This window comes from Planktothrix mougeotii LEGE 06226, assembly GCF_015207485.1.
Classification (GTDB): domain Bacteria; phylum Cyanobacteriota; class Cyanobacteriia; order Cyanobacteriales; family Microcoleaceae; genus Planktothrix.
The window spans coordinates 1-115,343 of record NZ_JADEWU010000009.1 but is presented as its reverse complement, the minus strand read 5'-3'; the positions used below and the strand labels follow the sequence as shown (position 1 = coordinate 115,343).

Here is a 115,343-nt window from a genome sequence, read left to right as displayed (position 1 = left end):
ACGATGGGGAGTCGCCCAGGCGATGGGGGTTTCTTGTTCAGCAATTTCCAACAGTTGATCAACGGTATGTTTCCAGGTATAACGTTCTGCTATCCATTGAGGAGCGATTTTTTTAGCTTGTTCTCGCCCTTCAGAATCATCTATAATTTCTTGCATTAATTCTGCCAAATGTTCCCAACTGGGATGGAGGAAAAACCGACTTTGATTGTGAATAATTTGAGTTTTAAAAGAACTTTTAATTTTCCAGGTAAACTGCTCATCAGTAATGTCTTCTGTCGCACCACCAGAACTACAAAGAATTGGTAATCCTGATGCAGCAGCTTCCAATACCGATAAATTAAAAGCGGTTGCAACATCTGTGGCTAAATAGGCATCGGAAACTTGATACAATTGGGCTAGGGCGGTACAAGATAAAGGTTGATCTAAATAGGCAATTTTAGGGTGAATTTTAGTAACTTGTTCTTCTGTTAATACAGTTTTAAAGGCACTGTTTAACCAGTGATCAGAATCGTGAAATAGATTTGATCCTTTTAACACTAATCTCGCCTGTGGATAATCCTCTACAATTTGAGAAAATGCCTTTAAAATCGGTTTAATTCCATCTTGATCTTGTAAACTACCGATATGAAGAAAAATAAAATAATCATCCCATCCCCATTGTTGCCTTAAAGCGGTTCGTTCTGTTTGATTGAGAGGATAATAGATACTGGGATCAACACCCCAAGGAACAACCTTTACCTGTTGAGGATTTAGACCACTTCTGATGAATCCTTCCCGTGACCATTGAGACGGTGTAATAATCGTGATATCAGGATTAAAAATCTGATTTTTTAAGTGAAATAAAGGTTTAAGGGGGGCGGATGAATCCATTAAAATTCCCCAAGGTGCAGTGGCATAAACCAGGGTTTTTCGACTCAGAGAAGATTTAAAATTAAAGGGTTGATGAATTCTGAGAGTAACATCAGCAACCGGGTTAATGGCTGAAGGAATTTGTTGTAAATAAGTTTCTAATTCAAGATTGAATAATCCGGTACAAGGTTGCCATTGGGGTTTTAAAGGGGGAATCTCTTCATGGGTTAATTGTAAGGGCGATCGCTTTAGCATTTCCAAAAGTTGGAATTGATTGGTGATACTATAAGAATAGGGAAAAAAACGCCAGCCTTCAACATGAATTCGCATAGAGAACCTTCTACCCAGATACAAACCGTTAAGATATTTTAAACGATATTATTGATTCATTCTAAAATAAATCAGAACAGCAAAAATAGTTAATAACAAATTAATCCAGAATTCCTCTTGACCAATGTTGCCAGAATGATTACACTAAAAAAGCTGGTGGATAGAATAAAATGGGGTTTTTGATAGGCCTCCACCCCTTAGACTAATCTTATAGCCAACCCATGAAATCTGAACGACGTATTTCATTTTCCCTTTCTAGTCTGCTTCTGATTGTAGCATCGGTTTTCCTGCTTGTGCTGCTTTGGCAACTACGAGGTTTAATTGTTCTATTAATGATTTCTGTTGTTTTGGCTGCTTCCATTGTCCCCCTTGTCAATTGGGCAGAAAAAAAACAGGTTCCTCGATGGTTAGCGGTTGTTATCGTTTATTTAACCTTAATCGCAGGATTAATGGGATTTGGCTTAGTTATTGGGCCTGCTGTTGTCGATCAAATTACCTTATTAGTCCGTCAATCTCCGGTTTTTGCAGAACAAATTATTAGAATCACAACGGATTTAGCGGGTCGATTAGGATCAGAAACTTCCACCTTTATTGAACAACTCATTGATCCTCAATCTATAACCAGTTGGGTGATTCGTTCCAGCCAACAATTAATTTTACGTTCCTATGGAATTACGAGGGGAATTTTAGGGGGAGTTGCCAGTTTAATTTTAGCTTTATTTATTTCTGGCTATATGGTAGCGGATAGTAAAACCTTAATTCATAGTTTTATTCAATTTTTTCCCTATCCTTGGAATGAACGATTAGCCGCCCAAGTTGATCCCATTAGTCAACGGATGGGGGGTTATATTCGAGGGCGAATTCTGGTTTCTGGAATTTTAGGAGTCGCCACAACAACAGCGTTAGGATTTTTAGGCTTAAAAGACTTTGCTATTGGTTTAGGAGCTATTGCTGGAGTTACCAATTTAATCCCCTTTTTAGGCCCGATTTTAGGGGCAATTCCTGCCTTAATTGTTGCCTTAGCCAAAGGCGGATTTTTAGTGGTTTGGGTCTTATTATTATATGGAATTATTCAAAATGTTGAAACCTATGTTCTTGATCCCTTATTAGTGGGTTCATCGGTGGGAATTCACCCCTTATATCAGCTTTTATCTGTACTCGGTGGTGTACAAGTTCTCGGAATTATGGGGGCGTTAATTGTTCCCCCTTGGTTTGCCGGAGTCGCGGCATTAGTTGAAAATCTCTATCTTCAACCTAAACTCAAAGCCGAACAACAACAGGAACGTTTAACTCCCTCCGAAGTTGCTTCCTCTACTCAATTTCCCTGATTTTTTCCTTTTCCTTTGCCCCCAGTTCATAATGAAATTAGAAACTTTTTTTTGGAAGAAACCCACGGGCTGGTCAGTCAAAACATTGCCCTCCCTGGACTCAAATCAAACTTTAGTGATTGTCTTTGGTGCGGTTCAGTTTCAAGCGGATCTCGAACCTTTACAAGACCTAAAAGAAGCTTATCCCCAATCTCATTTTATTGGGTGTTCAACCGCCGGAGAAATTTGGGGTTCAACCCTGATGAAGGATAGTTTAATCGTCAGTGTGTTGCACTTTCACAATACCTCATTAAAAACAGCATTTTGTCACCTTTTGGAAGAAACAAATTCATCAAATTCCCTTCAAAGACAAGACTATTCCTATCAAGCAGGTCGTTCTATTGCTCAACAATTGGCTGATCCTCAGTTAAAAGCCGTCTTTATTTTAGGAGATGGATTACAACTTAATGGCAGTGAATTTTTGCGAGGTTTGAATTCAATTTTATATCAAAGTTCTGTTTTTAATTCTTCAGAACCCATCTTAATTGTTGGAGGATTAGCCGCCGATAATCATCAATTTAAACACACTTGGATTTTACAGAATCGTTTACCCACAAATGGCGCTGTTTCCGCCGTTGGATTCTATGGAAATGATATTGCAATTAGCTATGGTTCCCAAGGTGGCTGGACAATCTTTGGCCCCGAACGAGAAGTCACTCGTTCCCACCATAATATTTTGTATGAATTAGATCACAAACCGGTTTTACAACTCTATCAAGAATATTTAGGCAAATACGCCCGAAATTTGCCCAGCAGTGGCTTATTTTTTCCTTTAGCATTGGGAACTCCCTTAGCTCGCAAACGCACGGTGAGAACCCTAATCGGTATTAATGAAGAGACAAAATCCCTAACTTTTACAGGCGATATTCCGGTCGGTTCCGTGGCTCAACTCATGCGAGGAAATTATGAGCGTTTAGTGGATGGAGCCTTAGCAGCAGCACTCATTACTCGCAATAGTAATCAACGCAAAATCGGAGAATGGGAACAGCACAAATTGAACCAGAATCAGGCAATAATGTTAGAACCCACTTTAGCGATCGCCATTAGTGGTTCTGGTCGTCGATTAGTTCTCGGAGAACGTACTGAAGAAGAATTAGAAGCTACACTAGATGAATTACCCCAAGGAACCCAACAAATGGGTTTTTACTCCTACGGGGAACTAGCTCCTACGGGTGTCGCCTCTCTCTGCGAACTGCACAATCAAACCATGACCTTAATTACCATTCGAGAAAATAGTAGCTAATCTTAGCTTTATCCCTATTTTCTCTGATGAATGGTTGCATCCTGACTTCTTCACTCTTAAGATTCTATGCACTATGCGCTCCAACGCCAACTCAGACGCCTGGGTCTTGATCCGCAGACTCCTCCGGTGGATATCGCTACATGGGAAGAATTTCTGGAACGTGTCAGCCGCAGCTACACCGAAGCCGATCAAGAACGCTATTTGATGGAGCGTTCCCTTACCTTGTCCTCCAGGGAATTGTTAGAGTTGTATAACCAGCAAAGTCAGGAGTCGGAAGCTCGTTTACAAGCGGAACGGGATCGGCTGCGCTCGGTGATTAGTTCCTTGGGTGCTGGATTGTGTATCCTAGATCCCCAGGGCTGTTTATTATCCATGAATCCCGAAGCGGAAAGACTGTTGGGATGGTCAGAAGCCGAATTAGTCGGAAACTCCATTTTAGACCGCATCGGAGCCCGTTCTCGATTATCTCTCAATCCGTTTCAACGGCTGGCTGATTCTTCCGCTACAGGGTTAGCTTCCCTGCTGGAACCGATTGCATCCAGCGATGATCAATTTATCTGTGCTGATGGCAATATTTTACCCGTTTCCTATGTATTAACACCGATTTTAGAACAAAATACTTTTGTCGGAGCCGCCTTAGTTTTTTTAGATATTACCGAACGCAAACAAGCTCAATTAGAGGCGGAACGATCGATTTCTTTATTACAAGCTACTTTTGATTCAACAGATGCGGGAATTTTAGCGGTTGATCGCACGGGAAAAGTCTTAAATTTTAATCAAAAATTCGTGGAAATGTGGCAAGTTCCCCCTGGATTATTAAAGCCACCCCATGATCAATCAGTCTTAGCCTTTGTGTTAAGACAATTAAAAGATCCGCCTCGATTTCTCAAAACCGTGATGCAGTTATCTTCGGAACCCCATACCCCGACTTATGATGTGGTGGAGTTCAAAGATGGGCGAATTTTTGAGTTATATTCCCATCCTTCCCAAATGGGAGAAAAATTAGTCGGAAGAGTCTGGAGTTTTCGAGATATTACCCAACGCAAACGAGTCGAAAAAGCTCTGCAATATCGCGTTGAATTTGAACAACTGATTACTAATTTATCGACTCATTTTATTAGTTTAACAACGGATGAAATTGAACATGGAATTCAACAAGCCTTACAAAGAATTAGTACCTTTATTGGGGTAGAACAAAGCTATTTATATTTATTTGCCGAGCAAGAAATTCAGATGAATTCGATTTATCAGTGGTTGGCAATAAAAACGCCATACCAGCGTTCCCAACCTCCTTCAAAATTAACAGATTTGCTCAAGAAAATTTCCTATTCTAAACTTTATGGGGCTGATATTCCTTGGTTAGAACGACAACTCAATCGCTATGAAAATATTTATCTTGCTGTTCAGGATTTACCCCCAGAAGCCCTCAAGGATTTAAAATATTTACAGCAGTTTCATCCCGTTTCAGATTTATCCTATTATTCAGAAACCGATAGTTTACCTCAAATTCAATCCATTATTTTAGTTCCCTTAGTCTGTCGTCGGTCTATTGTCGGATTTTTGCGGTTTGATTCCATTCATTCGAGTTATACCTGGTCATCGGATAGTATTGCACTGTTGAAAATGGTCGGAGAAATGTTTTCTAATGCCATTGAACGCAAACAAACAGAAGAATTTCTGCGACAAACAGAAGCCAAATATCGGAGTATTTTTGAAAATGCAGCCGAAGGTATTTGTCAAACCACCCTAGAAGGACGATATATTAGTGCTAACCCAGCCTTAGCGAGAATTTTAGGTTATAATTCTCCCGAAGATTTATTAGAAACTATTACGGATATTAATCATCAATTATATGTAAATCCGAACCGTCGAGCCGAATTTATCGCAGAAATTCAAGCCAATCATTCTGTATCCGGCTTTGAATCCCAAGTCTATCGTCAAGATGGAACCCTGATTTGGATCTCAGAAAACGCCCGTGCGGTTCGGGATCAAACCGGACAATTACTATGTTTTGAAGGTACAATTGAAGATATTACTGAGAGTAAACGCGCCGCCGAAGCCTTAAAACAAGCGAAAGAAGAAGCTGTTGCTGCTAACCGAGCTAAAAGTACCTTTTTAGCCAATATGAGCCATGAACTTCGCACCCCACTCAACGCTATTATTGGCTATAGTGAGATTTTAGCAGAGGAAGCAGGAGACTCCGGTTATGGCGATATTGTCCCTGATTTAGATCGGATTCGCACCGCCGGACGCAACTTATTAGCGTTGATTAACGATATTTTAGATATTTCTAAAATTGAAGCCGGACGCATGGATTTGTATTTGGAAACCTTTCAAATTTCCATGTTAATTGAGAGCATTGTCACAACAGCTAAACCTCTAGTCGATCAAAATAGCAATCGTTTAAATATTTACTATGCCCCCGATACGCCTGACACCATGCACGCCGATTTAATAAAAGTTCGACAGGTGTTGTTGAACCTACTCAGTAATGCGGCTAAATTCACCTCGGAAGGTGAAATTACCCTGAATATTAGTCGTACCCAAAGCCTTCCCTTTGAGTGGGTTCGGGACAATGATTTATCCCTTGATCCGCCATCGGATCATGCCAATTATATTCAGTTTCAAGTACAAGATACCGGAATTGGAATTACCCCCGAACAACAAAAACAATTGTTTCAACCCTTTACCCAAGGGGATGCGTCTACCACTCGCCGCTATGGAGGAACCGGGTTAGGACTTACCATTAGTCAACGCTTTTGTCAAATGATGCAAGGCCATATCGCCGTTGACAGTGCATTAGGCAAAGGTTCCACCTTTACCATTTATTTACCTTTGTTGGTGCAATCTCCATTCAAAGGGTCAGAATATCCGAATTTAGAAGCCACCGACGAAGACATCGACGCTCTAGGGGAAATCGATATCATTCTGGATGACCCCCCTGAACTCGTGAATCAGCCCTCAATTACCGTGTTAGTGATTGATGATGATCCCAATACCCGGGATTTAATTGAGCGATCGCTGATTCGGGAAGGACTGCGGGTAGAAACGGCAGCAACGGGGGAAGAAGGACTCGCTCGTGTCCAGCAGCAGCGTCCCGATGCCATTATATTAGATATAATTTTGCCGAAAATGGACGGTTGGACGGTATTATCGACATTAAAGGCTGATCCAGATCTCGCTGATATTCCTGTGATTGTGCTGTCGTTCATCAGCAACAAAAATCGAGGTTTTGCTCTCGGTGCATCGGACTATTTGACCAAACCGTTTGATGGTAAGCGCCTGAGTGCTTTGTTGAGTAAGTATCACCCGGATCGGAAACGGGATCTGGTTCCTGTGGCTGATCATATTTTAGTGGTCGAAGATGATCTCGCTACCCGACAACTATTACGGGGGTTATTACAGCGACAGGGCTGGATTGTCCAAGAAGCGGGAAATGGTCAGGAGGCTTTGCAACTGATTCAACAGTCAGCCCCTAAACTGATTTTGCTCGATTTAGTCCTCCCGGAAAAAAGTGGTTTGGAGTTAATTCATGACCTTCGCAGAACAGATCAGTGGGCAAATATCCCGATTATCGTCCTAACGGCGGCTGAATTAACCCCCACAGAATGGGTACTATTGCGGGGCTATGTGGAGCAGATTCTTCAGAAAGGCAGTTATAGCTGTGAAGATCTTTTACAAGAAATTCATATCCTGTTAAATGCCAGCCTGAAACAGTCCCCCTTAAGTTCTAAATCGTGAGAATTCTAACGCTAAACTATCAACGTTGAGATCGAATCATGGTAAAGATTTTATTAGTTGAAGATAATGAAATGAATCGGGATATGCTCAAACGGCGTCTCTTCCGTAAAGGATATGAGGTCTTTATTGCCGTCGATGGTGCAGAAGGTGTGGAAGTAGCCCGTGCTATGATGCCCGATTTAATCCTCATGGATATGAGTTTACCGGTGATGGATGGTTGGGAAGCCACTCGACAAATTAAAGCCGATGCTAAAACCGGGGGAATTCCTGTAATTGCACTCACGGCCCATGCTATGGCAGGCGATCGCGAAAAATGTTTAAAAGCTGGATGTGATGATTATGATACTAAACCGGTGGAATTTCCCCGTCTGTTGGAAAAAATAGAACTCTGCTTAAAGAAAGCACCTGCACCCTGAGCTTAAATTTCATCGGGTTAACGCTCGGATTTTATCCCGTCCTGTGCTGTTTGTCGCTTTAGCGCAGGGAGTGTCAACTCTGTTGATGATATGAAAACCCTAGTTGGAGGCGTGGCACTCGTTGTTACTATCCCAAAACGAGCGTAGGAGCCACGAATAGAGATGGACGCTGAACCGGATCGTGTACTAATTGTTGATGATAATGAAGTGAACCGTGATCTGCTGGCCAAACGACTCCAGCGTCAAGGTTATGGGGTGACAGTGGCTTCTAATGGTTTTGAAGCGTTGGAACTGATGGGTTCAATGTCCCTGGATTTGGTGTTGTTAGATATTATGATGCCTCAGATGAATGGCTATCAGGTGTTAGAAACCTTGAAAGCTGATCCGGCTTTGCGTCATATTCCGGTGGTGATGATTTCGGCGGTTAATGATATTGATAGTATTGTGCGTTGTATTGAATTAGGAGCGGAAGATTATTTATCAAAACCTTTTAATCCGGTTTTATTAAAAGCTCGAATTAATGCTTGTTTAGAAAAGAAACGATTAAGGGATCAAGAACAAGCTTATTTAAAAAAATTAGCGGAAGAACAGGAAAAATCGGAACGATTATTATTAAATATTTTGCCCGAAGCGATCGCTCAACGATTAAAACGAGGTGAAAGCACAATTGCGGATAGTTTCGCAGATGTGACGGTTTTATTTGCAGATATTGTTAATTTTACCAAATTATCGGCTAATTTATCCCCGGCTCAATTAGTCGAAATTCTGAATGAAATTTTTTCCACCTTTGATAAATTAGCAGAAAAATATGAATTAGAAAAAATTAAAACCATTGGGGATGCTTATATGGTGGTTGGGGGATTACCCACGCCACGGGATGATCATGCTGAAGCGATCGCTAATATGGCTTTAGATATGCAAAATATTATCGGTCAATTTCATCTGCAAGGCAATGAACCTGTACAAATGCGAACCGGAATTAATACAGGCGCAGTGGAAGCGGGAGTGATTGGCACAAAAAAGTTTACTTATGATTTATGGGGAGATACTGTTAATACAGCAAATCGCATGGAATCCCATGGAATCGCAGGAAAAATTCAAGTTACCGTCGCTACCTATGAACGTTTAAAAGATAAATATATATTTGAAGAACGAGGGTTAATTGATATTAAAGGAAAAGGCGAAATGTTGACGTATTTCCTCACCGCCCGAAAATATTAAATCAGTCAATACCGTAATAATTAATGACTCATATTCCGAGGTTCCTGATAGAGGGGAACAGTAAAGGTTACAGTTGATCCTAATCCTTCACCCAGACTATAAAACTTAACTGTTCCTCCCATAGTTTGGATTAATTTCTGTGAAATCACTAACCCTAAACCCGTTCCTCCATATTGGCGGGTATAGCCTCCATCAACTTGAGAAAAAGCTTTAAATAATCGATCTTGTTTTTCAATGGGAACCCCAATTCCCGTATCCGCCACCCGAAATTCAACAACTCCCGGAAACTCTCGATTTTGAAACACAACGGTTTGTTTAAGAATTCCCAAACTAATATTAATTCCCCCTTCATGGGTAAATTTAATTGCATTTCCGACTAAATTTAACATCACTTGTAATAACCGTTGATAATTTCCATAGATAATAACTTCATCTTCATAAGCCGTTTTTTTAACCGTAAAAGTTAATCCTTTTTCTTGCACTTGTGCCCGGGTAAAATGTTCAATTTCTTCTAAAAGTTCATTGACTTTAATTAAAGCTAAGTCAATTTCCATTCTCCCCGCTTCAATTTTAGCAATATCTAAAACATCATTAATTAAATTTAATAAATGTAAAGCGGCTCGGTGAGCTTCTTGAATAAATTCTTCTTCTTCTTTAGGATCATCAACCATCCCATCTAAAACCAACTTTAAAAACCCAATAATTCCATTCAGAGGCGTGCGTAATTCATGGGACGTATTCGCTAAAAATTCACTTTTTAATCGGGAAAGAGCCACAGCTTCCATCCGAGCTTCTTCTAGCTCTTGATAAAGAGTGGCGTGAGCAATTGCGGTTCCCACATGAGTCGCTAATTCACGAATAAATTCCACTTCCGCCGATGTCCATTGTCGGAAGCGATCGCACTGTTGTAAACTAATAATTCCATTCGGTTGATCTTGATAAGAAGTCGCCACCACTAAAATCGAATGCCGTTGATACGGATCATGGTCAGGAGAGGTACGTTCGACCACAACAGGTTCTAAGGTTGCTAAAGCTTGTGTCCATCCTAATTCCTTAGCAATTTCCAGATCTAAACCCAACATCATCGGAAATTCTTCGAGGCGATATTCAGCCACCACTTGAGTTTCTTGCAAGTTCCAATGATCTTCTTTTTCGCCTCGATAGGGACATAAAATACAACGACTGACCCCTAAAACTTGCCCTAAACTATTAACAGTTTGTTGCCAAATTTGTTTTAAATCTAAGGTGCGACGAATTTTTTGAGCAATTTGGCTTAATAAGGTTTGATAAATATGAGAACTGGGAGACACAGTACGACACATCGTTCCTGCAATTTGAATCAGCATTTTTTGAGAAATATCCAAATTTGACGGTAAGGAACGATAAGCAACAATCTCCGCCATATTAACATCAATATTCTCTTCCGGTTGTTCGAGAACACATCCCATCACCAAGACCCGATTCGGTATCCCATTCGACACTAAAATGGGACTCATAATTAATTCTAAAGGAATATATTGTTCTTCGTAGGAAAAAGAATAAACAAATCGTTCTGGAATTAAACTACTCAAAACGCGGCGAATTCGATCTTCATAGGGAGCAATTACAACAGGTTTAAACAACTCCCCCATGAATGAACCGATAATTTGATCCGTCGCTAACGGATAGCGATCCTGTCGTTGCCAATAAAACGATAAATACCGACCTTCGGCATTTTGAATAAAAACCAGATCAGTACCCAACTGTTGCCAAATCGGGTCAGCCGAAGTTGAACTTGCAAACTGAGAGTTCCTGTCTAAGTCCATTGGCATCCGCGACTACTGTGTTAACTGAATCATCCAACATCGAAGCGTTTAGCCGCGCCTCCTGCTCAACTATATACAGCGATTGCCCTAAATCTTCTATTGAGAATTTAAGACACCCCAATCACAAAATCCTGATGGATCAGGGATTCTATTTTAATCGTTCCATTCCCCTCGGGGTGGAATCGGGGGATTTCGCTGGAGTGTCAAGGCCAGTTCATCCTCTGGACGCTCTCCTCTAAGCCATTGACGCAGGGCTGTTTCAATCACCTTACTCGGATCATTGGTCAGATGTTTAATTTGATTGAGTAACTCCGAGTCAATGTGGATTGAAACTTCCACTTTCTGAGCGGTATTGGGCGAAGAAAATGTATTCTTTTCCATAAAAAATTAGATCCTAACGCATAAAAACTTTTAATCTTTGGGAATAGCTAATCAGCGTCATTTCCCACAGACCCATGACTCCAATTGTCTAGGGAAAACCTTTTAGCTTATTCCCATAGAAACAGATACCCACTTCTTAAGCAGGGGGTGTTGCTTTTATTGTACTCTTCTCAGGGGAAAAATTGTTTCCCTCTCTGGGTTTACTAGAAGCTGAACTGGATTCTGAATTAAGGTTTGCTATAAGCCGAAGCCGGTTTAAAAGAAGTGGCGGGTTTGCCATCTAACGCTTGTAACATAAAGTCACGCCAGATCGGAGCCACAATGGTTCCTCCCGTTGCCCCATAGGTTAAGGGAGTATAATCATCATTACCCACCCAAACAGCCGTTGCTAAATCGGGAGTATACCCAACAAACCAGATATCCCGTTCAGAAGAGGTTGTTCCAGTTTTTCCCGCCGCCGGACGTCCGATTTGGGCACGAGTGGCTGTCCCGCTATTAATTACCCCTTGTAACACGCTATTGAGAGACGCCACAGCCCATTGATCCAAGACTAATCGCGGTTTCGGGGTATTATCCAATAAAATATTGCCTTGACTATCGGTGACTTGGACAATAAACGTCGGTTCAGAGTGCCAGCCATCATTAGCAAAGGTGGCATAAGCTCCGGCCATTTCCATCGGCGTTAAATCCACTGACCCCAAAGGTAGAGACACAACAGGTTCAATGGGACTCTTAATCCCTAAAATTCGACAAACCTCAATCACCTGATTCAGTCCGACTTCTTGACCGAGTTTCACCGCCGGAACATTCAAGGAATTTTCTAAGGCTGTACGAATACTCACCGCCCCAGAGAAACCCCCTCCGTAGTTTTGGGGGGAATAATAGCCATAGCCATCGGGATAACTCACGGGCGTATCATAAACCGTTGAATTCGGCCCATATTTGCCCGTGGCAAAGGCTGAATAATAAACAAAGGGTTTAAAGGCAGATCCCGGTTGACGCAACGCTTGAATGGCTCGATTATACTGACTGGTTTTATAATCAGCCCCCCCGACCATCGCTTTGACAAAATGGGTACGGGGGTCAATAGAAACTAGGGCAATTTGGCCATTTTGTAAACTGTTATAAACCCCTTGATAGTATAAATTTTCATGCCATTCACTGATGGTTTTTTCTGCCATCCGTTGAAAATTCATATCAATGGTGGTTTGAATTCGCATTCCGCCCTTCAGCACCGCCTCCCGACCAAAGCGTTCAGAAAGTTCCTGAACAACAGCTTCCGTCACATAGGGAAGACGGCTACTGCTAAAGGAGGTAATTTTGCCGACGAGCAAGGTTTGTTTCTTGGCTTGGGCTTCTTCTTGGGGGGTAATCCACTGAAGTTCCCGCATCCGCTTCAAAACCGTAAACTGTCTTTGTTTCGCTTTTTTGTAATCCACAAACGGACTATAATCTTCCGGGGCTGGAATTAAACCCGCCATCATCGCCGATTCAGCTAAGGATAAATCCGCAGCCGATTTATTAAAATAACTTCGGGCTGCGGTTTCCACACCATAAAGGTTATGACCCCAATAGACTTGATTGAGATACAGTTCTAAAATCTCATCTTTTGCTAAAATCTGCTCCAAACGAATCGCCATCACCGCTTCTGCGGCTTTACGGCTAATGGTACGATTCGGGGATAAAAATAGGTTTTTCACCAACTGCATCGTCAGGGTTGAACCCCCTTCAACGGTGTTACCCGTTTCTAAGTTAGCAATAAACGCCCGAACAATTCCCGTTGGGTTAATGCCTTTGTGATAGTAAAAATTGCTATCTTCAATTGCAAGCACAGCCCGTTTCAGATGGGGTGAAATCTCGTTGAGGGAGACGACTTCCCGGTTAGCTTCATCGTGGAGGCTGGCCAGAGGAACCCCTTTAATATCATAGATATGGGTGGTTTCTGTCGGAACATAGTTCTGTAATACCCGCACATCCGGCAAATTACGGAAACTGACAGCCAAGCCGACCAGCCCTCCGGCAACAACAGAACTGGTTAACATCGTAACACCGAGTAAGGTTCCGGCAGTTACTTTGCTAACAGACTGAACAAAGTCAAACAACGTTGATGGGTTGTTGACCTGAACCTCCTGTGGGATTGTGTTAGTTGACGACACGTTTAATTTACTCCCTCAATGAAAACAGGGCTACAGAACCTTTATGGCTTGCAGATAGAAATATTAACTTTTTTTGAGCTTCCAGTGATAGCATATAACGCAGTTAAACCCTAGAAACAGATTTCTTTAGGCCTGAGTTGAACAAATCTCCTCCTAGTTGAGCGGGAAATGATAGAATCCCGAAGGTACGGATCAAATTTTAATTCCGGGATCAAGGTTAACGGATTTTACCCTAAATTGGCAAAAGAATTTTAAGATCATGGCTGTGAGTCAACCTTCTGTAGAACTGGAATCGGCGATATCTCTACAAAATTTTCCCACCCTTCGCCGAGGGATTACTGAGATTTTTCCTGAAATTATAAGCTCTGGGAACCCCGATGAGAATTTAGGTCAACGATTATTGACAACAAATCGACCGCTACGGGTTAAATTTGGCATTGATCCCACCGCGTCGGATATTCATTTGGGTCATAGTATCCCCATTCGCAAGTTACGCGCTTTTCAGGATGCGGGTCATATCGCTGTTTTAATTATTGGGGATTTTACGGCTAGAATTGGTGACCCGACAGGAAAATCCGAAGTCCGCCGCCAATTAACCCCGGAAGATGTGCAGAAAAATGCTCAAACTTATTTAGAACAACTGCGCCCAATTTTGGATTTTGACACCCCCGGACGGTTGGAAATTCGCTATAATTCGGAATGGTTATCAAAATTAGATTTAGCTAAAATTCTGGAATTGTTAGGAACAATGACCGTCGGGCAAATGTTAGCGAAAGAAGGTTTTGCACTGCGGTTTGAAAAGGAAAATCCCATTTATTTACATGAATTTCTCTATCCGTTAATGCAGGGTTATGATTCCGTTGCGGTGGAAGCGGATATTGAAATCGGGGGTACGGATCAAAAGTTTAATTTAGCCGTGGGACGAGATTTACAACGGCATTTTGGACAAAAACCTCAATTTGGTTTATTAATGCCAATTTTAATTGGGACGGATGGCGTTCAAAAAATGTCAAAATCCCTAGGAAATTATGTGGCATTATCGGAAGATCCGTTAACGATGTATTCTAAATTAGAGAAGGTTCAAGATCATCTATTAAACCAATATTTTGAACTGTTAACCAATCTTCCCCTCGATCAATTACCCAAAAATCCTAGAGACAAGCAAAAATTATTAGGATTAGAAATAGCGTCTCAATTTCATGGCAAAGAAGCGGCGTTAGAAGCTCAAAAAGCCTCTTTAACCTTAGTTCAAGGGGATGCAAAAACAGCAGAAGCGGTTCCTGAGTTTTCCTTAGCTGAGATTCAATTTCCGGCGAAGTTATTTTATATTCTCAGTGCGAGTAAGTTGTGTAAAAGCAGCAGTGAAGCGCGGCGAGAAATTCAAGGCGGATCTGTTAAGTTAGATGGCGATCGCATTTCTGAAGTTGATTTAACATTTAATACTATTGATGAATTAAAGGGGAAAGTTCTGCAAGTTGGGAAAAAGAAATTTATCCGTTTAATTGATTAGTGCTTGGAATACTAATTTTGAAGCTCTGCCTCCATTCTTATAGTAAGAGGCAGAGCCTCCTTTTTTCATTTCTAGGTGGAACCTAGAAACGAGGGCGAAAAAAGTCTAAAAAGGATTTAAAATTTGTTCAACTGTTAATTTTAATTCAGGAAAAGTTATAGAATTTATCGGATCTTTTTGGTTCATTTCTATAACCTCATATAAACCAGAAACTAACGTTAAAATTGATAGTTTTAAGTCTTGAGGGTCAATAATCCAATATTCAGAAATACCTAATGCTGCATATTCTGAACGTTTATAACGATAATCATCATCGGGGTTATTGGGACTAACAATTTCAACCACTAATAAAGGGGGTTCTTCGAGAATAGCTGAAGGTAATGTTCTGAGAAGTTGACGCTGAGTTTCTGTCATAATTAATAAATCAGGAATGCGAGATTTTCTAATTCCGGTTCTGACTCCCACAGTTCCTGGTTGCACAACCCAATCTAACTGTAATCGTTGAATTTCTGCTTTTAAGATATCATAGATTAAGCGTAAAATTTCAGCGTGTAAACCACTAGCAGGAGGCATGGGAATTAATTCTCCATTGAAAAGTTCATATTTGAGATCCGTATCATCTTTATAATTGAGATAGTCTTCAAAACTGTATTTTTTAGTAACGGTTTGCACCATCATGAGTTCCTAGCCTCTAATGGGGTATAATTTCATTATAGCAAATTTTATCAAATTATTAAAACACGGAAGTCGCCCCTATTATAAACTATTTAAAATTTGTTTAACAGTTAATTTTAGTTCGGGAAAACTAGGAGAATTTATCATATTTTCTTCCGTAAATTCTAACCCTTCATATAAACCAGAAACTAAGGTTAAAATTGAGATTTTTAAGGCTTGGGGGTCAATAATCCAATATTCAGGAATACCTAACGCCGCATATTCTGAACGTTTATAGCGATAATCATCTTCTGGGTTATTCGGACTAACAATTTCAATCGCTAATAATGGAGGATCTTCTAATATTGCTGAAGCCAAGGTTTTTAACCGTTGAACTTGGGTTTCATTAATAATCACTAAATCTGGAATACGAGTTTTTCTGATTCCAGTTCTTATCCCTATATTACCTGGCATCACCACCCCTTGTAAATTTAACCGTTGAATTTCTGCGGATAAACTTTTAAATAAAAACAGAAGAATCAAAGCGTGTAAACCACTAGCAGGAGGCATCGGAATTAATTCTCCGTTGAAAAGTTCATATTTGAGATCTGTATCATCTCTATAATTGAGATAGTCTTCAAAACTGTATTTTTTAGTAACGGTTTGTACCATCATGAGTTCTTAGCCTCTAATGGGGTCTAATTTCATTATACCAAATTTTATCAACTTATTAAAACCTGTAGGGGCGGGTTTATTTAGGTTAATTATTATTAACAAAAATCCCGGCAAACCCGCCCCTACGCTGTCGGGTTAAAAGCCTTATATGTTACCGTTTACAAGTCTGGACGCGAGAGAAACCCTCAATTCGTAGGATGGGCTATGCCCATCTTACAAATTGAATAGAATAGAATGGGCATACATTTTACAAATTGAATAGAATGGGCATAGCCCATCCTACAATAATTTAGTTAAATTTAAGCCTCAAGTAGTTTGAGAGCATTTAATCATCTTAAAAAGGATTTAAAATTTGTTCAACTGTTAATTTTAATTCAGGAAAAGTTATAGAATTTATAGGGTCTTTTGGTTTCATTTCTATAACTTCATATAAACCAGAAACTAACGTTAAAATTGAGAGTTTTAAGTCTTGGGGGTCAATAATCCAATATTCAGAAATGCCTAATGCTGCATATTCTGAACGTTTATAGCGATAATCATCTTCTGGGTTATTCGGACTAACAATTTCAATCGCTAATAATGGAGGTTCTTCGAGAATAGCTGAGGGTAATGTCCTCAGAAGTTGACGTTGAGTTTCTGTCATTACTAATATATCAGGAATTCGGGATTTTCTGATTCCTGTTCTGACTCCCACAGTTCCAGGTCGCACAACCCAATCTAAATTTAAGCGGCGGATTTCTGTTTTTAATTGTTCTTGTATAAAATCAATAATATCCGAATGCCATCCGCTTGCGGGAGTCATCTGAATTAATTCTCCGTTGAAAAGTTCATATTTGAGATCCGTATCATCTCTATAATTGAGATAGTCTTCAAAACTATATTTTTTAGTAACGGTTTGTACCATCATGAGTTCTTAGCCTCTAATCAGGGTGTTTAAATTGACGATTCCAAGAAACCCGGTTTCTGCCTTAACATGAGCTACTAATAGAAAGCGCAATTAAGAAACCCGGTTTCTGACCTCCACCCACACCTCCAAGAAACCGGGTTTCTGCGTTAATATGAGCTACTAACAAAAAGCTCAATTCAGAAACCGGGTTTCTGACCCTATCGGAAACCCGCAACCCTATTAATCCCCTGTAGGGGCGAGGCGCGCCTCGCCCTTACGCTGTCGGGTTAAACGCCTTATATGTTACAGTTTACAAGTCTGGACGCGAGAGAAGAGATTTCCCTCCCCCACCAAAAAACCAAGTTGTCCCTAGTCCACTCCTAGTCCAAGAAACCCAACCCGTCCAACCCGGGAGGTGGCCTTCAGGTGATGTCTCCTCAAATTTTAGATCGTAGTCACACAACCAGCTATCTCCAAAACGCCAACCAACCTGATCACCAAACGCTTCCCAGATTTTAACATTAACTATCGAACTCCGGGTTCCTCCCAGACTTTGATAGATGCGCTTCTGTACCGAAAAGCCAAAGCGTCCATTGCTATATTTTACCCAAAGTTGGTCAATAGTTCGTAAATCCTCACAGGGAAAATTATCAATATCTTCTTCACTTAAAAATTCTTCCTTTGTTCTTCCTGCTACTTCATACATTTTTTCAGCCGTTTCTTTATCAGCTTCTTTCCAGTTTCCGGCTTTTAAAAGTTGTTCTAATTGATCATAATTAACACCTTTGGCTGACTTTAATTCTATATTGGGTTGGGGTGTTAGTGGTGATATCGGTTTTGCGTTTAATTGTAAAGCATCTAAGACTTCTTGAGCCGTTTGAAAACGTTTCTTTGTTCCTTGTTGTAACAGTTTATCTAAAACTTGACTCAAAGTATTATTGACTTTAACCTTTACATAATCTCGCCACACCCAATCACTTTCACTAACATCAAATAAATCAAAGGGTTGAATATTCGTTAATAAATGAATACAAGTCACTCCTAAACTATATAAATCACTAGCAAAAGTTGGTTTTCCGACTGCTTGTTCGGGTGCGACATATCCCGCAGATCCAATAACTGTTCCTGTGACCGCTAACGCTGTTCTAGTGGCTGCTTTGGCTGCTCCAAAATCGACTAGAACTAATTTATTATCGCTCTTTCTTCTAATAATATTCTCTGGTTTAATATCTCGATGAATTACGGGTTTCTGGTGAATAAACGCTAAAACAGGTAATAAATCTCCTAAAATATTAATAATTTTAGTTTCTGAAAATGCCCCAGTTTGAGCTAATTCTTGTAATAAATTTTGTCCTGGAATATATTCTTGAACTAAATATTGACGATGATCTTGGATAAAATGGGCGAATAATTCAGGAATTTGTTGATGTTTGCCTAATTGTTCTAATTGTATCGCTTCTTGCTTAAAAAGTTCTTCAGCTTTTTGTTGATTATTCGTACCTTGGGCTTGGGGTAAAAATTGTTTAATTACACAATAGGGTTGAGAGGGTTTATCTTCATCAACCGCTTGAAAGGTTCGACCGAAACCCCCTTGTCCTAATATTTTTAACGCCCGATATCGTTCCTTTAATAGTAGCTTAGAACCACATTTTTGACAAAAATTTGTAGTATTGGGATTAGGGTATAAACAATCAGGGTTAAGGCATTGACTCATGGTTCAGGACTGGGGTGAGGATGGGACGATGCAATTAATTCGATATTATCATAATTTTAGCGATCGCTTTTCCCCCGTAGTAAGTCCTTCAGGACTTTCAGCCCTAAAGGGCTTACTACAAATTAATGTAGGGCTTTTTAGCTTCTTCCGCATGCGTGCCCCACGTCTGACCCGTAGGGCAGCGTGGGATGAATTGCGGTAGAGGTCTGTGCAACTCACCGATGACTTATTATAATAAAAAAAGAATAGGAGGTGATTTAAAGTGTTGAAAGCAATTCAGGTTAGACTCTACCCAACATCTGAACAAGAATTAGCATTGGCTAAGTCGTTTGGTTGTGCGAGATGGTATTGGAATTTTGCCTTAAATGCCTGCATTCAGCACTATCAAGAAACAGGAAAAAGCTTAAAACTAGCAACCTACAAAGGAATGCTCCCTCAACTCAAAAAAGAATATTCTTGGCTTAAGGAAGATTGTTATTCATCGGTTCTCCAATGTGTAGCAATCAACCTAGATAAAGCCTATAAAAACTTTTTTGAAGGACGAGCTAAATTTCCGAGATTCAAATCCAAACATCATAAGCAATCAATCCAATATCCCCAGAGTGTTACTGTTAAGGGTGAATATCTAAAAGTCCCCAAAATTGGTGATGTAAAAGCAGTATTTCACCGAAAAGTCACAGGGAAGATTAAAACGGTAACAATCTCTAAAACTTCAACTGATAAATACTTGGCTTCAATTCTGTGTGAAGTTGAAGGAAGTGATGTTAAGCAGTCAGGAAATAAAATTATCGGGATTGATCTGGGATTGAAAGACTTTGCAATTGTCCATGATGGTGATAGCGTAACTAAATATGCTAATCCTAAACATTTATATCGTCATCGGAAAAATCTAGCCCGAAAACAGAAAAAACTCTCTCGAAAAACCCAAGGGAGTTCTGCGAGAGAGCGATTCCGAAAAATTGTAGCTAAGGTTCATGAGAAAATCGCCAATTCCCGCCAAGATTTCTTGCATAAATTGTCAAGAAAGTTGGTAGATGAAAGCGTAGAGACGCGCCATGGCGCGTCTGTACTTGTCATTGAAAACCTCAATGTCAAGGGGATGGTTAAGAACCGGAAGCTATCAAAATCAATATCTGATGTGGGATGGTCCATGTTTGTCAACTTCATAGATTACAAACTGAAACAGAAAGAAGGCGAACTGATAGAAATTGATCGCTTCTTCCCTAGTTCCAAAACCTGTTCGAGTTGTGGTCATGTACTAGATGAGTTACCTCTGAATATCAGAGAATGGGATTACCCTAACTGTCATACTTATCATGACCGTGATAGTAATGCCTCACTCAATATCAGGAACGAAGGTATCAGAATTAAAAACCAAGACGGAGGGAACCCCGTTTCTGCTGAGGGAGCCTGTGTAAGACTGGATAACCGCAAGGTGAAAGGGCATCGGGCTAAGAACTCAGAAGCCCACGCTTACTCGTAGAGAAGCGTGGGTAGTTCACATTGTATTCAATCAACCTACCTATTTTCTATTGACTAAAGGGTAAATCCTGATTAATATAATCAATCTCCTGTTGTTCCATAGCGTTAATTCTGCCAATATAAGATTGCAAAATTTTAGACAAGCGTTGATCATAAAATCGATGTAAACTATAATTCGGTGTGGCTGGAAAACCTCGGCGTTTTTTATGACGACCTCCAGCGCCCGGATCAAAAATAGAAATCCCGTTATTAATTGCCCATTCTATGGGAGAATAATAACAAGCATCAAAATGTAAACAATCAATATCTTGAACACTTCCCCAATAACGACCATATAAGCGATCGCTTTTTGTTAAACAAAAGGACATTCCCACGGGTTGATGTTGATTCGTATCATCAAACGCTGCAACAAATACCACTCGATGGCGATAATTATGATGTAATTCTTCAAAAAATTTGCGAGTTAAATATTTACTGCCCCACCAACCAAATTTATCACAGGTACTCGCATAAAAGTGATACATTTGAGAAAAATAGCCTTTAGGAATTTCATCTCCTGTTAGGGTTTGGAGTTGTAATCCGGCTTGATTGACTGCTTTACGTTCCCGTTTAATATTGCGCCTCTGATTGGCATTAAAACCTTTTAAATAATCATCAAAGGTTTGATATCCTTGATTCTGCCAAATATAACTATGGTGTAACCAACAAGCAAAACCCAACTTTTCTAACATCGGTTTCCAGTCGGGATCAACATAGAGAAAATTACAGCCAGAAATTTTATTTCCAATGCAAAATTGATCAATAGAATGCACCATTAACCCTGTAATTTCTTCTTCATTTTCTCCGGGTGCAATCATAAATCGATAGCCTTCTGCCGGAGTAAAGGGTGACATTCCTAATAGTTTGGGATAATATTCAATTCCTAATTGATGGGCAACATCCGCCCATTGATTATCAAAAACAAATTCCCCGCGACTATGCCCTTTAACATATAAAGGTGCAATTCCAACTAATTGTTGATCCCGCCATACGGTTAAATGATGGGGTAGCCAACCTGTGCGTCCAGTGGCACTTCCTGATGATTCAATATTATGCAACCAATCCCACTCAAAAAAGGGCGTGATTAAGGGTTGGGCAAGGGCATCCCACGCCGTCTGAGGGACTTCGGCAACCGTATTAATCCAACGGGTAGAATAAGAGGATGTTAAGGGTTTCACCATGTTGTCTCAAAAATGATTAGGGACGCATTATTCCTGTAGGATAGTGTAACTTACTTGATAATGTAAAAACACTTCCTGGCCAACAGTTTTAACCTCTAATAATTGCAAACGGGGAGCAACAGAGGATAAAAATCCATCCCCATCGACGGGAGTTGGTGAATTTTTCCCTGCTAAAATTAACGGACAAATCGTTAACCAGAATTCATCAATTAAATTCTGTTTTAATAAAGTAGAAATAAGTTGACCTCCGCCTAATATTCCTAATCGTTTTAATCCGAGTTTCTGTAATTTCTCAAACGCTATTACCCAGTTAATTTGATTAAAATTATTGTCAGCAATGATAATTTTTTCAAACCCTTCTGTTGTTTTCCATAATTCTTGACCTTTTGTTGTTGTTAATAACCAATGGGGAACAGGTTGTTGAAAAAAACGAAAATTGGGATTAATCTTTCCTGAAGCAGACACCACAATTTGAACAGGTTGAGGCGATTTTCCTTGTTGTTTTCGCGTTTTCAATAATTCAGGATCGGTAATTCTAATTGTAGTTTGATAAGCGTTTAAAGTTCCAGCACCGAATAAAACCCCATCCATTTGTGCAACTTGTTGTTCTAAATGTAGTTTATCTTGTTCAGATCCAAACCGAGCAGGCGATCGCCATTCATCAGAAATTTTACCATCGGCACTCATGGCTAAAATAACAGTGGTATGGGGTCGGTTTATCAGGAGTTGAGAATTCATAGAATATCTAAATAAAAATAGTAAAAATCCCAATAAAAAAACGTTGATCTAGCCCCTATAAAATAATCGCTAATGAACCTATAGCAATCCCAAATAGGTGTAATATTTTATCGTAGGGGTTGGGTCTCCCAACCCAGGTGCCAAGAGGGTTGGGAGGGACGCCACCCCTACAGAAATTTTTCACAAATCCTACACGGATTGCTATATTTCCTCATCTCCCCTATTAACTTGACTTTTGATTGACTACTTAGACAGATGACAAAATCGATTAACTCTGCTTTAAAATTAAACTATCTGTTTAATTTCCTGGGAAAGCAAAATTATGTCAAAAATTGCTATTGTAACGGGTGCAAATCGAGGAATTGGATTTGAAACCTGTCGCCAACTGGCTCAACATTCGATTAAAGTCATTTTAACCAGTCGTGATTCCGAAAAGGGAAAAATAGCAGCCGAAGAACTTAAATCTCAGGGATTAGATGTGATTTCTGCTCCTCTAACCGTGACAGAAAAACAAAGTAGTCAACAGTTAGCAGAATGGGTTCGTCAAGAATTTGGTCGTCTTGATATTCTTGTTAATAATGCTGGAATTTATCCTGACCCTCCCGAAAACAATATTTTAAATACCGATTTAGAAACCGTTCAATTAGCAATTGAAACTAATGTTTATGGAGTTTTACTGGTTTGTCAAGCCTTCATTCCTTTGATGCAAATTCACAACACGGGACGAATTATTAATGTGTCTTCGGGAATGGGTCAACTTAGCAGCATGGGAAGTGATGCGGTCGCCTATCGCCTGTCTAAAGTTGCCTTAAATGGCTTAACTACCATTTTAGCGGCTCAACTGCACGGAAGTGGGATTACGGTCAATTCTATCTGTCCAGGGTGGGTTAAAACTGATATGGGTGGCCCGAATGCACCTCGTACCCCCGAACAAGGGGCGGATACGGTTGTTTGGTTAGCGACCCGCACTGATGATACACCAACCGGAGGATTTTGGCGCGATCGCCAACCGATTCCTTGGTAATTTCACGGTTGTTGTGATCTTAATCACTCAGTAATCCGATCCTAGTCTTATTGTAACTTTGATTTAATACAGTGGTTTTAGCGATCAAATTCACGAAGGATTGAGATTGTTACCACAGAATTATAGAAATTACGCAGACATGATTGAGGGGAATCACCACTGTATTAAATCTATGCCATCTCAATCCCAGCCACTTGCTTATATTCCTATTTCTCAAACTCTACAACCCCGTTTTTATCGGCGCTCAACTCAATGGGGTTGTCCTGCAATTGAACGCCAAAGATTTGATCTGTTGGAAGTTCATTTTGGCATTTTGAAGACTATAATTTTAACAGGGGAGGGTTAGGAAGATTAATTAATAGCAGGATTTTTGGCATTTCTGAGTTCTTTTTGAATAGAAATTGCTTTTCCTAACGATGAAATAGCTTCAGGATATTGTTTTAATTTAGATAATAAAGAACCGCGATAACGCCAGGTTTCTGCATCATCAGACTGACAGGAAAGGGCGGCATCATAGGAAGCCAAAGCTTCAGAATATTGTTCTAATTTTTCTAAACACATTCCTTTAGAACGCCAGGATGCTGCGGAATCAGGTTTTAAATTAATGGCTTGTTCATAAAGAATAATAGCTTCTGCATAGCGTTGTAATTTTACTAAATTTTCTCCATACTCAAAACAAGCTTCATAACTATCCGGTTTAATTTGGATGGCTTTTTGATAGGCATCTAAAGCTTCTGAATTTCGATTTAATTTCCCTAAAAGATTACCTTTATTCTTCAACAATTCAAAATGATAGGGTTTTAAATCCAAAGCTTTTTCTAATGCTTCTAATGCTTCTTCATAGCGTTCTAAAGCTGATAAAGCATTGGCTAGATTCGACCATAATTCCCATTTCTCAGAATTGAGTTTAATAGCTTGTTGATAGGAAGCGATCGCTTCTTCATGGCGTTGTAACTTTGCTAAAACGTTACCTCGATTGTGCAGGATTTCATATTTATTAGGAGAAATTTCTAAAGCTTTATTATAAGATTCTAAAGCTTCATCAAATCGTTTAAATTTTCTCAAAATAGCCCCTCGATTATGCCAGGATTCATAATCATTAGGTTTGATTTTAATCGCTTGATCATAAGATTCAATAGCTTCGTTATATCGTTGTAATCGAACTAAAATATTACCTCGATTATACCAACCTTCATATTTCTCAGGGTATAAATTTAGATATTCTTCATAAGCAATCAAAGCTTCGTTATACCGTTGTAATCGACCTAAAATCGTTGCTTTTTTAAACCAAGCTTCCCCTAACTGGGAATTCGTTTTAATTGCTTGTTCTAAACAATTTAAAGCCTGATTCAACTGACCTTCGTGTAAGAAAGCTTCCCCTTTTTTTAAATAATCATCCGCAATCATAGATTCAGAAGATTGAGAAGGTTTCGTTGTTTGTACAACAGTAGAATCAACTAATTTTTTAGGTAAAGATTCTCTTGAATGGGGAGAAGCAGATAAACCATTCAACGAAACGGAAGTTTCAGGAAGGATAAATTGTTTCGTTTCTCTCGTTTTTTCTTCTAATTCTTTTAACGTTTTCTCTTTGAGGTCTTGAACCTCAGAAATCATTCCTTGTAACCGTAAAACAAATTGAGATTTGAGAGTTTCTACCTGTTCAATCGAAGATTTAGAAACCTTGGCTTCCCGATTTAAAAAATTAATCGATTCCTGGGCGGTTGTAATTTGAAACTCTAATTCTTTAATTAACTGTTGATAGCGTTGTTTAGACGCTTTTAATTGGGCTTCTAAATTATCAATATGATTTAATTTTTTCTGGGCTTGAGTGACAATTTCTTTAACAATCAAACGACGGACTAACCAAAAGAATAAAATTGTTATACTAGGAACTAAGGTAGCAACAATTAATAAAGTATTCAGTAAGGTAATGGTTTGACTAAACTCATAATTTAACGCGGAACTCGGACTCAGTTGTGCAACAGAAATCGGGCTTTTCATCTGGCTTTGAGGTTCCCCATTACTGATTTTAACCAATTCCGCTAACCAAGTTTGATCAAGTACATTTGTGATCGATACAGAGGTAAGATCTTTTGTAGAAAATTCCGTTGAGGAAAAGGACGGACTTTCGATCATTTCGGGAATACTAACTGCTAAACTAGGAACTAATGCCATCATCTCGACCGGATTAGCAGCTTGACTCGATTCGGAAGCATGAGGTAAAGCATTTGTCGCCTGATTAGGAATAGGACTCGCCTCAGTTGAGGAGTCTTGAGCAACAAAAGCCGCTAAGGTTAAAAGGGTAACTGTCGATAACCGCATAGGTGTCAACTCGTGTGGGATGAAAGTTTTGCCAACCCTTTACAAAACTCAACAACAGGAAAGGGATGTGGAATTTGGGTGTGCTAGTCTATATTACGAATTGACAGAGCTTTGTCAGGATTTTAGAACTGATACAGAAACCGGGTTTCTTGACCAAAACTCCTGATTTTTCCAAGAGATGATGACTAGAAACCCGGTTGCTTGAGTTTTCAACCCCCTAATTAAACCTTAGCTAATACAGGTTGTTTGACTTGAAGTGTTTTAGACTCAGATTCTGGATTTGTACAATAGACTTCACAGGAATTATTCGGACTTTCAATCAATTTAACTTTATGCAATTTTGCCCCTAATTCTTGAATGGGGTTTTGCAATAAATCTCGAATATGAACCGCAATATTTTCAGCCGTTGGCACAACTTTAACAAAATGGGGAATATCTTTATTTAAAAACGTATGATCAAAGGGTTCTACCACATAATCATCAATGGCTTTTTGTAACTCTTCTAAGTCTACAATCATCCCCGTGCGAGGATCAATTTCCCCTTTCACGGTAACTTCTAAATGATAATTATGACCATGACCGTTAGGGCGGGCACATTTGCCATAAATTTCGCAATTTTTCTCAAAACTGAGGTCAGGATGAGCCAGCCGATGGGCGGCGCTAAAATGTGTACTAATGGTTAGATAAGCTTCCATGCCGTTTCCTTGATAGTCTGCCCAGAGTTCAGGATGTTCAAATAGTTGAATATTCGTTAGGGGAAGATGGGGGGCTAACCGATGCCAAATTGCCCGTGCTAGAGCTTCCGTAGTGGGTAAGGTTTGCTGAAATTCCGGCCAAACATCATTAAGATGGGCGAAGTCTAAATGGTCGGTAACTTCCTGTTTTAGGGTGTGTTTGACATCGGACAGGTTTAATACCATGCCATATTCATCGAGTTCTCCCACCATTGACACATACAAAACATAGTTATGTCCGTGTCCAGGGGCGCGGGATGCGGGGCCAAACCGCTCAATATTCTCGGTGGCGCTCAATTCGGGCAACCAATACCGATGACTAGCGGAAAATTGCGCCCGACGAGTGATCACGCATTCCATAAAATGCAAGCCAGATTGCTGTTGTTAAGTTATGTAAATTTATTCTAAACTTTTTTGATGACAATTTCAACTTTAATTGAATCAAAATCCTCACTATGAATTATTCCGGTTTGTGATATAGTAAGCCTAAATAGATTTTATAAAAGAATTAAACCCATTATTAAACCTAATAAATAACCCCATTGCTTTGTAGGGGCGAGGCGCGCCTCGCCCCTACCCTTTATTGGATTTACAGTAATTTTTACGACGGATTTAGACTTGCTATATATTGTCTGATCACAGCAGGTAAACAATAAAAATGCTCTTGCTTTTCTAACCAACACCGTCTGAATAGAGATTGTAAAACGTTGAGTAAATCTGAGGAATGAATTTGTCTTCTTTGCAAAAGTTGGGCTAAATTTAAAAGTTCATCATCCTGAACTAATTCTAACATTACTTGTTTTTCCAGAGGAGATAAACGATTCAATTGCTGTTGTAAATTATCCTTTAAACTTTGAGGTAAAAAAATAGTATTATTTTCAATAACTTCTTCAAGCAAATCTTCGACTTCCAGCAGCGAATTTGCTATAATATTTAACCATAAAGGATTACCTTGATATTGATGAATAATCCTGCTTAATTTTTCTGGATATTTTAACCCTTGCTCTCGGATCAAATTTTCTACTGTTGTTGTTTCTAATCCCTGAATAGTTATCATTTTAAATCGAGAATTTGATCTTTTAATTTCTGCTAATTCTCTAGGTTGTTCCCAACCCATAAGCAGAAAACAACTTTGATGGGTTAATTCTTGTATTTTTTTAAATAAAGAACAAAAATCTTGATGTTGAGGTTGATATTGTCCAGCTAATTCACCCGAACAAAAAAGATGATGCAGATTATCAATAACAATTAAACAGCGATGATTTTGTAAAGATTTGATCAGTTTTAAACGGTTGCCGTTTTTTGCAGTTGATTCCTGTTGTGTTTGTTGCTCAAATAATTGAAATAATTCGGTTTGAAATTCAGTAAAAGTAGAGTAATTGTCTAAATTATACCACAAAATATATTCAAAATCATATTTGATTTCTGGTAAAAGTTTAACTGCGAGTTGGGTTTTGCCAATTCCACTAATACCCGTCATCGTAATCAAGCGACAATGTTCTTGTAAAATCCAGGTTTTTAGGGTTTCGAGTTCGGAAGTGCGATTATAAAAAACCCCTAACTCTGGCATTTCACTTAATTCATGATGTAGGGTTGGTGCTTGTTGATAGTTAAATACTGGATCAGTTGATAAGTTAGAATTTTGTGAGGTTGATAGATGTACAGTTTCTCCACAGAAGGTCACATTACTATTGTGGTTATGATGCTGCTCTAAATGTGAAACAATTGATGGTTTTTGCCTCTCCATTGCAGATCTTAAATTTGATTTACTAACTTTTTCTCCTAACTGCTGTGAAAGAAGTTGCCATAATTCCATGCCGACTTCTCTAACCCGATCCTCAGAACGATTAACAGTTTTGGCAATTTCTTTGTAGTCTTCATCATCCCATGTTCCCCGTAGAATCGTTTCTTGTAAATCATTTAGATGCTTACCTGTTCCCGCAAATATCAGATCATCAGCAAGTTTTAACACGTTCTCAAGATCCATAAAGTCTGGCAGATTTCAAGGTTAGTTATAGTGTACCCCACATTTCCCCATATTGTCCAACATTTCCCCCTATTTACCCATTTTATTTTAGGTTGTTTTCTTAAAAATTCCCAATACTTACCCAATTTTATTCAATTTATTAAATAAAAATTTATTGTTATTTTAGAGATAGCTTAAGCTGTTTAAACTCTTACTGATTTCCGATTCAAGACAAGAAGCGTTTGTGTAATTAGCAACATAAAATAGTAATTATGGCAGCACGAAATAAGAGACAAGCCAGACAAGAAGCACGTTCGGCTATTAACAAATGGGCTTTAGGTTTTGCAAGTGTAGCTTGGATTCCTGGTTCTCACTATGTAATGACCGCAGGCGATGTAACAATGGTGATTCAAGTTGGGTCAATTTTTGATGTTGACTTGGATAGGACAACTGCTGGAGCCGTATTTACTACGGTCGCGGCTCCACTTGTTGGTAGTAAAATTGCACACTCAGTCCTTGACTTTGTTCCTGTTATAGGTTGGGCAGCAAAGTCAGCCGTGGCTGCTGGAGTTACAAAAGCTGTTGGTGAAGCCCTGATTCATTATTTTGACGGTTGCTCCAATTTGCCGGAATAATAATATTACCCAACTATTTCATATCTTGTTAATGTTGGGTGAAGGAATGAAAACCAACCTAAAAATAATATTCAAGTGCGATCGCTTTTTATTATCAAAGGCGATCGCAACTTGTTCAAAACTTACATAGCAACCAGGTTTAATAAAAAAATCTTGTTTCAGTCGATCAATAAATGTTATCTTGCGTTTTTGTAACGTTTACATTTTCAGAATCATAAACCTATTCATTTGCTGCTATTAAAACATCTGCGTAGAGTTTACTACTCACTCGAAAATTGGCTTGAGAGATCAAATCATCCATCACAGGTTTAATTTTTGTAATTAACCCTTGCTGTTTCGCACTCAACAGAACACCAAACACTCCAATAATTTTTAATCCTTGGTTTGTCGCTACTTGTCTACCTAAACGCTCATCGATCAGCAGTCGACTTGCATTTACTTCAACAGCAAGAGCGATCGCTTCAGCCTCTCCCAAATTTATACTATTTCGTAGTTCGTTTACTAATTCTTGATTCTGAATAGGTTGTATTTTTAACAAAATTGCTGATTTAACTGCTTCAACGACAGTCTCTCCAGCCCTCTCATCCAGTAATTCATTATGAACCGCAGTAGGAATCAGAACTGTTTTATAGAGTTGTTCTAAAAGGTGAATTTGCCCAACTTTTGCTAAATTTGAAATGGGCGAAGTGTTGCTCACAATTATCATTACAAACCGACTTCCTGAACTATTTTAAGATCTTCTTTAAATTCAGCTACATCATAATGAACACAAAGACCCCGATCAGCTAGTAATTTCTGAAATTGCATTCGATGTATTCCGAGCAATTCACTTGCTTTTCCTAAGCTAATTTTGTCTTTTTGGAACAGCATCATCACAATTTCCAATAAAAGTTCCTGTTCTGATAAGCCACTGGCTTGTATAATTTCATCTGAGACTAACATACTCATGGTTATTACTAAAGTTTGGTTTAAATTATAGCATTTTTAGGATTTTTATATTTTAACCGACATTCCAAATTTCTTGTAAATCTAATACAAACCCCGGAAGCACATCTTCCCCAGATAAATTAACCGGAGATTGTACAATTTCTACTTCTTTTCCGAAACGATAAATTTCGACGCGCTGATTTTGAGGATCGATTAACCAACCGAGTTGAGCACCATTTTCCAGATACTCTTGCATTTTTTCTCGGAGGGTTTTAAGAGTATCGGTTTCTGAACGTAACTCAATCACAAAATCGGGACATAGGGGCAGAAATTTCTTTTTTTGTTCGAGAGTTAAAGCATTCCATCGTTCTAATTTAACCCAAGATAAATCCGGTGCTCGATCTGCACCATTTGGGAGTTTAAAACCTGTTGAAGAATCAAAGGCTAATCCCAGTTTAGTTCGTTTATTCCATATTGCTAACTCTCCAGCTAGGTTAAAATTACGATTTCCGGTTTCACCCCCTGTTGGTGACATAATAATTAATTCTCCTGTTGCTGATCGCTCAAATTTATAGTATCGGTTATTTTGACAAAGTTGAAAATACTGTTCATCCGTTAAGTCGATTTGCAATTCTAGGGGATTCGGTAAAGAAATTATTGTATCCATAACGGTTGCAATAAGCTTAAAATATAGCTTAAACTATAACACTTTTTTTAAAGACTAGGAAATCTTTTTCATTTCTTCCTGCGCTTCTTGACGTAAACGAGAGGCAATCCTAAAAAATTCTTGACCGGTATGTAAAGAAGAATCATCATAATTAAGGGTGAAAGTTTCGAGTTCATTGAGTCCATCATCTAAATGATTTAGGGTATAATAAAGATGAGCAGCAACTCCAGCGACAGGAGACGGATTTCGTTGAGAACGGAATAATTTTTGAGCTTGCTGTAGAGTATTCCGACAAATCTCAATATAGGTTTGAAAAGCTTCCATTAATTCATCATCAAAGGGATCGGCAGATAATTTATTGACTTCCGATTTTAGAGGCTTTAAAATTTTATTAATCGAACGATTAATGGGTTTATAAACTTTATTAATCCAAACGTTTAATTCTGCATCCGCTTCTGTGGCTTTTTGTTGTTGTTTTTTATAAATAGAGGGTTCAAAACCGTTAGAATATGAATTAACTTCTAAACCCAGTTGTCGATCATAGGATTGGCGTTTCTGCGGATCACTTAATACTTCATAAGCGGCATTAATCTGAATAATTTGGTCATGATCTGCTGATTGAGTTTGGCTATCAGGATGAAAGATTTTGGCTAATCGACGATAGGCTTGTTTGATTTCTGCGGGTGTCGATGTGGGGTTAACTTGTAACGTACTATAGTAATTTTTGAGCGTAGTCATACCGATTGATCTAAGATGAATTACAAATTCCTATACGATGGATTTTAAGCCGTCTTGATTGTAGCACTATTATCCTATGATGGCTACTGTTTTTCTCTATTTTATAAAATTTTACTTTTTTCACAAAATCTTTAAGTAACGAAAAATGATCTATAATATTTTTGGCGAAAAAATCGGGTTTGAGTTTAATAACCTAAACCTAAACCAAAATAGATTAAAAAGTAATGTCAGTATTTTAACCCAAGGATTCCCATGAATAATATTATTATGACTTTATTGATTAATTTTAAAATTATTTCTACAAAAAACAAATCCAAAGATAGAAATAAATTAAATATTTTACAAAGATTTAGTATCGGGTTTGCTGCTGTATTAACATTAACGGGATGTCAAATTCTGTTTAAACCCCCCACAGCCTCAGATATTCATCTGAAACTGGGCAACCCTAGTCAAGCAACGGCTGATCCTCAAAATTCAACTAATTTTTTGATCGAAAGACCTGAATTTGTTTTATCTTATAATAGCAAAACTGGAACCGCCAATTGGGTGAGTTGGCAACTGAATCAATCTTGGTTAGGAACGGCTAAACGCCAAAATAATTTGAGACACGATGATAATTTACCTCAAGGATGGTATCAAGTTAAACCCAATGATTATCGGGGAACAGGTTATGATCGAGGTCATTTAGTTCCCTCTGGCGATCGCACTAATACCCCTGAACATAATAGTGCTACATTTATTCTGACTAATATTATTCCCCAAGCTCCAGAATTAAATCGAGGTATTTGGAGTAATTTAGAACAATACTGTCGAGATCTAGCTCAACACGGAAAAGAATTGTATATTATTGCCGGGGTTTCTGGTAAAGATAAAACCATTGCCAAAGGAAATATAACTGTTCCTGAATGGAATTGGAAAGTGATTGTTATTTTAGATCAACCGAATCAAAAAATAACGGAAAATACCCGTGTTATTGCCGTAAAAATTTCAAATTCAAAGAATTTAATAAATAAATGGAAGTATTATCGGGTTTCTGTTGATGATATTGAAGCCAATACAGGTTTAGATTTATTAAGTAATATTCCTAAAAATATTCAAGATAAATTAGAGCGTCAAGTTGATCATTTGTAACTCATTAACCTAAATACAGACGCGCTATTGAACCTCAAATACAGACGCGCCATGCAAATACAGACGCGCCATGCAAATACAGACGCGCCATGCAAATACAGACGCGCCATGCAAATACAGACGCGCCATGCAAATACAGACGCGCCATGCAAATACAGACGCGCCATGGCGCGTCTCTACGGAGATCATCCCGAATTTGAGGATAATTGAGCGAAATCGAGGAACAGCCAGGGTAGAAACAACTTCTACATAAGAAGCTACTATCCTGATGGTTATACCCCTTTCGCACTTGAGAGAACGTCTACAATGTCCTTAAATCAATCTTCTAGTTGTATTAATCCTTGGAGCCTGATTACTGCATTATCCTTAAGTTTAGGATTAGTTAGCATCCCCTTCATTGCTCCTGTTTTTGCCCAAGAACAACGGCTTAGAACTCTAAGCGTCAGTGGGGAAGGTGTAGTAACGATCCCAACCACCCAAACCCAAGTTCAGTTAGGAGTTGAAGTCTTAGGGAAAACCGCCGAAGAAGTGCAAACCGAAGCCGCCAGACGAACAAATGCAGTGATAGAATTACTGCGATCGCGCAATGTTGAGAAACTGGAAACCACCGGAATTCGCCTCAATCCCACCTACAGTTATACTAACGATCAACAACGCTTAACCGGCTATTCTGCCACCAATACCGTCAGTTTCAAATTAAAAACCGAAAACGTCGGCAGTTTATTAGATGATGCTGTTAAAGCCGGGGCGACCCGTATTGATGGGGTGAGTTTCGTCGCTTCCGATGCTGAAATTAACGCCGCTCAACAACAAGCTTTAAAACTCGCCACCCAAGAAGCAGAACGTCAAGCCAATGCCGTTTTAGGCGCCTTGAATTTAACCCGTCGAGAAATTATCGGCATTCAAGTTAATAATGCTAGTGTTCCTGTCCCCATGCCTGTCATGTATAAAGCAGACGCGATGGCACCAGCAGCCCCCCCTACTCCCGTTGTCGGAGGAGAACAACAAGTTAGAGCCTCCGTCACCCTGCAAATTAGTTATTAGAAAGTCAGTTCAATTTACCCCTTTTCCCTATTGCCTATTGCCCATTCGTAATTCGTAATTCGTAATTCGTAATTCCTAATTCCCTATTCCCTAAAGTCAGGTAATGACAACACAGGACAAGATCTATGCGTCAGTTCCGAGAATGTCTGGAATAATATTGAGGTGATTTCAGATTAAAGGTAGACCAAATCCAATGTCCCTGACCTCTGCACAACCTGCTTTACTTGTCCTGGCTGATGGAACCACCTATACAGGCTGGTCATTCGGCGCTCCAGGAACCGTCATTGGGGAAGTTGTCTTTAATACGGGTATGACCGGATATCAAGAAGTATTGACTGATCCCAGCTATTGTGGACAAATTGTCACCTTTACCTATCCAGAGTTGGGCAATACTGGGGTTAACCCTGATGATGAAGAATCCGCTTTTCCCCATGTTCGAGGGGCTATCGCGCGTAATATTTGTCACCGTCCCAGTAATTGGCGTTCCACTCAGTCCTTACCTGACTATTTAAAACAGCACAATATTCCCGGTATTTACGGAATTGATACCCGCGCTCTGACTCGGAAAATCCGTACTGTTGGAGCCATGAATGGGGCGATTTCTACGGAAATTTTAGATCCGGGGGAACTGCGAAATCTAGTCGAACAAGCTCCTAGTATGTCCGGGTTGAACTTGGTGAAAGAAGTTACAACCCCAGAAGCCTATGAATGGTTAGAACCTACGGAAACCGCTTGGGAGTTTAGTGACTCCGCCTGTCGGGATGAACAACCCCGTTATACGGTTGTCGCCTTAGACTTTGGGGTAAAACGCAATATTCTGCGGCGGTTAGCCAGTTATGGCTGTCGAGTGATTGTTGTTCCATCTCATACCTCCCCGGAAGAGATTCTCAAATACAATCCCGATGGGATTTTCCTATCTAATGGCCCTGGTGATCCATCCGCCGTTACCGAAGGGATTAACACCACAAAAGCCTTAGTTAAGGCTGACAAACCCGTGTTTGGGATTTGTATGGGTCATCAAATTTTAGGGTTATCCTTGGGGGCTGAAACCTTTAAGCTTAAATTTGGTCATCGAGGTTTAAATCAACCGGCTGGTTTAGCACAACAACAAGTTGAAATTACCAGCCAAAATCATGGGTTTGCGATTGATCCTGATACCATTGCTGAGGATGTACAAATTACTCACCTCAATTTGAATGATCGTACCGTTGCGGGATTAAAACACAAAACTTTACCTTTGTTTTCCGTTCAATATCACCCGGAAGCCAGTCCTGGCCCCCATGATGCTGACTATTTGTTTGAACGTTTTGTTCAAGCGATGCAACACCAGAAAGAACAAAATTAAACGGCTCTGTCCCTCCTAATTCAGTAGACATTTTATTAAAAAGCCCTTATACTAGATCGGCGATGTCAAGTTCTATGTAGTTAGGAGGGTATCATTCCTGAGCAACTGAATTTAACCGTGAGCCTTCGGGGTACACGGGATACTAAAGACAATTATCAACTCTTTCGCCTCACTGGATTGATGGATGCTTTCTCAGAAGGCACCTTTCGTAAAGTGGTGGGTAAATATATTGAAAAAGGCCCCAAGCACATAATATTGGATCTCTCTCAGATAGATTTTGTAGACAGTTCGGGATTAGGGGCGCTCGTGCAGCTTGTGAAAAAAGCGCAAAGTAGCGGCGGAACTTTACAGATTGTTTCCAATCCTCGTGTAACTCAAACTGTTAAATTGGTTCGCTTGGAAAAGTTTCTCTCTTTACAGCCATCTGTAGACGATGCGATCGAGAACGTGAAAAATGCCTAGGTGTGAGAGTCGATTGGGTCGTATCTATACCCCGATCAGGTGAGGATGCCGAGTCAATGGGATAAGGTAAGGGTGAAACGGTTTTTACGACTATTTTTTAACGACTAGCTAGTTCCCTCTGGTTAGTCTCTACCTCTGGATCAAATGCTTCATCAAAGCCTATCACCAGAACAAGTTCAACGGATTTCTCCAGGATCTTGGGCCTATTTAGGAGATGCCGTTTATGAACTTTATATTCGTAGTTTTTATCTGATGCCCCCAAAGCGATCGCATCTTTATCATCAGTTAGTGGTGTCTCAAGTTCGTGCAGAAAGCCAAGCTCGTCACTTGCGATCGCTAGAACCTCACCTCACTGAACCTGAATTAGAAATTTTGAACCGGGGTCGAAATGCAGCTTTTGGACGTCCCAAAAGACTCGATCCCAAAACTTACCAACAAGCCACTAGCTTAGAAGCTTTATTTGGGTATTTGTATTTAACGAATCCGCAACGTTTAGAGGAATTGTTTAATTATCTTGAGCTTGATTCTGAAGAAGGAGAATGACTCATAAGCTGTTACTCTAACAACTGATTGTTAAGATCGGGTCTGGGGAATCAAGCACCATTGAATTGAATGAGAGAGTCGCTTATTGAATCAGGTTCAGAACAGATATTCAGCTTAAACTAAAGCTTAGTTGAGGATACTATTAATTGGGATCAACAACCGTATTCTTCAATCAGAAACCTAGTTAGTTCGTAAATTTCTGGTTATCTAATCTACGATTTTTGATCAGAAATTGGGTTACTTTGAAGTTGTCCTATTGTAATAGAGTTCAAATTTTATTAAGAGGTTCTCATCAGAACATACACGCTGATTTTCTCTTCTAGTATTGATTTCAATTAGCAACGTTTATCAAATAATCTCACAAGGAATTATGCCAAAATTTAGTCGTTCTAACTCTCCATCAAGATCTTCTAAAAAACCATCCAATCGGTTTAAATCGGGAGAACGAGACAACAATAAATCTTCTCGATTCTCAGATGATAGAAAGCCTTCTCGATTCTCAGATGATAGAAAGCCTTCTCGATTCTCAGATGATAGAAAGCCTTCTCGATTCTCAGATGATAGAAAGCCTTCTCGATTCTCAGATGATAGAAAACCTTCTCGATTCTCAGATGATAGAAAACCTTCTCGATTCTCAGATGATAGAAAACCTTCTCGATTCTCAGATGATAGAAAATCTTACCGTTTTTCCGATGAACAATCTGACAACTATCGGAAATATGCTCAAGACAGAAAGGAATCTTTTGCTAGTTCTCAACCTGAACAACTAACACGAGAAAAACCGAGTAAGTTCTTAGATGAACGTCAACCTCAGACCCACAGACATTCCTTACCTGCTCCTCATAAAAGTCAACGATTTATTGAAGAGAGCAAACCAGAATTTACAGATGAATCTGTAGAGTATTTTGATGTTGAAAATGAGTTAATCTATGGACGACGTACCGTTCAATCGGCTTTAGAAAATGAGCGATCGCTGAGTCGAATTTGGGTGGTTTCTCAACTCAAATCCGATCCCCGATTTTTCGGATTATTACAAACAGCAAAAGCCAACGGTGCCATCCTCAATGAAGTCACCTATCAACGCTTAGATCAAGTTACCCAAGGCGCTAATCATCAAGGCATAGCGGCTCAAATTTCCCCCTATACCTATAAAGACCTGAATGAGTTAATCGAAATTGCTCAAGCTGCAAGTTCTCAACCTGTGATTATTGTTGCTGATGGAATTCAAGATCCCCATAATTTAGGAGCAATTATTCGCACAGCAGAAGCCATTGGTGCTCAAGGTTTAATTGTGCCTCAACGCCGTGCAGTTGGTGTCACCTCAACGGTAATGAAAGTTGCAGCAGGTTCATTAGAAACTTTTCCCGTCACGAGAGTCGTCAATCTCAGCCGTGCTTTAGAAGACTTAAAAGCAGCCGGATTTTGGATTTATGGCACTTCCGCCACGGCTACAGAAACCTTACCAACGGTAAAATTTAATGGGGCGATCGCTTTAGTTGTTGGTAATGAAGGAGAAGGATTAAGCCATTTAATTGAACAAAACTGTGATGTTTTAGTGTCGATCCCTTTGTCAGGAGAGACCGCCAGTTTAAATGTTTCCGTTGCAACCGGAATGGCACTGTACGAAATTTATCGTCAAAGGAATTTTCAAGCTTCCGATTTTAGTTGAAAAAAGGTATAAACGGATGCTCTGGGGTGATCATTGTTCAGATAAACTATTCAATGATAACCCCGTTTATTCTTGATTTCATGCCGATAGAGTTTTCCGGTCTGTTTCCCAACAATTGTTCTGTTTCCTTTTCCGAATAAATTTGACCTGAAACCCCCACTTGGAAACTCTTGCTCCGGTGTTCTGATTGATTAAAAGATTTGTTTAAGGCTAAAATTTCTGGAATCAGGGTTGATTTCTACAGATAGAGATTCTGCTCGGTTGATTGAAAAAATAAAGACAACAGAGTATAACAAAATGTGAAGGTTTTTTAAGACTTAGGTTGAAGTTTATACCTAGTCTGTAAATTCTAACTCATCCGTTAGAATTCCTTCTCAGAATTTTATTGATACAACTTCAGAATCCACTGCATTGATCATGAATATGAAAGAACTTCTAATTAGCTGGCTTAACGCTTTTGGGTTCGCGTTTTGGGTAGAAATTTTGACAGAAACCCCAAACTGCACCTACTATTTCGGGCCATTTATGACCCAACAAGAAGCTCAAACGTCTCAATTCGGTTATCTCGAAGATCTCGAAGCCGAAGGCGCACAAGGAATTAAAGTTAGCATTAAACGGTGTAAACCGAATACCCTAACGATTGCAGAAGATTTGGGAAATAGAGTTGAACAATGGATTATTCCGGCTCTCTCTGGACAGCCTTAATCTATTGCTCTACCGATTATGACCTAACCTACATGGGTATGGTACTGACGACGGGGAAGATATTCGGTCAGCCAATTATCAATATCAGTAAGTACCGTTTGAGGAATTTCCCAAGGGAATAGATGAGCAGTATTCGGATAAGAATAAAACTGAGAATAACGTAAATATTCTGCGGTTTCTTGACTGGATTTAGCAGTGATATGGCGATCGCATTCTCCCGCTAAAACTAAACAAGGACAGTCTATCTGTTGTAAATGTTCTAAACGATTATAGCTTAATCTTAAGGCTTGATTTAAAGCTTGAGTGGCTAACCCAGAGGTTTGCAGAAAAGCGGGAACGGCTTCTTGTGCTAAATAGTGGTAAGCAATAGCATGATGTTGTTGAATTAAATAGCGAAATAGCGATCGCTTTCCCAACAGTTCAATATTCCATCGCCAACTCGGAAATACCCAATTAATCAGTCCGGCTAAACCGGTATAAACATAATCTAACCCAGAAATCGGAGGATGATTTCCTCTAGGTCTGGCGGCGGACGCAATTAAAATTAAACCCTTAACGTTTTCGGGAAATTTTAATGCTAATTCTAAGGCTAAAATTCCTCCTAATGACCATCCTAAAATCACACATTGCTCCAGATCAAAGTTTTGAAAAAGTGCTTCTAAATCTTGTAAATGATCTTCCATCTCAAACGGCTGACGGGTGCGACTTTTTCCATACCCTCTTAAGTCTGGTGCTAGAGTGAGATATTGTTGTGAAAGATGGTTTGTAAACACAGACATACATTGACTAGAACCGGGATGTCCATGTAAACAAATAATCGGGAACCCTTGACCTTTAATTTGGGTATTTAACCGCAACTCTTAACCTCCTTCATGGGTTTCCTATACATTAACATTAAGTTAATCCATGAGAGGGACAGCTTGAGATGATAACTTATTAATATTGAACTACTCAGAATTTGAATCCGTAATAACACGGATAAAATTGATCTTTGTTATTGAAAAGTTAAATTTCAAGAAAAATTATCAGTATTTTCTCTTGATTTTAGATTCTTAGATATAGCAGGGAACAGAGACGAAAAGACTTCACTGTAAAGCTTTCAGCATCACTCTTTGTAATAATAGGTCTGGTGAATGCTATAATTTATCTAAGGGAGTAAAAGTAAAAAAATTGATCCAGCTAGAATTTTATTATTTTTACAAAGACTTTACAAATTTTGGGGTTTTCAACATCAAACCTTTAACAACAATTTACTATAGTGTATTTATCGAAAAGAAAAAAGCGCAATCCCTAATCACCCAGGAGTTAACGTATGAAAACTTCAACCCTGAAAAAATTAATCGGAACGACAGTAGCCAGTCTTTGTTTCGTATCTGTAAACGGTCTTCCTGCTGTTGCTGGACAACTCCATAATGGATGGAACTACGGAATTGATTCCTTTATCGATGGATCTGGCGGTGAATCCTTTAATATTAGAGGAATTGCAATTAAAGAAACCAGCGATAGTATCTTTGTTGCACTCACAGGTGGAACTCCTCTGACGGGTGTGTATGACTCGGTAGCAGCTGATAAAAATATTGGTTGGGGCGATTTATTCTTAAACTTCACTAACAAAAACTTTACAACGGCTAGCAGTCAAAAGAGCTTATTTGGAGTTCGTTTTGCGGGAATGAATGACTCCGGCGTTGCCACAACCGGGCTATATGGTAACGTAAAAGGAGCCAGCGTTACCAGTGTAAATCATGGCTACAACAGCTTAAAACAGTATTACGGTTCTGGATTCGATAAAGCCAACACCCAAGGTACTGACATTGCTACCAAAGCTGCTGCTTACAGTTATTTTGGTGAAACAACACCAATTCTGAATGTGATTGACTCTGGCGCGACCCAATTAGGTGGTATTGTAAATCTGTCTGCTACAGCCTTACAAAATCAAGGACTTGACTTTGGATTCTTCAACGCTAAAGGATCACAAACTCTAGGTTTTAGCTTCAATAAATCCGATTTAGGACTCGCCGATGGTAACTATGACTATATTGCTAGTATTTTCCTAGAATGTGGCAATGATGGTGTTGCTCTCAAGGGCGGAGTTTCTGTTCCTGAACCGGGTAGTCTTGCGGGTTTAGCGTTGGTTGGTTTAACTGTACTCGGTAGCCGACTGAGCAAACGTCAATCTTAATCAACCAGAACGGAGGTTAAATTAAGATTGGGTGATAAGGGTGCAGCTTTAATGCTTTTAATTGATATGACTAAAAAACGCTTAAGGGGCTATTCTGAATTAGGAATAGTCCCTTAAATTTTAATAGTTGTTATAGCACTACTTGAACACCGAACACCGAACACCGAACAGGGGTAACTATACAAATTGATTAAGAAAAGTATCCAAATTTAAAGCTTAATTGCAATTTCAGTCAAAACTAATAAAATTTTTCAGTCTAAGTGATAGGGTTAAAGCCATTCAAACATCAGGCTTTAATCTTACTCACCTAGATTATGAACCCCAAACCTTCACAACGCGATCCCCTAGAATCAGCCGTCACCGCAGCATTAGGCGCGGGTGTAGCCACTTCTTTTGCGGTAAGTCAAGGTCAAAGTCCTTGGGTTGCTTTAGGAATTACAGCCTTTGCTGCGATTATTGCGTTAATTTGCGATCGCGCCGGGCTAGTTTAAACCTCACTTTTAACCCTGATCTACAATGGGGGAAACAAACCCTTCCAAAAAGAATTTTGTGGAAGGTTTAAATTGATGAATAATGTTTCCCCCCAAAAACCATGATTGAATCCTATGCGTTTCTGGCCTTAGCGTTAACCTATGAAGATCCAACTTCTGATCCATTCCCAGGATTGAATGACGTTAATTGGAAAAAGCTTTCCAGTCAAACCTACCGCTACTTTCTCGGTTTAGCGGTAGCTGTTTCAGTCTTAACCGTCGCCCAAACCGCCCAAGCTTTGGTAATGTCTGGAGATTCGGGAACCCAAGTCAGACAAATTCAAGAGCGCTTACAAGAACTGGGCTATTTTAATGCGAATGCTACAGGTTATTTTGGCAGTCTGACTCAAGATGCGGTGATTCGCTTTCAACGAAATTACGGTTTATCCGCCGATGGAATTGTAGGCCCCCAAACACTCAGAGCTTTGGGATTAGTCACCACTGACCCCTCTAATCCTGGTAGTAATCGAGACTTAATTGGCTTGGGACGGGGAGATAGTGGCCCCGGTGTTTCGGACTTACAGAGACGGTTACAAACCTTGGGTTATTTGACCGTACAACCTACAGGTAGCTTTGGAACTGTGACGGAAAATGCGGTGATTCGACTCCAACAGGATTATAATATTCCGGCAACGGGTTTAGTAACAGAAGCTACCCTCGCCCTCCTCAACAGTACACCACAGCCACTCCCTGATATCTTACCGGGTACAACGTTACAACTGGGCGATTACGGATCTGCGGTTGCCACATTACAAGAAGCCCTACAAAACCTCGGCTTTTATGATGGCAGTATTACAGCATATTTTGATGATCAAACAGAAGTCGCTGTTCAACGGTTTCAACAAAGTCAAGGAATTCCGGCGACTGGAGTGGCTACATCCACAACATTAATGGCTTTAAACGCTTATGTTCCTGGGGTTCCCTCTAATCCTCAGTTTGATGATATTCTTCGATTAGGGAGCCAAGGCTCTGCTGTTCGGATATTACAAGGACGATTAATATCATTAGGATACTATACCGGAGCTATTGATGGCGTATTTGGTCAAACAACTCGACAAGCTGTGATTAACTTCCAACGCGCTTATGGTATTCAAGTGACCGGAGAAGTAGGGCCGACTACGGCTTTATATCTCGCTAGTGCCATCAACACTAACCGATCTGCTTCAGCAGTCACCCTTCCGATCCCGATTGTTCAACGTCCTATGTCTCCGGTTACTAATTCTTTATCGATGGTTTCTTTAGGGGATACAGGAACAGAAGTCAGAAAAATTCAACGACGTTTAAGGGAATTAAACTATTATAATGGCCCCATTAATGGCTTTTTTGATACTACAACTCAAAATGCTTTAATGCGGTTTCAACAATCTGCTGGAATTACAGTCAACGGAATTGCTGGCCCAACAACTCAAACCTATTTATTTAATCCTCGACCCGTTTCTGCAACCCCCACTCGTACCGTTGTTGTTGTAGAAATGGCTCCCCCTGTTTCCCGTTTAACCAACATTCAACAGTTGCAACAAACATTAAGAATTCAGGGACTTTATAATGGCCCTATTAATGGAATTTATGATCGTTCAACACAACAAGCTGTTGCACAAGCCAGAGCCTTTTATGGGCCTAGTGCAGATACCGTTCTATTTGGAGGACTATAAATAGTAACTCCTTTTGACAATAATTACACGGATTGAATATAGATTTTAATAAGTCTTATCTTTTCCTCATCCTCGTAATTCAATCCCGGCAATCCGTGTAATCCATTTAATCGGTGATCCCATCTTCCATTAATTCAAAATCCATTTCAGAAGCACAATCTGCGATCGCTTTAGAACAAGTCCAATTACTAGAAATTAGCGACGGCCAACCCATGCGTAAAGCTTCATGGCAAATCGTATGAATCGTTAATTGACAATCTAATAAATGAAACCCCGATTTCTCCGCTTGCTTCATGCTGGTTTTAGAAATGGAATCATTTTTAAATTCAATAGTTTTATTACACTGAACACAAACTAAATGATGATGGTGATGGGGATAAGGTTGATTAATTTCATAATGTTTATGGCCTTCAGCTAATTCCAATTCCCGTAAAATTCCCATCCGGGCCATTAACTTCAAAGTGCGATAAATTGTTGATAAACTAATCGCTTCTCCTCGGCTTTTCAATAAATTGTACAGATCCTCCGCACTTAAATGATTTCCTTTCGGTAAATTCTGAAAGACCTGCAAAATCGTTTCCCGTTGGGGAGTTAACCGCCAGCCTTTATCATTGAGTTCGGATTTAAACGAGACTGCTGTATATAAAGCCATACGTTAAACTGTTTTCAATAAAGCTTGCATACTGACAATAATACACAACAAATTTCCTAATTGTCAAAAAAAACCAGCTATTGAAAATAACTGGCTGAAGAGTTCAGGGTAACAGATTTTAAAGTCTGACTGCGGACGGCTCTGGCGTTCTCAGATTAGCTCAGGGACTCCAGATAATCCCGAACCCGGTTACGACGTTTCGGTTGGCGTAGTTTTTGCAACGCTTTCGCTTCAATTTGGCGAACTCGCTCCCGTGATAACTCTAGCGCTCGGCCAATTTCAGCCAAGGAATAGGGATGACCGTCTCCTAACCCATAGCGCATCAGAATCACATCCCGCTCCCGACTGGTTAAATCCGCCAACAGGTGTTGTAAATCCCGATGCAAAGATTCTCGCATCAGTAATTCTTCCGGTGTCACCTCTTCGGTTTCTAATAAATCCCCTAATTCTGTATCTTTATCCGTCCCGACTTTCGTTTCTAAAGAAACAGAACGAGGAACCCGTAACAAGACTTCTCGCACTTGAATCGGAGTCATCTCTAACTCTGCTGCAATATCATCAATGGTAGCAGTACGACCTTTTTCTTGAGAAATTTTTCGTTGGGCTTTTTTAATTTTGTTGAGTTTTTCGGTAATATGAACGGGTAAACGAATTGTGCGGCTTTGGGTTGCGATCGCCCGCGTAATGCCTTGACGAATCCACCAATAAGAATAGGTGCTAAACCGATATCCCCGTGTGGGGTCAAACTTTTCAACAGCCCGTTCTAGTCCTAAAGTTCCTTCTTGAATTAAATCGAGAAGTTCTAAACCCCTATTTTGATATTTTTTCGCCACCGAAACCACTAAACGCAGATTGGCTTTAATCATCTGGTCTTTGGATTTTAGACCCTCGGCTTGAATTTTATCCAATTCTTCAACGGTTAAACCCACAATCTCCGCCCAACGTCGTTTCCCGGCGGCTAAAATTGGCTTCAGTTCAGTCACATCAACCCCCCCTGTTGTCGCCCATCGTTCTAAAGACGGACGATGACCTAACTGGGCGGATAACTGATCCCGGGTTTTAATCAGACGCACATAAACGTTGATTACACCTTCTTCTTGGCTGGCTGCATTATCCCGTAATTCAACTAACCTCAGATAACGCTGAACTTTTTGAGCTTCTGATACTTCTTCATCTCGTCCTAACAGACGAACTCGACCTATTTCTTGAAGATACAGTCGAACCAAATCCGTTGTGCGACGATTCACTGATTTCTGGAGTTTAGCGTCGCTGGCATCCTCTATATCCAGATCAATTAAATCATCCACATCAGACTCCAGGTGATTATTTATAAGATCTTCAGGTTCAGAATAGCCCTCAAAAGGCTGGTTCGAGTTATTGTCGGCATAGATTTTAGTGGCTGGCATAGTTTCTATCTCAGTTGATCTGGATAATTGAGAGGCTGCACTTACGGGGATTAGCTAACCAAGGAGATGCCCACTGCTGAATGACGAACTATCAAGGTTCTCAGTTCCCTTCTATAACTTATACTGCCCAAGAATCTATCGTTTTAGGTCAAGCCTAGAAAACAATTCGATCATGGGCATTGACAAGCAAAAGGAGTAAGATCAGGTTAGCAATATTTATTTTTAAATGACTGCCTTGCTAGTTAGTATATTGGTTAGTATAGGAATAAGCTGGCATTTTAAAAGTGATTCCGGTCAAACCCTCAATTAATTGTCATCACCTCTTACAAGCGCTTCAGATCACTACAGATATATTTTGTCTTTTTTGTTACAAAACTTAATGTTTACGATGGACTGTTAACTGATTACCCATAACCCCTGTTTACCTTGTCTTCTGATGCCCTTGTCTTCCCGACTTCCCTCTTCCTGAGAGTAACAGCTTAACGACTTCTCAGAGGTGGCAATTTCTGGTAGTTTTAACTATGAACCGCTAAACAGGATTCGGTGAGCCTGTCAGCAGTATTTTTACTTACTGCCAAGTCAAGTTGGGAGAAAAAAATGTTAACAATTCTGTTTCAAGTTGTCCTTGCGGCACTGGTGATTTTATCTTTTGTGATGGTGGTGGGCGTTCCCTTTGCCTATGCCGCCCCTCAATATTGGAGCCAATCTAAGCCTTTGCTCTATGTGGGTTCTGGTCTTTGGTTCGCATTGGTCATTTTAGTAGGTGTATTAAACTACTTAGTAGTTTAATTCATTGGCGGAATTGGGGGTTAGAGAGTTTAGGACAATTCCCCTAAGCGATTTAACCTACAATTCCGCATGGATCTTTAAACAAAGGATAACAAGATGACGGTTTTTGAGGGGAATTTTACTCAAACAGACTCCCTACGGTTTGCGATGGTGATTGGTCGGTTTAATGATTTAATCACAACCAAATTATTAGAAGGGTGTCAAGATTGTTTAAAACGACATGGGATTGATCCTAATCCCCAGGGAACACAGGTTGATTATGTTTGGGTTCCAGGGAGTTTTGAGATTCCATTAGTCGCCCATCAGTTGGCCTTAACCCGTCGCTATGATGCGATTATTTGTTTAGGGGCTGTAATTAAGGGACAAACCCCCCATTTTGATTATGTCTCGGCGGAAGTCTCGAAAGGGATTGCAGCAACGGCGTTTCAAACGGGTGTTCCGGTGATTTTTGGGGTGTTGACGACGGACACGATGCAGCAAGCCTTAGAACGAGCCGGAATTAAGGCCAATCACGGTTGGAACTATGCGATGGATGCGATTGAGATGGCAAATTTAATGCGTCAAATCAAGCAAAGTGCCAATGATTCTCATACAACGGTAGATTCTACAGCGATTTTGTCTGTCAGTGCCAGTCCAGCTTTAACAGGGGAAACCTTAAAACAGTAGCCAGAAATCCCTTAAACCGTAGGGTTAAAAAATTTTGGAATAGGGGTTGACAAATCTAAAGATTTTTGGAATCATAGAAAAGGTGAACGGTTTGCGGGTGTAGCTCAGTGGTAGAGCGTCACCTTGCCAAGGTGAATGTCGCGCGTTCGAATCGCGTCACCCGCTTAAAATTATAGAGTTGGTGCTTTAGCACCCTTACAACTCCTCAGATTAACTTTATCGAGTTAACTGGGGAGTTTTTATATTTATTCAAAAAACCTGGTTTTTTGTGTTCAGGGGTGTCAATAAAGTCTACATAAATGCTTTCAATCAACTTGCTAAAATTAAGGAGTATCAACAACAATGAAAAGCTCTTATACTATTATTATTCAATGGTCAGAAGCAGATCAGTGTTATGTGGTTAGTCTTCCTGAATGGGGAGAACATTGTCACACCCATGGGGATACCCATGAAGAAGCATTAAAAAATGCACAAGAAGTTTTAGAACTCCTGATAGAGTCGGCGATGAACAATCATGAGCCTTTACCCAAACCTCAACTTTTCGGAAAAACATTAGAGACAGTGTGAAAATTTATTAAAAATTTTGGCAATTTTGAATCAGAATCAATAAGCAAATAAGAGTATTAAAATAGTCATGTCGTTTTTACTAAATTAATCGCGATCAGGGATAATGTCTTCTCCAAACTCAGAAATCATGTCTTGATACACGCCATAGTTTTCTCTATAGAGATCTTGCATTTCTTCTTCTTGCATACGCACCACTCTCTTGCGAATAAATTCTGAATCTGATGAAAGACGTTCATGCTTTTCTGTTAACTTTTCAAAGGCTTCTTTTAATGTTTCTCCCGTCGCTTTTATTGGTATGTCGAACTCTGCTTTTTCTATATATGTCTTTACAGTCCACTTAATATAAGAAGCATAAACAGCAACTGTAAATTCATATTGTTCAGATTCACAAAATAACTCGAATTCAATAGTGCTAGGATTAAAAATATTAATATACTTATGTTTAAAACTATCTATTTTGATATTTTTATCGTACTTATTACATTCATTTTTCATTTGCTCTATATTGACAGGAGTATCTGAATCAAATATGCAACGATTTGATTCAATATTCATTAAAAATAAATTTGCTCTTTGATTTTGATAATTGAAGTCAGCTTCTACAATATTTTCGCCAATACCTATTGTCGTATAGAAATCATTTATGTTGAATTTTGGGCTTCTGGAAAGAACCATCCATCCTTTTTCTCCCTCATGTTCGCAACAAATATATTGCTTGTAATACAATAGCTGGCTAGTTTCAAATTCATCAGCGTTTATTCTGTTCCATTTAATTTTTCTGCCACTATAATCTTCTAAATATTTTGCAGTTATCTCTTGTGGATTTAAAATTCTATATGGTGCAAAACAAGTATAATATGTGACTGTATTTGATGCTTTTTCTAAAAGACTATTTCTGTCGCAATTGTTAGATTCAATATATTGCTCTGTTAACTTTTTAAGACTCGGTATTTGCAGAAGATTTAATAAAATCAATCTTTGTCTTGTTTTGTCAATTTGAGAGTCAAAATAGTGATTAGGCAACCTGTCAGGATTTATAAAAAATGTTGATTTATTTCCCGTATTTAAATCAACCGATGGGTCGTATATAAAACAATATTTAATAAATCGATTCACAGGTATCTCACGTTGATTATTACGTTGACGATATCGTTCTGCACGAGACAAACCAGTTTCTTCTATATCGATATCGATATTAAAAATGGGTTCTTGAATTTTGTTTTCTTTATCAATCATGTTTCACACCATATTTAAGAACTTTGTGTAATTAATTTTGTTTACTTACTTACTAAATTAATCACGATCAGGGATAATGTCTTCTCCAAACTCTTCAATCAAATCATTGAAAAAAGCTTCGCCTTCTATAGCATCCATCATCAGATCTTCCTGTATTTCCTCATACTGTTTGAAAGAAACCATCATCTCTAATTGTTCATGGTTATTGATACATTCTTGATATCTTGATTCACATATATCAAGAGCTTCTTCCAATGTTTCTGCTTCACCTATAAATTCGAGATTAACGGGATAGTTCCTATCGTCAACTTCAAGAATTCTTACAATTTCCCATGTTATATCTCCTCCAAAAACATTAAGGGTAAATTTATGAGTCTTTGATTGACATGATAATTTAAAATGAGATGACTCAATATATGAAAATCCACATTCATCGTAGGTAAATGTAACAGTATTGGGGTTGACAAGAGGGTCAATTTTTTTGCAAACATCAAACATTCGCTGCTTTGTCAAAGGAACTTTTTTATCAATAAAATAATTAATAGTTCTTTGGGAATTAGTAAATGTTTTTATTCGTGATTTATGAAATTCTAAATCCGCTTCTGGTAAAGTGTTTCCATAACCCATCATATCTTCTGGTGATTCTGCATATTCAATATTCTTTGTAGGTGTTTTTAAAATAAGCCAACGTTGAAATGTTTCATTGTCAACTGAACCACGAAAATGAGCATAAGTTTTAAAGCAATGTACTTGTGATTTTCTTAGCTTTTCCCAAGATGTATTTAATTTAGGTTTTTTAGAGAATCGATCTTCAATAATTTTAAGTGAATACTCTTTGGGCTTTTCAAAATAAAAAGGAGCATTACAAATAAATAATACACAATCTTCTACCTCTTGAATTGCACAGCCGATATCACTAAATTCATTAAATAAATTTATGATTTTACTATCTCGATTATATAGCTCATCAGCAAACAACACAGCAGCATGATCCATTAATTTTCCTGATTGCGTTGAAATCGTTGGATCGAAAATAGAGCAATATGTAATAAAGTCATCTAAAATTTTAAACTCAGGCTCTTTAAAAGGAAGTTCCGGTTTTGGTGTTAGTTTTGGTGTCGGTATTGGTTTGTTAAAAGTAAATTTTCTTTCCGGTTTTGGTTTGCCAAAATTATAAAAATTTCCCATTTTATTTTCCTTTTGAATTTTTATTTATTGACAATTTATTTCCTATGTCATCAATTACCTCAACGATAAACAAAATCTTCATACGTTTCTTTTAGAGCCTTTTTGATGCTGCCCTTTAACTTTTTTAGTTGTTTTCCAATATTCAGTCTAAAGGATGATTGACAAAGATCACACCTTAATTTTACGAAACTTATAAGTAAGATTCTTTAGATAACCTGGATTGCTTGCTATAGCTTTCACCTGGAAACCCTGAATATAAACTAATTTTAACCTTACACCTTCACAGTTTAAGGAGTTAATTTATAATCAAAAATTCATTCAAGCTGTTACACTTCTTTACAACGTTTCCCCTAGAACAACTTCATACTGCCCTGTGCCAGTTGCGTAAGTCCTGAGATTGTAAAAGTGGCGATCGCTGGCTTGAACGAGGGAACGAGGGAACGAGGGAACGAGGGAACAAGGGAACTAAAGAAGGATACGGGTAAGGGTGGAGTTGAGTATAATAATTGAAAATAGCCAGTTTTGACTTAATTATTGTAAAAACATTATTAAATTAACGGATCGCTTGTGCCATCCCAAAAAGCTCAAAAGATTGATTTGAATGGGGATTATCCTTGCCCCTGTCGGCGAAGGGGGCGACTGGTTCCCATTGCCTTAACCGAAGCCTTCGGCTGCGATCGCTGCCAACAAATTTTTGTCGTCGATGAGAGCGGTTATTGTTTAGAACAACTCGCAACCCATTATCCTTATAAACAGGCTTGGCGTTGGACAGGTCATCAATGGAACAGAGCCAGTCCGGGGTTAAGGGCGCATTATTTACCGATGGCTTTGGGAATGCTATTAGTTCCGTTAGTGATCTGGTTGCCATTAGCCTTGTATTCACCGGGGCCAAATCTTGTGTTATGGGCGATGGTTGCTGTACTGTTAGCGATGTTACCCGCACTTATGGTTTGGCTCGCTTACAGGCGTGATTCTCGATGATAATTGATGATTTCTCTTCCCTTGCTCCTGACCATCCTTTGCGTCGTGCTTACGTTGCTAGTTTTCAACTAGCAAAAACGAAAGGAATGGATCGGAGTCGAGCCTTGCAACTGATGGCAAAGGCCTTGCGATCGCGACAGAATGATATCCTAGAAGCCAATACCCTCGACTTAGAAGCCAGTCGAGATTTAGGACTATCGGAATTAATTACAGACTGGCTGAAACTGACTCCTGAACGCTTAGAAACCACCGTTCAGATTTTAGAACGTCTGGGACAATTACCCGATCCCATTGGTCGGGTGATGAGTGCTTCCTATCAACTCGAACAAGGACAAACTTATTATCAACATATTCCGTTAGGGGTTGTTGCCTTAATTTATGAAGCCTTCCCAGAACTCGCGGCTATTGCAACAGGACTCTGTTTAAAAACAGCCAATAGTTTAGTGTTATTAGGGGGAACAGAAGCCACCCATTCTAATAATATGATTGTTCAGACGTTGCAAATGGCGTTAGAAGAATCAGGACTTCCTTTAGGTTGTTTAGAAATTTTGCCTTCTGAACAAAATGCCCCAATTCAAAGATTAGTGACTCAAGATCAATATCTCAATTTAGTCATTCCCTACGGACGCCCCCATTTTGTGCAGCAAGTTGTCAATCAATCTACAGTTCCCGTCCTACGTTCCGCCATGGGAAACTGTTATTTATATTGGTCATCAACGACGAGTGTAGATACAGCCCGATGGATGATATTAGATAGTCATGACAGTAAACCCGATCCGGTTAATGCCATTGAAAAAGTTTTGATTGATCCCAATCAAAAAAGCTCATCCTTAGTTCGATTATGGAATAACTTAAGGGAAGCCGGATTTCAATTGCGTGGGGATGAAGCCCTGGCTCAAGAATTTACCGAATTAACCGCTTCCGAAACAACGGAATGGTCAAAGCCCTATTTAACACGAACTGTTGCCTTTAAAGTGGTGGAAAACTTAGAAAAAGCGATCGCCTGGATGAATACCTATAGTAGCGGTCACGCTAATTGTTTAGCGACCGAATCTTACTCTGAAAGTCGAAAATTTGCCCAAGATGTCAATAGTGCTTTGACCTTTATTAATGCGTCTCCTCGATTTTCCCGTCACTTAAACCGGGGAGACGCAATCTTTCTGGGGATTTCTAACCAGAAAGGATATCGTCGTGGATTAATTGGTTTAGAAGCCCTAATGACCCTGAAACACGTTGTTCAAGGAAATCGGCAGTTTTAAATGCGTTGAGCTTCAGCATTGGCGGGGGGTAATTTCACTTTTTGGGCTAACCCTAACGCTTGTAACAGCGAAATTGTCATCCAGGTTAAATCAATTTCCCACCATTGCAAACCGTGACGGGCCGAATATTGGAAAGCATGGTGATTATTATGCCAACCCTCACCATAAGTGACAACCGCAACCCACCAACAGTTACGGGAAGAATCTCCCGACTCATAGGTTTGATACCCAAATTTATGAGTGGCGCTATTGACAAACCAGGTGCAGTGAAACATCACCACAACCCGAAAGAAAATGCCCCAAACGACAAAAGACCAACCTCCGATCAGATACAGTAATACGCCAAAGATGACCTGAATAACCAAAAAGTATTTTTGGAAAAACAGATAGACTGGATCGTCTCCAATGTCTTTGGTATAACGGGGAATTTGTTCATCTGCTGGAGTATGGAACAACATCCAGCCGAGGTGACTCCACCAAAACCCTTTGGTAGAATCATGGGGATCTTGCTCTTGATCAGAATATTGATGATGGAGACGGTGTAACCCGATCCAATCAATGGGCCCGCCTTGGCAAGCCAGAGTTCCGCAAAAGATTAAAAAATATTCTAACCATTTGGGAGCTTCAAAACTGCGATGGCTCACTAGGCGGTGAAAGCCTAGCGTAATTCCTAAGCCTCCAGTTACCCAATGTAAAAATAGAGCTAGACCTACGGCAGCCCAGCTAAAGTTACTCGGCAAAAATGCCAGCAGTGCGGCAGCATGGAGAAACACCATAAAAGCAATGGTGATCCAATCGGGCTTATATTGAGGTGAAGTTGCAATCGTCATGAAACGAAAATTCGAGCTTTTTTAAACGAAAGAGTCCTATTGGCATCTATAATATGCACCGCCCACAAACAAAGTGAGTTCGGTGATCATATCTAGCATGGAACAGCTAAAAGAAGCAGAACAGGAACTATTTCCGATTTTTTCTGGTATTGACACGCAGGTCAAGCATAATCTTCAACGAGTTTTAGATGCCTTTCGTCGTTACCGAGTGGGAACCCATCACTTTTCAGGCGTTACAGGTTATGGTCACGATGATTTAGGACGTCAAACCTTAGATCAAGTCTTTGCGGAGATTATGGGTGCAGAAGCGGCTGCGGTACGAGTGCAGTTTGTTTCTGGAACCCACGCCATTACCTGTGCCTTATTTGGCTGTTTACGTCCAGGGGACGAAATGCTGGCGGTAGCTGGCACTCCCTACGATACCCTGGAAGAGGTCATCGGTTTGCGCGGTCAAGGTCAAGGTTCATTATTAGAGTTTGGCATATCTTACCGTCAATTGGATCTAACTTCTGAGGGAAAAATTGACTGGGATGGCTTAAACACTGCAATAACCGCCAAAACTCGGCTCGTTTTAATTCAACGTTCCTGTGGCTACTCCTGGCGTTCTAGTTTGTCTATTAGCGATATTGAGAAAATTGTTCAGAGTGTTAAACAACAAAATCCGAATACGATTTGTTTTGTTGATAATTGCTATGGAGAATTTATTGAAACTCGTGAACCGCCTGTGGTTGGTGTTGATTTAATCGCAGGTTCTTTAATTAAAAATCCAGGAGGAACTATTGTACAAGCGGGGGGTTATGTTGCTGGCAGAGAAGATTTAGTTGAAGCCGCAACCTGTCGATTAACTGCACCGGGTATTGGTAGCAGTGGGGGAGCTACTTTTGATCAAAATCGAATTCTATTTCAAGGGTTATTTTTAGCACCTCAAATGGTGGGAGAAGCGATTAAAGGAACCCATTTAACCTCATATATTTTTCATCAATTAGGTTATCGAGTTAATCCTTTACCGTTTGAACCGAGACGGGATGTGATTCAAGCCATTGAGTTAGGTTCTCCTGATAAATTAATTGCTTTTTGTCGGGCTATTCAACAGTATTCTCCTATTGGTTCTTACCTTGAACCTGTTCCCGCAGAAATGCCGGGATATGAAAGTCATTTAGTCATGGCGGGAGGAACTTTTATTGATGGGAGTACCTCGGAATTTTCCGCCGATGGGCCGTTAAGAGAACCTTATATTGTGTTCTGTCAAGGAGGAACTCATTGGACACATATTGCTTTAGCGTTAGAAGCAGCAATTGAAGCGATCGCACAAGTTTAAATCCAGAAATGGGGACTCAGAAACCGGGTTTTTCCCTTAATCTTTCGGTTACTTAACAAGCTATCTACAAAAACCCGGTTTCTTGTGCTAGGTAAGGAACTCAGAAACCGGGTTTTTCCCTTAATCTTTCGGTTACTTAACAAGCTATCTACAAAAACCCGGTTTCTTGTGCTAGGTAAGGGACTCAGAAACCGGGTTTTTTCTCCAATCTTTCGGTTTCTAACCAAACTATTTACAAAAACCCGGTTTCTTGTGCTAGGTGGGGACTCAGAAACCGGGTTTTTTCTCCAATCTTTCGGTTTCTAACCAAACTATTTACAAAAACCCGGTTTCTTGTGCTAGGTGGGGACTCAGAAACCGGGTTTTTCCCTTAATCTTTCGGTTTCTAACCAAGCTATCTACAAAAACCCGGTTTCTTGTGCTAGGTAAGGGACTCAGAAACCGGGTTTTTTCTCCAATCTTTCGGTTTCTAACCAAACTATTTACAAAAACCCGGTTTCTTGTGCTAGGTAAGGGACTGTGATGAGATCGCTACATAAACTTAAATTATTAGTAATTCCGATAACATTACCAAAAACCAACACTTGAAGAAACAGAAAATTTAGCCGAACAATTACGAGCATTAGGAATTACACCCGAAGACTAATTATGTTTCGTTTTCTGGTATAGCACTACCGATTAAGGTGTTTGATAAGACTAAACCTTGTAATTGATTCACCATATTTGATTAAATATTAGTTTTCTGATTCAATTTTTTCTGTATTTCCTCCTTTAACCCATCCAGTGCGATCGCTATCCTGAGAAACCCGAACTTTTTGCCATCCTTTATCCTCACTTTCTCCTAACACCACCACTTTTTCGTTATAAGCAATTCCCCCAATGCGGTTCGCGTCTGTACTCGGACTATCGCGTAAAATTAAACCAATGGGCTGTGTCACAATTGCTCGATAAGCACCAGGTTCCAGCTTTTCTTCTGCTGGGGTAGGGGTAGGGGTTGGAGTTGGAGTGGCTTGAGGTTTAGGAGTTGGGGCTTTTGCAGTTGTTTTTGCGGTAGGGTTATCATTGGGAAAGGTGGGACGTTCTGGCAATTCGGCTAAACGCGCTGCAAAATATAAAGCTGTTGCTACCGTTGCACCCGCTAAAATTAAAATAGCCAGAAAAAAGCCAACGATAAATTTAAAAACACCATAAAGATTCATAGTTTTCGGAGCAGGTCTATACATGAATTTTTAACAGGATTAAAAAAAACCATGATAACATCAATTGGACAAGGGTAGAAACCGGGTTTCTCTGGAAAAAATAGGTTATAAACCCGGTTTCTTAATCTCATCAACTGGACAAACGACGATTTAAACTACTCTGCCGAGAGGCTAAACGCGCTTTTCCCGCCGCCGCCCAATCTTGCAAAAATTGAATTTGTTCTTTCGCAGTTCGGGCTAAGGGAACAATTTGACTCGCGGCTTCTAAGATATCATCCGTTGTGAAATCGCGGTTTTGACTAAAGCCAATGTGCATGGCTTCAATTAAAGTTTGTTCAATTTCGGCCCCCGAAAAATCAGGGGTTTCATAAGCTAACCGTTCAATATCATAATTTTTAATACCCTGGGGTCGAAGTTTAGATAAATGCACTTCAAAAATTGCTTTTCGTTCCTCTTGATAAGGTAATCCTACAAAGAAAATTTCATCAAATCGCCCTTTTCTTAACAGTTCCGCAGGTAAAGATTGAATATTATTAGCCGTTGCGACAACAAAAACGGGTGAGGTTTTTTCTGCTAACCAAGTAATAAATGTACCAAATACTCGATTTGTTGTTCCTGAATCTCCCTTTCCATCTACTCCTGAAAAAGCTTTATCAATTTCATCAATCCACAGCACACAAGGTGCCAATGCTTCTGCTAATTGAATCATTTGTCGGGTACGAGATTCTGATTCTCCCACTAACCCCGCAAATAAACGCCCTACATCTAATCTTAATAAAGGTAAATGCCAATGATGGGCGATGGCTTTTGCCGTTAAAGACTTTCCAGTTCCTTGAATTCCGACTAATAATAACCCTCTGGGATAAGGTAAACCATAGTGTCTTGCCCGTTCAGAAAATGCTCCTCCCCGCCTTAATAACCAATCTTTTAAATTATCTAAACCCCCAATATCGGAAATATTTTCTTGGGCTGCATAGAAATCTAAAATTTGAGTTTGGCGAATGGTTTGGCGTTTTTCTTCTAAGATTAATTCCAGATCATCGGCTTGTAATTCGCCATGAGTGGCGATCGCTTTGGCTAAAATTCGCCGAATTCTTTCTAAAGACAATCCTTGAAAAGAACGTACCATTTCATCGAGTAACCGAGGCTCTATCGGATGTCCTGTTGCCATTAATAATCGTTCAACTTCTGTTTTGATCTCAGCTTGAGTTGGTAAGGGAAATTCTAAAACCGTTAAAACTTCACTGAGATCAGAGGGAATTGAAACTTGAGGAGAAATAATGATTAAATTTTTCGGTTGAGATTTAAAACTTCGCGCTAAATTTCTTAATTTCCGAGAAACCGAAATATCCTCTAAAAATCGATGAAAGTCTCTTAAAACAAAAATTGCTGGCATCGCTTCCGGCAATTTTTCTATAAATTCTAACGCTTGTAAAGGATTACGCTTTCCTGCCCCTAAATCATTAGGATTTCCCTCTTGATATCCATCAACAAAATCCCAAACATAAACCGCACGATTTCCTTGTTCTTTGGCGGCTTGTTTAATGGCGGTTTCGACTCGTTCTTCTTCTAAAGTCGGGATATAAATAATCGCGTAGCGCGATCGCAATAGTAGCTTCAATTCTTCATTGAATTTGCTCATAGAAAGAACAGGAGTGTAGAATCCGTGGAACAGGCATCTTGCCTGTTAACAGGCTGCTATTAACAGGTTTTAACAGATTAACAGATTAATAGGTTAATAGGTTAATAGGTTTTAAGATTAACAGGTTTTAATAGATTAACAGGCAAGATGCCTGTTCCACGGACAGAGCCATCAATTGGGTAGATTTTGCTTCAAAGCTTGTAACGCAGCCCAACGCCCGTCAACAAGGCTCTGGGGTTCAATTGCAGCCGGTTTTGGAGGTTCACAGGGGCCATCACAAAGTTGTCTTAGAGGTAGAGCCAAGCATAATTGCTGATACAGCCAATCCCCAGCTAAAAAATCACCTTGGGGGTGTAAACTTTCCACAGGTTCATCCAGCAAAATTTCCACTTCACCCGTTGTAGTATCCAGTTGATCAGCCGAAGCCATCAACCAAATCAATTCAGACGTATCGACTTTTAACCGATGATTATATTGTTTTAAACATCGGTCACAGGTGAGAGTAACAATGGTTTCAGCTTGTACCACAACTTCAAGATAAGTGGTTTTGTGACTGACGCGCATCCGACCCCGAACCGGAGTTAAGGTTTCTAGGTCTGGAAAAAACTCTTGAAACTCAAATTCTAAAGATCGGTTTTGTGTTCTCAGTAAATGAGGGATATAGATAGAGTCCATAATTACTTTCAAACCCTCCAACAATAAACAAGGCTAAACAAGAAGTCCTCGTCTAACCTTTGATTTTAATCACCAAACGACGGTCGGGATCTTGTCCCCGACTATAGGTTTCTAAATCATCGCTTTCTTCAAGAAAGTGATGAATCAGACGTCGTTCAACCGAGGAAAGGGACTTAATTTCCACTTCCCCACCCGTTTGACGGACACGATTCGCGGCATGATCAGCTAAAGCCCGTAGTTCTAAATGACGTCGAATTCGATATCCGTTCAGTTCTACGGTGTAAGAGGTGCGTTCTTCGTCCTCTTTGCCTAGGTTGTGAATGGCGTTAAGTAAATATTGAATCGCATCTAAAACTTCCCCATCCTGGCCTACCAAAATAGCCACTTGTTCAGGGGTAAGATTGACTTCATCTATCGTTAACCAACAGGAGTCTGCCTCTAAACTCGGTTTGACGGTGGAAGGAACGCCCCCTAATTTGAGCAATTCCTCCAACCACTCTTGACCCTGTTGTATATCGCTGTTGTTCATTGCTAGGATTGCGCCTTTTTCTTAGAACGTTTCGGCTCAAAGGGTAATGCTTCTCGTTCCCCTTCTGCTGTGGCTAATTTAGCAGTCGTTTTATTGGATTCTTCCACAATTTTTTGCAGGTTTTCAGGCAGGGGTTCCCGTGACAAAATAAAGGCTTGAATGGTTTGGAAGATATTAGCAACCAGCATATACAGCAACACACCTGCGGGGAGGGGGAAGAAGAAGAACATCCCACTAAAAATTACCGGAGTAATTTTATTGACTGTATCTTGCTGAGGATTCCCACTGGAACCTTGTCCTTGTCCAGAGAGGACTTGGTTGAGGTATAAAGATATCCCAAAGGCTAGAATCATGCCTACAATATCCCAGTGAATTGTACCATCGGGATCAACGGCTCCCACGCGACCCAAGGCATCAATAAACAAGAATCCTTTATCCGATGCTAACCCTCTCAAGCCCACTTGAATACTGGCTTCTCCAGGAGCCAAGGCAATGATTTGGCCGTTGTCATTGACTTGAATTTTGTCTTCTCCTTTGAGAACTTTCCAGGTGGGGGTTAAATGCACATCTGGATATTGTGCCAATTCCGTTTGTAAAGGTTTACCCTCAACGGTTTGGAGTTCAATGGGGATTTGATCTCCAACGCCTAAACGGTTTCCACTGGGAATCATTGCCACAACGGAGGCATGAATTCCATCGGCAAAATAATAGTTTTGCGGTTTAGTGGCGTAGGCTTGGGGTTGAATTTGTTCAATTTGTTCACGGGGAAAAATTTGAACATCAACCGTATAGTTAACGTCTGAAAAGGGTGAACCCCGTAATGTGGCAAACAACGCGAAGAGAATGGGCATTTGAATCAGAAGGGGGAAACATCCGGCTAAGGGATTTCCCAATTCTTTATAGACTCTACTCATTTCTTCCCGTTGTTTTACCGGGTCATCTTTATACTGTTGTTGAATTTTGTCAACCCGTTCTTTCATTAACGGTTGGGTTACTTTCATTCGCCGCATATTGCGAATTGAACCCGCATTCAAGGGATAAAGCGCGAAGCGCACCACTAAGGTTAACGCCACAATCGCTAAACCATAACTCGGCACGATCCCGTAGAAAAAATCTAGGATCGGCAACATCACATTGTTGGAAAGAAACCCGATACCAAAGTCCATTCTTTTGAGTTTATTGAACTGCTTGGATTGAATATAGATTAATTTTAAGAACCATTCGCCAACACTTGACCGATAGCCCGGTGACTACCCAGTTGATGAGTCAGGGTTGAGGCTCAACAGGAAGGAACTCAATCCTGTTAAGGGCGATGTTGTCCAATATCAAGATCATCGGCTCATCGCAGCACTAGCTTTTTGAGCTTGGGGCGAGAGTTTTTCTAGGATAAAGTCATGGACTTCTCGAAAACGAGGAACAGCCCGGAGTTCCAGACGAGAACCATTTTTTAGGGTCAATACCATATCCCCCCAAGCCCCAAATCCTCTAGGAACTTTCGCGATTTTGGCGATTTCTGAATAGACGATATCAGTACGGTCTTGACCCATCCATCCACCCATGACCGATATCCGGCGATTGGTGATGCGATAGCGCAGCCATAACGCCCGGACAATTGCCCCAATGGTAAGAGGGATGCCAATAATCGTCAGCCCTATTAATAGATTGATAATGAGGTCGCCGATAGCGGGGCCTCCTTCATAAAAACTTTCCTCCCGTATACCCATTTAAAACCTCTGCTTCTACCAACAACTGTTTTAATTCTTGCAGAATTTCTGCATAATTGCACTGATCGGCTGTTGGTTTGACGACAATCACCACATCCCAACCGGGGGATACCTGGGGTAAAAACTGATGCCAAGCTGCCCGAATTTGGCGTTTGATCCGATTTCGGACAACCGCCCGTTTACTGACTTTTTGGCTAATGGAAATTCCCATCCGAGTCGGGTGAACAGAGGCGGAGTTTGTTAAATTCTTTTCTGTTCTATAAGGTTGACCTCGTAACGCCCTCAAGGTCAAATGAGGGGTTTTTCGATGCAGTCCTTTGCTGTAGACGGCTTTGAAGTCTTTGGGATGTCGGAGTCGATTGATTTTGGGTAACATGAATCAGGTACTGCCACCCACAAATTCACCCATTTCCCTCAGCTTGACCATCGGGATCGCCATGAGTTCGTGGGAATAGCAATAGGGTGTCTTTAATTCAGAGCCAGGAATTAAAACGTTAAACGTGCCCGCCCTTTTTTGCGACGAGCTTTGATCACGGCTTGGCCGTTTTTTGTCCGCATCCTTACCCTGAAGCCAGAAACTCTTTTCTTTTTGCGGTTTGTTCCTTGCAGGGTTTGTTGAGCCATTGCTTACCTCCGGTGCCTTTTCGTTAATTTTTAATCAAAAGTCACAATTTTTCAGTATATCACAATTGTTGGACTTTCTCTCCCGGCTTCACAGTAATCTGTTAATCGGGACTGATCCCTCTTAACAATGGGCACTCTGGCAACGAAGATTAATCATCAATACTCAAAATCCAAGTTCCGACATAACGCAACATGGGAACATCTCCAGGGGTACGAATATTGGCGTTAAAGTTGAAAACCCCCCCAAAGGTGGGATTTTTGACGTTAGACATCACGATTTCAACTTTCGTACCCGCCGGAATCGGTTCTTGAGGATAAATTTGGATAATATGGTTTTCTTTATCCCAAATCACTTCTTCTAAGGGAATTGGTTTATTTTGAACCCGAATTTGTACCCGGTCGGGATCTATCGTCCCTTTGTAATAGTCGGGATAGGTGATGGAAACTTCTGCGATCGCTAAGTTCAACTTATCGGCTGGAAGTCTGAGTTTATAGCGATCCCACTCCCCTGAACGTCCGCTTTCAAGGAAATAATTTAAAATATTGGTTTTATCGGGGCCACTGAGTAAGGTAATACCCGGTAAACCTTGGGCTTGAGTCATTTCAGCTAAACCCGTCACCGCCAAACCCGTAATCAAGATTGCAGAAAATAGTTGTCGCATACACACTCCCGTAACACAGCGAAATTTTGTTGAAGTTTTCTGAACTAGTTGACACTCCCCGCTCTTTCATAGACGGGGATTCTTGGTTCTATAACTCACCATTAGAATGCAGGTTGACACCAACAGCCCAAGAGGGTAAATCTCCCCAAGCGTAAGTTCCGGTGTGCCCCACCGTAGCGAGTCCGCGTTTTAAAATATTTTCAGCCGCATTAACATCGCGGTCTGCTACATATCCACAACGGGGACAAATATGAGTTCTTTCTGATAGAGTTTTCTTCACGATTTGACCACAGTTTGAACATTCTTGGCTCGTCCAATGAGGAGGTACTGCTATTGTTACCTTACCGTACTTGTGTCCAAAATATTCTAGCCAACTGCGAAAAGTAAACCAACCTGCATCAGATATTGATTTCGCTAGTTTTCGATTTCTAACCAACCCTTTAACATTTAAGTCTTCATAGGCGACCAAATCGTGAGATTGGATAACGGAATATGCTAATCTTTTGCAATATTCTTTTCGCTGCCGACTTACGCTTAAATGTTTCCGAGCATATCTATTTCTAGCTTTGTGATAGTTGTTAGATTGCTTTTGTTTGGCTTTTTTCCGTTCGGGGCTATATTTCTTAGACTGCTTGCGGTTAGCTCGATTTAACTGTTTTTCAGCCTTTCTATAGAAATTAGGAGCGGGTTCAACATTGCCTTTATTATCAGCAATGAAATACTTTATCCCTAAGTCTAATCCGACAATTTGATGAGTGGGTTGAGTTTCTCTTCTGACATCAACATCAATGGCAAATTGAGCATAATAACCATCAGCACGTCGGACTAATCTGACGCGCTTAATCTGTTTGATATCGTAATAGTTAAGGTTGTATGTTCCTTTGAGTTTTAATTTACCAATCCTTTTTTGATCGGTAAAAGTAATCGCTTTTCGGGTCTTATAAAGCTTCCACCCGCTAGTTTTGTATTCGACGGAGCGACAATTTTTTTTAAACTTAGGAAATCCTTTTTTACCCAAAATATTCTTCTTACAGTTATCATAGAACCGAGAAACAGCAGACCAAGCCCGCTCGGATGCCGATTGTCTAGCCATGGAGTTCAACTCATGGGCAAAAGGAAATTCAGCAGCTAAGACAGCACAATACTTATTGAGGTCGTATTTTCCCACTCCTTGATTATCCATCCAGTAGCGCAAGCACTTATTTCGGATGAACTGCGATGTCCGAATGGCGTCATCTATGGCTCGATACTGATATTCCTTCCCTTTGACTTTGAACTCGTAGATGATCATTGCTCGACCTAACAACTTGATTTTTATAAAATAGCATAAGAAGTATAGAAACAGGTGTAGGTGGTTAAAACCTTTCGCGATCCCGCCTTTTTGATATAAAGACAAGTTAAAGATAAGAATCCAAATTAGGAATTTAGCTTTACGATGCAAAATTAGAACTCTATGCTGACACAACTCGGGCTTGACAGGGAAGATGGCAAGGGGAGGCAGGGGAAGCGGGGGAAGCAGGGACAGCAGGGCTACGCCTAGCTTCGTTCGCTGACCTTTCAAAGTCAACAGTCAACAGTCAAGCTAATCGTTAACAGTGAACACAATTATGAGGAGATTTTATGAAAATTGGTATTGCTAAAGAAAGTCAGGTCGATGAACGGCGAGTCGCCCTCATCCCTGATGTTGTTGCTCGTTTGGTGAAACAAGGCGTGGAAGTGTGGGTGGAGGCTGGGGCTGGGGAACGGGCTTGTTTTTCCGATAGCACCTATGAACAGGTGGGGGCAAAAATCGCTGATCAAGGTACCGTTTGGCGTGAGGCAGATGTGCTGTTGAAAGTGGGAGTCTTGCAAGACTTTGAAGTGTCTCAACTGCGCTCTGGGGGGGTGTTAATTAGCTTTTTAAACCCCCTGGGAAATCCTGAGTTAATTCAAAAACTCGCGGCTCAGAACGTTACCGCCTTCAGTATGGAATTAATTCCCCGTACCAGTCGCGCCCAAAGCATGGATGCCTTATCCTCCCAAGCAAACCTGGCTGGATATAAAGCGGTCTTAATTGCAGCAACGGCGTTACCGAAATATTTCCCTATGTTAACAACGGCGGCCGGAACCATTCGTCCGGCTAAGGTGTTAATTTTGGGAGCGGGGGTTGCTGGTTTACAAGCGATCGCTACCGCCCGACGGTTGGGTGCTATTGTCGAAGGGTTTGATATTCGTCCCGAAGTTAAAGAACAAGTCCAAAGTTTAGGGGCAAAATTCGTGGATGTGTCCCTGGATGAAGATACCGTTGCTGAAGGAGGTTATGCCAAGGAAATCTCCGAAAAAGCCAAAGAACGCACCCGCGAAGTCCTGACACAGCACGTCGCCGCCTCTGATGTGGTGGTGACAACGGCTCAAGTTCCCGGTCGAAAAGCACCTGTATTAGTGACAGAAGACATGGTAGCCCACATGAAACCCGGTTCGGTAATTGTTGATTTGGCAGCCGAACAAGGGGGAAATTGTGAATGCAGCGAACCGGGAAAAGATGTGGTTAAGCATGGGGTAACGATTATTGGGCCGATTAATTTACCGTCTTCGATGCCGATTCATGCTAGTGAAGTTTATGCCAAAAATCTCTCGGCTTTATTAACATTAATGATTAATAAAGAGAAGCAACTCGACCTCAATTTTGCCGATGATATTCTCGATGAAGCTTGTGTCACTCATAACGGTGAAATTCGTTCTGAAAGAGTGAAACAAGCCTTAAGCCTCAATCATCAACAGTCTCCTGTAAACAGTTAACTGTCAATTGTTCTGAAATTATGACTACTGAAACCTTAATTTCCGCATTGTTTGTGTTTGTTTTAGCAACCTTTGCGGGGTTTGAAGTGATTACTAAAGTTCCGCCTACCTTGCATACTCCCTTAATGTCTGGGGCTAATGCGATTTCAGGAATTTCCGTTTTAGGTGCGTTAATTATTGCGGGCGATCGCGATTGGAATGTTACCGTTATTCTGGGATTTATTGGCATTGTTCTCGCCATGATTAACGTTGTCGGTGGCTTTTTAGTTACAGATCGAATGCTGGAAATGTTTAAGAAAAAGGAGGCTAAAGCCTAATGGATATTCGCTTAACGGGAATACAACTCAGTTATTTAGTGGCTGTTACCTTGTTTTTCTTTGGATTAAAAAAATTAGGATCTCCAGCAACAGCCAGAAACGGCAATTTATGGGCAGCTATTGGGATGTTAATTGCTGTTGTTGCCACAATGTTAGATCGGCAGATTTTGAACTATGAAATGATCGCCCTCGCCTTAATTATTGGTTCAGTGATTGGGGCGGTAATTGCGTATAAAGTTCAAATGACAGAAATGCCTCAAATGGTGGGGTTACTGAATGGTTTAGGGGGTGCGGCTTCTTCAATGGTAGCGGTGGGAGAATTTTGGCGGTATTTAGCTTTAGCAGAATCTCCCCCTTTAGGCACAACCATTACGGCTATTTTAGGGGTATTAATTGGGGGTGTAACCTTTACAGGTTCGATGATTGCCTTTGCCAAATTACAGGGAATTATGAGTGGTTCTCCCATCTTATTTCCCCTACAACAACAGTTTAATATTCTGTTGTTTGTTGCCTTTGGTTTGGGTAGTGTTTATATTTGCCTAACCCCATTTAATGTGGCGGTCTTTTTAGGGTTAGTCTTCATTTCTCTAATATTAGGCGTGTTATTTGTCATCCCCATTGGTGGCGGTGATATGCCCGTTGTGATTTCTCTGTTAAACTCCTTTTCGGGATTGGCCGCATCCGCCGCCGGGTTTGTGGTGATGAACAACCTGTTAATCATTGCTGGGGCGTTAGTTGGAGCATCAGGGATTATCTTAACGGTGATTATGTGTAAGGCGATGAACCGTTCTTTAACGAACGTGCTATTTGCTGGGTTTGGCACAGGAGAAGGAGGTTCTGGGGCTGCCAGTGGAGGCACTGCAACAGATCAAACGGTTCGCAGTATTGACCCCGAAGAAGGGGCGATGATGTTAGGATATGCCCGGTCTGTGGTGATTGTCCCCGGTTATGGGATGGCTGTTGCCCAAGCGCAGCATAGTGTTAAGGAGTTGGTGGATCAATTAGAAAATAATGGGGTGGATGTTAAATATGCCATTCATCCTGTGGCGGGACGGATGCCGGGACACATGAACGTGCTGTTAGCAGAGGCAAATGTTCCCTACCCTCAGTTATATGACATGGATGACATTAATCCACAGTTCGATCAAACGGATGTGGCGTTAGTTATCGGAGCCAATGATGTAGTGAACCCGGCGGCACGGGAAGATAAAAATAGTCCTATTTATGGGATGCCGATTTTGGATGTCGATAAAGCTAAACATACCATCGTGATTAAACGCAGTATGAATACTGGGTTTGCTGGGGTAGAAAATGACCTGTTTTATAAAGATAAAACCATGATGTTGTTTGGTAGTGCGAAGGATGTTGTGGCGAAGTTGGTTTCGGAAGTCAAACAACTGTAAAAGTATCCTTTGTGACCCTCTCCGCAAGTTCGGGGAGGGTTTTTGATTATAATGAAGTTAGGAGCAAAGCGATCGCTTAAATCAACAATAGAGTAAGGTTAAGGAGTGTCAACTATTTCTTCCCCATCTTATTATCCTGAAAAGATGTTCCAATCCCCTGTAAAAGACCTTTCCCAATTAAACCTAATCCTCGACCAACGACATTGGTTAATATATAAATAATTCCACTACCCACAAAAGAAACAGCCGAACGCAGACGAGGAGCAACAGCATCCCGTGTTTCTAATATTAATGTAACGGCTAAGGGAATTCCTGATAATTTTTCTAATTCCTCCCGTCGTGGGGAATAAATCACTTGTTTTTGAATGCCTCTTTCTCCTAAAATAAAGAGTAAATAGGAACTTTCAAAAATTGCCTTGGGTTCTGCTACATATTGAGAAAGACGATATCGCCAGGATAAGTTATTTCTAAATTTTTCAATTTCACGGGTTGATAATAACCGTCGATCATAAAATTTAAGTTTAATTTCTTCATAATCGGAAAAATAATTGAGTAAAGGTTGTATGACCCCATTGGCGACTTGAATTAATAAATTTTGTAATAACGCTTCTGAACGTTGCATTGCGTCTAAACTTCCAGCCGGACAGGATAAATTATCAATGGTTAAGGGGGTTTGGAATAATAAATGCTCAAATAAGTCACTGATTAAAGGAATTTTACTTAAAATATCCCGTTGAATCAGATTAGCATCTTTTAATAAAATCGGAACGATTTCCAGATCTTGGTTGTTGGTGTTTAGAGTATAATATTTGCCCAAAAAATCTAAAATAGCAGCTTCCCAGAAATCTTGAACTAAATCAGGAACTTTCTCTGGGAGTTGTTCGGGTTGAATATCTGATAATATTAATTCATCTAATAAGCTTTCTAATTGTTTTAATAAGATATATAATAATTCTCGTTTTTTAGATAATCTTAAAATATCAATTTCTAAGGGAATTCCTGTGACATTAATTAATCCTGACTGTAACTTCATGACAGTTTTATCAAACAAAATTGATTTTAAATCACTGACTACAATCGCTGAATTACGAGAGTTAATTGAGTTAGAATTAAGAACTAAGGATTCTTCTGAATTAAAGTTGTTAGGTTCGGGGTTAGAACGATTGAAAACGGGGAAATTATCAGGAGAAATAGAAGCAGAATTTTCTGGCGTGGGAGAAGGAGAATCCGGTAAAAGCTGACTAACTAGCCAACGTGCAACGAACAGTTCTCGTCGTTTTCCCGTCAGAATTAATTGGTTAATAATCGCAATTCTATCCTGTTGGTTTAATCCTTCTATATTCTGCTCAATTTCTTGGTTAACTTCGGCGATCGCTTGTTCAATTTGTCGCAGTCCCGGTTGAACTAAAAACCCTCGAATTTGCTTAAAAAAAGATCCCGTTTTTCGAGTTACAATTTCAGCAACAGGTTCTCGATTTAAGGCTGCTAAAGATTCCAACCAATAGCGTTCTCCCGTTGCGACTCGACGAATAATTGGAACCAATTCTATAACCGGAATTCCCTTGGGACAATAACCCTCTACCCCAATTTCTTGCGCTGTTACTAATAAATTTCGGTGTTGAATTGCCGTTAATAATAGAATCGGGATTTGAGGATATTGTTTTTTTAATGTTTGGCAAAAATCAAGAATTAAATCTGGTTTTAATCCTAATTCTAAAATAATTAAATCAACAGGTTTCTGGTTCGTGCTGTTAATCGTTATCTGACTTTGACTGACTAATACCTGTAATGCAGCATCCCGACTTTCAACATCTGTGATGACTTCTAAATCTGAAAAAGGTTCTAATGCTGTTCGTAACCCGATCCGAAAAATAGGGTCATCATCGAGGATCAAAAGTTGTAAAGAAGATGGAGTCATAAACGCATTCAAGTGTCAGGTGTCGGCTGAGGAATAATTAAATCTACTAACGTATTAATAATACGATCTCGTTCCATCGGAACAATCTCTTTACCTTGCAAAATTTCTTGTAATAACACATAATGGGCTAAGGTTCCAATAATCACTCGTGCCATTGCTTCAGGATCACCAATTGTAATATAGCGCTGATTGGTTAAATATTCGGTTAACACTTGAATTCCCGGTTTTCCTAAATTATGGACAAAGGTTTTAGCTAATTCTGGAAATCGCCCAGATTCTCCAATCACTAAGCGAATAAACGCTAAATATTCCTGATCTTGCATGGAATGATCTAAAATAGTATTGGCAAGTTGTCTCAACACAATTTTAGGTTCAGCTTGCATCAATTCCGCTTTTTGAGACTCAACAAAAATGTAATATTTTTTCTGGGCTAATCGTTTGATTAAGGCAATAAATAACCCTTCTTTATCCCCAAAATGGTTATAAACCGTTGCTTTCGACACTCCCGCCGATGACGCAACCCGATCCATGCTGGTTCCAGCATAGCCATGCACTAAAAATTCTTGCAGTGCCCCTTCAAAAATCTGTTCTGCTTTTTCGCCAATACTATCCATCTGAGAGAGTTCGGTTTGTTCCACGGGGTTCATTAATTCTCTTCTTAAATGCTATTGCCTTCATTGTACAGAATCATTTCTCGCCATCCGTTATTCCTGATCCTGGATCAAGCTTGACAAAGGCGTTTTCACTTCTGAGAAGCCTGGGTTTTCAATCCCCGATAAGTTTTTTTACTTAAATTCATACTTATTCACCTTCACAGAAGAGAAGTTGTGCTATACTAAACTAAACAGTTTAGTATGAGTGGAAGCGGGAGGCACAATTATGGTGCGCGAAGCGACAGTTGGTAAACTTTCAGCCCCGAAAATCCCCCAAGCCGGGATTTTGATTGCTGCAACGACCCTAGCGATCAGTGGTTTAACGGCCTATACCTTCTGGCGATATCGCCCCACTCCCGCCGAACCTGTAGCGACACCTGAAACCCTGGCCCCAGAAATCAAAACGGTGACGGCGTTGGGTTGGTTAGAGCCCCAAGGGGAGATTATTAAACTGTCCGCCCCCCAGTCCAACCAAGGGAGTCGGGTAGATCAACTGTTGGTGAAAGAGGGAGACTGGGTAGAGGCGGGAAAAGCGATCGCGGTTTTGGATAGTCGAGATCGACTCCAAGCCGCCCTAGAACAAACTAAGACCGAAGTGGAAGTCGCCCAAGCCCGTTTAGAGCAAGTTCAAGCTGGGGCGAAACAAGGAGATATTGAAGCGCAAAAAGCCCGATTTCAGGGCAACCAAGCGGAGTTAGAGGGGCAAATTATTACTCAAAAAGCCACCATTGCCACCTTAGAAGCCCAACTGCGGGGAGAACGCAGTGCCCAAGAAGCCACCCTCGACCGTATTCAAGCGGAACTCAACAACGCTGAAACCAACTGTCAACGTTACGAAACCTTATATGCTGATGGGGCTGTGTCTGCCCAAGATCGAGATAGTCAATGTTTAGAAGCTGAAACCAGCCTCAAACGGCTACAGGAAGCCCAAGCCAACCTCAACGAAACCGTTACCAGCCGTCAAGAACAAATTCGAGAGGCCCAAGCCAACCTTAGCCGCACCATCGCCACTGTAGACCGACAAATTGCTGAAGCGGAGGCGACGTTAACGGCCGTTGCAGAAGTTCGTCCGGTGGATGTCCAGTTAGCCAAAAGTGAGTTAACCAAGGCCCAAGCGGCTGTTAAACAAGCTGAAGCGAACTTAGAACAAGCTTATGTGCGATCGCCCCAAGCTGGACGGGTGATCGAGGTGAATACCCACGCTGGAGAACTGATTTCTAATGAAGGTATTCTGGAATTGGGACAAACCCAACAAATGTATGCCGTTGCTGAAATTTATGATAGCGATATTCCTAAAGTTCGCCCCGGACAAACCGCAACTATTACGGCGGATGCGTTACCCCAAGCGTTAAAAGGAACGGTTGAAGAAGTGGGGTTAAGGGTGAAAAAACAAAGTGCTTTAGATATTGATCCGACGACAAATATTGATGCCAGAGTCATCGAAGTTCGCGTAAAATTAGATGAAACTTCTAGCCAAAAAGCCGAGAGTTTAACGAATTTACAAGTTAAAGTCACCCTTAATCAGTAATTATTTGTAGGGGCGAGGTTTTCTCGCCCGTAATCACTGATTACTGATAACTAAGCTTGGGCGGGAGAACCCCGCCCCTACCACCAATAACTGAAATTATGATTGGATTTATACAACGACTGGCAAATAGAACGCCGTTAGGATGGTTGCAATTAAGTCATGATAAAGCTCGGATGTTAGTGGCGTTATCAGGAATTGCTTTTGCTGATGTTTTAATCTTTATGCAATTGGGATTTCAAACAGCATTATATGATAGTAATACTCGATTGCATAAACATATAGATGCGGATATTTTTATTATTAGTCCCCAAGCCAGAAATTTAGTTAATTTATCAACGTTACCTCGGCGGCGTTTATATCAAGCAATGGATGTTCCGGGGGTGAAATCCGCAGACTCTTTATATGTTAATTTTTCCGACTGGAAAACTCCCAAAACCGGGAAAAAAACAGCCATTTTAGTCATCGGATTTGAGCCCCGTCAGTCGGCTTTTAATTTACCTGAAGTTCAACAAAATTTAGACGTGATTAAATTACCGGATCAGGTTTTATTTGATCGGTCTTCCAGGGGAGATTATAAAGAAGTTATTGAAAAAGTTGATCAAGGTGAAATTGTTAGTACAGAATTAGAAAAACGCACCCTTAAAATTGCCGGATTATTTAAAGTCGGGGCTTCCTTTGCGGCGGATGGTACATTAATCACGAGCGATCGCAATTTTTTACGATTATTTCCTCGGAGAAAACCGGGCGGAATTAGTGCTGGACTGGTTAAAGTTGAACCGGGTTATGATGTGCAAAAAGTCGCAACAGATTTACAAAATTATTTACCCAAAGATGTAAGAGTTTTAACCAATGAACAATTTTTAGCCTTTGAAAAAGATTATTGGTCAAAAAATACAGCTATTGGATTTGTGTTTAGTTTAGGGACAGCAATGGGGTTTGTGGTTGGGGTGATTATTGTTTATCAAGTTTTGGCTACAGATGTTGCTGACCATACCCCCGAATATGCGACTTTCAAAGCAATGGGATTTAGAAATGCCTATTTATTAGGAATTGTATTTGAAGAAGCGATTATTTTAGCAATATTAGGTTTTATTCCGGGCGCTACGATTTCTTTAGGGTTATATCGGTTAACCCGACAAGCGACAAATTTACCGTTATATATGACCTTATTTCGAGCAATTCAAGTGTTAGTCTTAACGATTATTATGTGTATGTTATCCGGTGCGATCGCTACTCGTAAATTACAAGCCGCCGATCCGGCTGATATCTTTTGATTTTTACTTCTAAAATCGGCTTTTGAGTTAACATCATTAACTCACCCAAGACTTAGACGTTAAATTATCCCAAACTTCTTGATTAACTTCTTGACTCAGGCTAGTTATTTGTTCTACTGTCAGTTGACTCCGATTACGAATTGATTCTAACTCAAGATAGTCTAAAAATTGAGTTAATAACTCTAAATTTACCATCTCTCGATTCAATTTAATAATAATATCTTGATTTTCCAGAGTAATACTGTATAGACTTGGATTTGACATCAGTTTTATTCCAGCTAGACTTGATAATATCTATTATAGATTATAAAAGCAGTTAACGACTAGGGTGGTAGTTGGGGAATGAGAAACCGGGTTTCTGAACACATCCTTGTTAGAATGCAAAAGTTATCGCATAAACCCGGTTTTTGGAGGCATTTCGGATCTACTTACCCCGACTATATTTAACCGCTTGACGTTCTTCAAAACTCAAATAGGGGAGTTGATGTTCACTAAATCTAAACTGTTTTTCTAAAGTTAATCCTAATTTTTCCATGACTCGAATTGAACCTTGATTCGCTACTAATGCCCAAGCAATCACTCGTTTTACTCTCCATTCTGAAAACCCTTTATCGATTAAAATTTGGCAAGCTTCCGTTGCGTAGCCTTTTCCCCAACTTTGATACATTAACCGATATCCTAACGCAATTTCATCAAGTTGTACTAGATTTAACGCGACTGCAAAAGGATGATCAATGGCGGGAAAAAAATGTACCCAACCGATCAACTCTCCCGTTTCTTTTTCAATGACAGCCCAAACTCCAAAAAAAGGATATCTGCTATAATATCCTATAAATCTCGGTAATGTTTGAGTCTGAATGACTTCTTTGGGTGTGGGATGTCCGCCGTTAATATATTTCATCACTTTGGGGTCGTTATCTAAATTCCATAAAAAATCTGCATCCAGTTCGGTAAACTGTCGTAACATTAACCGTTTCGTTTCTAAAAAAATATCCATTTTTAGGTTAACTCCATGCAAACTCAAATCCAAGATATTCAAGAGTCCACAAAACGTAATCCAGCGATCTCGATTCAAAATTTAGATCATTATTTTGGAAAAGGGCAATTACAAAAACAAGTCTTATTTGATATTAACTTAGAAATTACCATTGGTGAAATTGTGATTATGACTGGCCCCTCTGGTTCAGGAAAAACCACATTATTAACCTTAATTGGTGCCTTACGTTCTGTACAGTCTGGAAGTTTAAATATATTAGGACGAGAACTTTTAGGTGCTAGTGCTGGAGAATTAGTTAAAGCTAGACGAAATACAGGTTATATTTTCCAAGCTCATAATTTACATGGGAGCTTAACCGCCTTACAGAATGTGCAAATGGGGTTAGAAGTTCAAGGAGCATTCTCTCGTTACCAAATGCAGCAAAAAGCTACTGCTATGTTAGAAAAAGTGGGGTTAGGAAATCGCTTAAATTATTATCCTGATAATCTTTCTGGAGGACAAAAACAACGAGTTGCGATCGCTCGTGCATTAGTCAGTCATCCCCCGATAGTTTTAGCCGATGAACCTACGGCTGCGCTTGATAGTCATTCGGGAAGAGATGTCGTTAATTTAATGCAAACCTTAGCCAAAGAACAGGGTTGTACTATCTTAATTGTTACCCATGATAATCGAATTTTAGATGTTGCCGATCGCATTCTTCACATGGAAGATGGCGCATTAGTAACTAATTCTGAATTAACACCTAATAATCAGTTAAAATCCAATACTTAATCTTAAATTAGGGTAGGATATTGGGTGGAGATAGGGAACAGGAAACAATAGTTTCTATCCCCTAATATTACTCTCCTAAAGGGATTGTTTAACCAGAATGCGATCGCCTGATTTTAGATTAATATTAGATTGTTGCTTAATATAATCAATCACGACATCCAGAAACAAAAATCCCGTATCAACAGAATTTTTTCCCGCCTTCATAACTTCATAACCATCTCCCCCATTCAGCATAAAACTATTGGTAATAACTCGATAGGTTGTGGTTAAATTCAGGGGTTTTTCTTGTCCAGTTTGATCAACAACAAAAATAGACAGAACGCGAGAACCAACGGGTGCTTTGGGGTCATAAATAAACCGTAATCCTGCAATTTGGGGAAATCTCCCTTCTCCTAATTCAACCTGACTCACACCATGTTCTAAGGCTTGTTTAATTTGTTCTCCGGTTAAGTCTAAACGACCAATAGTATTACCAAAGGGAAGCACTTCAATCACTTGACTCACACTAATCTGTCCCGGCGGAATACTAGAACGAATTCCACCGCCATTTACAATGGCAATTTGTGCACCATCGGGTCGGAATTTATTTAAAATGGCATCAGCAATTAAATTGCCTAAATTCGTTTCTTGAGTACGAACTTTATCTCGACTTCCATCTAAGAGAACATCGGTTTTACCGATAATGGTTTGACGTAAGATTTCTAAAGGCGTTGAAAAGGCTTCTAATTGTTTAGCAAAACTGGCATCCGGTGGAATTGTATTATCAATAGCATGGGGTGAACCTTGCCACGAAATAACGTCTCCTTGGCGATTAAATTTAACTTTTAAATCCCCTAAATATTTCCCCCATTCCCAATCTGTAACAACTAAAACAGTTTTACCATTGGGTGTGTTAGTAACAACAGGATAGGGTTGTGTTGCATTCGGCATAGAACCTAGAGGGGTATGGCTATGTCCGCCAATAATAATATCAATATCATCGATATTTCTGGCTAAATTCAAATCGGATTCAAACCCAATATGAGTTAAACCAATAATTTTATTAATCCCTTGCTGCTTTAATTCTGCAACAGCTTGTTTTGTCGCTTCCATCGTATTAGTAAAGGTCACGCCTTCCCCTGGACTTGAAAGTTTAGCGGTTTCTTCTACGGTTAAGCCAAAAACTCCGATTTTTTCTCCATTAACTGATAGAATTACCCAAGGTTTAACTAAATTTTTTAAAGGGGAATAATCGGCAACTTTTAGATTAGCAGAAACGATAGGAAATTTCGCTTTTTTAATAAAATCAGCTAAAATGCCTTGTCCGCGATCAAATTCATGGTTTCCCAAGGTGCCAGCTTGATAATTCATCTGATTATAAAAGGATAAATCTGCTTGACCCAAATATTGATTAAAATATAAGGTTCCTTGAAAAATATCACCTGCATCTAAAAGCAGCGTTTCTCTAGGATTTTCCGATTTTAATTGATCAATTAAGGTTTTTCGTTGAGCAATTCCCCCCAATTGTGTTTCCTTTGTCGTAATCGCGTCTAAATGAGCATGATGATCATTGGTATGGAGAATTCGGAGGTTAAATTCTGGGTTAAATAATCCTAAGCTTTGGGGGGCGATCGCTAAAATTAGCCCGATTAAAAATAAACTTAAACCAAATTTTAATGTCCGTTTCATAGGGTAAGTTTTCCTTGATTATTTCTCTGGATTTTTAATACATAAACCGGGTTCCTGACTGGTATTCAGAAGGTGATATTAATAGGAGAAGTTGAGAAACCCGGTTTCTCGAATTACCGTTTAAAATAACTCTTGATTTGCCTGATTTTCAGGAGATTCTGAGGAATTAGATTGCTCATGAACGACTTGAGGAACTTCATAACTAATATCCCCAAAAGCAGAAATAAAAGCCCCCATTTCTGGTGTATCAATCACAACTGAAAATTGATCAGGATATAGGATTACACTTTCATATTCAAAACCCGGTTCTCCAGTTTCACTCAAAATTGTTAGGTCAACCGCATACCCTTCTTTGGGTCGTTCATAACATTCGATAACTGTTCCAATTGTGCCTTTTGGAATCAGGGATTTTCCAAAATCTGCGGGAATATCCACTAAAGTTTTAATGCGATCATAGGTTTGTGCTTTCATGATTCAGTCCTAAACGGAAGTGAAACGAACAGTTGGGGGTTTCGAGTCTGTTATGGCTGTGACCTTTCCAATCTGTAAGTTTGTAAGGTTGGGTCTATCATAGCGGATCAGTTTGCATTCGTCTAATTGATCTGGAAATTCAAAATAGAATTTCTCTTAATCATCAGGTGAAGCTGAAAATGAAATTAGGTCTAAATATTGAGGATTTTGGAGTAAATATTGGGCAACTAAATAGCCGGAAATTGTCCAAGTTTGATACAGTCTTGCTTGACGACCAATAATTTTTCCATCTTCATCATCATAATATTCTGGCCATTCATCCTTGACTAAATTTTTTTCAGCAATTGTAATCGCATGGTTGGCAATTTCTGCTTGACCCATTTTGATAGATGCTGCTGCTAATGACCAGATTAAAACCGGCCAATTTCCGCCATTATGATATGACCAAGGGACATTTTTAGGATCACATCCGGTAATAATTTCCCAATCTCGACCACTGACAGCCGGATAACAAATTTTCATCGGCATTTCTCCAATTAAACTTAACCATTGTTGTTCAATTAAGGTCAAAATGGCTTGGGATTGTTTTGGGGTAGTTAAAGAACTAATTATTGATAATAAATTCCCTTGAGTAAAGAACCGAAAATCGATCCAACCCACTCCAACATTTCCGACTAAATAGCCTCCTTTGCGATCTAACCATCGTAAAACCCAACCAGGAACCGTATTGGCATAAATATTAAATTTATTTAATGCCGTTTCTCCAAATTCTTCAGTTTGATAACGATAGACTCGACGTAATAAACCCGCATCTAACCAATAGTGATGTCGAATATACTTGATTAATCGATGACATCGATTTTCTAAGTCTAAAAGTTGAACATCTTCAGGATTTAATAATTCTAATCCTACTTTTAAAGCAATATAAAATAAAGCTTGAATCTCGATAGGATGACCGTAAACCCCCATGCGTCGATCAATCATAAATGCTCCTTCAGGAACTAACAGGGTTGGGGTCATATCAAAGCGTTTCGCTGAACATAGCTCTAATAATAATTTAATTCCCCGTTGAAATTCAGGACGATGGGCAATTTTTTCTTCAGGAACATTAGCTTGATCACAGGCTTTTTCATAAATTTTCAATAAGAAAATCCACCATAATCCTGAATCAACGGGAGTCACTCGACCAATAGCACGTTGACCAAAATCAGCTTTAATTTCCTGTTGATTAACCACTAAAAAACTAGCAGGCATTAACCCTTCTCCGGGTCTAACCCATTCGCCATTTTGAGGATCTTGAGTCAAAAGAGCTTGGCGCACTTCTGCAAATAATCCTTCACCTTTAATTGGGCTTTCCCAATCTAATTGTAACCCTAAAGTGACTTCTAAAAAATTTTTAACAATGTCTCGTTTTCCCTGCATTAAAAAAGCTAACCCACAGGGAAAGAAATCTCGAATAAAACATTCATTATAATTAAGTTGTTCTTCGACTAACACCTTTTCAGTCGCGGCAACGGTTCCGACTGGTTTACCGTTATAAAATCGAATGGATTGTTGAAAGCAAGCTTCGGCTTCTGCTATTAAACTCTGATTCATAGGGGACAAGGGCAAATTTTCATTAAGACTAAAACTATTTTATCAACAGTAGAACCAATTTGATAAGATTATAAAAAATGGCTATAGATCCTCTATAAAAAATCCCCTAATGCTAACTGTATATCAAGTCGGTGGGAGTTTACATAATAATGACCCTACTTATGTGGTTCGTTCCAGTGACCATCAACTGTATAATGCCTTAAAAGCGGGAGAATTTTGCTATGTGTTTAATTCTCGACAAATGGGCAAATCCTCCTTATTAGTCAGAACCAAACATCAACTTGAAACCGAAGGATATTGTTGTGCTGTGATTGATCTGACCCAAATTGGCAGCCAAGACACCACGCCGCTACAATGGTATAAAGGCATTATGATGGATTTATTGCGGGGGTTTGGATGTTTTGGTAAACTGAATTTTAAAACCTGGTGGAACGAACAAGAGGGAATTTCTTTAGTCCAAAAATTTAATGAATTCTTAGATATTTTATTAATCCAACAATTCCCTGAACAGAATCTCTGTATTTTTATTGATGAAATTGATAGCCTTCTGAGTCTAAATTTCCCGATAGATGACTTTTTTGCCTTAATTAGAGCTTGTTATAATCAACGAGCGGTTAACTCCGAATATAAACGCTTAACCTTTGCCTTATTTGGTGTAGCTACCCCTAGTGATTTAATTGCAGATAAAACCCGCACCCCGTTTAATATTGGAACCGCCATTAATTTAACGGGATTTACCTTAGAAGAAGCACCCCCTTTAGTCCAAGGATTAACCGGAATTTTTGCACAGCCTGAAGAAGTTCTCCAAGAGGTGTTAAACTGGACAAACGGACAGCCATTTTTAACTCAAAAATTATTAAATTTATTACTGTTAAATCATCAAGGAAAACCGGATTTAATTGCTCAAAATAGCCCGACCCTTTGGATCAAAAAAATCGTGCGATCGCAAATGATTGAAAATTGGGAATCTCAAGACGAACCCGAACATTTAAAAACGATTCGAGATCGGCTAATTCATAACTCAAAAAACGCGGGAAGACTTTTAGGAATTTACCAAAATATTATCCAAGGAAGCGAAATTAAAGCCAATGATAGCCGAGAACACATCGAATTATTTTTATCGGGTTTAATCATTAAATCCCAGGGATATTTAAAAGTGAGGAACTTAATTTATCAAGAAGTGTTTAATTTAGGGTGGGTACAAGAACAATTAGCGAAACTCCGCCCCTATTCCCAAAGCTTTGACGCTTGGATTGCGTCGGGTCAACAAGATGAATCTCGTTTATTAAGAGGACAGGCGTTAAAAGATGCTCAACAGTGGGCGATGGGAAAAAGTTTAAGCGATTTAGATTATAATTTTCTCAGTGCTTCCCAAGATATTGATCATCAAGAAAGCCAACAAAAATTAGAAGTAGAACGAGCTAAAGCCATAGAAAAGCAGTTAATAGAAAAAGAAAAACGCTTACAACAGGAGCAAAAGAATACCCGATTACAACGATTATTATTAGGAGCGATTAGTCTAGCATTTTTGCTATCTTCTGGCTTAGGATTCTTTGCTTTTAGACAATATCGAGAAGCCCGCATCAGTGAAATTAAAGCGTTAACGTCCTCCTCAGAAGGCTTGTTTTCTTCCCATCGTCAGTTAGATTCCATGATTGAAGCTATTAAAGCCAAACGCAGATTAGAGAGTTTAGGAGGTGTTGATCAAGAAACAACAGAAAATGTAGAAAAGGTATTGAAACAAACCGTTTATAACATCAATGAATTTAACCGTTTGATCGGTCATAAAGCTCCCGTACTGAGTGTTGCCATTAGTCCTAACGATCAATTAATTGCTACTGCCAGTGTTGATAAAACCATTAAAATTTGGCAACGAGATGGCAAGTTATTGCAAACCTTAAAACAGAACGGTATAGCGTCTAGCGTTGCATTTAGTCCTGACAGTCAACAGATTATTTCAGGACATTTTGATGGTAGTATGAAACTCTGGCGTATTGATGGCACTTTAGTCAAAACAATTCAGATTAATCAAACCCCTGTTCGGAAAGTTGCCTTTAGTCCTAATGGTCAGTTGTTTGCCTCAGCCAGTTCGGATCAAAGGGTAAGATTATGGCGACTGGATGGCAGATTATGGAAAACATTAAAAGGGCATCAACTCTCGGTGCTGGCTGTCGCTTTTAGTCCAGATAGTCAGATTGTTGCTTCCGCAGGACTCGATCAAACGATTAAACTGTGGAGTAGGGATGGCAGATTATTGAAAACCCTACAAAACCATCAAAATGCGGTCTTAGATGTGGCGTTTTGTTCTCAAGAAAATTTACTGGTTTCAGGAAGTGGCGATCGCACCGCTAAAATTTGGAAAACTGACGGTACTTTAGTTAAAATACTTCACAGCGATCAAGCTATTTCAGGGGTTGATTGTCGAGGTGAATATATTGTTACCAGTGGCAAAGATAATCAAGCTAAAATTTGGACAATAGAGGGCAATTTTATTCGAGATTTAAAACAGCATCGTACCACTGTTCGAGATGTAACTTTGAGTTCCGATGGTTTGATTGCCGCTTCCGCCAGTGATGATGGCACCGTTAAACTCTGGAAATACAATACAGAGTTATTAAAACCACTCTACGGTCATCAGGATGCAATTTGGCAACTCGCCACCAGTTCAGATGGCAAATGGATCGCCTCTGTGAGTGAAGATGACACCCTAAAATTATGGCATTCAGATGGCAGACTGCGGCAAACCCTCAAACAACCGGAAGGGAGTTTTCGCAGTGTCAGGTTTAGTCGGGATAGTCGCATCCTCGTGACTGTGAATACAAAAGCTCTTGTGCAGCTTTGGGAGTTAGACAATCGTAAACCATTACCTCTGAAATTATTCCGAACTTGGGGAGGACATCAAGCGCCTCTTTTTGCGGTAGCCATCACTCCTGACGGTCAAATTATTGCTTCCGGGGGTGATGACAAAACTATCAAAATTTGGAATTTTGAAGGCAAATTATTGCAGAGTATTAACGCTCATAAAGAGAGAATTTGGCAATTAGCTTTTAGTCAGGATGGTCAACTTCTCGCTTCAGCCAGCCAAGATGGTACCGTCCAACTTTGGCAACTGAATGGTAAACCCGTGAAAACCCTAACCGTTGAGCAGGGTGCAGTTTTGGGACTGGCGTTTAGTCCTAATGGGAATCAAATTGTAACTGCAAGTTTGGATAATACCCTTAAATTTTGGCAACTGAATGGAACATTACTTAAAACTATTAAGGGAAATAATGATGGATTTCTGCAAGTTGCTTTTAGTCCTGATGGTCAAACAATTGCCACTGGTGCTATTGATAATCAGGTGAGATTATGGAATCTAAATGGAGAGTTGCTCAAGACCTTACCCGGACATCAAGGAACCGTAGGTAATGTTGTGTTTACTGCGGATGGAAAATTCCTAGTTTCTGGAGGAGATGATGGCACTATTATTTTATGGAATTTACAACAAATTCGGACTCTCAACACGTTCAATTATGCTTGTAATTGGGTGAGGGATTATTTACGAACAAATATTGAAGTTGAGGAAAGCGATCGTTTGTTATGTCCATAACCGATTTTTCCGGGTGACTTCCTATAAAATAAAAACCTACGAACGTAATTTATCGCCCTAAACTACCAAATGTTAACTCAATATCAAGTCGGTGGGAGTTTACATAATAATGACCCAACCTATGTGGTGCGTTCCAGTGACCACGAACTTTATAACGCCTTAAAAGCCGGAGAATTTTGTTATGTGTTTAATTCGCGGCAAATGGGCAAATCTTCCTTATTAGTTAGAACCAAACATCAACTCGAAGCCGAAGGATATTGTTGTGCCGTTGTCGATATGACCCGCATTGGAAGCCAAGATACCACTCCGTTACAATGGTATAAAGGGATTGTGGTAGATTTATTAAGGGGATTTGGATGTTTTGGTAAACTGAACTTTAAAGCCTGGTGGAACGAACAAGAGGGAATTTCTTTATTACAAAAATTAAGTGAACTTTTAGAAATTTTATTAATTGAGCAATTTCCCGGACAGAATCTCTGTATTTTTATTGATGAAATTGATAGTATTCTCAGTCTTGATTTTCCCATTGATGACTTTTTTGCTTTAATTCGGTATTGTTATAATCAACGAGCGATTAATCCTGAATATCAACGTTTAACCTTTGCCTTATTTGGTGTGGCGACTCCCTCATATTTAATTGCCGATAAAACCCGCACCCCGTTTAATATTGGTACAGCCATTGAGTTAACCGGGTTTACCTTAGAAGAAACCGCCCCTTTAGCTCAAGGATTAATTGAAGTTTTTGAACAGCCTGAAGTCATTATTCAAGAAGTTTTAAATTGGACAAATGGGCAACCTTTTTTAACTCAAAAATTATTAAACTTAGTGGTATTAAATCAGCCCCAAAAAACGGATATCATTGCTCACAATAGTCCTAGCCTCTGGATTAAAAAAATCGTGCGATCGCAAATGATTGACAAATGGGAATCTCAGGACGAACCTGAACATTTACGAACCATCCGAGATCGCTTGCTTCATAACTCAAAGCAGACCGGAAGATTATTAGGAATTTACCAAACAATTCTACAAGGGAAAAAAATAAAAACGAATGATAGCCCCGAACAAATTGAACTCCTCTTATCCGGTTTAATCATCAAATATCAGGGATATTTAAAAGTTAGAAACCCCATTTATCAAGAAGTCTTTAATTTAGAGTGGGTACAACAACAATTAGCCAAACTGCGCCCCTATTCCCAGACCTTTGATGCTTGGATTGCATCGGGTCAACAGGATGAATCCCGTTTATTAAGAGGACAAGCGTTAAAAGATGCTCAACAGTGGGCGCTGGGAAAAAGTTTAAGCGATTTAGATTATCAGTTTCTCAGCGTATCTCAGGAAATTGACCGCCAAGAAATTCAAAAAAGATTAGAATTAGAACGAGCAAAAGTCATTGAATTAAAATTAATTGAAGAACAGAAACGCTTACAGCAGGAACAAAAAATAGCCCGATTACAACGATTATTTTTAGGGGCTATTAGTATCGCCTTCCTGATTTCTTCCGGTTTGGGATTATTTGCTTTTAAACAATACAGAGAAGCTCGGATTAGTGAAATTAAAGCCTTAACTTCTGCTTCCGAAGGCTTGCTGACCTCCAATCGCCAATTAGATGCCCTGATCGCCGCGATTAAAGCTAAACGCCAATTAGAAAGTTTGGGAAATATTAATAGCGAAACCAGCAAAAATGTCGAAATGGTATTAAATCAAGCGGTCTATAAAAGTTATGAATTTAACCGTTTAAACGGACATAAAGGCAATGTTACGGCTGTTAATATCAGCCCTGATCTTCAGTTAATTGCCACCGGAAGTGACGATCAAACCGTGAAAATTTGGAAACCCGATGGCACACTTCTGCATATCTTGAAACATACCGGAGCAGTCTGGCGGGTTATGTTTAGTCCTGACAGTCGTTTAATTGTTTCTGGAAGTTTAGATGGCACGGTCAAACTTTGGCGTGTTGATGGTACATTAATCACAAGTTTTCAAGCCCATGAAGGGCCCGCTTGGGGAGTTGCTTTTAGCCCCGATGGTAAATTAATTGCTTCATCAGGGGGAGATAAGCAGGTAAAATTGTGGACGCTGGATGGGGGACTTTTAAAAACATTTATCGGTCATCAAAATATCGTTCGCAATGTAGCTTTTAGTCCCGATAGTCAGATGATTGCTTCTGGGGGAGCCGATAATACCATTAAGTTATGGAGCCTTGATGGTCGCTTGCTAAAAACCCTAAAAGGACATCAGAAAACCGTCTGGGATTTTAAATTTTGTGCCTCTACAAATTTACTCGTTTCTATCAGTCAGGATTTCACCGCCAAACTGTGGAAACTAGACGGCACTTTAGTCAAAACAATTCCCAATAATCGGCCTTTTTTGGGCATTGATTGTCAAGGTCAACACATTACCACCATTGACGAAGAAAACACAATTAAAACTTGGAAATTTGATGGCACATTGAGGGAAGAATTCAAGCAGCTTCAAAGTTTTGTTGGATTCGTAGCCATCAGTTCTAATGGTTTGATAGAAGTTTCTGCTAACAATCAAGGCGTGATTAAACTTTGGAAGATCAATCACGATCTATTAAAACCCCTCACCGGACATCAGAATACCGTTTGGGATGTAGCAACCAGCAGAGATGGTCAATTAATCGCATCAACCAGTGTGGATGAAACCCTAAAATTATGGCGGTCTGATGGCACACTTTTACAAACACTCAAAGATAAAAAATCGACCGTTTTTCGGACTGTTGTTTTTAGTCAAGATAGTCGGATATTAGTGACAGGTAGTGTTAATCAGACGGTGCAACTCTGGGATATTAGTCATCCTGAAACCTCAGAAATCAAACTTCTAAAAACATGGGTCGGACATCAATCTCCGATTAATGCTTTGGCAATTAGTCCTGATGGAAAAATCATCGCCTCTGGAGGAGATAAAAGCATCAAACTCTGGAATTTTGACGGCAAATTACTGCATAGTTTTCCTGCTCATCGTGACATTATTTGGAAATTAGCATTTAGTCCTGATGGTCAATTTATTGCCTCTGCCAGTGCTGATCATACTGCTAAATTTTGGAAAACAGATGGTTCATTAGTGGCAACGCTTAATCATGATAGTTTAGTTTGGGGAGTTGCTTTTAGTCCTGATGGGAATTCTATTGTTACTTCTAGTCGAGATGGTACCCTAAAATTTTGGCAATTAGATGGAAAATTATTAAGAACAATATCCAATCAAGGCAAAGGATTAAACCGACTTGCGATTAGTCCTGACGGTCAAACTATTGCCACTGCGGGAGTTGATTCTAATGTAAAATTATGGAGTCCCACCGGAGAATTATTGGCAACTTTACCCAGACATCAATCTATGGTTTTTAGTGTTGCTTTTACCGAGGATGGGAACTTTCTGGTTTCTGGCGGAGAAGAAGGCACTGTTATTCTCTGGAATTTAAACAATATTCGCACTCTCAATCCCCTTAATTATGCTTGTGATTGGGTCAGGGATTATTTGCGAACAAATATTGAAGTTGAGGAAAGCGATCGCTCTTTGTGCGAAGGAATTAAACCCCAAAAATAGCCGACCCAAATTGATCATTTCAATCAATTGGATGGTCATAATTCATAATTCATAATTCATAATTCATAATTCCCTTTTTAAGGGGGGATTTAGGAAAATCTAATCTTGAGATATAATCGGTTCTTCTGCCAAATTTTCTAATCCTATTGAGGTTAATAACTCCTTCCATTCTTTTAAAATTCGAGGATCTTGGGGTTTTTCCTGCCGCATTGCTCCTAACATAGTTAGAGTTTCATACCAGAATTGATTTTGGGCATAAACCTCTATTTGTTCTAAAGGAGTTGTGGATTTTTCTAACTGATTCATTAACGCTGCTGTGGGTGCAACCCGTTGAATTGATCCTTGCACATAATCATCTTCTGCCCTAATTTTGGGATTACAAATAAAGGCAAACTGCCAAGAATAGGTTTTACCCACTTCTAAAGCAGGAGCATTTTGAGGCAGTTTAAACTTAATAATTCCAGGGGTTCCTGAAAGGGTTATTTTTTCTTTAAAAATCGCTTCTTCCTGATCATCTAAAAGAATAAATTCAGCTTGAGATTCACCATTCGATTGATAGGGAACATAAACCCAAAATGTCGGGTAGGCGGATAACGTTAAATCTATTTTACTATTAGGAATTATAGCTGTTAACGGTTTCGTTACGGCTGGACATCCTGTTCGACTTCCCGAACCTTCTCGGTTGTTATCTCCTTCTGAATCAGGGGGTGTAAATTCCGTTGCTACTGGCTGAGAATTTGAGGTATTTACTTGTGGAGTTACCGAGTTAAAATCGGCAAAAATAGACAATAAATGAATTGAAAGAAAGGCGAACACTGTCAATTGAGTTAGATTCATAAATGAATGCTAATTTTTAATACAAAAACGATCAAGAAACCGGGTTTCTAATTCCAGTTTGATTTGAGTAACAAAGGTTTCTTGAGAAACCCGGTTTCTGAGTTACTCATGCTAGTCAAGAAACCGGGTTTCTAATTCCAGTTTGATTTGAGTAACACAGGTTTCTGGGTTACTCATGCTAGTCAAGAAACCGGGTTTCTGATTTTAGTTTGATTTGAGTAACAAAGGTTTCTTGAGAAACCCGGTTTCTGAGTTACTCATGCTAGTCAAGAAACCGGGTTTCTAATTCCAGTTTGATTTGAGTAACAAAGGTTTTTTGAGAAACCCGGTTTCTGGTTACTTATCTATTGCGAGTTAGGGTAAACTTTATGCAAATACTACAAAAATTTATTGTAATACAAGATTTATAGGTTGTAAAGGGGAGAGATTCTCCGATTATAGACCTCACTATTTCAGTCGGATGAGCAGTGCTGATAATACTAATCCTAAACCCGGTGTTACTAAAGGAACCCAAACTCCCTGGACTAAAAACAACCAACACACCCCATACAGCATACCTGTAGCACTTCCCACAATCACCAGCAACCCAACTTGATCTCGAACAATCCAAGCTAACCCCCCACCCAACAACGACCACAAACTAATCCAGAGGAGTTCAACACTGATGGGCCAAACCGTCATTAACGGACGTCCATCTAATACAGCCGATATCATTTGACTCACCATTTCTGCTTGTAAAAATAACCCAGGAACAGGTTTTTCGCTATAGGGAGTTGACCAAGATTCCCCTTTACCGGAACTTGCTGTCGTCCCAATCAAAACGATTTTATCTTGAATTAAATTAGGGTCTACTTTTTGATTTAAAACCTCCGTTAAGGTTACGGATTTTGCCAGCTTAACGGAGTTTCGATAATTTAATAAAATTTGAAACATTGTGATATGATTTTTAGAATAAAATCCGACTCTAATTAAGCGTTTAAATAGGGTATTATTGATAATAATTATATCTGAATTATCACTCCGCTCCGGTTTAATCCCTTCATGGTTAAGATAATTTAATGCCACACGGGTACTAAATCCATATTGAGGATTACAGTTTTCAGAATCATTAATATTTGTAAACAAAATTTGGCGACGTAATACCCCATCAGAATCAATTTGAATATCACTAAAACCAACCTGATCATTAATTGCATTTAGGGGGGGTTTAATTGCGTCTTTATCCTGATTTTTCCCTTGACAAATCACCATGACTTGCTTTGGGTTATCCATTAGGAATTGAGTAAAATCTTGGCTACCTGGGGGTAGAGGATGATCTCGATAAAGATTTAACCCAATGACTCTCGGTTGATGACGTTGTAAGCTTTTTAAAACTTGGCTCAATTTTTGATCGGTAAGTGGCCATTTCCCGTTTAAATTTTGAATATCATTTTCAGTGATAGTAACTAATAATAATCGTTTGTCCGGTTGTTCAGGAGGACGCGATCGCATTAATTGATCATAAGCGTGTAATTCCCAAAATTCAAACCCTCCTAAAAATCGAAATCCAATAATTAAAATTATAACAGATAAATTAACCGCTAGAGGGAAAGAAGATAAAGATTTTAACTTATTTTTAAACTGAGCTTTCTTCGGAGGAATTTGAGGTTTAAATTGTAAGGGTAAAACCGCCGGATTTTGACAAATAACAGGCAACCAACTGGCACAAGGAAACTGATTTTCCCGAATATATAATCGTTCCCTAGCTTCTCGAACTGACAAATAAAAAGAGTTTCCCGATATCAATTTTTGCAGAAAAAATTTAAGAAAATGATGGGCGACAGCATCCGCAACGGGTTCTCGCATGACAATCATTTGGGGAATATTTAATTGGGTCAGTTCCGTTGCAATACCTAACCCATCACAGGAGTTAAAAATCGCTAAGGTTAACCCTCGTTCAATGGCTTTTTTAAACCCCGGTATTAAGTCTCTAACGGCGACTCGTTCTTGACGATTAATCGCAAATTCTCCCCTTTCTTCGTGATCAAAACTACAACTATGTCCGGCAAAAAATAGAATATCCCATCCCTGTTGATTCCATAACTGTTCATCTAATTGTTCACGAGAAGGTTCAACTAAAAATACCGTTTCTACATCCGGTAATGTCGTCAATAATTGGCGATCTGTATTGATATCAATACCTCGACTATCTCCCAAAATTGCTAAAATTCTAAGGTGAGTTTTAATGGAATTTGAAGAAAATTGTTGATGATATTCTGGGGTACTTAAAGCGAATTCTGCTTCGGGATAATCTTGGAAAAATTGCCACTGATGCCAAGGTAAACGGCGAACGGGAATATGATCGGTTTCTAAGATTAATTGAATGCGATCAGAAGGATGTAAAACCGAGCGTAATTTTTGATCAATTTTTCTAAACTCAGAAGAATTTAACCAATTATTGAAATAGTTTTTATATTGCTGACAAATATCCCCAAATTCTACTTGAGAAACTTGAGTAATATCTTCAGTTTCTAATTCAATTCTCGGACGAAACGCTAAACTTTGATAGAGACTTTGATACATTAATTGCCAACGACGGGCGATCGCCATTAATTCTGAACAACTCGGTAAACTACCATTAAACTTCATCGGATAGGGATTTCCTGAGTCCCAAACCATCACTGTGACCCCAGGAAAACCTGCGATTAAATCCCCTAACCCTAAGTTTAACAATACAATTTTATCGGTCATTCTATCTCTGGTTTTACAGTCTTAATTCAAGTATAATTTGTAGAGACATTATACACAACATCTCTACAAGTTTAAATTTGAAACGCCTCAGTAACAGCAACTTCACCGAACACTACTCGGATTTGAAATCGTTCTCCGGGTTGTCCTTTAAACCGAGGAAGTTGAATATAATTATCCTGTAAACGAGATGGAACTTCCTGCATGATTTCTTGGGATTCTCCGAGCAAAATTAACCGAACCCCAGGGGGTAAATACAATTGATTTTCCATCGGATACAGTCGAACTCTCACCGCAAATCTGCCATCGGATTCTATATTAAAAGCGACTAATAAAACAACCGTTATTTGTCCTAATTGTACTCCTAAATCGATTAATTTTGCCGCTTGAGTAATCTCCTCTCGATCTCCCGATAAACTCCGCATAGCAAACGCCTGTTGTTCATTGGTAAGATCGGATGAAATTAATTGCCATCCTGCTTCAAAAATATCAGCTAACCACAAACTTAACCGGGCAGGTTTAATCGGAAATAATAAGTTTAAATCCGAAAAAAAATCTTCAAAAGGTCGAAATTGTGTTAAAGGGATTTCTTCTTGATTTACCTGTTTAACAAATCCTATAATTTCCGCTTCTTTTAAAGAATCAAAAATCCTGATAGCAACATAACCGATGCGATTTGTCCAGACTTCCGCCGGAACAAAACAACTTTGCTCTTGTTCTCGTACAGGACGACATTCTAAACGCCCATTTCCGATTAGTTGTAAATCCGCAATATTGCCCCCTAATTGACAAATTGGATTCCAACTATCACTGGTATTAAGTTCAGTCGAAATTTCCATCCATTGTAAATAAGTATTCACGATCCAAACCGCTAAGGTATTCAAATAAACTTGCTCTCGTTTAGCAGGAGTTGGATGTTGTCGGGCAAACTGTTGCGCTTGTTCGTGGGCGGTTTGCGGAATCAACATCGGTAAGGTTTGATTGTCAAGATGAAAAGAGTTATTGACCATAAATTAAAGGCTCCAAATTTTTAATGATGACTCCTAAATTTCCTCTTGTTATAGATATCCCTCAGCCTCGCCAAATTTACGCAAATATTTTGTACAATTTCGTTCATAAAAACTGCTGAGGGTAGAAACGGGTAAACCCAATTCTTGAGATAAGTCTTTCCAATTCGTTTCCGGGGGTAAACGTCGTAAAATGAGCAGTTGACAGGTAACATCCTTTCGCCCGCGAATATGATGATTGCATAACTCCCCAGTAACATCACTTTCTGCCCATTTTCGCACCGTTTCTAACATCGGTGGAACATCTTCAGGCGCTTTGAGAGTCTCTAAAATATTAATGAATTGATTTTCAAATAAAATTTCATTCGATATCATCCGATTAGCTTGTTGTTCGATTTTACTTTTCTCATTATGTAAAACCCATTTTAGATGGTTATTCAGCCAAGTAATAACACTACTTAATTCGGAATTATAACATTTACCTGTAACAGATTCACATAAATTTAAACAAAAAAATAACCAGCTTTTTTGCCATGCGTCTGCATAATAAGATGTATTTTCCTGCCAAAGTTTACCTGATTTTTGAATGACCCGATAAATCTGAGTTAAACCTCGCTGACGTTCTACGGTTTTCGGTGGAAATTGGCAAGTTTGAGCAATCAGTTGCTGTAAATTTTTCTCAAATTCTGTTAAAGACATCTCAAATTAGACTAAGATTAATTTTGAGGTCAGAATTAATTATAAACAAGTATGCGACGCCGAACTTTATTTTTTTGGTTTTATGGGACATTGTTACTTTCCTTTACATCTGCTCTGGGAATCAACAAACCCAATTCAGTCTTAGCCCTTCCCACCCCCCAGGAAGCGATGAAACTTTATGAACAAGCAAATCAATATATTGATCAAGGAAACTTCAGCCAAGCTTTAACAACATTAAAACAAGCATTAACTCAATTTCAAGCATTAGGAGATCAACTCAGTGAAGCCGGAATATTAAATGATATTGGATTAGTCTATCGTAATCAAGGTCAGTATGAAACAGCCTTAGAGTATGCGGAAAAAGCCTTAAAAATTCGTCAAACTTTAAACGATCAATCTGGAATTGCTCAAAGTCTTACTAATATTGCTGAAGTTTATAGTGTACAAGGGAACTATCCCCAAGCAATAGAATATTTTGAAAACACTTTAAAGATTGTGGAAAAATTAGGTGAAACCCAATCCCAAGGTTATATTTTAAATAGTTTAGGGGGAGTTTACCAAAATTTAGGACAATATCAAAAAGCTCACTCTTATTTTCAAGAGTCCTTGTCTATTTTTCAGAAATTAAAGCAACCTTGGGAAGAAGCTATTCTATTTAATAATATCGCGTCTAATTATGTTTATCAGCGTCAATATGAGCCAGCAAAATTAATGCTTGAGAAAGCCTTGGCCATCTCTCAAGAAATTAAAGATCAGCAAGGAATAGCTCAAAATTTAGTTAATTTAGCTGCCGTTTATGACCATTTAGAACAATATCCGAAAGCCTTAGAATTCTATCAACAAGGGTTAGAGTTAGCAACCCAAGTAGGAGATTTATCACTCATGGGACAAGCGTTAAATAATATGGGAACAGTGTATCGACTTCAACACCAATATGAATCGGCGATTAATTCCTATCAAAAAGCGTTAGAAGTTAGAACACAAATCAAAGAGAAATTAGGCATCACGATAACTTTAAATAATCTAGGAGTCGCTCAATTTGAATCCGGTAAACTTCCCCAAGCCACAGAAACCCTTTATACTGCCATTCATCAATTTGAAACCTTGCGTCCGGGGTTAAATGATGAAAATAAAATTGCTTTATTTGAAAGATTTGCCAATACCTATAGTATTTTACAGCAAGTTTTAATTAGCCAAAATCAAATTGAAAAAGCATTAGAAATTTCTGAACGGGGAAGATCCAGAGCGTTTGTAGAATTATTAGCTAAAAATTTAGTTCCCGAAGACATCAAAAAAATTGAGGTTACTCCTCCTAATATTAATCAAATTAAACAAATTGCTCAAGAACAACAATCAACCTTAGTCGAATATTCGATAGTAGTTGATGAAAAGGGTAAAAATTCTCAGTTATTAATTTGGGTGATTTCACCCACCGGAAAGATTGATTTTCGTTCCGTTGATTTAACACAATTTCCCCAGTTAGGAGATAATTTATTAACTTTTATATCCCAAGGAAACCAAGACCAACGAATTAATAATGCTTTAACTGGAATTGATACAGAAGTTTCTAATATTCCTCGGCAAAATATTAGTAATAAAAAGTTACAGGATTTATACCAAATTATTATTGAACCCATTGCAGATTTACTTCCCAAGACTCCAGAAGAACAGGTAATTTTTATTCCCCATCAAGAACTATTATTAGTTCCATTTGCAGCGTTAAATGATGCTAACGGTCGGTATTTAATTGAATCCCATACGATTAGAATTAATCCCTCCATCCAAGCTTTACAATTAACCCGTCAATACCCCAACTCTCAACACAGTGTAAAAACGGCTTTAGTCGTTGGTAATCCAAAAATGCCAATCGATATTCGGTCTCTTCCTGCTACTGAAACTGAAGCAAAAGTGATTGCTAATCTCCTCAAAACTCAACCCTTAATTGGAGAAAAAGCTACTGAAACTGCTGTTATTAATTTAATGAAAGATGCTAAAGTAATTCACTTAGCAACTCATGGCTTATTCAATGATTTTACCGGATCAGGACTTCCGGGTGCGATCGCACTTTCTGCTTCAAATCAAGCTGATGGCTTACTAACAACGGCAGAAATTATGAATTTAAAACTCAACGCCAATCTATTAGTATTAAGTGCCTGTAATACTTCCTCTGGAAAGATTACCAGCGATGGAGTCTTAGGATTATCTCGTGCTTTAATAACCGCAGGGGTTAAAAATTTAATGGTCACGTTATGGAGTGTTGATGATCAAAGAACAATGGAATTGATGCAAACCTTTTATCAAGAATTACAACAAAATCCAGATTACGCCCAAGCCTTACGTCAGGCTATGTTACAAATGATTAAAACCCATCCTGATCCTAAAAACTGGGGTGCTTTTATATTAATAGGATAACCCCTTAATAATCTTTCTTTCTTCCTTCATGTCTTAGTGTTTTGGTGGTTTTTTCTCTGCGATACCATTGAGATAACTTTACAGGGGAAATCCCTAAATAATACCCAATCACAACTAATTGATTAATTAACGTTGTTTTGAACACACCTAACTTTTGCCATCGTCGTCCTGATGTTATTACAGAACTCGATAAAATCTCAATTTTCCCTAAAGGATTTAAACGACGAATTAACTCAAAATCCTCCATAATGGGTTGTTCAGGAAATCCCCCAACTTCCCAAAAAGTAGAAGCTTTAATAAAAATAGCTTGATCTCCGTAGGGCATTTGTAAATATTTTGAACGCCAGAATACCGTTTTTTCAATTACCCTTAAACTGAATTCAGGATCATTAATTTTTAATTGAAATGCTCCCGCAATTATGTTAGAATTAACCCAAATCTTTCTAACTTCCTGTTCAAACCCCAAAGGTAATTGAGTATCCCCATGTAAAAATAATAAAATCTCCCCCGTTGCTATCTTTGCTCCTGCATTCATTTGTAGTGCTCGTCCCCGTTGGGTCACAATGACTTTCACCCCCAAACCTTGGGCAATCTCTACCGTATTATCCAGGCTTCCTCCATCCACAATAATCATCTCTATATTTTCTGCATTTTGAATCCCAGAAATCACCGACTCAATATTTTCGGCTTCATTTAAAACCGGAATAATAATTGAAATTTTTGCTATCGCTGGATTAAAATTCATCAATGGATTACTCAGCCAATTAGGTCAATTCATAAAATCCTTGATAATTTATCACGTTTTCTGAGATAATAATAACGAGATCAAAAACGGGTTTACAGCGAGGAACAACGCTACAAAAAAACGTCGTTGAACCGTTGGAACACAACCCACAAGTCCGAGGAACTATCCATGTCCGATAACTTTAGAAGTCAAACGATTACCCAGGGAACTCAACGCACCCCCAACCGTGCTATGTTGCGGGCGGTGGGATTTGGAGATCAAGATTTTACCAAACCCATCGTTGGAATTGCGAATGGTTATAGCACCATCACCCCCTGCAATATGGGGATTAATACCCTAGCATTGCGCGCAGAAGCCGCCCTCAAACAAGCGGGAGCAATGCCACAAATGTTCGGAACAATTACCGTCAGCGATGGCATTTCTATGGGGACTGAAGGAATGAAATATTCCTTAGTTTCACGAGAGGTGATTGCTGATTCAATTGAAACCGCTTGTAACGCCCAAAGTATGGATGCAGTTTTAGCCATTGGCGGTTGTGATAAAAATATGCCAGGGGCGATGATTGCGATTTCTCGGATGAATATTCCGGCTATATTTGTATATGGTGGAACGATTAAACCCGGACATTATAATGGTAAAGATTTAACCGTTGTTAGCGCCTTTGAAGCCGTCGGACAATATAGCGCTGGAAAAATTGACGATACAGAATTAATTGAAGTGGAACGTCGCGCCTGTCCAGGGGCGGGTTCCTGTGGGGGAATGTACACCGCAAATACCATGTCTTCTGCTATTGAAGCCATGGGAATGAGTTTAATGTATTCCTCAACAATGGCAGCAGAAGATGAGGAAAAAGGCGAAAGTACAGAAAAGTCGGCTTATGTGTTACGAGATGCTATTAAAAATCGCATTCTTCCCCGTCAAATTCTAACAAGAAAAGCCTTTGAAAATGCGATCGCTGTGATTATGGCCGTCGGCGGTTCAACGAATTCCGTTTTACATTTATTAGCCATTGCTAATGCCATCGGGGTTGAATTAACCATTGATGATTTTGAAGAAATTCGCGCTAAAGTTCCGGTTTTATGTGATTTAAAACCCAGTGGTCGTTATGTGGCGACGGATTTACATAAAGCCGGGGGCATTCCGTTAGTCATGAAAATGCTATTAGAAAAAGGCTTAATTCATGGCGATGCCTTAACCATAACTGGAAAAACCGTAGCCGAACAATTAGCTAATGTTCCCTCCGAACCGAACCCTGACCAAGATGTCATTCGTCCTTGGAATAATCCCATGTATGCTCAAGGACATTTAGCCATTTTAAAAGGGAATTTAGCCTCAGAAGGTTCTGTTGCTAAAATTAGTGGCGTTAAAAATCCAGTTATTACTGGGCCTGGACGGGTTTTTGAATCCGAAGAAGAATGTTTGGATGCAATTTTAGCCGGAAAAATTAACGCTGGCGATATCATTGTTATCCGTTATGAAGGGCCGAAAGGGGGCCCCGGAATGCGGGAAATGTTAGCGCCAACTTCGGCAATTATTGGCGCAGGTTTAGGGGATAAAGTCGGATTAATTACCGATGGTCGTTTCTCTGGAGGAACCTATGGAATGGTGGTCGGTCACGTCGCCCCTGAAGCAGCCGTTGGCGGTAATATTGGCTTAGTTCAAGAGGGAGATAGCATCACAATTGATGCCCATCAACGGTTACTGCAAGTTAATATTTCCGATGAAGAATTAGCCCAACGTCGTCAAACTTGGCAAGCTCCAAAACCTCGTTATACAAAAGGAGTTTTAGCCAAATATGCAAAATTAGTTTCATCGAGCAGTATTGGTGCTGTCACCGATTTAAACTTAGGTTAATTCTCCCGATTGTAGTGAGTCCTTTAGGACTCATTACACCCCCAATCGTATTAACAGTCTTCAGTATTAAATTGATGATCATGGCATAATTATAATTTTCAGGTTTGTTTGTCAAGTACGGTAAACTCTACCATTCAGAAGTTTGACACAACCAGGAAAATCCTTTATTATTAAATTGGCTGTGCGGTAAGAGCAAAAAAGCAAAAGCTTACTTATTGGCTTTTTATCACAGAGCCACTGTAAAGATACTAAGAATAAAGTAATGGTACACACTATTAGTTCAATAGTAGATTCTGTTGTTCCTGCAAAATCATACAGAGAAGACGTGGCTACAAAACTATACACGGAAGAAGAGCTACTCCAAGAGTATCCTGAACTTCAGCAAAAATATGAAAATTTTGAAACTGTATTAGATGTTGAAGGCTCTGCCTATTTTTACCAAGAGGCAGATAGCTTATTCACTGTATACGGTCTTCGGGGTCGGAGAGTAGAATATCTTGTAACAAAAATAGGGCAGAAAGCTGACGCTATTTACCTTGAGCCATCCACGATTTCTGAAGGAAGTCAAATCGCCGATCTAGCGAACAGCATGATCGTTAAGGAATCTGAGATGAATCGCTACGTTCCCGATATTGAAAAATTATCGTATTATCGTTTTGGGCCAACAACACATTTTGACCGATTAAAGAAGTTAACAGCAAAAGGTAAGTATTGGTTTCACAGCGCAAAAGGGCGTAATTTCTTAGCTACCCGGGTTGGCACAGATGAGAACGGTGAGCCTTGGTACAGGCTCTATGAGTTCTGTGTTGAAAGCCAAAATCCTCTAACGCTACGTCGGCCATCTCATATCTAAGATCAAAACTTTTATCATAGCATAGAAGTTCAGTAGTGCCAAACTACTGGTATTTTTGATTGCCTGTTTAACCCGTAGTCTCCCTAAAGCTAGGATTAAATTATTCCTAGCTTCAGGGGCTCAAACGCTATACTGGAGACAAATAATTAGCACAGGTAGTAGTAAATTATGCTGTCTTCAAAAGTTTATCCAGCCGTTAAATCTAAACTTCAACCCGCATTACTTCAAGCTGAAACTAAATCGAAAGGAAACAGAATGTACGCGATTACATTTGATATGGATATAGAATCCCTCAGAAATAACTACGGTGACCCTTACAACAATGCTTACCCGGAGATTAGAAAGATTTTGCAAAAGCATGGTTTTACGTGGCAACAAGGTAGCGTTTACTTTGGTGGTGAGAGTATAAATGCTGTAACTTGTGTTCTTGCTGCAATTGACTTGTCTCGTAATCTCCCTTGGTTTGCTGCATCTGTGCGAGATATCCGAATGCTGAGAATTGAGGAATTGAATGATTTAATGCCAGCAGTTCAGCAACAAACAGAGTAAGCTAGTGCTTAAAGTTAAAATTTTAGTAGGTGGGCAGAATTATTCTGTCAACTACTTTTTTCCTGCTTGGACAAGCATCTTGTGGGTTGTGAACTCTTCATTAGACCCATAAGGGGTGAATACTATTTTATGAGGCGTGAACGCCTCATAAAATAGGTTTATTTTTTAAGGATTGACTCTCAACTAAACTTGATTATTTCTCATCTTCATATTCATCAAGTTGTAATGTATATTCTAATGCTTCTTTTAACATCAATAAATAACTGGAGGAAAGAGTTCCTAACTTTCGGATGAGTCGTTGCTTGTCAATCACGACAATTTGATAACAAAGTGCAACAGATTCTTGAGTTAAACCCGCTTCACCAGCAGCAATAATAACTGTACCTGGTATTCTAGCCCGTTTATCATTACTGGTTAAAGGAACAACAACTACAGTTGTAGTAAAACGGTCAAGCGTATTTCTTTGAACAACAATAACGGGTCGAATACCTGCTTGTTCTGAACCGCGACTTGGATTCAAATCAGCTAAATAAATATCTCCCCGCATCACTTAACATCCTCTTGGTGAAGCTGATACAAATAATCGCTTAAAATCCCTTCTGAATAAGCTAAATCTTGGTCAGCAAACTCAGCTTTTATATCCGCAGCTTCTTGATCAGAAATACTATCCCAATCCTGAAATTGTTGTTTTTTATGTAATAAAAGTGCATATTTCAACACTTCCTCTTGCTTAGATAAGGATAATTGGGATAAGACTTTCAACAGTTGGGATTGGACAACATCAGGTGTTTTTGTGATCATCAAACCAACCTAACTAAGATTTTAAACAAACTTGATAGATTTTAGATCCTATAGATCAATTATAACCCATTTTTATTTTAGAGGAAAAAACGATACCTACGGTAAGCTGCGAAGATCGTAATTCAACACCCATTGTTGGGCTTTAGACCTCTATTCTAGCTAAGAGTTACGCAATATATGTTAACTGATTGAAGGGTTTCCTAGCTAAATATCCCCAAGCCTCTTTCAAAAAGATACCTTAACGATTAGGTCTGGGGTGATATCATTGACCCTAATTAAGTTAGATTAGTTTTAAAAAGCAAAAAATAGAGTCATAATATGAATAATGAATTTTACTTCCTTGCCATAAAGTCCACCAAATTCCATGAGTTTTCAAATGCTAGATGAAATGATTAATCTCCAAAATGCAATTATTCCTGCTTGCGCTATCGTTACCCCCGATACACCTTTGTTGCAGGCACTCCTGGCAATGAATCAAAGCAATAAACAACAATGCTTACTCTCAGAAGCTCCTCATTTGGTTGAAAATGCAAATTTTCCTTCTCAGTCTGCTGGATGTGTATTGGTGATGGAAAATGAAGAATTAGTAGGAATTTTAACAGAACGAGATACGGTTAAATTAGCAGTTAAAGGGGAAAATATTTCTCAAACAACGGTTAAAGAAGTGATGGTAAAACCTGTGATTACTTTAAATCATGAAGAATTTACGGATGTCTTTGTGGCTTATAATATGATGCGTCGCTTTCAAATTCGCCACTTACCCATTCTTAATCAACAGAAAAAAGTTTTAGGTTTAGTCACCTTAACAAGCTTGCGACAAGTTTTAAATCATCACCATTTTTTAAGGTTTCGTCAAGTTTCAGAAGTCATGACTCGTCATGTCATGACGGTTTATCCCTTTACTCCAGTTCGAGAAGTTGCCCAAATTTTAGCTCAATATAATATTAGTTGTATTGTTGTTGTTGTCGAACAAGACGGACTTTTATATCCGGTCGGGATTGTCACAGAACGAGATATTTTACAACTGCAAGCTTTAGAACTGAATTTACAAAATCTCACCGCCGAGACAGTCATGAGTTTTCCTTTATTTTCAGTTAAATCCATAGAAACTTTATCAACAGCACAGCAAATTTTACAAAAACATAAAATCAGACGATTAGCTGTCGTGGGTGAACAAGGAGAATTACAAGGAATTATCACTGAGAGTAATTTAGTTCAGGTCTTAGACCCTTTAGAATTGTATGGCATTTTAGAAATATTAGAACGAAAAGTCATGCAATTAGAAGAATGTCGAATTATCTTACTCACCAAACAAGATTTAGAATTAGCTAAAGCTTTAGAAAATAATGAATTTAGTCTTTACTATCAGCCTCAAGTTGATTTAAAAACCAGGGAAATTGTGGGTGCGGAAGCGTTAATTCGGTGGATATCTCCTCAAAAGGGAAATATTTCGCCCATAGAATTTATTCCCATTGCTGAAAATACAGGCTTGATTATACCTTTGGGTAAATGGATATTAAAAACCGCTTGTACTGAAGCTGTTGCTTGGAAATACTCTGGACTTCCTTCTTTAGAAATTTCAATTAATATTTCAGCTACTCAACTGAATGATGATAATTTTGTTCCAGAGGTTCGCTCAATATTAGATCAAACAGGTTTAGAACCTCAACGATTAAAATTAGAATTAACAGAAAGTGTCTTGGTTCATAATATTAATTTAACCTTAGAAAAATTTAAACAGTTACAGGAATTAGGAATTGAAATTGCGATTGATGATTTTGGAACAGGTTATGCTTCTTTAAGTTATATTCAAAATTTCTTGTTTGATATTTTAAAAATTGATCGCTGTTTTATTAAAGATATTACTCGAAATAATAAAAATTCTGCTATCGTTTCTGCGATTATCCGACTTGCTCGTCAACTTAATTTTAAAGTGATTGCTGAAGGAGTCGAAACCCAATTAGAACGAGATTTTTTAGCGCAACAAGGTTGTGATTTTATTCAAGGCTATTTTATTAGTCGCCCTCTCCCTTTTGAAAAATTTTGTGAGTTTTATTGGGATTATTCTAACCTGAAATAGACGGGAATGGAGATCAAATCCAGAGGAGAAAATTATTAACTTTTGACACCCCACTTAATTAACAGGCAAGATGCCTGTTCCACAGATCTATTCTTCTGTCAACAGTCAACAGTTTCCTGTTTGTCCTAAATATTGAGTTAAATAAGGGGAAAAAACTTCATAAATTAAAGTTAACGGTTTGCCATGATGCCAAAATAAATAATGACGTCCCCAAAATGGCCCTGATTCGCCAAAGGCTAATTCTAAGGCTTTGCTATCGCCATAATAAATTCCCTGCACATCCCGATAAAGTTCCGTCCGTAATCGTGCTAAACTCGCCCAGATGGGTAACGACCGATTTTGTAAATATTCATCAACATGACTGGCTTCCCACCAAGACGTTGCGTAGGCTAACCGTTGTCCTGATGCGGTTCTTAACCACACTTGACGGCGCACACGGGGGCCAGGAACGGCTAAAATCTGTTCTGGGGCGTTATCCGTACTGATGCCAATGGCTGACATATCAATCACATCAACCTCTGTGGGTTCCCCGGTTAACAGTTGTAAATGTCGAGTCGGAGAACCATCTCCTAAGAGCAAAATTTGCCAAGGGGGAGACAGTTGACTGTGGGGTAGTCCTTGTTTAACAATAGCTTCATCCCCCTGCCATCGACACCGGAGACGATGCCAAGCAGTTGGTTGAGTAACGGGTTCGAGTCTTCTAATACTGGCAGTCAAGGGTATGCAACAAAACTTAACGTCTGTTGTTTATGATAGCGCAACGGATGTCAGGTGTCAGGTTTCAACGATGAGATTATGAACGACCCTTTAAAAGAAGTTACAATTTATACCGATGGAGCCTGTAGTGGCAATCCAGGGCCAGGAGGATATGGCATCGTGTTAATGTATGGCCCCCATCGCAAGGAATTATCGGGGGGTTATCAACTCACCACCAATAATCGCATGGAATTAATGGCCGCTATTGTTGGATTAGAAGCCTTAAAGTTTCCTTGTGCTGTTAATTTATATACGGATTCTCGCTATTTAGTGGATGCAATGTGCAAAGGATGGGCGAAGAAATGGCAAAAAAATAATTGGAAACGTAATCCCAAAGAATCTGCTAAAAATCCCGATTTGTGGGAAAGATTACTCAATATTTGTCAACAACATCAAGTTCAATTTCTCTGGGTGAAAGGTCATGCGGGAGATGAAGAAAATGAATGTTGCGATCGCTTGGCTGTAAATGCTTCCCAACAACCTGATTTACTTCCAGATTTGGGTTATTCACAATAGACTTAATCCCGTTAATTTGGTTATTTTTTCCTGAAAATAAACGAGTTTTAATTATTACTGAAAATCAAACCTTAGCGTTTAAAGCTGGCGATATTGTCAATACACAAATTATTTTATTAGGCTTTAGTATTAGCATTAATGAATTATTCAGTTAAATTTCGTAGTAAGCCCTTCAGGGCTTAATTAGAGTCCTAAAGGACTCACTACAAAGTAGTAAGCCCTTCAGGGCTTAATTAGAGTCCTAAAGGACTCACTACAAAGTAGTAAGCCCTTCAGGGCTTAATTAGAGTCCTAAAGGACTCACTACAAAGTAGTAAGCCCTTCAGGGCTTCATCAGAGTCCTAAAGGACTCACTACAAAGTAGTAAGCGCTTCAGGGCTTAATTAGAGTCCTAAAGGACTCACTACGGAATTAATCATCGAAATGTTTAATAATTGCATCGGCAAATTCTGAACATTTCAACGGTTCAACGGGAGGCTCCATTAATCGGGCTAAATCATAGGTGACTTCTTGATTTGCGATCGCACCACTTAACCCTTTTTTAATTAAGTCTGCTGCTTCTTGCCAACCCATATATTCTAACATCATCACCCCCGATAAAATCAAAGAACCTGGGTTAACACGGTCTAAGCCTGCGTGTTTCGGAGCAGTGCCATGAGTTGCTTCAAAAATCGCACATTCATCCCCAATATTTGCCCCTGGCCCCATACCTAAACCCCCGACCATTGCCGCCGCCGCATCCGATAAATAATCCCCGTTTAAATTCATGGTAGCCAGGATAGAATATTCATCAGGACGGGTTTGAATTTGTTGGAAAATACTATCAGCAATGCGGTCATTGACCATAATTTTTTCCTTCCATTTACCCTGACCGTGAGTTTCCCAAATAGCATTGAGAACCCCTTCCACTTCTTGACAAATTTCGGCTTTTTTCTCAGGGGTTAGGGAATCGTAACCCGGATCAATCATCTTGGCATTATCTTCAATAGAAAGATCAGGATTTTTCTCTTTATTTCCTAAAATCCAAGATTCCCGTTCGGTGACACATTCATTACGAAACTCCGTAGTTGCTAATTCATAGCCCCAATCGCGGAACGCCCCTTCGGTGTATTTCATAATATTGCCTTTATGCACCAGCGTCACCATTTGTTTATTTTTAGGCAGACGCAAAGCTTGATAAATGGCACGACGAACTAACCGTTGAGAACCCGTTTTACTAATCGGTTTAATCCCAATTCCAGAGTCAAGACGGATTTGTTTTTTCCCATGTTCAGGAGTCGCCGGAATTAACTCCGTATTCAGAATATTAATTAATTTTTCGGCGATTTCCGTTCCTTGACGCCATTCAATTCCTAAATAAATATCCTCGGTATTTTCCCGATAGATAATCACGTCTAATTTTTCAGGGGTTTTATGAGGAGAAGGCGTTCCGGTGTAATATTTACAGGGACGAACACAAGCATATAGATCATGAATTTGCCGTAAGGCCACATTCAAAGACCGAATTCCGCCGCCGATGGGCGTGGTTAATGGCCCTTTAATGGCAACTCCATATTCCCTGATGGCGGTGGTGGTGTCTTCCGGTAAATATTGATAAGTGCCGTAGAGTTCGCAGGCTTCGTCCCCAGCGTAGACTTTAAACCAGCTAATTTGGCGCTGACCTCCGTAGGCTTTAGCAACAGCCGCATCCAAAACTTTTTCTGTGGCAGGCCAGAGGTCAATTCCAGTGCCATCTCCGCGAATGAAGGGAATAATCGGATTATCAGGAACAATGGGTTCGCCGTTTTTGAAGGTGACTTTCTCGCCTGTGGTGGGTGGAGTAATCTTTTCGTACATATTCTTGAGATGTAGATAACGATGCACCTTATTTTGTCACGATTTTTTACATAAACCCCCAGGACTACCTGAAAAATTTTAGTTTTTTGGGGTAGGATTAAGATTAAGTGGTAATTTGTTTGTAATTTGTATCAGGAAATACTGACATTTGCATAGTTATAGAAAATTTAATTGCAAAACCTGCATCTTGCATTGTTTCTTAAACAATTGACAAAAAAATACAAGAAATTTTTAAAGAAAGTTAATGTTCTGCCAGGGAAAACTGTGTATGATGATGAGTAGCGAAAGTTCATGGAACTGAATTCTTTTTTTTCACGAACTCAAGGCAACGGTGAACGAGGGTTAAGTTAAAGATCCAATATCAAACTCGTCCTAACTGAATATTCAGAAGTCAACGCTCCCAAATCGGGAATAGCAACCGTTAAACTAGCCACCTGAAAACTAAAATGATACACATGATTTGAACATCACTAACTCAGTCATAATCGAGTTTTTAAGTTCAGCGATTCTTCAATTTTTCACCCTTATTCATTTTTATTAACAGGCAGGATGCCTGTTCCACAATCCTAGAAAATTTCGTATTGATCCCTTATCTACCGGAGACTAGAAACGATGGAAAGCACTAAAACCGTTAATCCTAATGCCTATCAAGATGTATCTTCTTCTATTTTAATTAATAGCCGATTAGCCGACCAGCAGGGCGCTTTTCCCACCAAAAATATAGCCCCAAAATATTCTGAACAACCCCATTTATTAGAATTACCCCATTATGGATTAGAAGAATTAGGACTCAGAAACCTAGGTCATGTTTATCGCAACCTACCCGTTCCCACCTTAGTTGAACATTCCATTGCCCGGGCTGAGGGCATTCTCGCAGCGAATGGGGCTTTGTGTGTCAAAACCGGAAAATATACCGGACGTTCACCCCATGATAAATTCATTGTGGATGAACCCGAAAGCCGGGATGAAATTCACTGGAGCAAAATGAATGTTCCTATCCCTGAATTCAATTTTGATCGTCTGTATCGTCGGGTGCGGTCTTATGTTCAAGGACGGGATTTATACATTTTTGATGGTTATGTCGGCGCTGATCCTCATTATCAATATGGGGTACGAGTGATTACAGAACGGGCTTCTCAAAGTTTATTTGCCCAACAATTGTTTATTCGTCCCACCGCCGAACAACTTAAAACCCATCACCCTGATTTTACCGTAATTGCTGTTCCAGGGTTACACGCCGATCCTGAAGATGATGGCATTAATAGTGAAGCGTTTATTGTGCTGAATCTATCCAAAAAAATGGTAATTATTGGCGGATCTAAATATGCTGGAGAAATCAAAAAATCCGTCTTCTCCCTGATGAACTACTTCATGACCAAAGCCGATGTGCTACCCATGCACTGTGCCGCCAATATGGATGCAGACGGACACACCGCCCTATTCTTTGGGTTATCAGGAACCGGAAAAACCACCCTCTCGGCTGACCCCCAACGCTATTTAATTGGAGATGATGAACATGGTTGGTCAGATCATGGAGTGTTTAACTTTGAAGGCGGTTGTTATGCCAAAACCATTAAACTGCGTCGGGAACAGGAACCCCAAATTTGGGACGCCATTCGGTTTGGGTCTTTAATGGAAAACGTGGTTTTAGACCATGACACCCGTGTTCCTGATTATGATGATGGCAGCTTAACGGAAAATACCCGCGTTGCCTATCCCATTGAGTATATTCCCAATGCCGTGATTCCGGGGGTTGGTCGCCATCCCAAGACGATTATTTTCCTCACAGCAGATGCCTTTGGTGTGCTACCTCCCATTGCCAAACTGACGAAAGAACAGGCCATGTATCACTTCATGTCCGGTTATACCAGCAAAGTCGCCGGAACAGAACGGGGAATTAAAGACCCAGAAGCCACCTTTTCCGCCGGATTTGGTAAATGTTTCTTACCCTTGGCTGCGTCAGTCTATGCCAAATTATTAGGAAAACGATTAGAAGAACACCCCGAAACCAACGTCTATTTAGTCAATACCGGATGGTCAGGTGGCGCCTACGGAGTCGGACAACGAGTTCCGATCTCCTATACTCGTGCTATGGTGTCAGCGGCAGTGAATGGAACCTTAGACAACGCCAAGTTCTATCCCCATCCGATTTTCAAAGTGTTAGTACCCGAAAATATCCCAGGAATTCCTTCTGAAATTTTAGATCCGGTACAAACCTGGAAGAATCCCAAAGCTTATGAAAAACAAGCCAAACAATTAGCTCAGTTGTTTGTGGACAACTTCAAGAAATTTGAAGGCGTTCCTGAAAGTGTTCTGGAAGCTCAACCGAATCTTAACTAAGTTAAGCCATCGTCCGAGCTTTAACTCTACACCCTTGAATTAATCTTTGATCCAATTTCACCCCCTGGCTCTAAAAGTACAGGGGGTTTTTGTCGGTGGTGATTGCAGAACTTTGAGCATTTTTACAATTGTTTACAGTCTTCAAATCCTAGTGTAACAATTGAAAGTAGAAAATATTCTGTATCAGGGTCAACAGTTTCCTGTTAAATCTTGTTGTCAGCCGAAACTTAATTGTGAACCGAGTTAAATTCAATGTGCAATAGGAATAAAAAATGAATTTAAAAACAAAAAAGATTCATTTAAAATGCAATTCTTGTTCTCAGATTACCGCTTATCAGAAAGCATCCATTGTCTGTCCTCAATGTGGTGGAACCATTCTTCAAGCCGAGTATAATCTCGAAGAGTTAGTTCATTGTCATTGGAAAGACCAACTTTCCACTCGTTACCCCAGTTTGTGGCGCTATCACGAACTTTTACCTTTATTTGATTTCAATCATATTGTCACAATGGGGGAAGGTTGGACACCCTTAATTCATGCCCAACGCTTCGGAAAGTTAATCGGTTTAGATTATCTTTATATTAAAGATGAACGTCAAAACCCCACAGGTTCCTTTAAAGATCGACAAGCTTCCGTGACAATTTCCGTGATGAAGGAACAGGGAATTAAAGAAATGGTTTTAGCTTCAACCGGAAATGTGGCTATTTCCTATTCAGCTTATGCAGCTAGGGCGGGAATTAAACTTTGGGCCTTTCTGTCAGGTTTAACCCCCGATGAAAAAATCCGAGAAATTCGATTATATGGGGCAGAAACGGTCAAAGTCCCTGGAACCTATGATCAAACTAAACAAGTAGCTGCGGAATTTGCCCAAAATCAGGGGATTTTTTTAGATAGTGGCTTGAAAAGCTTTACCAGTGGGGAAAGCATGAAAACAATGGCCCTGGAGTTAGGCGAACAACTGCATGGAAAAGCCCCAGACTGGTTTATTCAGGGAGTAAGTGGAGCGATGGGGCCCATTGGAGTCGTTAAAGGGTTTGAGGAAATGATGGCAGTGGGAATGGTCGATCAAGTGCCCCGCTTGGGAATGATTCAATCCTCCGGTTGTAACCCAATGATACAAGCTTTTGAAAAAGGTGAACGGGAAGCCATTCCGGTTACAGACCCAAAAACGGCGATCGCCACCTTAGCAACCGGAAATCCGGGTTTTGCCTATAGCTGGCTTTATGATTTAATGCAGAAATATGGGGGAGCGATGGAACAGGCGACGGATGCTGAAGCGTATACCGTGACTCGACTATTAGCCCAAACGGAAGGAATTTCTGTGGAACCTGCGACGGCTGTAGCGTTTGCTGGGTTAATCAAACTGGCTCAACGGGGAATCATCCAACCTCAAGAACGAGTGGTGATTAATTGTTCGGGTCATACCTATCCGGTAGAAGAACAGATTTTAACAGAGGAATTTGCACCAGAAGCCTTAACCCAGTTTAAGTGGTAATTAAATCTTGTTGAGATTCTGATTCTAAGGGGAAAAACTTAGAATCTTGATCCGCAATTAAAGCCGTCGCTGCCATTCCCGTATGTACCGTACATAATGTCCGAAACGGGTCCATAATCGGGTCAATGGCAATAAATAAAACTAAGGCGGCTTCTAAGGGTAATCCTAAAGGTCTAAGAACAACGTTCAGGGTCGTTAAGGTAACAATTCCGGTCGCCCCTGAACTAGCCATTCCAGCAAAAATCGAACCGACAATGATAATAGCTAACCCCGATACACCAATCGAAATTTGATACAGTTGGGCAACAAAAACACTCGCCAAAGTGAAATAAACCACTTGACCAAAACGACCGACCGTGACCCCCAAAGGAACAACTAAGTTTGTGGTTTGTAGAGAAAATTTTAAACCCTGACTCAGGGTAGAAATCATTGAGGGTAAACACGCTAAAGCATTTGTAGTTGCTAAGGCTAAAATTGTGGGTTCTTGAGCCATAGAAAAGACATAACTTAATGGACATCGAGATCGCACCCAAATCAAAATGGTACTCACGGCATAAATTAATAAATAAGTAAAAACAGCCACCGCAATAAAATTCACCATAGCAAATACAACGTTTAATCCAGTGTGAGCAATTTGTGCCGAAAGCAAACTATATAATCCAAATGGCAGCAGCAAGGTTAACCAACTAATCCATTTATTAAAGGTGCGATAAATAATTTCTAAACCATCTAAAAAAGCCTGAGATGCTGGGGTGCTATCTTGAACCATTCCCAAAGAAATTCCAAAAATAATAGAAAAAAATAAAACCTTTAATGTATCTCCTTTACTGAGAGCATCAAAAATATTATCGGGAATCATACTGATCACAAAACTTCCTAATCCAGGCTGATTTTTTAAGGGAGGTAAAGGTTGATTTAAGGCGACTTCTAAATCAATTCCTGATTTATTCACTAATATTCCTAGGTTTTGTAGGGTTGTTGTACTTAAACCCGTTCCCGGTTTTGTGATTCCAGCAACTAATATCGCAATTACCGCAATGAATACCATTAACACCGGAAAGATAATAATAATGCGTTTGATGGATTTTGTCGCATTATTAGAAGCCATAAGTCGGCCAATACTCATTGTAATTGCTGAAATTAAAATCGGCAAAACACACATTTTCAGCAAGCTTAAATACATCTGACCAATGGGTTCAAGTTGAAAAGCCAGGGACGGTTTTAACAATCCTGTAGCAATAGAAAAAATAATGCTAATTAGCAGGAGCCAAGGATTTTTTAAAATATGAATAACCTGAGATCTCAAACTCTTTTTTTTTAATGGCTTCATGGGTAGACTCTCCTGTATCCCATTATTAATTCCTTGAATTTAGGATTCCTGCTTAAAAATATCTGGATATTTATTAATTAACTCTTCAACAGTATAGTTTAAGTTATTCAGATCCAGATAAGTATTCACAAACGCTAAGAAATGGTTATAATCCCAAGGAAGAACCATCGCCAGTGCATCCTTAGTATCCGTGAGAGCGACAGTTTGAATATCTAAAGCGGAATCAGGTTGAGCAAGTACGATTTTTTTCACTTCTAATTCATCTCGATAAGCCGCTAGGACTTCTCCTGTTTTCACCGCTTCTACAACGTCCTCCCAAGTTTCAAATTCAACCACTTGAGCCTGGGGAAATCGAGTTTTAGCAAAAAATAACGCATATTGAGTGCCCTGAATCACGCCCAATTTTCCATCTAAATTTTGAATAACCTCTTCAGGGCGTTTATTTTGAGCTTTCTTCGCTAATTCTAAACGATTCACCAATAATCCTTGACGCATACTGACATAAGGAGAAGAAAACAGGACTTTTTTAGCCCTTGCCATACTAATACTTAATTTCGAGATGCCAATATCGGCTTTGTGCTGATATACTAAATCTACAACCTCATTAAAAACTTTTGCTGACCGATCAAATTTAACTTTAACCCCTAATTCGGTAGCAATAGCTTGACCTAAATCAATATCTAATCCGGTTAATTCACCTTGGGAATTCTCGCTAAAAAAGGGCGGGTTATCCGTTCCTAAAACCGCAACAATCAGTATCCCTCGATCCAAAATTCCTTGAATATCGGGAGGAAGATTAGAGGCAGAATTTAGAGGCGTTGATACAGGAGTCCATGCCGTCAATAAAGAAGAATTATTGAGAGATTTTAAGGTGTCTTGACCTACAACCCCATCCGCCAATAATCCCATACTAATTTGGAAATTATAGACGGCTAATTCAGTTTTTTGATCGTAAATTCCATCAATTGGCCCTGTAAAATAACCGTTTTGCTTGAGTTGCTTTTGCAATTGTTTAACCGCAGTTCCGTAGCTTCCTAAACTGAGTTCTGGAGTTGATTCAGGGGGTTTTGCATCCGGATTATTGGGGGATGAAGAGGGGACGGTTACTAACGTTGTTGTTTCCCGGATTGTGGCTGGAGCTTGATGAGTTTGAGAGAATGAAGTTAGGGATGGAAACAAAATCCCAATTCCTACCACTATGATGAAGAAAACATTAAGAATTTTCCCCTTAAATATTTTATGGAATCGAGCTTTCAATGACAATCACCCTCCTGGTATCGATATAGCACCCCTGAAACATCTCATTGTTAGTATAGAAGGATACCTATGAAGAAATTTCCCTAGGTTGAATCTGATGCCTCTAAACTATATCTTAACTTCTAAGGCTACCTTACTTGATCAGTATCGATTCATTAAACTTATTTTAAGGTAACAGACATTCATGAATTAGGTACTATATTTTACAGAGCCCCATCAACTCCTGCATCTATATTCAAACTCTTCCGTTAGAACACCGTAACTTGATCCATCCTCCCAGTCTAGTCAACATACTAGGAATAGAATTGTTTTAATCCACCTTATCTTATCGCCAGATCACCATGAAAGGAATTCACAAAAATCAGGGAATCGAAACCAGCATCAGTTTAACAACTCTGCTTACCGGTTTTATTCTGTTAATGATCAGTTTTACTACCGCAATTGTTTATTTTTCTTGGTACTTTACTTCTAAAAAAAATATTGATCAGATTGTAACTCAAATTAATGAAGAAATTGCCCTATCAACATCTAAAGAATTTGCCGATTTATTTCAAGATGTATCCTATACACAAGATTTAATTGGGAGTACCATTACTCGAAATTTAATTGATATTAATGATCCGCAACAACGGGATAAATTTTTTCTCAGTGTTTTGCAATCTAATCCCAATTTTAGTTTTGTTCAGTTTGCCTACCCTAATGGTGATTATGTTGGTGCACAACGTTTATCTGTAGGAAATGATCGTTCTAAACTTGATCCCCAAGAATTATTAAAACTTCATTTTCGTCAATGGTATCCCGATGAAAAATTAGCAGTAAAAACCACAGATATTTATCAATTAGTAGAAAACGCTCTCCAATTTATAGGAACAACTCAAATTGAAGAACCGAATTGGTATGCTCCTCATCGTCCTTGGTATCAAGATGCTCTAAAAACACCGGGTAAAGCCGCTTGGACAGTTTATGTTTATCGTTCCACCAATACACCAGGGATTGATTCTAATATCACCCTTTATCAAGAAGATGAATTGTTAGGAATTATTGGTGTCGGTTTTGAACTGAAACAAATTTCTCAACGTTTAAAGGAACAACAAAAAGGACGACGAAATATTGATGTTTTTGTGATTAACTCTAAAGGAGAAATGATTGCTTCTACTGATCCCAATGAACATAATCCCATTCAAATTAAAGGTCAGGATCAACCTCAACTCAAGCTATTAAAATACTCTAAAAATCCTGCTTTTCAGCTTGCTGTTGAAATCCTAGAAAAACGGGGAATTGACTTAAAAAGGGTTAGATATCCTCAACAGTGGGGCTACGAAGATCCCCAAACCCACAAATTTTATTATATATCATTGACTCCCATGAATAAATTAGATTGGTTGGTGGGAACAGTTATTCCTGAAGATAAATATATGGAGCAAATTAAAAGAAATAATAAAATTTTACTGGTGTTTATCACCATATTAATTATTGGAACAACGGCGTTAGGAATTGTTGTGAGTGATCGATTTTTTGTTAAACCCATTAAACAGATTCAGAAAATAACCCATCGCGTTGAAAATGGGGATTTAGAAGTGGCAAAACTGGAAATTCAAACCTGTCAAGAATTAGAAGTGTTAGCTCAGGCGATTAATAAGATGATTGTGGGACTGCGAGAACGAGAACGAGAACGAGATATTTTCGGCCGTGTAGTTTCGCCAGAAGTGCGAGAAAAATTATTACAAGGTCAATTAGAATTAGGAGGAGAATTGTGTTGGGTATCCGTTTTATTTAGTGATATTCGTAATTTTTCTACCCTATCAGAAGAAATGAAACCCCAAGAAGTGGTGGCATTTCTCAATGAATATTTAACAGAAATGACTGATGCCATTCGTCCATGGGGAGGATATGTTAATAATTTTATTGGGGATGCGATTGTGGTAATTTTTGGAGCCCCCTTATCCCCAGCCGAAACGGAATGGCGGTCAGTGGCGGCGGCATTAACTATGCGTGAACGTTTGGGAGAATTGAATCAACGGCGCATTCAACGGGGGGAAGTTCCCATTCAGGCGGGAATTGGGATTAGTAGTGGCGAGGTGGTTGCGGGACAAATTGGCTCTTTAGAACGGTTATTATATACGGTGATTGGCGATGCGGTGAATGTGGCAGCACGTTTGGAAACCTTAACTAAAGAATATCCTGAATATAATATTTTAATTAATGAATCAACGGCTGCCGCCCTAGAAACTCATCAAGATATTATCTTGAAAAGTTTAGGGGAAGTCAAAGTTAAAGGTCGTAAACAACCTGTCGAAGTTTATGCGGTTTTAGAGTGGAAAACAGTAGAAATTCCTCCTCCTATTCCTACAGAAATCATGAATTAACTTTTAATTAGAAACACAACCGTAACATATAAAATCGCTATTAGCAATTGGACAACCGTTACCGGAATCCCATACCGAAGAAAGGTTTTAAACGAAATAGTTCGTCCATGTTGTTCAGAAATTCCAGCCGCAACAATATTAGAAGAAGCCCCTACTAATGTGCCATTTCCGCCTAAAGTTGCTCCAAACATCATTGCATAAAATAGCGGTAATACTTCCGGGGGGAACTGTCCGTTAAAAGCAGGGTCAAGCACTTCTGCACCCACAAATCCCACATTCACTAAATATTGTTTTAACAGGGGAACCATCGCTACCACTAAAGGAATATTCGGTATCACACTCGAAATAATCCCTACGGTTAATAACAGTAAAATTGAACCTAAAGCAATATTTTTTCCTAAAATAACTGCCAAAAGCCCTGATAAACTGTTAATCACTCCTGTTTTTTCTAATCCTCCAATTAAGACAAAAATTGACATGAAGAAAATTAAGGTACTCCAGTCTAAATCCCGTAAAATATTATTAACCGTATCAATTTTACTATGATGGGCTAACATTAAGGCTAAAGCGGCCCCTAATAACGCCACCGCCGCCGGAGAAATGGGAACAGGTAGGGTTTCTCCAATTACAAAAAATGTTAACACAAACACGATAATAAATCCCCCCATCGCTAAGGTTCGAGGATGATTAATTTGAGGATGGGGTAAATCTTCTAAATGTTCAAATTTAGTATTCCACGTTTTACGAAATAAAATTGGCAATAAAATCACCACGCTGACAACGGCTAATATTCCCCCAATACTTAAGCGTTGTAGATAATCCACAAAGCTAATATTAATTGAATCTCCGACAATAAACGTGGCTGGATCTCCGACTAAGGTTAATAATCCGGCACTATTAGCAATGAAAACCATTAAAATTAATAACGGGACAAAATCAATCCCTAAATCTTGAGCAATGGGAGGAATTAAAGGCGCTAATAACATTACCGTTGTGGCGTTGGGTAATACGGCACAAATGGGAGTAGTTAATGCTACTATTCCTAATAGTAATCGTTTCCCTTCTCCCTTCGCCAACCAAATCATTTTAACCGCTAAATAATCAAAAATTTTAGTAGGTTCAAAGGAACGAACTAAAATCATTACCCCAAAAAATAAGGCTAAAGTTGCATAGCTGCGACTAATATAAGTCACAGCTTCAGTTAAAGTCATAACATGGAGAAAAATCAGGAGAAGCGCACCTAAAAATGCAGCAATGGTCAGGTGTAACCATTCCCCCATGATTAAAATAATAACTCCCACAAACGTAATTCCAGCAATTAAAGAATCCATTGTTTTTATTCGCAATAGGGGGTTAAATAAATAGAGATATCAATATTAATGAATTGTTTTCAAGATATCGCACTCTAAAAACAATCATTTTTACTGATTAATGAGTCTGTTTGTCTGATGGAGAAATTGAGTTTAGTTTGGCGGTAAAATTGAACGGTTTTGATAAGGTTTTATCTTGTATTTTACCCTTCAATATTTTTTCGTGAAATTCTCCTGTGAGTGTTAATGAATTGGGATTTTGGGATAGTTCTGATGAACAGAATAATAACGGATTTGAAAGTCCTGATAAGCTCATTTCTTGATCATTGAACTTGCCATTTAATGCAATTTTATCCCGGTTATATTCAGATTTTTCTACGGATAAATGGGCAAAAATATAAATCCCTGACTGTTCAATTTTTAGAATTAAATCTTTATCTTTTAAACAGTTGGGAGGAGTGTCAAGCTTTATAGAATAATCACCCCCAATCGTTACAGGTGCTTGTAATTGGCTTTCTCCATAGGCTGTCACTCCTTTAAAAAGCATCAGCACTGAGGCGATTGTAGCCGCATAAAAGACGAAGGATGTCCAGTTAGAATTATGGCGCATAGTTTGATGATAATTAGATGACAAGGTTAGGTATTAATGGGTTGCTGTAATAATGATTCGATGTGAGACGTGACTTGAGAATAACTCCGAGTAATTAATAAAGATGAATAACAGTCTTGAGCTAATTGATCGGTATACCGTCCTAAAGTTTGTCGTTCAATTCCCCAGGTGCGGCTGGTGCCTGCAATGGTTAAATCTACGGTTTTTGAAGCTTCAATCACCGCTTGAATGGGATTAGTTTCTTGCAGTCGAATCAGTTGTAAACGGGATTGAATCCAGGGGGGTAATACATCAATCATATTCCGTAATTCATAGCTTAATTCTTCTTCAGGTTCATTGGGTGTGACTAGAATTTTTAAGCGACAATTGGGGTCATTGAACATCATTCTTAAGGCTAAAGTTAACCCTAAATCATCGTGAATATTAGAAGCATAAGCCACTAATAAAGACTGAATTTGTTGCTGTTCTTTATTGACAAATACGGCGACATCTGTGGGAGAGTTATTTAAAATTTTACCCACTCTTCCACCTAAACGATTATCACTGAAGGCGGGACGATGCCAACCCACTAATATTAAATTAGCTTGATCGGCTAGGGCAATTTCTCCAGTTTCTTTCGCTACATCATGGGCAATGCGAATAATCGGATAAACGCCTTGTCTGAGTTCCGGCGGATCTAAACTTTCAATTAATTCTTCTAAGCGTTTTTGTTGTTCAGAAATTAAACGATTGGCTTCATCAGGGGTGCTTTGAAATAAATAATCTTCTTCTAGCTCTACTAAACTTAAAGGATGAACTACCGCAGGCGGTTTTCCCGCAATGGCTAAGGCTAATTTTAATAATCCTTTTTGAGTGTTGGGATTGGCAACGGGAACTAAAACTCGATAGGATGGATTGATAGGTTGAGGACTAATCGGTTGAAGTTCCGGTTCAATCACATCGAGTTTAATTAACTCTTTGGGATAGGTCATTTCTAATAAGGGCGAAGTCATAAAAGTTGTGACTAATGCCATTATTACTAACAGGGTAAAAAGTAACGGTGAAATTACCCCTAAACTTAAGCCAATATTCAGAACAATGAGTTCGGTTAATCCCCTTGTATTCATTAACCAACCTAAGGCGGAGGCTTCTCGTTTTTCAATCCCACTCACTCGCGCAGCGACATAAGTTCCGACATATTTGCCAATAATTGCAACCGCAATCACTAACCCGCATAATAACCACAATTCAGGACGATTCAGTAAGCCAATTTCTGTGCGTAATCCACTGTAAGCAAAGAAAATTGGCAATAGAAAAATTAAAACAAAATCTTCTGTTTTTTCAGCTATCTCTCGGACTAAACCTGGATTTTTTGGCATCACCGCACCGACTAAAAAAGCTCCAAAAATTAAGTGAATTCCGATGAGTTCTGTAATTAAGGCAGAAGCGACTACCCCCATATAAATCCAAGCTAAAACCCATTGGGTGAGTCGCCCTGTGCGTTGATAATGGACGGAGAGTTTTTGTAATAACCACCGTCCTGCGGTTACCATTAAAATAATATAGAGAATTGATTCAATAATGGTGGGAAATGCCCCTGATATACTGTTTGTTCTTGTCACCGCGATCGCTAAGGCTAATAAACACCAGGCGGTAACATCATCAACGGCAGCACAAGTTAACGCTAAGGTTCCTAAACGGGTTCCTTGTAAATTATTTTCTGTAATAATTCTGGCTAAAACAGGAAAAGCAGTAATCGATAATGCTGAACCTAAAAATAAAGCAAAGGCTGTAAATGAAACACTATCATTAGAAACAATTGGATAAAGAATTAAGGCTGAAGAAATCCCTAATGCAAAGGGAACTACAATACTAACGTGAGAAATTAAAATCGCCTTTTCTAGTTGTCCACTCAAATATTTAGGGTTCAGTTCCAACCCTATTAAAAACATGAAGAAAATCAGTCCAATTTCGGATAAAACATTCAAATAGGACAGAGTTTCAGGGGGGAATAAAGCGGTCATCACATTAGGGGCAATTAACCCTAATAAAGATGGGCCTAGCATAATTCCAGCAATAATTTCTCCAATCACTAAAGGTTGTTTAATTCCACGACAGACTAACCCCATTAATCGGGATAATCCAATCACTATTAAGACTTGCAAAAGAACTAAAATTGCAGGGTGCATAGTCAGCCTCAAATAGGACAAAAAGAAAGTTAACAGGAATTAATAATTAACCCCCGCACTCGTTAAATTTGTGGATAACCGATTTATGCTGGGATTACCCAAAATCGGTAAACCCCAACACTCAGCCATCTGCATGACTTTCGTACACCTTGGAAAGTGTGTCTTACCCCACAATTCAACACCCTGATGGGTTAATGTTATTGAATAACAGAGTCTTGTTTTTTGGAATTCTGGTGAGGGCAATTATAAAACTTCTGCCGTTCAACAGTCTTCTCTCACAGCCGACGGGGTTAGCTGACGGGCTAGGACTGAGAGATGTCCTTCTCGACAATAGTAAACAATCGAAGATAAGCCCCTAAAAATGGTTCCCCCGTTCCAACTCCATTAAAAAAGAGTGGATTAGGCTGACTGACTCTACTTAAAAAGTTACCATACCATATTAATTGAATTTTGTCTATTCCTGCTGATCAAAAGTGCCCTGAACTTTACATTCAAGGCACTAGGGGTTCGATTAATTGGATGAAGTTAAGATAAAATCCGTTCAATCGTGGCACGATAGGAATTACTATCTAATCCATCCCCGGAATTAATAATACTTGGATCTAACAGTTGTTGCATGGCAGAAATGCGATCGCGGGTAGCGGGGTGAGTGCTGATAATCGTTGGGGGAGACCCACTTTTTAACAGTTTAGCCATAAAATCTACCGCCCCTCGTGGAGCATAACCTGCACGAATTAATGTTCCTAAACCCATGCGATCGGCTTCATATTCAGCTTCACGACTTTTGGGACGGTTTAAGGCGAGTTCTACCCCAATTTGAACTATTTTATTTCGATCTACTCCGGCGACGGTCGCCACTCCCGCAGCAACAGCAGATTGACGCATTTGTTTAATCGCATGACGACCCGCAATATGTCCGATTTCATGAGCCATTACACTAGCTAATTCCGCTTCATTATCGGCGGCGGCAATTAACCCGGTATGAATATAAACAAACCCTCCCATAGTGGCAAAGGCATTAACATTAGGATCATCAATCACTTGAAACCTATAGGGAAGATTGGGGCGATCGCTGGCTTGGGCTAAACGTTGACCAATTTGATTAATATAGTTTTGAGCTTCGGGGTTGCGAAATAATTTAACTTGTTTGGTGAGTAATTCTTCATTAATTTGTTCTCCAATTGCCACTTCTTGACGGGCTGATAAATTCGATAATTGGATAATTTGAACTCCCCTAAAGATTAACTCTGGTAAAGGAATTGCTAAAGTGGCAACCGTTGAACTTAATAAAATACTCAGAGTAACGGTTATTGAAATTAAAGGATACAACCAACGATGACGGAAAAATCGGCTCATTGAAAAGCGTTTTAACATAGTGAGTGCGTGTGAGAATTCACAGGTTAGAGGTAGAAAATAAAAGTGGGAGTGTATTCTAATCTATAGACGCAGATTATAGAAACCGGGTTTCTAACCGTTATCTGTGAGTCTCCATCAAGTTTTATGGAGAAACCCGGTTTCTGAAAGTTTCTGTTGGTGGAGTCTAAGAAACCGGGTTTCTAAACGTTATCTGTGAGTCTCCATCAAGTTTTATGGAGAAACCCGGTTTCTGAGGGTTTCTGTTGGTGGAGTCTAAGAAACCGGGTTTCTAACCGTTATCTGTGA

At 39.4% G+C, this 115,343-nt stretch carries 98 protein-coding genes, 1 tRNA gene and 1 riboswitch (1 of these 100 running past the window's edge); of the genes, 44 read left to right on the top strand and 55 right to left on the bottom strand.

Going from position 1 to position 115,343, the window contains the following annotated elements; all coding sequences use genetic code 11:
* On the bottom strand, positions 1–1,179 hold the start of the coding sequence (locus IQ236_RS06675; protein ID WP_193868526.1) for a glycosyltransferase family 4 protein. Its footprint begins 1,191 nt before the window's first position; the window shows 1,179 of its 2,370 coding nt (coding positions 1–1,179); the start codon lies at positions 1,177–1,179; the stop codon falls past the left edge of the window.
* Between the two features lie 221 nt (positions 1,180–1,400).
* Here IQ236_RS06675 and IQ236_RS06670 point away from each other — a divergent pair, with 221 nt between their 5' ends.
* From IQ236_RS06670 to IQ236_RS06650, 5 genes are all read left to right on the top strand, one after another.
* On the top strand, positions 1,401–2,507 hold the full coding sequence (locus IQ236_RS06670) for an AI-2E family transporter (protein WP_193868525.1): 1,107 nt from the start codon (positions 1,401–1,403) through the stop codon (positions 2,505–2,507).
* A gap of 31 nt (positions 2,508–2,538) precedes the next feature.
* The gene (locus IQ236_RS06665; protein WP_193868524.1) at positions 2,539–3,789 is read left to right on the top strand and encodes an FIST signal transduction protein; all 1,251 of its coding nucleotides are present in this window, start codon (positions 2,539–2,541) and stop codon (positions 3,787–3,789) included.
* Positions 3,790–3,855: 66 nt separating this feature from the next.
* Entirely contained in the window at positions 3,856–7,530 is a 3,675-nt protein-coding gene (locus tag IQ236_RS06660) for a PAS domain S-box protein (RefSeq protein ID WP_193868523.1), read from the top strand.
* A gap of 38 nt (positions 7,531–7,568) precedes the next feature.
* Entirely contained in the window at positions 7,569–7,946 is a 378-nt protein-coding gene (locus IQ236_RS06655) for a response regulator (RefSeq protein WP_193868522.1), read from the top strand.
* Positions 7,947–8,108: 162 nt separating this feature from the next.
* Positions 8,109–9,167, top strand: coding sequence for an adenylate/guanylate cyclase domain-containing protein (locus tag IQ236_RS06650; protein ID WP_193868521.1), 1,059 nt, complete (start codon positions 8,109–8,111; stop codon positions 9,165–9,167).
* A gap of 20 nt (positions 9,168–9,187) precedes the next feature.
* Here the strand turns inward: IQ236_RS06650 and IQ236_RS06645 are convergent, their stop codons facing one another.
* From IQ236_RS06645 to IQ236_RS06635, 3 genes are all read right to left on the bottom strand, one after another.
* Positions 9,188–10,978: a sensor histidine kinase gene (locus IQ236_RS06645; protein ID WP_407676142.1), complete on the bottom strand. Its 1,791-nt coding sequence runs from the start codon at positions 10,976–10,978 to the stop codon at positions 9,188–9,190.
* A 147-nt stretch (positions 10,979–11,125) separates the two neighbouring features.
* Positions 11,126–11,353 carry a type II toxin-antitoxin system CcdA family antitoxin gene (locus IQ236_RS06640; RefSeq protein WP_190516469.1) on the bottom strand — a complete coding sequence of 76 codons (228 nt, stop codon included), beginning with the start codon at positions 11,351–11,353 and terminating at the stop codon, positions 11,126–11,128.
* A 227-nt stretch (positions 11,354–11,580) separates the two neighbouring features.
* Positions 11,581–13,509 (bottom strand): transglycosylase domain-containing protein, encoded by a 1,929-nt coding sequence (locus tag IQ236_RS06635; RefSeq protein WP_456107201.1) that lies wholly within the window; start codon positions 13,507–13,509, stop codon positions 11,581–11,583.
* Between the two features lie 259 nt (positions 13,510–13,768).
* On the opposite strand from IQ236_RS06635, the gene tyrS reads away from it, so the two are divergent.
* Entirely contained in the window at positions 13,769–15,019 is a 1,251-nt protein-coding gene (gene tyrS, locus IQ236_RS06630; RefSeq protein WP_193868520.1) for a tyrosine--tRNA ligase, read from the top strand.
* Between the two features lie 105 nt (positions 15,020–15,124).
* Here tyrS and IQ236_RS06625 read toward each other — a convergent pair whose 3' ends face one another.
* The 4 genes from IQ236_RS06625 to IQ236_RS06610 form a co-directional block, all read right to left on the bottom strand.
* Positions 15,125–15,697 (bottom strand): Uma2 family endonuclease, encoded by a 573-nt coding sequence (locus tag IQ236_RS06625; RefSeq protein ID WP_322744093.1) that lies wholly within the window; start codon positions 15,695–15,697, stop codon positions 15,125–15,127.
* A gap of 78 nt (positions 15,698–15,775) precedes the next feature.
* A complete protein-coding gene (locus IQ236_RS06620; RefSeq protein ID WP_228041461.1) occupies positions 15,776–16,348 on the bottom strand; it encodes a Uma2 family endonuclease in 573 nt (190 codons plus the stop codon).
* A 334-nt stretch (positions 16,349–16,682) separates the two neighbouring features.
* Entirely contained in the window at positions 16,683–17,255 is a 573-nt protein-coding gene (locus IQ236_RS06615) for a Uma2 family endonuclease (protein WP_322744092.1), read from the bottom strand.
* A 289-nt stretch (positions 17,256–17,544) separates the two neighbouring features.
* A complete protein-coding gene (locus IQ236_RS06610) occupies positions 17,545–18,948 on the bottom strand; it encodes a GUN4 domain-containing protein (RefSeq protein WP_193868519.1) in 1,404 nt (467 codons plus the stop codon).
* Positions 18,949–19,210: 262 nt separating this feature from the next.
* Here IQ236_RS06610 and IQ236_RS06605 point away from each other — a divergent pair, with 262 nt between their 5' ends.
* The gene (locus IQ236_RS06605; RefSeq protein WP_193868518.1) at positions 19,211–20,431 is read left to right on the top strand and encodes an RNA-guided endonuclease InsQ/TnpB family protein; all 1,221 of its coding nucleotides are present in this window, start codon (positions 19,211–19,213) and stop codon (positions 20,429–20,431) included.
* A 46-nt stretch (positions 20,432–20,477) separates the two neighbouring features.
* Here IQ236_RS06605 and IQ236_RS06600 read toward each other — a convergent pair whose 3' ends face one another.
* Positions 20,478–21,650, bottom strand: a complete 1,173-nt coding sequence (locus IQ236_RS06600; RefSeq protein ID WP_193868517.1) for a GNAT family N-acetyltransferase — start codon at positions 21,648–21,650, stop codon at positions 20,478–20,480.
* Positions 21,651–21,677: 27 nt separating this feature from the next.
* Entirely contained in the window at positions 21,678–22,388 is a 711-nt protein-coding gene (locus IQ236_RS06595; protein ID WP_193868516.1) for a RibD family protein, read from the bottom strand.
* Positions 22,389–22,710: 322 nt separating this feature from the next.
* Between IQ236_RS06595 and IQ236_RS06590 the strand changes: the two genes are divergently transcribed.
* On the top strand, positions 22,711–23,412 hold the full coding sequence (locus IQ236_RS06590; RefSeq protein WP_193868515.1) for an SDR family oxidoreductase: 702 nt from the start codon (positions 22,711–22,713) through the stop codon (positions 23,410–23,412).
* A 172-nt stretch (positions 23,413–23,584) separates the two neighbouring features.
* On the top strand, positions 23,585–23,758 hold the full coding sequence (locus IQ236_RS06585; protein WP_193868514.1) for a hypothetical protein: 174 nt from the start codon (positions 23,585–23,587) through the stop codon (positions 23,756–23,758).
* 5 nt (positions 23,759–23,763) lie between these two features.
* On the opposite strand, the gene IQ236_RS06580 is transcribed toward IQ236_RS06585, so the two are convergent.
* The 3 genes from IQ236_RS06580 to IQ236_RS06570 form a co-directional block, all read right to left on the bottom strand.
* Positions 23,764–25,734: a tetratricopeptide repeat protein gene (locus tag IQ236_RS06580; RefSeq protein ID WP_193868513.1), complete on the bottom strand. Its 1,971-nt coding sequence runs from the start codon at positions 25,732–25,734 to the stop codon at positions 23,764–23,766.
* A gap of 221 nt (positions 25,735–25,955) precedes the next feature.
* Positions 25,956–26,828, bottom strand: a complete 873-nt coding sequence (locus tag IQ236_RS06575; RefSeq protein ID WP_193868512.1) for a 6-carboxytetrahydropterin synthase — start codon at positions 26,826–26,828, stop codon at positions 25,956–25,958.
* A gap of 241 nt (positions 26,829–27,069) precedes the next feature.
* Positions 27,070–28,455: an ATP-binding protein gene (locus tag IQ236_RS06570; protein ID WP_193868511.1), complete on the bottom strand. Its 1,386-nt coding sequence runs from the start codon at positions 28,453–28,455 to the stop codon at positions 27,070–27,072.
* Between the two features lie 251 nt (positions 28,456–28,706).
* Between IQ236_RS06570 and IQ236_RS06565 the strand changes: the two genes are divergently transcribed.
* Entirely contained in the window at positions 28,707–29,069 is a 363-nt protein-coding gene (locus tag IQ236_RS06565) for a hypothetical protein (RefSeq protein ID WP_193868510.1), read from the top strand.
* Between the two features lie 220 nt (positions 29,070–29,289).
* Here the strand turns inward: IQ236_RS06565 and IQ236_RS06560 are convergent, their stop codons facing one another.
* Genes IQ236_RS06560 through IQ236_RS06545 form a run of 4 tightly spaced genes read right to left on the bottom strand, consistent with a single transcriptional unit; the run spans position 29,290 to position 31,401 of the window.
* Positions 29,290–29,775, bottom strand: a complete 486-nt coding sequence (locus tag IQ236_RS06560) for a DUF3368 domain-containing protein (RefSeq protein ID WP_193868509.1) — start codon at positions 29,773–29,775, stop codon at positions 29,290–29,292.
* Positions 29,775–30,017, bottom strand: coding sequence for a UPF0175 family protein (locus IQ236_RS06555; protein WP_193868508.1), 243 nt, complete (start codon positions 30,015–30,017; stop codon positions 29,775–29,777). The genes IQ236_RS06560 and IQ236_RS06555 overlap by 1 nt, the downstream gene beginning before the upstream one ends.
* Before the next feature lie 52 nt (positions 30,018–30,069).
* Positions 30,070–30,663 carry a Uma2 family endonuclease gene (locus IQ236_RS06550; protein WP_193868507.1) on the bottom strand — a complete coding sequence of 198 codons (594 nt, stop codon included), beginning with the start codon at positions 30,661–30,663 and terminating at the stop codon, positions 30,070–30,072.
* A 54-nt stretch (positions 30,664–30,717) separates the two neighbouring features.
* Positions 30,718–31,401, bottom strand: coding sequence for a J domain-containing protein (locus IQ236_RS06545; protein ID WP_193868506.1), 684 nt, complete (start codon positions 31,399–31,401; stop codon positions 30,718–30,720).
* Between the two features lie 252 nt (positions 31,402–31,653).
* On the opposite strand from IQ236_RS06545, the gene IQ236_RS06540 reads away from it, so the two are divergent.
* From IQ236_RS06540 to IQ236_RS06510, 7 genes are all read left to right on the top strand, one after another.
* The gene (locus IQ236_RS06540; RefSeq protein WP_228041460.1) at positions 31,654–32,532 is read left to right on the top strand and encodes a DNA/RNA non-specific endonuclease; all 879 of its coding nucleotides are present in this window, start codon (positions 31,654–31,656) and stop codon (positions 32,530–32,532) included.
* A gap of 306 nt (positions 32,533–32,838) precedes the next feature.
* A complete protein-coding gene (locus IQ236_RS06535) occupies positions 32,839–33,576 on the top strand; it encodes an SIMPL domain-containing protein (protein ID WP_193868505.1) in 738 nt (245 codons plus the stop codon).
* A 193-nt stretch (positions 33,577–33,769) separates the two neighbouring features.
* Positions 33,770–34,921, top strand: coding sequence for a glutamine-hydrolyzing carbamoyl-phosphate synthase small subunit (gene carA / locus IQ236_RS06530; RefSeq protein WP_193868504.1), 1,152 nt, complete (start codon positions 33,770–33,772; stop codon positions 34,919–34,921).
* A 105-nt stretch (positions 34,922–35,026) separates the two neighbouring features.
* A complete protein-coding gene (locus tag IQ236_RS06525) occupies positions 35,027–35,383 on the top strand; it encodes an STAS domain-containing protein (RefSeq protein WP_072722175.1) in 357 nt (118 codons plus the stop codon).
* Between the two features lie 144 nt (positions 35,384–35,527).
* Positions 35,528–35,926: a Mini-ribonuclease 3 gene (locus tag IQ236_RS06520; RefSeq protein ID WP_190516497.1), complete on the top strand. Its 399-nt coding sequence runs from the start codon at positions 35,528–35,530 to the stop codon at positions 35,924–35,926.
* A 370-nt stretch (positions 35,927–36,296) separates the two neighbouring features.
* Positions 36,297–37,595: a 23S rRNA (guanosine(2251)-2'-O)-methyltransferase RlmB gene (rlmB, locus tag IQ236_RS06515; RefSeq protein ID WP_193868503.1), complete on the top strand. Its 1,299-nt coding sequence runs from the start codon at positions 36,297–36,299 to the stop codon at positions 37,593–37,595.
* A gap of 423 nt (positions 37,596–38,018) precedes the next feature.
* Positions 38,019–38,300 (top strand): DUF1816 domain-containing protein, encoded by a 282-nt coding sequence (locus tag IQ236_RS06510; protein ID WP_190516499.1) that lies wholly within the window; start codon positions 38,019–38,021, stop codon positions 38,298–38,300.
* A gap of 23 nt (positions 38,301–38,323) precedes the next feature.
* Here IQ236_RS06510 and IQ236_RS06505 read toward each other — a convergent pair whose 3' ends face one another.
* Positions 38,324–39,157 carry an alpha/beta fold hydrolase gene (locus IQ236_RS06505; protein WP_228041459.1) on the bottom strand — a complete coding sequence of 278 codons (834 nt, stop codon included), beginning with the start codon at positions 39,155–39,157 and terminating at the stop codon, positions 38,324–38,326.
* Between the two features lie 455 nt (positions 39,158–39,612).
* On the opposite strand from IQ236_RS06505, the gene IQ236_RS06500 reads away from it, so the two are divergent.
* The 3 genes from IQ236_RS06500 (at position 39,613) to IQ236_RS06490 (ending at position 42,661) form a co-directional block, all read left to right on the top strand.
* Entirely contained in the window at positions 39,613–40,479 is an 867-nt protein-coding gene (locus tag IQ236_RS06500; RefSeq protein ID WP_193868502.1) for an XDD3 family exosortase-dependent surface protein, read from the top strand.
* A 314-nt stretch (positions 40,480–40,793) separates the two neighbouring features.
* Complete coding sequence (locus IQ236_RS06495) at positions 40,794–40,970, top strand: hypothetical protein (RefSeq protein WP_193868501.1); 177 nt, start codon at positions 40,794–40,796, stop codon at positions 40,968–40,970.
* Between the two features lie 101 nt (positions 40,971–41,071).
* A complete protein-coding gene (locus IQ236_RS06490; protein ID WP_193868500.1) occupies positions 41,072–42,661 on the top strand; it encodes a peptidoglycan-binding domain-containing protein in 1,590 nt (529 codons plus the stop codon).
* 106 nt (positions 42,662–42,767) lie between these two features.
* Here the strand turns inward: IQ236_RS06490 and IQ236_RS06485 are convergent, their stop codons facing one another.
* Both IQ236_RS06485 and sigC read right to left on the bottom strand, forming a co-directional pair.
* Entirely contained in the window at positions 42,768–43,313 is a 546-nt protein-coding gene (locus IQ236_RS06485) for a transcriptional repressor (protein WP_190516504.1), read from the bottom strand.
* Positions 43,314–43,468: 155 nt separating this feature from the next.
* Positions 43,469–44,719 (bottom strand): RNA polymerase sigma factor SigC, encoded by a 1,251-nt coding sequence (sigC, locus tag IQ236_RS06480; protein WP_190516505.1) that lies wholly within the window; start codon positions 44,717–44,719, stop codon positions 43,469–43,471.
* 597 nt (positions 44,720–45,316) lie between these two features.
* Between sigC and psbZ the strand changes: the two genes are divergently transcribed.
* From psbZ to IQ236_RS06460, 4 genes are all read left to right on the top strand, one after another.
* Positions 45,317–45,508 (top strand): photosystem II reaction center protein PsbZ, encoded by a 192-nt coding sequence (gene psbZ, locus IQ236_RS06475; protein ID WP_072719225.1) that lies wholly within the window; start codon positions 45,317–45,319, stop codon positions 45,506–45,508.
* Positions 45,509–45,604: 96 nt separating this feature from the next.
* A complete protein-coding gene (gene ribH / locus IQ236_RS06470; RefSeq protein WP_193868499.1) occupies positions 45,605–46,174 on the top strand; it encodes a 6,7-dimethyl-8-ribityllumazine synthase in 570 nt (189 codons plus the stop codon).
* Positions 46,175–46,267: 93 nt separating this feature from the next.
* Positions 46,268–46,339 (top strand) — tRNA-Gly (locus IQ236_RS06465).
* 177 nt (positions 46,340–46,516) lie between these two features.
* Positions 46,517–46,741, top strand: a complete 225-nt coding sequence (locus IQ236_RS06460) for a type II toxin-antitoxin system HicB family antitoxin (RefSeq protein WP_193868498.1) — start codon at positions 46,517–46,519, stop codon at positions 46,739–46,741.
* A gap of 84 nt (positions 46,742–46,825) precedes the next feature.
* Here the strand turns inward: IQ236_RS06460 and IQ236_RS06455 are convergent, their stop codons facing one another.
* Both IQ236_RS06455 and IQ236_RS06450 read right to left on the bottom strand, forming a co-directional pair.
* Positions 46,826–47,977, bottom strand: a complete 1,152-nt coding sequence (locus IQ236_RS06455) for a hypothetical protein (protein WP_193868497.1) — start codon at positions 47,975–47,977, stop codon at positions 46,826–46,828.
* A gap of 57 nt (positions 47,978–48,034) precedes the next feature.
* Complete coding sequence (locus tag IQ236_RS06450) at positions 48,035–49,165, bottom strand: hypothetical protein (protein ID WP_193868496.1); 1,131 nt, start codon at positions 49,163–49,165, stop codon at positions 48,035–48,037.
* Between the two features lie 567 nt (positions 49,166–49,732).
* Between IQ236_RS06450 and IQ236_RS06445 the strand changes: the two genes are divergently transcribed.
* Both IQ236_RS06445 and IQ236_RS06440 read left to right on the top strand, forming a co-directional pair.
* Complete coding sequence (locus IQ236_RS06445; RefSeq protein ID WP_072719228.1) at positions 49,733–50,146, top strand: hypothetical protein; 414 nt, start codon at positions 49,733–49,735, stop codon at positions 50,144–50,146.
* Positions 50,143–51,405, top strand: a complete 1,263-nt coding sequence (locus tag IQ236_RS06440; protein WP_193868495.1) for a glutamate-5-semialdehyde dehydrogenase — start codon at positions 50,143–50,145, stop codon at positions 51,403–51,405. Before IQ236_RS06445 ends, IQ236_RS06440 begins: the two co-directional genes overlap by 4 nt.
* Here IQ236_RS06440 and IQ236_RS06435 read toward each other — a convergent pair.
* Positions 51,402–52,235, bottom strand: a complete 834-nt coding sequence (locus tag IQ236_RS06435; RefSeq protein WP_193868494.1) for an acyl-CoA desaturase — start codon at positions 52,233–52,235, stop codon at positions 51,402–51,404. The two genes, IQ236_RS06440 and IQ236_RS06435, sit on opposite strands and share 4 nt — an antisense overlap.
* A 97-nt stretch (positions 52,236–52,332) precedes the next feature.
* Between IQ236_RS06435 and IQ236_RS06430 the strand changes: the two genes are divergently transcribed.
* Positions 52,333–53,553, top strand: coding sequence for a methionine gamma-lyase family protein (locus tag IQ236_RS06430; protein ID WP_228041458.1), 1,221 nt, complete (start codon positions 52,333–52,335; stop codon positions 53,551–53,553).
* A gap of 734 nt (positions 53,554–54,287) precedes the next feature.
* Here IQ236_RS06430 and IQ236_RS06425 read toward each other — a convergent pair.
* The 10 genes from IQ236_RS06425 to IQ236_RS06380 all read right to left on the bottom strand — a co-directional run bounded on the left by IQ236_RS06425 (position 54,288) and on the right by IQ236_RS06380 (position 61,899).
* A complete protein-coding gene (locus IQ236_RS06425; RefSeq protein WP_190516836.1) occupies positions 54,288–54,752 on the bottom strand; it encodes an SH3 domain-containing protein in 465 nt (154 codons plus the stop codon).
* 130 nt (positions 54,753–54,882) lie between these two features.
* Positions 54,883–56,394 (bottom strand): AAA family ATPase, encoded by a 1,512-nt coding sequence (locus IQ236_RS06420; RefSeq protein WP_193868493.1) that lies wholly within the window; start codon positions 56,392–56,394, stop codon positions 54,883–54,885.
* A gap of 171 nt (positions 56,395–56,565) precedes the next feature.
* Entirely contained in the window at positions 56,566–57,069 is a 504-nt protein-coding gene (locus IQ236_RS06415) for a YceD family protein (RefSeq protein ID WP_193868492.1), read from the bottom strand.
* A gap of 52 nt (positions 57,070–57,121) precedes the next feature.
* Entirely contained in the window at positions 57,122–57,598 is a 477-nt protein-coding gene (locus IQ236_RS06410; protein ID WP_072719210.1) for a Jag family protein, read from the bottom strand.
* A gap of 2 nt (positions 57,599–57,600) precedes the next feature.
* Positions 57,601–58,764, bottom strand: a complete 1,164-nt coding sequence (gene yidC, locus IQ236_RS06405; protein WP_193868491.1) for a membrane protein insertase YidC — start codon at positions 58,762–58,764, stop codon at positions 57,601–57,603.
* A 165-nt stretch (positions 58,765–58,929) separates the two neighbouring features.
* Positions 58,930–59,322 (bottom strand): PH domain-containing protein, encoded by a 393-nt coding sequence (locus tag IQ236_RS06400; protein WP_193868490.1) that lies wholly within the window; start codon positions 59,320–59,322, stop codon positions 58,930–58,932.
* Complete coding sequence (gene rnpA / locus IQ236_RS06395; RefSeq protein ID WP_072719208.1) at positions 59,294–59,698, bottom strand: ribonuclease P protein component; 405 nt, start codon at positions 59,696–59,698, stop codon at positions 59,294–59,296. The genes IQ236_RS06400 and rnpA overlap by 29 nt, the downstream gene beginning before the upstream one ends.
* A 110-nt stretch (positions 59,699–59,808) precedes the next feature.
* Positions 59,809–59,946: a 50S ribosomal protein L34 gene (gene rpmH / locus IQ236_RS06390; RefSeq protein ID WP_071783091.1), complete on the bottom strand. Its 138-nt coding sequence runs from the start codon at positions 59,944–59,946 to the stop codon at positions 59,809–59,811.
* Between the two features lie 149 nt (positions 59,947–60,095).
* Entirely contained in the window at positions 60,096–60,608 is a 513-nt protein-coding gene (locus IQ236_RS06385; protein ID WP_190516524.1) for a DUF2808 domain-containing protein, read from the bottom strand.
* Positions 60,609–60,696: 88 nt separating this feature from the next.
* Positions 60,697–61,899 (bottom strand): RNA-guided endonuclease InsQ/TnpB family protein, encoded by a 1,203-nt coding sequence (locus IQ236_RS06380; protein WP_193868489.1) that lies wholly within the window; start codon positions 61,897–61,899, stop codon positions 60,697–60,699.
* A 329-nt stretch (positions 61,900–62,228) separates the two neighbouring features.
* Here IQ236_RS06380 and IQ236_RS06375 point away from each other — a divergent pair, with 329 nt between their 5' ends.
* Genes IQ236_RS06375 through IQ236_RS06365 form a run of 3 tightly spaced genes read left to right on the top strand, consistent with a single transcriptional unit; the run spans position 62,229 to position 65,106 of the window.
* Positions 62,229–63,386, top strand: coding sequence for a Re/Si-specific NAD(P)(+) transhydrogenase subunit alpha (locus IQ236_RS06375; RefSeq protein ID WP_193868488.1), 1,158 nt, complete (start codon positions 62,229–62,231; stop codon positions 63,384–63,386).
* Positions 63,387–63,406: 20 nt separating this feature from the next.
* Positions 63,407–63,703 (top strand): NAD(P) transhydrogenase subunit alpha, encoded by a 297-nt coding sequence (locus IQ236_RS06370; protein WP_190516527.1) that lies wholly within the window; start codon positions 63,407–63,409, stop codon positions 63,701–63,703.
* On the top strand, positions 63,703–65,106 hold the full coding sequence (locus IQ236_RS06365) for an NAD(P)(+) transhydrogenase (Re/Si-specific) subunit beta (RefSeq protein ID WP_193868487.1): 1,404 nt from the start codon (positions 63,703–63,705) through the stop codon (positions 65,104–65,106). Before IQ236_RS06370 ends, IQ236_RS06365 begins: the two co-directional genes overlap by 1 nt.
* 112 nt (positions 65,107–65,218) lie before the next feature.
* Here IQ236_RS06365 and IQ236_RS06360 read toward each other — a convergent pair whose 3' ends face one another.
* Complete coding sequence (locus IQ236_RS06360) at positions 65,219–67,024, bottom strand: DUF3685 domain-containing protein (RefSeq protein ID WP_190516530.1); 1,806 nt, start codon at positions 67,022–67,024, stop codon at positions 65,219–65,221.
* An 8-nt stretch (positions 67,025–67,032) separates the two neighbouring features.
* A complete protein-coding gene (locus IQ236_RS06355) occupies positions 67,033–67,671 on the bottom strand; it encodes a TetR/AcrR family transcriptional regulator (protein ID WP_193868486.1) in 639 nt (212 codons plus the stop codon).
* 232 nt (positions 67,672–67,903) lie between these two features.
* On the opposite strand from IQ236_RS06355, the gene IQ236_RS06350 reads away from it, so the two are divergent.
* Both IQ236_RS06350 and devC read left to right on the top strand, forming a co-directional pair.
* Positions 67,904–69,205 carry an ABC exporter membrane fusion protein gene (locus IQ236_RS06350; RefSeq protein WP_193868485.1) on the top strand — a complete coding sequence of 434 codons (1,302 nt, stop codon included), beginning with the start codon at positions 67,904–67,906 and terminating at the stop codon, positions 69,203–69,205.
* 98 nt (positions 69,206–69,303) lie between these two features.
* Positions 69,304–70,479, top strand: coding sequence for an ABC transporter permease DevC (devC, locus tag IQ236_RS06345; RefSeq protein WP_193868484.1), 1,176 nt, complete (start codon positions 69,304–69,306; stop codon positions 70,477–70,479).
* Positions 70,480–70,515: 36 nt separating this feature from the next.
* Here the strand turns inward: devC and IQ236_RS06340 are convergent, their stop codons facing one another.
* A complete protein-coding gene (locus IQ236_RS06340) occupies positions 70,516–70,743 on the bottom strand; it encodes a hypothetical protein (protein ID WP_193868483.1) in 228 nt (75 codons plus the stop codon).
* A gap of 160 nt (positions 70,744–70,903) precedes the next feature.
* Complete coding sequence (locus IQ236_RS06335) at positions 70,904–71,476, bottom strand: GNAT family N-acetyltransferase (RefSeq protein ID WP_193868482.1); 573 nt, start codon at positions 71,474–71,476, stop codon at positions 70,904–70,906.
* A gap of 15 nt (positions 71,477–71,491) precedes the next feature.
* On the opposite strand from IQ236_RS06335, the gene IQ236_RS06330 reads away from it, so the two are divergent.
* Positions 71,492–72,247, top strand: coding sequence for a DevA family ABC transporter ATP-binding protein (locus IQ236_RS06330; RefSeq protein ID WP_193868481.1), 756 nt, complete (start codon positions 71,492–71,494; stop codon positions 72,245–72,247).
* 75 nt (positions 72,248–72,322) lie between these two features.
* Here the strand turns inward: IQ236_RS06330 and IQ236_RS06325 are convergent, their stop codons facing one another.
* The 3 genes from IQ236_RS06325 to IQ236_RS06315 all read right to left on the bottom strand — a co-directional run bounded on the left by IQ236_RS06325 (position 72,323) and on the right by IQ236_RS06315 (position 75,982).
* Positions 72,323–73,915 (bottom strand): bifunctional metallophosphatase/5'-nucleotidase, encoded by a 1,593-nt coding sequence (locus IQ236_RS06325; RefSeq protein ID WP_193868480.1) that lies wholly within the window; start codon positions 73,913–73,915, stop codon positions 72,323–72,325.
* Positions 73,916–74,035: 120 nt separating this feature from the next.
* Positions 74,036–74,386 (bottom strand): DUF4926 domain-containing protein, encoded by a 351-nt coding sequence (locus IQ236_RS27625; protein WP_228041457.1) that lies wholly within the window; start codon positions 74,384–74,386, stop codon positions 74,036–74,038.
* Positions 74,387–74,542: 156 nt separating this feature from the next.
* Positions 74,543–75,982 (bottom strand): glycoside hydrolase 100 family protein, encoded by a 1,440-nt coding sequence (locus IQ236_RS06315; RefSeq protein WP_193868479.1) that lies wholly within the window; start codon positions 75,980–75,982, stop codon positions 74,543–74,545.
* 109 nt (positions 75,983–76,091) lie between these two features.
* Here IQ236_RS06315 and IQ236_RS06310 point away from each other — a divergent pair, with 109 nt between their 5' ends.
* Positions 76,092–79,571, top strand: coding sequence for a WD40 domain-containing protein (locus tag IQ236_RS06310; protein WP_193868478.1), 3,480 nt, complete (start codon positions 76,092–76,094; stop codon positions 79,569–79,571).
* A 69-nt stretch (positions 79,572–79,640) separates the two neighbouring features.
* Complete coding sequence (locus IQ236_RS06305; protein WP_193868477.1) at positions 79,641–83,135, top strand: AAA-like domain-containing protein; 3,495 nt, start codon at positions 79,641–79,643, stop codon at positions 83,133–83,135.
* Positions 83,136–83,234: 99 nt separating this feature from the next.
* Here the strand turns inward: IQ236_RS06305 and IQ236_RS06300 are convergent, their stop codons facing one another.
* From IQ236_RS06300 to IQ236_RS06285, 4 genes are all read right to left on the bottom strand, one after another.
* Entirely contained in the window at positions 83,235–83,972 is a 738-nt protein-coding gene (locus tag IQ236_RS06300; RefSeq protein ID WP_193868476.1) for a DUF928 domain-containing protein, read from the bottom strand.
* Between the two features lie 447 nt (positions 83,973–84,419).
* On the bottom strand, positions 84,420–86,702 hold the full coding sequence (locus IQ236_RS06295; protein ID WP_193868475.1) for a CHASE2 domain-containing protein: 2,283 nt from the start codon (positions 86,700–86,702) through the stop codon (positions 84,420–84,422).
* A 71-nt stretch (positions 86,703–86,773) separates the two neighbouring features.
* Positions 86,774–87,709, bottom strand: a complete 936-nt coding sequence (locus IQ236_RS06290; RefSeq protein ID WP_193868474.1) for a DUF1822 family protein — start codon at positions 87,707–87,709, stop codon at positions 86,774–86,776.
* Between the two features lie 48 nt (positions 87,710–87,757).
* On the bottom strand, positions 87,758–88,405 hold the full coding sequence (locus IQ236_RS06285) for a sigma-70 family RNA polymerase sigma factor (RefSeq protein WP_193868473.1): 648 nt from the start codon (positions 88,403–88,405) through the stop codon (positions 87,758–87,760).
* Between the two features lie 51 nt (positions 88,406–88,456).
* Here IQ236_RS06285 and IQ236_RS06280 point away from each other — a divergent pair, with 51 nt between their 5' ends.
* Complete coding sequence (locus IQ236_RS06280; RefSeq protein WP_193868472.1) at positions 88,457–90,817, top strand: CHAT domain-containing protein; 2,361 nt, start codon at positions 88,457–88,459, stop codon at positions 90,815–90,817.
* Positions 90,818–90,821: 4 nt separating this feature from the next.
* On the opposite strand, the gene IQ236_RS06275 is transcribed toward IQ236_RS06280, so the two are convergent.
* Complete coding sequence (locus IQ236_RS06275) at positions 90,822–91,562, bottom strand: TIGR04283 family arsenosugar biosynthesis glycosyltransferase (RefSeq protein WP_193868471.1); 741 nt, start codon at positions 91,560–91,562, stop codon at positions 90,822–90,824.
* Positions 91,563–91,730: 168 nt separating this feature from the next.
* Between IQ236_RS06275 and ilvD the strand changes: the two genes are divergently transcribed.
* The 3 genes from ilvD to IQ236_RS06260 all read left to right on the top strand — a co-directional run bounded on the left by ilvD (position 91,731) and on the right by IQ236_RS06260 (position 94,818).
* Positions 91,731–93,416 carry a dihydroxy-acid dehydratase gene (ilvD, locus tag IQ236_RS06270; RefSeq protein ID WP_193868470.1) on the top strand — a complete coding sequence of 562 codons (1,686 nt, stop codon included), beginning with the start codon at positions 91,731–91,733 and terminating at the stop codon, positions 93,414–93,416.
* Between the two features lie 262 nt (positions 93,417–93,678).
* Complete coding sequence (locus IQ236_RS06265) at positions 93,679–94,269, top strand: hypothetical protein (protein WP_193868469.1); 591 nt, start codon at positions 93,679–93,681, stop codon at positions 94,267–94,269.
* Positions 94,270–94,437: 168 nt separating this feature from the next.
* Positions 94,438–94,818: a virulence protein gene (locus IQ236_RS06260; RefSeq protein WP_228041456.1), complete on the top strand. Its 381-nt coding sequence runs from the start codon at positions 94,438–94,440 to the stop codon at positions 94,816–94,818.
* Positions 94,819–95,011: 193 nt separating this feature from the next.
* Here IQ236_RS06260 and IQ236_RS06255 read toward each other — a convergent pair whose 3' ends face one another.
* Both IQ236_RS06255 and IQ236_RS06250 read right to left on the bottom strand, forming a co-directional pair.
* Positions 95,012–95,365, bottom strand: a complete 354-nt coding sequence (locus IQ236_RS06255; protein ID WP_193868468.1) for a type II toxin-antitoxin system PemK/MazF family toxin — start codon at positions 95,363–95,365, stop codon at positions 95,012–95,014.
* Complete coding sequence (locus IQ236_RS06250; RefSeq protein ID WP_072719161.1) at positions 95,365–95,619, bottom strand: hypothetical protein; 255 nt, start codon at positions 95,617–95,619, stop codon at positions 95,365–95,367. The genes IQ236_RS06255 and IQ236_RS06250 overlap by 1 nt, the downstream gene beginning before the upstream one ends.
* A gap of 376 nt (positions 95,620–95,995) precedes the next feature.
* Here IQ236_RS06250 and IQ236_RS06245 point away from each other — a divergent pair, with 376 nt between their 5' ends.
* The gene (locus tag IQ236_RS06245; protein ID WP_193868467.1) at positions 95,996–97,699 is read left to right on the top strand and encodes an EAL domain-containing protein; all 1,704 of its coding nucleotides are present in this window, start codon (positions 95,996–95,998) and stop codon (positions 97,697–97,699) included.
* Between the two features lie 105 nt (positions 97,700–97,804).
* Here the strand turns inward: IQ236_RS06245 and IQ236_RS06240 are convergent, their stop codons facing one another.
* Positions 97,805–98,404 (bottom strand): chorismate lyase, encoded by a 600-nt coding sequence (locus IQ236_RS06240; RefSeq protein WP_245824241.1) that lies wholly within the window; start codon positions 98,402–98,404, stop codon positions 97,805–97,807.
* Positions 98,405–98,494: 90 nt separating this feature from the next.
* On the opposite strand from IQ236_RS06240, the gene rnhA reads away from it, so the two are divergent.
* Positions 98,495–98,971 carry a ribonuclease HI gene (gene rnhA, locus IQ236_RS06235; protein WP_193868465.1) on the top strand — a complete coding sequence of 159 codons (477 nt, stop codon included), beginning with the start codon at positions 98,495–98,497 and terminating at the stop codon, positions 98,969–98,971.
* A 411-nt stretch (positions 98,972–99,382) separates the two neighbouring features.
* Here rnhA and IQ236_RS06230 read toward each other — a convergent pair whose 3' ends face one another.
* The gene (locus IQ236_RS06230; RefSeq protein ID WP_193868464.1) at positions 99,383–100,807 is read right to left on the bottom strand and encodes an NADP-dependent isocitrate dehydrogenase; all 1,425 of its coding nucleotides are present in this window, start codon (positions 100,805–100,807) and stop codon (positions 99,383–99,385) included.
* A 612-nt stretch (positions 100,808–101,419) separates the two neighbouring features.
* On the opposite strand from IQ236_RS06230, the gene pckA reads away from it, so the two are divergent.
* The gene (gene pckA, locus IQ236_RS06225; protein ID WP_193868463.1) at positions 101,420–103,147 is read left to right on the top strand and encodes a phosphoenolpyruvate carboxykinase (ATP); all 1,728 of its coding nucleotides are present in this window, start codon (positions 101,420–101,422) and stop codon (positions 103,145–103,147) included.
* Positions 103,148–103,419: 272 nt separating this feature from the next.
* On the top strand, positions 103,420–104,640 hold the full coding sequence (locus tag IQ236_RS06220) for a threonine synthase (protein WP_193868462.1): 1,221 nt from the start codon (positions 103,420–103,422) through the stop codon (positions 104,638–104,640).
* Here the strand turns inward: IQ236_RS06220 and IQ236_RS06215 are convergent.
* Positions 104,630–105,970, bottom strand: a complete 1,341-nt coding sequence (locus tag IQ236_RS06215) for a dicarboxylate/amino acid:cation symporter (protein WP_193868461.1) — start codon at positions 105,968–105,970, stop codon at positions 104,630–104,632. The two genes, IQ236_RS06220 and IQ236_RS06215, sit on opposite strands and share 11 nt — an antisense overlap.
* Before the next feature lie 39 nt (positions 105,971–106,009).
* Positions 106,010–107,227: a transporter substrate-binding domain-containing protein gene (locus IQ236_RS06210; protein ID WP_193868460.1), complete on the bottom strand. Its 1,218-nt coding sequence runs from the start codon at positions 107,225–107,227 to the stop codon at positions 106,010–106,012.
* 341 nt (positions 107,228–107,568) lie between these two features.
* Here IQ236_RS06210 and IQ236_RS06205 point away from each other — a divergent pair, with 341 nt between their 5' ends.
* Positions 107,569–109,593, top strand: a complete 2,025-nt coding sequence (locus tag IQ236_RS06205; protein ID WP_228041455.1) for an adenylate/guanylate cyclase domain-containing protein — start codon at positions 107,569–107,571, stop codon at positions 109,591–109,593.
* On the opposite strand, the gene IQ236_RS06200 is transcribed toward IQ236_RS06205, so the two are convergent.
* The 4 genes from IQ236_RS06200 to IQ236_RS06185 form a co-directional block, all read right to left on the bottom strand.
* The gene (locus tag IQ236_RS06200; RefSeq protein ID WP_193868457.1) at positions 109,590–110,924 is read right to left on the bottom strand and encodes an ArsB/NhaD family transporter; all 1,335 of its coding nucleotides are present in this window, start codon (positions 110,922–110,924) and stop codon (positions 109,590–109,592) included. The genes IQ236_RS06205 and IQ236_RS06200 overlap by 4 nt on opposite strands.
* Positions 110,925–111,021: 97 nt before the next feature.
* Complete coding sequence (locus tag IQ236_RS06195) at positions 111,022–111,537, bottom strand: hypothetical protein (RefSeq protein ID WP_193868456.1); 516 nt, start codon at positions 111,535–111,537, stop codon at positions 111,022–111,024.
* A gap of 2 nt (positions 111,538–111,539) precedes the next feature.
* Positions 111,540–113,681 (bottom strand): cation:proton antiporter, encoded by a 2,142-nt coding sequence (locus tag IQ236_RS06190; RefSeq protein ID WP_193868454.1) that lies wholly within the window; start codon positions 113,679–113,681, stop codon positions 111,540–111,542.
* 265 nt (positions 113,682–113,946) lie between these two features.
* Positions 113,947–114,097, bottom strand: a riboswitch (cyclic di-AMP (ydaO/yuaA leader).
* A gap of 109 nt (positions 114,098–114,206) precedes the next feature.
* Entirely contained in the window at positions 114,207–115,055 is an 849-nt protein-coding gene (locus tag IQ236_RS06185) for a M48 family metallopeptidase (RefSeq protein WP_193868452.1), read from the bottom strand.
* Positions 115,056–115,343: the final 288 nt, after the last annotated feature.

What these genes read in the sequence shown, in the direction of transcription:
- pckA (WP_193868463.1), top strand. Translation starts at nt 101,420, where the DNA reads ATGGAAAGCACTAAAACCGTTAATCCTAATGCCTATCAAGATGTATCT.
- IQ236_RS06540 (WP_228041460.1), top strand. Translation starts at nt 31,654, where the DNA reads ATGAATAATATTATTATGACTTTATTGATTAATTTTAAAATTATTTCT.
- IQ236_RS06595 (WP_193868516.1), bottom strand. Translation starts at nt 22,388, where the DNA reads ATGAATTCTCAACTCCTGATAAACCGACCCCATACCACTGTTATTTTA.
- IQ236_RS06490 (WP_193868500.1), top strand. Translation starts at nt 41,072, where the DNA reads ATGATTGAATCCTATGCGTTTCTGGCCTTAGCGTTAACCTATGAAGAT.
- rnhA (WP_193868465.1), top strand. Translation starts at nt 98,495, where the DNA reads ATGAACGACCCTTTAAAAGAAGTTACAATTTATACCGATGGAGCCTGT.
- IQ236_RS06435 (WP_193868494.1), bottom strand. Translation starts at nt 52,235, where the DNA reads ATGACGATTGCAACTTCACCTCAATATAAGCCCGATTGGATCACCATT.
- IQ236_RS06290 (WP_193868474.1), bottom strand. Translation starts at nt 87,709, where the DNA reads ATGGTCAATAACTCTTTTCATCTTGACAATCAAACCTTACCGATGTTG.
- IQ236_RS06215 (WP_193868461.1), bottom strand. Translation starts at nt 105,970, where the DNA reads ATGAAGCCATTAAAAAAAAAGAGTTTGAGATCTCAGGTTATTCATATT.
- IQ236_RS06200 (WP_193868457.1), bottom strand. Translation starts at nt 110,924, where the DNA reads ATGGATTCTTTAATTGCTGGAATTACGTTTGTGGGAGTTATTATTTTA.
- IQ236_RS06335 (WP_193868482.1), bottom strand. Translation starts at nt 71,476, where the DNA reads ATGGATATTTTTTTAGAAACGAAACGGTTAATGTTACGACAGTTTACC.
- IQ236_RS06510 (WP_190516499.1), top strand. Translation starts at nt 38,019, where the DNA reads ATGAAAGAACTTCTAATTAGCTGGCTTAACGCTTTTGGGTTCGCGTTT.
- IQ236_RS06650 (WP_193868521.1), top strand. Translation starts at nt 8,109, where the DNA reads ATGGACGCTGAACCGGATCGTGTACTAATTGTTGATGATAATGAAGTG.
- IQ236_RS06550 (WP_193868507.1), bottom strand. Translation starts at nt 30,663, where the DNA reads ATGGATACAATAATTTCTTTACCGAATCCCCTAGAATTGCAAATCGAC.
- IQ236_RS06220 (WP_193868462.1), top strand. Translation starts at nt 103,420, where the DNA reads ATGAATTTAAAAACAAAAAAGATTCATTTAAAATGCAATTCTTGTTCT.
- ribH (WP_193868499.1), top strand. Translation starts at nt 45,605, where the DNA reads ATGACGGTTTTTGAGGGGAATTTTACTCAAACAGACTCCCTACGGTTT.
- IQ236_RS06255 (WP_193868468.1), bottom strand. Translation starts at nt 95,365, where the DNA reads ATGCGGGGAGATATTTATTTAGCTGATTTGAATCCAAGTCGCGGTTCA.
- IQ236_RS06370 (WP_190516527.1), top strand. Translation starts at nt 63,407, where the DNA reads ATGACTACTGAAACCTTAATTTCCGCATTGTTTGTGTTTGTTTTAGCA.
- IQ236_RS06410 (WP_072719210.1), bottom strand. Translation starts at nt 57,598, where the DNA reads ATGAACAACAGCGATATACAACAGGGTCAAGAGTGGTTGGAGGAATTG.
- sigC (WP_190516505.1), bottom strand. Translation starts at nt 44,719, where the DNA reads ATGCCAGCCACTAAAATCTATGCCGACAATAACTCGAACCAGCCTTTT.
- IQ236_RS06310 (WP_193868478.1), top strand. Translation starts at nt 76,092, where the DNA reads ATGCTAACTGTATATCAAGTCGGTGGGAGTTTACATAATAATGACCCT.
- IQ236_RS06245 (WP_193868467.1), top strand. Translation starts at nt 95,996, where the DNA reads ATGCTAGATGAAATGATTAATCTCCAAAATGCAATTATTCCTGCTTGC.
- IQ236_RS06330 (WP_193868481.1), top strand. Translation starts at nt 71,492, where the DNA reads ATGCAAACTCAAATCCAAGATATTCAAGAGTCCACAAAACGTAATCCA.
- IQ236_RS06455 (WP_193868497.1), bottom strand. Translation starts at nt 47,977, where the DNA reads ATGATTGATAAAGAAAACAAAATTCAAGAACCCATTTTTAATATCGAT.
- rnpA (WP_072719208.1), bottom strand. Translation starts at nt 59,698, where the DNA reads ATGTTACCCAAAATCAATCGACTCCGACATCCCAAAGACTTCAAAGCC.
- IQ236_RS06590 (WP_193868515.1), top strand. Translation starts at nt 22,711, where the DNA reads ATGTCAAAAATTGCTATTGTAACGGGTGCAAATCGAGGAATTGGATTT.
- IQ236_RS06265 (WP_193868469.1), top strand. Translation starts at nt 93,679, where the DNA reads ATGGTACACACTATTAGTTCAATAGTAGATTCTGTTGTTCCTGCAAAA.
- IQ236_RS06640 (WP_190516469.1), bottom strand. Translation starts at nt 11,353, where the DNA reads ATGGAAAAGAATACATTTTCTTCGCCCAATACCGCTCAGAAAGTGGAA.
- IQ236_RS06365 (WP_193868487.1), top strand. Translation starts at nt 63,703, where the DNA reads ATGGATATTCGCTTAACGGGAATACAACTCAGTTATTTAGTGGCTGTT.
- IQ236_RS06420 (WP_193868493.1), bottom strand. Translation starts at nt 56,394, where the DNA reads ATGAGCAAATTCAATGAAGAATTGAAGCTACTATTGCGATCGCGCTAC.
- IQ236_RS06205 (WP_228041455.1), top strand. Translation starts at nt 107,569, where the DNA reads ATGAAAGGAATTCACAAAAATCAGGGAATCGAAACCAGCATCAGTTTA.
- yidC (WP_193868491.1), bottom strand. Translation starts at nt 58,764, where the DNA reads ATGGACTTTGGTATCGGGTTTCTTTCCAACAATGTGATGTTGCCGATC.
- IQ236_RS06655 (WP_193868522.1), top strand. Translation starts at nt 7,569, where the DNA reads ATGGTAAAGATTTTATTAGTTGAAGATAATGAAATGAATCGGGATATG.
- IQ236_RS06425 (WP_190516836.1), bottom strand. Translation starts at nt 54,752, where the DNA reads ATGAATCTTTATGGTGTTTTTAAATTTATCGTTGGCTTTTTTCTGGCT.
- IQ236_RS06620 (WP_228041461.1), bottom strand. Translation starts at nt 16,348, where the DNA reads ATGATGGTACAAACCGTTACTAAAAAATACAGTTTTGAAGACTATCTC.
- IQ236_RS06670 (WP_193868525.1), top strand. Translation starts at nt 1,401, where the DNA reads ATGAAATCTGAACGACGTATTTCATTTTCCCTTTCTAGTCTGCTTCTG.
- psbZ (WP_072719225.1), top strand. Translation starts at nt 45,317, where the DNA reads ATGTTAACAATTCTGTTTCAAGTTGTCCTTGCGGCACTGGTGATTTTA.
- IQ236_RS06660 (WP_193868523.1), top strand. Translation starts at nt 3,856, where the DNA reads ATGCACTATGCGCTCCAACGCCAACTCAGACGCCTGGGTCTTGATCCG.
- IQ236_RS06230 (WP_193868464.1), bottom strand. Translation starts at nt 100,807, where the DNA reads ATGTACGAAAAGATTACTCCACCCACCACAGGCGAGAAAGTCACCTTC.
- IQ236_RS06600 (WP_193868517.1), bottom strand. Translation starts at nt 21,650, where the DNA reads ATGGTGAAACCCTTAACATCCTCTTATTCTACCCGTTGGATTAATACG.
- rpmH (WP_071783091.1), bottom strand. Translation starts at nt 59,946, where the DNA reads ATGGCTCAACAAACCCTGCAAGGAACAAACCGCAAAAAGAAAAGAGTT.
- IQ236_RS06260 (WP_228041456.1), top strand. Translation starts at nt 94,438, where the DNA reads ATGCTGTCTTCAAAAGTTTATCCAGCCGTTAAATCTAAACTTCAACCC.
- IQ236_RS06625 (WP_322744093.1), bottom strand. Translation starts at nt 15,697, where the DNA reads ATGATGGTGCAAACCGTTACTAAAAAATACAGTTTTGAAGACTATCTC.
- IQ236_RS06555 (WP_193868508.1), bottom strand. Translation starts at nt 30,017, where the DNA reads ATGAGTATGTTAGTCTCAGATGAAATTATACAAGCCAGTGGCTTATCA.
- rlmB (WP_193868503.1), top strand. Translation starts at nt 36,297, where the DNA reads ATGCCAAAATTTAGTCGTTCTAACTCTCCATCAAGATCTTCTAAAAAA.
- IQ236_RS06285 (WP_193868473.1), bottom strand. Translation starts at nt 88,405, where the DNA reads ATGTCTTTAACAGAATTTGAGAAAAATTTACAGCAACTGATTGCTCAA.
- IQ236_RS06185 (WP_193868452.1), bottom strand. Translation starts at nt 115,055, where the DNA reads ATGTTAAAACGCTTTTCAATGAGCCGATTTTTCCGTCATCGTTGGTTG.
- IQ236_RS06460 (WP_193868498.1), top strand. Translation starts at nt 46,517, where the DNA reads ATGAAAAGCTCTTATACTATTATTATTCAATGGTCAGAAGCAGATCAG.
- IQ236_RS06485 (WP_190516504.1), bottom strand. Translation starts at nt 43,313, where the DNA reads ATGGCTTTATATACAGCAGTCTCGTTTAAATCCGAACTCAATGATAAA.
- IQ236_RS06570 (WP_193868511.1), bottom strand. Translation starts at nt 28,455, where the DNA reads ATGGATCTTGAGAACGTGTTAAAACTTGCTGATGATCTGATATTTGCG.
- IQ236_RS06275 (WP_193868471.1), bottom strand. Translation starts at nt 91,562, where the DNA reads ATGAATTTTAATCCAGCGATAGCAAAAATTTCAATTATTATTCCGGTT.
- IQ236_RS06615 (WP_322744092.1), bottom strand. Translation starts at nt 17,255, where the DNA reads ATGATGGTACAAACCGTTACTAAAAAATATAGTTTTGAAGACTATCTC.
- IQ236_RS06300 (WP_193868476.1), bottom strand. Translation starts at nt 83,972, where the DNA reads ATGAATCTAACTCAATTGACAGTGTTCGCCTTTCTTTCAATTCATTTA.
- IQ236_RS06545 (WP_193868506.1), bottom strand. Translation starts at nt 31,401, where the DNA reads ATGACTACGCTCAAAAATTACTATAGTACGTTACAAGTTAACCCCACA.
- IQ236_RS06610 (WP_193868519.1), bottom strand. Translation starts at nt 18,948, where the DNA reads ATGAGTCAATGCCTTAACCCTGATTGTTTATACCCTAATCCCAATACT.
- IQ236_RS06665 (WP_193868524.1), top strand. Translation starts at nt 2,539, where the DNA reads ATGAAATTAGAAACTTTTTTTTGGAAGAAACCCACGGGCTGGTCAGTC.
- IQ236_RS06520 (WP_190516497.1), top strand. Translation starts at nt 35,528, where the DNA reads ATGCTTCATCAAAGCCTATCACCAGAACAAGTTCAACGGATTTCTCCA.
- tyrS (WP_193868520.1), top strand. Translation starts at nt 13,769, where the DNA reads ATGGCTGTGAGTCAACCTTCTGTAGAACTGGAATCGGCGATATCTCTA.
- IQ236_RS06580 (WP_193868513.1), bottom strand. Translation starts at nt 25,734, where the DNA reads ATGCGGTTATCGACAGTTACCCTTTTAACCTTAGCGGCTTTTGTTGCT.
- IQ236_RS06280 (WP_193868472.1), top strand. Translation starts at nt 88,457, where the DNA reads ATGCGACGCCGAACTTTATTTTTTTGGTTTTATGGGACATTGTTACTT.
- IQ236_RS06360 (WP_190516530.1), bottom strand. Translation starts at nt 67,024, where the DNA reads ATGACTCCATCTTCTTTACAACTTTTGATCCTCGATGATGACCCTATT.
- IQ236_RS06305 (WP_193868477.1), top strand. Translation starts at nt 79,641, where the DNA reads ATGTTAACTCAATATCAAGTCGGTGGGAGTTTACATAATAATGACCCA.
- devC (WP_193868484.1), top strand. Translation starts at nt 69,304, where the DNA reads ATGATTGGATTTATACAACGACTGGCAAATAGAACGCCGTTAGGATGG.
- IQ236_RS06350 (WP_193868485.1), top strand. Translation starts at nt 67,904, where the DNA reads ATGGTGCGCGAAGCGACAGTTGGTAAACTTTCAGCCCCGAAAATCCCC.
- IQ236_RS06495 (WP_193868501.1), top strand. Translation starts at nt 40,794, where the DNA reads ATGAACCCCAAACCTTCACAACGCGATCCCCTAGAATCAGCCGTCACC.
- IQ236_RS06315 (WP_193868479.1), bottom strand. Translation starts at nt 75,982, where the DNA reads ATGAATCAGAGTTTAATAGCAGAAGCCGAAGCTTGCTTTCAACAATCC.
- IQ236_RS06535 (WP_193868505.1), top strand. Translation starts at nt 32,839, where the DNA reads ATGTCCTTAAATCAATCTTCTAGTTGTATTAATCCTTGGAGCCTGATT.
- IQ236_RS06560 (WP_193868509.1), bottom strand. Translation starts at nt 29,775, where the DNA reads ATGATAATTGTGAGCAACACTTCGCCCATTTCAAATTTAGCAAAAGTT.
- IQ236_RS06380 (WP_193868489.1), bottom strand. Translation starts at nt 61,899, where the DNA reads ATGATCATCTACGAGTTCAAAGTCAAAGGGAAGGAATATCAGTATCGA.
- IQ236_RS06565 (WP_193868510.1), top strand. Translation starts at nt 28,707, where the DNA reads ATGGCAGCACGAAATAAGAGACAAGCCAGACAAGAAGCACGTTCGGCT.
- carA (WP_193868504.1), top strand. Translation starts at nt 33,770, where the DNA reads ATGTCCCTGACCTCTGCACAACCTGCTTTACTTGTCCTGGCTGATGGA.
- IQ236_RS06400 (WP_193868490.1), bottom strand. Translation starts at nt 59,322, where the DNA reads ATGGGTATACGGGAGGAAAGTTTTTATGAAGGAGGCCCCGCTATCGGC.
- IQ236_RS06440 (WP_193868495.1), top strand. Translation starts at nt 50,143, where the DNA reads ATGATAATTGATGATTTCTCTTCCCTTGCTCCTGACCATCCTTTGCGT.
- IQ236_RS27625 (WP_228041457.1), bottom strand. Translation starts at nt 74,386, where the DNA reads ATGAAAGCACAAACCTATGATCGCATTAAAACTTTAGTGGATATTCCC.
- IQ236_RS06355 (WP_193868486.1), bottom strand. Translation starts at nt 67,671, where the DNA reads ATGAACCCCGTGGAACAAACCGAACTCTCTCAGATGGATAGTATTGGC.
- IQ236_RS06430 (WP_228041458.1), top strand. Translation starts at nt 52,333, where the DNA reads ATGGAACAGCTAAAAGAAGCAGAACAGGAACTATTTCCGATTTTTTCT.
- IQ236_RS06500 (WP_193868502.1), top strand. Translation starts at nt 39,613, where the DNA reads ATGAAAACTTCAACCCTGAAAAAATTAATCGGAACGACAGTAGCCAGT.
- IQ236_RS06190 (WP_193868454.1), bottom strand. Translation starts at nt 113,681, where the DNA reads ATGCACCCTGCAATTTTAGTTCTTTTGCAAGTCTTAATAGTGATTGGA.
- IQ236_RS06295 (WP_193868475.1), bottom strand. Translation starts at nt 86,702, where the DNA reads ATGACCGATAAAATTGTATTGTTAAACTTAGGGTTAGGGGATTTAATC.
- IQ236_RS06575 (WP_193868512.1), bottom strand. Translation starts at nt 26,828, where the DNA reads ATGGAATGCGTGATCACTCGTCGGGCGCAATTTTCCGCTAGTCATCGG.
- IQ236_RS06250 (WP_072719161.1), bottom strand. Translation starts at nt 95,619, where the DNA reads ATGATCACAAAAACACCTGATGTTGTCCAATCCCAACTGTTGAAAGTC.
- IQ236_RS06450 (WP_193868496.1), bottom strand. Translation starts at nt 49,165, where the DNA reads ATGGGAAATTTTTATAATTTTGGCAAACCAAAACCGGAAAGAAAATTT.
- IQ236_RS06340 (WP_193868483.1), bottom strand. Translation starts at nt 70,743, where the DNA reads ATGTCAAATCCAAGTCTATACAGTATTACTCTGGAAAATCAAGATATT.
- IQ236_RS06385 (WP_190516524.1), bottom strand. Translation starts at nt 60,608, where the DNA reads ATGCGACAACTATTTTCTGCAATCTTGATTACGGGTTTGGCGGTGACG.
- IQ236_RS06375 (WP_193868488.1), top strand. Translation starts at nt 62,229, where the DNA reads ATGAAAATTGGTATTGCTAAAGAAAGTCAGGTCGATGAACGGCGAGTC.
- IQ236_RS06415 (WP_193868492.1), bottom strand. Translation starts at nt 57,069, where the DNA reads ATGGACTCTATCTATATCCCTCATTTACTGAGAACACAAAACCGATCT.
- IQ236_RS06645 (WP_407676142.1), bottom strand. Translation starts at nt 10,978, where the DNA reads ATGCCAATGGACTTAGACAGGAACTCTCAGTTTGCAAGTTCAACTTCG.
- ilvD (WP_193868470.1), top strand. Translation starts at nt 91,731, where the DNA reads ATGTCCGATAACTTTAGAAGTCAAACGATTACCCAGGGAACTCAACGC.
- IQ236_RS06325 (WP_193868480.1), bottom strand. Translation starts at nt 73,915, where the DNA reads ATGAAACGGACATTAAAATTTGGTTTAAGTTTATTTTTAATCGGGCTA.
- IQ236_RS06585 (WP_193868514.1), top strand. Translation starts at nt 23,585, where the DNA reads ATGCCATCTCAATCCCAGCCACTTGCTTATATTCCTATTTCTCAAACT.